Raw genomic sequence first — 115,343 nt, 5'->3', positions numbered from 1 at the left:
ATGTGGTTGATCGGACCAAGGATGAAACGATTTCCGATCAAAAACGCTGCCAGAAGAGCGAGACCTGCGCCCACAGCGATCATCGCCAATCCCAAGAGAGAAGCCCGGTCAATCGGCGCGAATGCCTGTTCCGCCGAAAACCCTGCACTAACATAAAATGGATTGTCGGCTGAAACAGGAACATAACCCATAATCCGGCGCAGCCCATCCTGACCGACAAGCTCCGTCGTGCCTGGTTGCTGGGCTTGAACCAGCGTGTGATAGGGTGGTCTTATCTGAGTACCAACGAATTTTTCAGGCCCTGGGTTGCGGGCAAGCACGATACCGTTGCGGTCGGCAATGGTGATCCATCCGCCCGGCGGGAGGCCGCGTTGAACGATGCGCTGTTCCAGCCACTCGAGATGCACCGCCGTGGCCAGCACGCCAACCGTCTCGGAGCCTTGCTTGATGGCCAGTGCCATTGGCACGATTGGTGCATTCGAGATCCGGCTGACCGTGTAATCGCCAACCGATAACGCATCGGAACGAAGGGCTTGCCGAACATAGTCGCGATCGCTGAAGTCGCTGCCGACCTCCCAGCCCATATTATCGCAAACCAGTTTTCCGTTGCGATCGAGAACCACGATATTGCGGACCTGCGTCACCCTGGCGGCAACCGACTTCAGGACGTCGGTACACGCCTGCTTATCCTCTCCGACAACGGCGGGAATAACTGCGGTGGCAATCAAAAGCGCCCTGACGCCCTCCACGACGCTGTTCACCTCGGATGCTGCCTGTCGGGCAGTTTCGAATACCTGACGATGAACTTCGGCATAGCGTTCCGCACGCGTGCTCACTTCGTTGTAAACCAGCATTCCCAATGCCGGTGACAACGCCGTCAAGACCACAGCGACCAGTCTCTTTTTCACGCCACCCCTCCCCACCCCAAGAGATCAAGTCGCTTTCCGGCCCCTGCTTCGCACTAGGCTCGTCTGCACAAAGGCCCGTTCGCAAAAAGCCTAGTGAACCTGCACAAACGGCGTCCCTCCAAGACACGACCGCTTCAAGCCTTCCACAGGACGCACAGAACCCGTCACCCCGATTTATACCCGCTGCACGGTTTTCTTCTCAAGTTTTCAGCTCAAGGAATCAGGCCGCAGTTTATCGGGTATTCCTGCCGCGACAATAGAGGGGCAATGCATTTCCGTCATCCCGCCAGCAGAGGGCGATCCGCCGTTAATAGCACCCCCCAAAACGACGCTCGGCCAGGCTCAATCTGAACCTGACCGATGAAAGCGACTCTTGTTTTCGTTTGTCTTTACCAGGAAACCTGACTTCAACTCACCCCACGACCGCTAGAGCATCGGACCGAAAATAGGAATCGGAACAATGCTCTAAGTTTTTGTTCGCCATCGGATTCATCCGAAAACCGGTTCTTAACTTTCGGTCCGATGCTCTAGAGAATAGGCTTGCCACCGGTGACCGCGATGGTGGCGCCGGAAACATAGCTCGAAAGGGGGTCGGCTAGCATCACATAGGCCGTTGCAAGTTCAGCCGGTTGGCCCGGTCGTTTCATCGGCACTTGTTCACCAAAGCTCGAGACCCGTTCCGGCGGCATGGTGGACGGGATGAGTGGCGTCCAGATCGGGCCGGGCGCAACAGTGTTGGCGCGGATGCCTTTTTCCGCCAGAAGCTGGGCAAGACCCGCCGTGAAATTCTGGATGGCACCCTTGGTCGTGGCATAGGCCAGCAATGTGGGGCTCGGCGTATCGGCATTGATCGAGGCGGTATTGATAATCGCCGAACCGGGCTTCATGTGCTTGACGGCTGCTTTCGTCAGATAGAACATCGCGTGGATATTGACCCTGAACGTCAATTCCCATTCTTCATCGCTGATATCCTCGATCTGCTCGAAGGTCTTTTGATGGGCGGCGTTGTTGACGAGAATATCAATACCACCAAGCTCGGCAACCGCCTTGTCTATGATGAGGCGGCAATGGTCGGTCTTTTGCAAGTCGCCCGCCACCAGCACGGCCTTGCGACCAGCCTCTTCCACAAGACGCTTGGTTTCCTCGGCATCCTCGTGTTCGCTGAGATAGGAGATCAGCACATCGGCGCCCTCGCGGGCATAAGCCAGGGCCACAGCCCGCCCGATGCCGCTATCCGCGCCTGTGATCACCGCCTTCTGGCCAGCAAGCCGCCCCGAACCTTGATAGGTGGTTTCGCCATGATCCGGTACAGGGTCCATGTCTCGGGTCAGCCCAGGAATAGACTGTTGTTGCCTGGAAAAGGGCGGCGTCGGTTTATCGATCATCGGATCACCTCTCATTTATAAAGATCATTGCTGGATAATCGAGTGCGCGGATCAAAACCGCACTCTCAAAAGCTCACAGCTTAAAAACAAAGCGAAAGCGCCACCGTTCCGAATTTTAATATTTCGTGACCTGAATAAACGATGTGGGTATGAACCATTGAGGATAGCCGACCCCACATTTCCGAAAGAGAACGCCATTGCTTACTCATGCGTTTGGCGCATGGGTGGCGTGAGACCTTGTCTCTGTTAGGAAGGTGAGAGAACGCCTATATTCCAAACATCGAAACGACGCCGGAACCGAACCAAGGTTGCTGACGTCAGACAGGCCTCAGAAAGGGCATTATCATGAACGTAGCACGCTCCCTGAACAACTGGCGCAAGTATCGTCAGACCGTTTCCGAACTTGGCCGCATGACCAGCCGCGAGTTGCAGGATCTTGGCATTGAACGTAGCGACATCCGTCGCGTTGCCCGGGCCTCCGTTGCCGGTTGATCGATATCGACATTGCTGCTTGAACGACGCCCGCCGATGACGCGGGCGTTTCTGCGTCTGGGATAATGACATACGCAGATCCGCCCAATCTGGATCTCACGTCATCGCAAAATACCCATGCATTTTGCGCATATCTGCACTGCAACAAAATGACTATGAATTGGGCATTTGTCGCGTATTATCTATCTCAACGAAGCGATGCATCCTCCTCCCGCAAAGCTTCGTCTCTCGGACGACCCACTCCTCCTCCCTAGGGGCGTCCGATGGAACGGTGGCACTCCTCCTCCCAGCCGCTGTTCACCTTTTTAAAAAGCCTGCCGCACCTCCTCCCGCGGCAGGCTTTTTTGGTTTTTGCACTTCAATTGCACATGATTTGCTCGATGGATTGAAAGTGCCAACGACATTCGTCTTTGGCATCTTCTCTTGACGTCACCCGTTGACCGCCATCCACAACAGATGGCGCGCCCCGCCGCGTTTACCGTTGGCGCGCACCTGGACTTCTTCGGTCACGAACCCCGCCTCCCGCAACCTGCGGGTAAAGGCGGCATCCGGGGCAGAAGACCAGACGGCCAGCACGCCTTTTGGCCGCAAGGCAGCTTTTGCGGCACGCAGTCCAGCGGCATTATAAAGGCTGTCATTGGAGGCGCGGGTCAATCCGTCCGGACCGTTGTCGACATCAAGCAGAATGGCGTCATAGGCGGCGTGCTTTGAGCGGATCAGCGCGCCAACATCGCCGATATGAATATCGACACGCGGATCATCGAGACTGCCCTTATGAACCTCCGCCATCGGCCCGCGCGCCCAGGCAACCACAGCCGGAACCAATTCGGCAACGGTAACGCGGGCATCGGCTTGCAACACGCCAAGGGCGGCACGCAGGGTAAACCCCATGCCAAGCCCGCCGATCAGCAGGCTGGGCTTCTCGCAGGCCCCAATATTCTCACAGGCAAGCGTCGCCAGCGCCTCTTCCGAACCGCTCAACCGGCTGTTCATCAGTTCGTTGGCGCCCAGCATGATCGAGAATTCCTGGCCGCGCTGCTTCAGGCGCAGATCGCCGCCGCCATCGGGAATGGCTGCACTGTCAAGCTGTATCCAGGGAAGCATCGGGCGTCTCTTTATCCTCTAAAAGCCGCCCAATAGCATAGCCACGCCCGCCAACCAAGGCGCAAAGCCTTTGCTTCCTATCCTACCTATCGGTTCACGCCGCCGTTCACCCGGTTACCGGCTTCGTCAAACAGATAGCAACGTTTCGAATCGATATGGATCGTCACCTTCTCACCCTTGCGGATCGCCTGCTGGTCTTCCATCACCATGGCAATCGACTGACCATCCTGCATGGACAGATAAAGGATGGTCTGCCCACCCAGATGCTCGACCAGATCGACATGCGCCTCACCAAGGGTAATTTCGGCCGGTCGCAGACTGAGATGTTCGGGCCTGACCCCGACGCTGACTTTTTGCCCGACCTGAGCGCCGGGGCTTGTCCGAGCGAGATCGACTGGCTTGCCGTTCAGCTCGACAGCGGTTCTGTCTCCGGCTTCGACCAAGCGGGTATCGATGAAATTCATTCGGGGCGAGCCGATGAAGCCCGCGACGAATTTGTTTTTCGGATTGTTGTAGAGATCAAGCGGCGCGCCAACCTGTTCAATATAACCGCCTTTCAGCACCACAATCGTATCGGCCATGGTCATGGCTTCAACCTGATCGTGGGTCACATAGATCATAGTATTGCCCAGGCTCTGATGGAGCTTGGCGATCTCGACACGCATCTGCACCCGCAATTCGGCATCGAGGTTAGACAGGGGCTCGTCGAACAGGAAGATATTCGGCTCGCGCACAATAGCGCGCCCGATGGCGACGCGCTGGCGCTGGCCGCCGGACAAAGCCTTGGGCTTGCGCCCCAGCAACGGCTGGATCTGCAGGATATCGGCGGCCCGCTGGACGCGGGGCTCGATATCCTTCTTTTTCATGCCTGCCGTTTCCAGACCGAAGGCCAGGTTTTTGTAAACCGTCATATGCGGATAAAGCGCATAGGACTGGAAAACCATGGCAATGCCACGCTTGGCCGCTGGCACTTCGTTCATCCTTTGCCCATCCAGCAGCAGAGTGCCACCGGAAATCGGCTCAAGCCCGGCGATCATCCGCAACAGTGTGGATTTTCCGCAGCCGGACGGACCGACAAACACCACGAATTCTCCAGGCGTGATCTCGAGATCCACACCATGGATCACTTCAAGCGCGCCATATCGTTTGAAGACCTTTTGCAGTGTGACGCTTGTCGCCATCAGTTCTGCCTCCAGCTGTCGTAATAGGCATTGTCACTGCCAACAGGGAAATGCACCTCCTGCTTATGTTTGGCGCTCCAATAGCAGGCGGTGAGGAATTCCAGCGAACGGCGGGCATCTTCCGTCGTGACCGGCGTCGGCGTGTCATTGATAAGGCAGGCATGGAAAGCCTGCATCTGGCCGGAAAACAGCTGGGCCATCGGCACCCACCCCTCAAGCAGGGCGTCGACCTTTTGCCCGACCTCCGAATTGGCCGGAATGATCCGCCAGGGATCGCCGCCGGGATGGTAAGGTGCGTGGCTGCTCTCGAAGGTCACGTGTTCAAAGCACAGCTTGAGTCTGGACGTTTCCTCCGCCGAACCCAACGTCGCCGACACGGTTGCCAGGGCGCCGCTTTTCATTTCCAGGCTGAGACTGACGCAGTCCTCCACCTCGATCGGATTGACGCGAGTAGCGACCCGGGCATAGAGCGAGGCGACCGGCCCCAGCAGATAGCTCAGCATGTCGTTGATGTGGATGGCATGGGTCATCAGCACGCCACCAAGCTCTGTCGCCCATTTGCCGCGCCACGGCACGGCGTAATAGTCCGACAGCCGTGTCCAGTGGGTTTCAGACGTAGCGATATAGGCTTTACCGGCCAGACCCGCCTCGATAATCCGGCGCGCCTTGTGGACACCGTCGCCGTAACGGTACTGGAAAATCGGCATCAACCGGCCTTTGGCGGTCTTCTCATGGATCATCAGCCGGTCGATCTCCGCAAGCGAGCCGACAAGCGGTTTTTCGCAGATCACATGCTTGCCCGCATCCAACGCCCTAAAGATCAGGTCGTAATGGGTGGAAGGCGGCGTGCAGATATCGACAATGTCGATGGACGGATCGTTGAGCACGGCGTCGAAATCATCGGTCCGGCCATCAACGGAAAATTCCTCGCCAAATTGGGCGAGACGGGCAGGATCGAGATCGCAGATCGTTGCGACCTTGAACAGATCCGCGTTCGGCATATAGCCCTCGCGGATATGACGGGCGCCGATGCCAAGGCCAATGACGGCAACGTTGAAGATCTTAGACATTGCCAGCGCCCTTCTGCTTTGCCGCATCCGCGAAAGCCTGGGCTTTCAGCGCCAGTTCCATGGCCTTGAAGCAATGCTCCTGCCCCATGGCGGTCTCGGTGCGATCCCGGATATCGGCCAGCAATTGCCGTCCGTAGGGCCGCTCGGTTTTGCTGCAATCGATATAGCGCGTGCCGGTTTTGTCGGTCAGGAACAGATGGTCTGCGCCGGGGCGGCCCTCGATATCGAGGTATTTCCGAAGCTCGATCGTGCCTTCCGTGCCAACGATAAACAGCCGTCCATCGCCCCAGGTCGGCAGGCCATCGGGGGTGAACCAATCCACCCGGATATAGCCGGTGGCCTTGCCGGTGGTCAGGTGAATATCGCCGTAATCCTCAAGGCCGGGCGTGTCGGGGTTGGCGCGGTTGGCGGTGCTGGCCGACAGGATCTGCGCATCCTTGGCGCCGGTGAAAAACAGGAATTGTTCGCATTGATGCGAGGCGATGTCGATCAGCACGCCGCCATAATGCGCCCGGTCAAAAAACCAGCCGGGCCGATGTGGTTTGCGCAGCCGATGCGGACCAAGCCCGGTCGTGTGAATGACCTCGCCAATCATCCCGGCCTTGACCAGATTGCCCGCTTCCACCGTGCAGGCCGTCTCGAAATGCTCGGAATAGAGGATCGAAACGATCCGCTTCGTTTCCGCCTGGACCTTTCGCACCGCTTCCAATTGCTCGAATGTCGTCATGCCCGGCTTGTCCAGCATCACATCCTTGCCGTGACGCATGGCGGCGATGGCGATCTCGGCGCGGTTGGCGGGAATGGCCGCCGACAGGATCAGGGCAATCGATGGATCTTCAAGGATCTGCCGCCGGTCGGCCACGCGCCGCGCCTGTGGGTAGCGGGCAGCAAAGGCCTGGGCCAATACATCTTCTTCTGCAAAAAACGCCGAAAACTCCGCTCCAGCCTCCAGCATGAAAGCGATCTGGCCGAAAATATGATCGTGATTGATGCCGATAACGGCAAAACGCAAGGCACTCATAGTCGCAAGCTCCTATTAGAAAATCATCTCAACGCTTCAGACCGGCAGTGGCGATACCGTCGATCAGCAGGCGTTGGCAAAACAGGAAAATCAGGAAAATCGGCACCAGCGACAGGCTGGACATGGCAAACATCCCGCTCCAGTCGGAAGTGCCGGTGGAGTCAACGAAGGACCGCAGGCCAAGCTGTACCGTGTAGGTATTGATGTCGCTGAGGTAGATCAGCGGACCAAAGAAATCATCCCAACTCCAGATGAAGGAGAAGATCGCCGCCGTTGCCAGCACCGGCAGGGAGAGCGGCATCATGATCCGCCAATAGATCCGCCAGGGGCTGCACCCGTCCATCATCGCCGCCTCGTCCAATTCGCGCGGAATACCACGGAAGAACTGCACCATCAGGAAGATGAAAAACGCATCCACCGCCAGGAATTTCGGCACGACGAGCGGCAGAATGGTCTTCACCCATCCCAATTCGAGAAACAGGATATATTGGGGGATGAGCGTGACGTGATAGGGCAGCATCAGCGTCCCCAGCATCAGCGCAAACCAGATATTGCGGCCCCGAAACTCCAACCGGGCAAAGGCATAGGCCGCCAGCGAGCAGGAAAACAGATTGCCCACCACCGTCAGCACGGCAATGACCAGCGAGTTCCAGAAATAGGTGCCGAAACTGACCTGGGTGCTGAACCAGCCCCGCATATAGGCGCTGAAATCCACTTTCGAGGGGATCAGTGAAGCCTGGCCGAAGATCTCGCTCTGGTCCTTGATCGAGCCGGAGAGCATCCACAGCAGCGGATAGAGCATCACCAGCGAGGCTGCCGCCAGCACGATATGCAGAAGAAGGGACACCGGCCAGCGCCGTTTTTCCTGCGCATGGATGTCCGGGGAGGAAGCAAGTGCTGCATCAGTCATCGTAATGCACCCAATAGCGCGAGGACAGGAAGGAAAAGGCCGTGAACAGCGCGATGATGATCACCAGGATCCAGGCAAGCGCTGCAGCATATCCCATCCGGAAATAGCCAAAGGCTTCCTGGTAGAGATAGAGCGTGTAAAACAGCGTCGAATCGATCGGGCCGCCGGTGCCTGACGAGATCACATAGGCCGGCGTAAAGGCCTTGAAGGCATCGATGGTCTGCACCACGGCATTGAAGAAGATCGCCGGTGTCAGCAAAGGCAGGGTGATCTTGAAGAACATCCGCACTTTGGAAGCCCCATCCAGGCTGGCCGCCTCATACATGTCGACCGGGATCTGCCGAAGACCGGCCAGGAAGATGATCATCGGCGAGCCAAATTGCCAGACAGCCAGGATGACCAGCGTATAGAGGGAGTAATCGGGATTGGAGATCCAGCTTGGCCCTTCGATGCCGAAGGTATTCCAAAGCAGAACGTTGACCGCCCCGTCACCATCGAACAATTGCCGCCAGACCACAGCAATCGCAACGCTGGAGCCCAGAAGCGATGGCAAGTAGAAGACCGCCCGGTAGAGCGGCAGGCCGCGAATACCCTTGTTGAGCAGCAGGGCGACCAGCAATGCGAAGGTCAGCTTCAGCGGCACCGACAGCACCACATAAACCAGCGTCACCCGCATGGAGGACATGAATTTTTCGTCCGCCGTGGCGATGCGGATATAATTGTCCAGGCCGACGACATTTGGCGATTGCAGCAGATTATAATCGGTCAGCGACAGCCAGAAGGAAAACAGGGCCGGGCCGAGCGTGAGTACGAAAAAGCCGATGAACCAGGGCAGGAGAAACAGATAGCCCGGCGCATTGCGCGCCAGACTGGCCCTGAACGGCGACGGTGTTGAGATATGCTGCATCACTGGCGCGGCACCAGAGGTGCCGGCCATTCCATCGCGAGTGGTGTTCACGGTTTCAACCCCGTTTCAGATTGGCAGCCGCCTGATCGACAAATTTCGCCGCGCCGTCTTCCGGCGAAAGTCGCCCAAAGCCGACTTCTTCGCCGATCTTCTTGATCAGCATCTGGTTTTCACCCGCGCCATTTGGCGGTGGCGGCGGCAGCGGACCGACATGCGGCGTCAGCCGGGCGATATAGTCAAGAATTTCCTTGGACTGGTCGTTCAGCGTCGGTTCCAGCGCCTCGCGCATGGTCGTCGATGCCGGAATGCCTCGCTCGATCCCCAGAGCCAATGCCGCATCCTTGTCCTCGACCAGGAAATTGACGAAATCGACAGCAGCGTCCTTGTTGGCGGACGCGGCGGAAACCGAAATCAGCATTGACGGCTTCAGATAATGCCCAGGCTTGCCACCCTTGGTTTCGGGATAGCTCATCAGCGTCAACGGGTCCTTGTTGACGGCCTGGAAGGCGATGAACTGATTTGAATTGACGAAGCCAACAGCCGCCTTGTTCAATGTCACCATATTGTTTTCGACATTGAGCTGGTCAAGCGCCTGGATATCGGCCGGCACGCAGGCCTTGATCTTACGCATCCAGGCCCAGAATTTGAACCATTCGGTTATATCGGCCTGGTCGAAACCGATGGCGCCATCCGCCGTATACAGAGCCTTGCCGCGCTGACGCAGCCAGCATTCCAGATTGCTTTCGCCGACGCTGCCGTCCTGCGTTCCATAAAAGCCACGACGTTTCTTGGCAGCGGAAACCTTGGCGCAGGCCTCACCGAATTCCTCCCAGGTCATGCCCTCATGCAGCGCGTCAACGCCGGTTTCCTGCCAAGCCGCCTTATTGACGAGTGCGGTGACGGAATTAACGCCGAGATTGACGCCATAGAGCTTGCCGCCGACCTTGCCGGCATCGATATTAGCGGCGCCGAAATCGTCGATTTTCAGCGATTTCCCCATATAGGGCGTCAGATCAAGCAGCGTACCGCGCCGCGCATATTCGAAAATATAGCGATAATCCATCTGGATCAGGTCGGGCGCATTGCCGCCTGCCGTCTGGGTGGCCAGACGTGTCCAGTAATTGTCCCAGCCGAAAGACTCGCCAGCGATGGCTGTATCGCTGTTCTTGGTCTTATAGGTCTCTATGACCTTGAACGTTCGGTCGTTGCGCTCCTTGGAGCCCCACCATAAAAACCGCAGGTTCGTGGCCGCCCTTGCGCCAACTGCACCCATGCAGATCAGCGGCATTGTCAGACCCATGCCAGCAAGCACGGCTCGTCTGCTCAATTTTGTCATCATTCTGGTCTCCTCCCCAGTATCCAGATGAATTCGCGTCCAGATGAATTCAAATCGCTTGCGCTAAAGCCCAAACCTCCCTCCCGAGGTCATCTGGCAACCCGCAAGGAAATGAAAAAATTTTCATAACCTCAACTTATATACGTTCCCTAATCTGCCGATTTCTCCCGAAACATCGGCCTTTCCTCTCCAAATTGTCGATGTTTCCATCGCCTGTCAAGCCGTGAAAATTTCATGCAGGCAAACAATCTCAGCATGACAACGACAAATGATATGCTAGCATAGCAGTTAAGTCAGGTCGAAGGAAATGATTTTGCATCATCACCAAAAGAGTGGAGGCGGACAGGGGCGCACCAGCCCTTGGAGGGTATTTTGCGCGCCGGATTGCTCGGCACTCTCGTGCAGAAAACCGGCCCTGGCACAATGATTGAGTCTTGAACAACCACGCAGCCCATGGAGGAGGTTTGTGGGCGCCCTGTCCGCCGGAGACGGCGTGATAGCGCCTGCAGGACACCAAGGCTGTAGCCAAGGAGGATGGCATGCAAGTCATACGCAAGAGACGCTTTGCCCTGGTCGGCGCAGGTCACCGGGGAACGACCATGTGGGGGCGCGATATTGTCGAACGCTGGGGCGATCAGGTCGAGCTGGTGGCAATCTGCGACCTGAACGGAATGCGCGCCGAACAGTCGCAAGCCCATATCGGCTCCTCGGTGCCGATCTACCTGGATTTCGACCAGATGCTGGCCGTTGAAAAGCCTGATCTGGTCATTGTCTGTACCCGTGACAGCACCCATGACGAGTTGATCGTCAAGGCCATGGAAGCTGGTGCTGACGTGATCAGCGAAAAGCCGATGACCACGACCGCCGCCAAGATCAAGCGCATTCTGCAAGCCGAAAAACGCACCGGACGGCGGCTGGATATCTCCTTCAACTACCGTTTTGCGCCGACCGCAGCGCGTATCAAGGAATTGCTGAATTCAGGCGTCATCGGCGATGTCACCTCTGTCGATTTCCACTGGTATCTCAACACCAGCCATGGGGCCGACTACTTCCGCCGCTGGCATGCTTATACGGAGAATTCCGGCAGCCTGTTCGTCCACAAGGCCACCCACCATTTCGATCTCCTGAACTGGTATCTCGATTCGGACCCGGATCTGGTGTCCGCCTTTGCCGATCTGAAGCATTACGGACGCAACGGGCCGTTTCGCGGCGAGCGCTGTCGCACCTGTCCCCATGCGCAGCAATGCGATCATTATTTCGACATGCGCAAAGAGCCCCTGCTGGAAGCGCTTTACGAAGCGCCCTCCAAGGAGGATGGCTATGTGCGCGATGCCTGCGTCTACCGGGAGGATATCGACATTCCCGACACCATGGTCACCAATATCCGCTACAAGAACGGCGTCCACGTCTCCTATTCCCTCAACACCTATATGCCCATCGAGGGCCACCATATTGCCTTCAATGGCCACAAGGGGCGTATCGAGCTTCGCCAATATGAAAAACAGCCATGGACAGAGCCGCCTGCCGATGAAATCGTGCTGATGCGCAATTTCGGCGAGGTGGAGCGCATCTGGGTGCCACATTCCTCCGGCGGCCATTACGGCGGCGATGACCGGCTGCGCAATATGTTGCTGAAACCCGGCATGAACGACGAATTGCGCCAGCGCGCCGGGGCAAGAGCCGGGGCCATGTCGGTTCTCTGCGGGATCGCCGCCCTGGAAAGCAGCCGCAGCGGCAAGCCCGTCGCTGTTGCCGATGTCTGGGGTGAGGATGAAGGGATCGGCCTTCTGGAGCAGACGGTTTAAAATCGATAGGACAAAGGCACCGCACGCCTCAGGCCAGCAGAACAACATCGGATACAGACGCCGCCATGAAAACCATACGAAAGCTCGATAGCCTGCTCGCCCGATTGGCCGACCTTATCTTCCAGCCACTCGGCGTGTCGGTGCCGCTGCGGTTTCGGGCGGCGCATTATGACGAGCGTGCCAGCGTGCTCAGCGAAAGCCGCGAGCATTGGGCCATGGTGACACCGGACCATATCTGGGGCGAGCCGGATGGCTATTACTGGTTCGGCGGCAAGGCTACCCTGCCAAAGGGCGTGGATGGGCAGCGGATCATAGGGCGCATCGAGGCGGCGTTTGGCAATGTCATGGGCCGCAGCGATCCGCAATGCCTGGTGCGGATCGATGGAACAATCACCCAGGGCGGCGATGCAAACCACCGTGAATTCCTGCTGACACCATCGGCCCATGCCGGTCAGAGTTTCGACATTCTGATCGAGGCGGGCACGATTGAGGATCGGCGGCAACTCGGCTTTGCCGTCAGCCTGCATCGCCATGACCTCGAAGTTGAAGAGGCCTATTACGACATGCGCGTGCCACTGGACGTGGCCCGCCTGCTGGCAGAAGACGATCCGCGCCGCCATTTCATATTGCGCACCCTGGACGACGCCATCAACGCCGTGGATTTTCGAAAGAGTAATGAGAACAGGTTCCAGACCTCACTTGCCACGGCACGGGCCATCACGGCGGCCATCTACAATGCCGTTGATTTCGAGGAAAAGCCGGTCGTAGTGGCAACCGGCCATACCCATATCGATGTCGCCTGGCTCTGGCGGGTGCGGGAAACCCGGCAAAAGATGGCGCGCTCCATGGCGACCGCCCTTGCCCTGATGGAGGAATTTCCCGACTACCGCTTCATGTATAACCAATGCGTGTTGCTGGAGTATCTGGCTGACGACTATCCGCAATTATTCGAGCGCATCCGCAACCATGTGACGACCGGGCGGTTTGAAATTGAAGGGGCGCTCTGGCTGGAGCCTGACGTCAATATTGCCGGTGGCGAGGCGCTGGTGCGCCATATCCTCTATGGCGTCGCCTATCATCGCAAAACCTTTGGCGTCGAGCCGCGCATGGTCTGGTTGCCGGACACATTCGGCTATTCGGCAGCACTACCGCAATTGATGCGCAAATCAGGCCTCGACAGTTTCGTCACCCATAAACTGTCCTGGAACGACACCAACCGGATGCCTGACGACAAGCTGTTCTGGCAGGGCATTGATGGCAGCAAGGTGGTCGCCTATTTCCTCACCACCCAGCCCTATGATTCCAAGCTGATCAACACCACCTATTGCCCCAATCTGAAGCCGACCCATGTGATGGGAACCTGGAAACGCCACGGCCAGCAGCGGCTGGGCAAGGAACTGTTCCTGGTCTATGGCCATGGCGATGGCGGCGGCGGCCCAACCCGGGAAATGCTTCATAATATCCGCCGGATGGAGCGCGGCATACCCGGCTGCCCGAAGGTGGAGCACGGGCAGATGCGGCCTTTCTTCGAGCGGCTGATTGCCGAGATGCAGGCCCATCCGGATCAATACCCCGTCTGGGTCGGTGAGCTTTACCTGGAATTCCATCGTGGCACGCTGACCTCCGTTGCCAAGAACAAACGCTTTAACCGCAAGGCCGAAATCGCACTGCGGGAGTTGGAGACGCTGGCGGTGATGGCGGAGCGGCAGGCAGGCCATGCCTATCCCACCCGGCAATTGCGCGACCTTTGGGATATCGTCATGCTCAACCAGTTCCACGATATCCTGCCGGGATCATCGATCGGTGCTGTCTATGAAGACAGTGACCGCGATTACGCCAGGCTATTTGCCGAGGCTGAAAGCCTGCGCGCCGAACTCCTGGCGCTGTTGCCAACCCATGGCAGCGATGCCGTGTTGAATGTGACCGGTCGCCATCGCGCCGGTCTGGCTCTGACCCATCAACCTCATGCCTCGGGTCAAACCCTGGTTCTGGCGGATGGATCGAAAACCCACGCCGTCCGGCTGGAAACCGTGCCGCCGCTGTCCCTGTCCGCCGCCCTGCCCTGTGGCCCGACACCGCCCGGTGCTGTTGAGGTAGAACCATTTCGGCTTGCCAACCGCTTTCTGGATGTGGTGTTCGACCCCAAAGGTCGCATCCTGTCGCTGCATGACAAGGCGAGAGACCGCCATGTCTTCAAGCCCGGCCACACAGCCAATGGCCTCCAGGCCTTCCGCGACATGCCTGCGGAATATGACGCCTGGGATATCGATGCGGATTTCGAAGACCAGAGTTTCGAGATCGATGATCTCGTCAGCGCCGAGATCGTCGAAACCGGGCCTTTGCGCGCTGCAATCCGGTTCGAATGGCGCTATGAGGCCTCGCGTATTATTCAGGTCGTTTCGCTGGAAGCCGACAGCAGCAAGCTGGACTTCGATACGTTCATCGACTGGCATGAGCACAATACGCTGGTCAAAACCGGCTTCCCGATGGCGCTCAACACCGCGTCAATTGATGCGGAAATCCAGTTCGGTCATGTCCGCCGCGCCACGCATCGCAACACATCCTGGGACCGCGCCCGGTTCGAATGCTCCATGCAGCGCTGGATCGATGTGAGCGAACCGGATTTCGGCATCGCCTTCCTCAACGATTGCAAATATGGCTATGACGCAAAGGGCAGCGATATTCGCCTGACCCTGTTGCGCTCACCGACCTATCCCTGGCCGGATGCCGATCAGGGCGGGCATCGCCTGCGCTACGCCTTGCTGCTGCATAATGGCGACAAGGCCGTGGTGCATGAGGCCGCCGAGAATTTCAACATGCCCTTGCAGATCGTCGCGACCGGACAGGCTAATGTCGCATCAGGAGATCAAGCGCCGCCACTGCTGTCGATAGAAACAGATGGCATTACGCTAGAAGCGGTGAAGCAGGCAGAGGCAGGTGATGGCTATATCGTCCGCCTCTGGGAAACCACAGGAAGCCAGCGTCACGCCCGAATTAAACTCGGCAACGGGATCACCCAGGCAGCCCTTGTCGATCTGCTCGAGGAAAATCCGTTGGCGGTAGACATCAATGAAAAAGGGCTGGATCTTGCCTTCCAGCCCTTCGAAATACTGACGCTGAAGCTCTACAAATAGGGTGCTGCTTCAAACTCTAAAACAACGATCACCGCTGGCTCGGGTAGCGGGCTTCGTACCAGGACTTGAACAGCGTATACTGATTTTCCAGATGGGCGCGCTGCGAAGAACTCAATGCGTCGGTCTCGTTGAAATGCAGCGTATATTCGGTCTCGCCATTCAGGACCATGAGATATTTATAGTGCAGCACCAGGTCCGGGCCTTCGTCATAGGTCGAAAGCACCATCAGCGCCTCTTCTAACTCCTTGGCTTCGCGGCGGGCCCGCGGGTCGCCCGTGGCCGCCTCTTTGCAGAGAGCCAACAGGTGCAGAACCTCTCTTGGCAAAGCATTGCCGATCCCGGTGATCGCGCCAGCCGCGCCGCAATTGACGAAGCCGTGATAGACGCCGGTATCGACGCCGACCATCAGGATCAGTCCGTCATCGCCGGAGGTGATGTTTTCGGCCGCATAGGTCATGTCACCCTTGCCACCGAATTCCTTGAACCCGATCAGGTTGGAAAAGCGGGCGCGCAGCTGGAAGAACAGGTCGGCGCGCGTCGCAAAGCCGTAATAGGGGCTGTTATAGATCACCGAGGGCAAATCCTTGCCCGCCTCCAGAACAGCGGAGAAATGGTCGCGCTGGGCCGCAATCGAAGACCCGCGCGATAGGACCCGAGGGATCACCATCAAGCCACTTGCCCCGACTTTCGCCGCATGGGCGGCGTGGCTGACGGCTGAGCGGGTGTTGATCGCGCCGGTTCCAACCACGGTCGGCACACCGGCGTCAACCAGCCGGCGCACGCCTTCCTGGCGCTCGTCATCGCTCAGCAGCGGCCAGTCCCCCATCGATCCGCAATAGACCACGCCCGACATGCCGAGACCGACAAGCTCTTTGCCCTTGCGAACCAGCCCGTCGAAATCGGGGGTTCGGTCCGCCTTGCAAGGCGTCATCAAAGCGGGAATGCATCCCTTGAAAACCAGTTGGGTCATTGAACTCTCCCAGATTGACCGCAGGCAAAGGGCGCGGTCCATAGCCAATGGAAGCGAACTACCATTTTCATGACGTCCTGTCGACAAATAAAATACAAAGTACGAGCCCGTAAAAACCCTTCTCGTCTTGATATCGGCTTCGGATCAAAGCTTGAGATTTGCGGTCTGGCGGCCATCGGCGGTGATATAGGAGCGGATCTGCCGCACGATCTGGTCCGCATGGGCGGTGGCCAGTGCATCGGAGCGCTCGGCATCGCGCTCGATGATTGCCTGGATCATATCTTCATGCTCGGTGACATATTGCCGTGGCAGCACATCGTTGAAGGAGGAATAATAGAGCCGGAGAATCCGGCGCCCCTCATCCAGCAATCGCGTGAACAGATCCTCATAATAACGGTTCTTGCCCGCTCGTGCGATGGCAACGTGGAAATCCCGATTGCTGGCGATCATCGCCAGCACATCGCGCCTTTCGACCGCCTGCGCGAAAACCTCCTGAAACCGGCGGATCTGTTCGATATGATCAGGCGTGTGATTGAGCGCGGCAAGCCGTGTCGTTACCCGGTACATCAAGGTCAGTGCATCGAAAAATTCCGAAAGGCCCAGAAAGTCGATGGAAGAGACGATGGTGGCGCGGTTGGTCAGCGTGGTGATCAGGCCTTCGGCGGCAAGCCGCACCAGGGCTTCGCGGATCGGCGTGCGCGACAGGGAAAAGCGGTCGGACAATTGCTGCTCATCGACAGGACTGCCGGGCGCCAGCGTCAGTTCGATGATCTCGTTGCGCAAGGTCTCATAGACTGTCGAGACCCCATAGCCACGCCTGTGGATTGGTTTTTCCGCGTCGACCGTTTTATCGTCCAAGAGCCTGTTCCCGATTGCTGCTGATTCACTCAATCTATCATTTTCGCCGAAAAAAGCCCGAATTGCATTTGTCCCACTTGATTTGACGATCTGGCATCCAACTTTCTGGAGGAACGGGACATCTCATCGTCTCGAAATTGCCAAGCTTCGCACTAAGATGCGTCAATATATTCGGTGCCTTATCGTTGATGATTTGGGCTTGGATGAGGTGTCACAGGGGGAAACGGCACCAAGGGAAGCCGGCGACGGATAAACGGGGGCTTGCAGCCATCAGGCTGCGGATTTTTCACGGATGGAAATTTCAACCGATAGGAGAAGCGCGTGACGATCAAGACGGTTGTCTGGGGTGAGAATATTCATGAGCACCTCAATGAAGTGGTGGGAAATCTTTATCCTGAAGGCATGCATACAGCCATCGCCAAGGCTTTGAACCGGGATAGTGACATCGAGGCCACGACCGCAACCTTGCAGGAGCCCGAGCATGGCCTGAGCGCCGAGCGCCTGGAGCAGACCGACGTGCTGATCTGGTGGGGCCACAAGGATCACGGCAGCGTCCGTGATGAGATCGTCGAGCGGGTTGTCGCCCGCGTCCAAGAAGGCATGGGCCTGATCGTCCTGCATTCCGGCCATTTCGCCAAGCCGTTCAAACGGCTGATGGGCACGCCCTGCGCCTTGAAATGGCGTGAAGCCGGTGAACGCGAGCGGGTCTGGACCGTCAATCCCGGCCATCCGATCGCGGCGGGCATACCCGAACAATTCGTGCTGGAAAATGAGGAAATGTACGGCGAGTTCTTTTCCGTACCAGAGCCACTGGAAACCGTGTTCATCTCCTGGTTTTCCGGCGGAGAGATTTTTCGCTCCGGCCTGACCTGGCGGCGCGGTGCCGGCAACATTTTCTACTTCCGTCCCGGCCACGAAACCTACCCGACCTACCATAACGAAACGATACAACAGGTGATCTCCAACGCGGTGAAATGGGCGTATAATCCCCGCCCGGCGCTGAAATCCATTCATGACGCCCCGAATGTGTCGGTCGATCAGGCTCTCGAGCCGATCCAGGAACGGGGTCCGAAATTGCATAAGGCCGGGGAGGCCGGATATCGATGAACAAACCCGTCCGTATTCTCATTCTCGGCACCGGCGGCATGGCGAACCGTCATGCCATCGAGTTCGCCACCAATAGCGATGCGCAACTGGTCGGCGCCGTCGATGTCGATATCGCCAAGGTGCGTGGCTTTGCGCTGCGCCATGATATCGCCAATACATTCACCTCGCTGGACGACGCGCTTGCCTGGGGTGAGTTTGATGCCGTCGCCAATGTTACGCCCGACCGGGTACATTACCCGACGACATTGCAATTGATCGCGGCGGGCAAGCATGTATTCTGCGAAAAGCCGCTGGCGGAAAGCTTTGAAAAAGCCGACGAGATGGCCCGAAAGGCCAATGCAGCCGGGCTGGTCAACATGGTCAACCTGACCTATCGCAATGTCGCGCCAGTGCAGAAGGCCCGACAGCTTGTTCAGGCTGGAGAGATTGGCAAGGTCCGCCATATCGAGGCTTCCTATCTGCAAAGCTGGCTGGTCTCCAAGGCCTGGGGCGACTGGGCCACCGAGGATCAATGGCTCTGGCGGCTGTCCACCAAGCACGGTTCGAACGGGGTGCTCGGCGATGTCGGTATCCACATTCTCGATTTCGCCAGCTATGGCGCGGCAACCGATGTCGAGCATATTTTCGCCCGGTTGAAGACATTCGAGAAAGCGCCGGGCAACCGGATTGGCGATTACGATCTCGATGCCAATGACAGTTTCACCATGACGGCGGAATTCAGCAATGGCGCCATTGGTGTTGTGCATGCCTCGCGCTGGGCAACTGGCCATCTCAACGAATTGCGCCTGCGCATGCATGGCGACAAGGGAGCCTTGGAGGTGACCCACACCCCGACCGGCAATACATTGCGCGCCTGCATGGGCGACGATGTGGAAAAAGGCATCTGGACGGAACTGGATGCCGGCACCGTTGCCACCAATTACCAACGCTTCGTTGCCGCAGTACTGGAAGGTAAAACCCGCGAACCGGACTTCCGACATGCGGCAGACCTGCAAAAAGTGCTGGATCTGGCCATGGTGACCGAGTTGGAGCGGCGCGAGCATTCCGTTCGCCGTTTCGAAGCGGCACCGTCGCTGGCTGCGGTATCATCGGGTTGACCGGCATGACTGCCTTGCTTTTATGACGACGTCACGCCGATCCTCACGTCCAGCCTGCCGAGTAAGGCTGGACGGAATTAAAATTGGCTCTTATAGAGTGTCGTCACAACGAGAGATGCCCGTAGATAAATGAATTTCTGCGTTTACCAAGATACTGGAGCGGAGATACAGGGCTATATAGTCCCTGACGGCTTTTCCACGAAACCCTGCATTCGCGTCCGGATAAATGACGAGGACAGGGAAACCGAAATCTTGCCGTGGGTTTACGTTGATGGCGCTCGGGCTCTAGGCCCTCGATTCTCTGTCGCAATTTACAGTTTTCGACCCCGGTCAGGACGATACCAGCTACCCCAAATTGATTGCGGCCAGCCTGGGCGTGCCGGAAAATGTGGTGCAGATGAAGCCACCCGTGGAGACCATCCATCAACTGGCCGATGTGCTGAGAAAAATCAGCCGCGTTCAGCATCTTCTGGAAGTCGATCTTCTGCTTTACCACTTCATACAGAGAGCGTGTAAAGATGCAACAGCCGCTTGAGCCGCTGAAACTCGGCTATCAATCCCGTAAAGTCTTCGCTGTTGCCCCGATGATCGACTGGACGGATACATTCTGCCGACGGTTCCACCGTTTGCTGACCCGCCATGCGCTGCTTTATACGGAAATGATCGTCGCTGATGCCATTCTGCATGGCAAGCGGGATCGCCTGCTGGCTTTTGACGCCAGCGAACACCCGCTGGCATTGCAACTTGGTGGCTCCGATCCGCATAAGCTGGCGGAAGCCGTGCGGATTGCCAATGACTGGGGCTATGACGAAATCAACCTAAATGTCGGCTGTCCATCGGACAGGGTCCAGGCCGGAACCTTCGGCGCCTGCCTGATGCGCGAACCGCAAACCGTCGAGGCCTGCATCCAGGCAATGAAGGCCGTTTCCACCGTTCCCGTCACCGTCAAATGCCGGATCGGCGTCGACGACCAGGAGCCGGGTGACGTTCTGCCGGATTTCATCAAGCGGATGATCGGCGCGGGTGCGGACGCCCTGTGGATTCATGCACGCAAGGCCTGGCTTCAAGGACTTAGCCCGAAGGAAAACAGGGACATTCCGCCACTGGATTATCCACTGGTTCACCTGATGAAGCAGGAAAACCCGGATCTGTTTCTTGGGATTAATGGTGGTATTACCGATCTGGATCAGGCCAGCGCGCATTTGCAGGTCATGGATGGCGTCATGGTCGGACGAGCCGCCTATAACAATGCCACGATGCTGACCGAAGTCGACACACGCATTTATGGCGAACCCGTCAAGACTTTCAGCATGGACCTCGTTCGCGATGCGATGATGGACTATGCCGCCCGCCATATCGCCGAGGGAGGACGTCTGGTGCATCTGACCCGCCATATGGTCGGGCTGTTTCAGGGCTATGCCGGAGCGCGGCGCTTTCGCCAGATCCTTTCGGCAGACGCACCCAAACCGGGTGCTGGCCCCGATGTCATCGCGGCCGCCTTTGCAGCCGTGGATATCGATGCCGGTCCTGTGCGAGCCGCTTGAAGTCTCACCTCGGATTTTTTACACAGGCCTCATCGAAGGAATGAAAACCAGACGCAATAAACGAAAAACGGCGCTCCTTGCGGAACGCCGTTCAAAGTCATCCGCCGTGAAGGACGGAGGCGAAACAATCACGCAGCGCGGATGTTTACAGCCTTCGGGCCCTTGCCCATGCGGTCAGCTTCGGTGTCGAAGGTAACTTCCTGGCCATCACGAAGCGTCTGGATGCCAGCAGCCTGGAGAGCGGAAATGTGAACGAAAACGTCCTTCGCGCCGCCTTCTGGGGTGATGAAGCCGAAGCCCTTGTCCTGATTGAAGAATTTTACGGTGCCCTTGATGGCCATGGGAGAAGTCCTTATCCCTTGAGTTTTTAGTTTCGCCACGCCCGGCGGCGGCCGGACGAAGCATGCATCGTCCCTTCGCGAAGAGACAGGTCGGTAAGTCGCGATAACGGGGAAAAGACGTCTACCAGCGGAGGTTAAGCCCCCAAAGCCGAGCAATCCAGAAGATTAAGCGCGGAGATACAATCAGTCCAGTCTCCGGGATCATAAATACCCGAACGGGGAATTATCTACAGGAAAGCGGCCAAAGCGGCAAGCATTTATGCGTTTTTTCTGCTTAAATACCCTCGGGAATAGCGGTTTTCATCGGTGTCACATTCGGCACCGAAGGATTAATCCCTCAAAATCTAGGGGCATAAATTCAAGTCAAATCCGGGCTCCTGCTGATAAATGTCGACTGGTCCGAGAATCTTTGTTTTCGGGAAAGTCATTGGCCACTTTCTTCTCCAGCCAAATTCTTGCTGCCGAATTTTGATTTGGGTCTTTCCTGCCTCATCGCTTCAACAATCCGATTAAAAAGGCTGAACCGGGTGAGGTCTTCACAGGAGACCGAAAGCTTCGGCTGCCAGTTCGGATAACTGCTGCTGGTTCCCGGAATATTGGTCGGGCTTTCCTCGTCAGTGAGATCGGCAAGCCGGACAGAGACCAGCATGGAGGCTGTTTTCGCCATAAACCGATAGGCGGCCACGACGCGCTCATGCAGATCCGGCTGTTCGACACCATGATCGTGCAACTCTATCCCTGCCGACTTAAAGGCCCGCAGCAGGTCGGCACGTTCCTGTATGCGGGAGGTTTGCTCTTGCTCGCTTGCCGCTTCCGGCACCAGACCATGTGCCGCGCGCGCTTCTATATCGGCACCGCGCCACCATCCCGCCAGCGTCTGGTGGTCGTGGGTCGAGACGCAGGCAAGCGCCATAGCCGGATATTTATCCGGCGCGATAAAACCGCGTTTGTCTCTTTCATAAGACAGGATGCGATAGGACAGGAGATTGGCATCCGCCATCTGCTGGCGTAGTCCCGATGGCACCAGACCGAGATCCTCGCCGATGACCAGGCATTGGTTGCGCAAGGAGGCTTCAGCAATCACGCCCTGGATCTCGCGGGCGGGATAATCGACATAGGCCCCCTCCTCCGGCCCCCTATCGGCTGGCACCAGGAACAATCGCTGAATAGCGGCGGCATGATCGATCCGCACTGCACCCGCATAGCGCATCGCTACATCGATCATCTGACGATAGGGCGACCGGCGGGAAAAGGCGATCAAGGCCGGCTGCAAGGCGGCCAGCCGCCAATCCTGGCCATTCACCGCCCAGGGATCGGGCGGGCTGCCAATGCTGGCGCCGCGCAGATAGATGTCCGGTTCGCTCCAGGTCGCCGAGCCATCCAACGCTTCGCCGACCGCAAGGTCGAGGTAAAGACCGATCCTCAAGCCCGCTTTGTGCGCTTGCGCTGCAACCGTCTCAAGCTGTCGGTGCGCGACCCATTGAAGCCAGACATGAAACGCGATCTCTTCGGCATTCTGGCTACGGAAGGCCCGAACGGAGGGATGATCGATATCCTGATACTCCGCAGGCCAGGCCATCCAGCCCGCCCCATGCCCACCTCCGCTCATGAATCGGGATAAAGCCTCAAAGAGAGCATGATTTTGCAAAGCATCACCGCTTTCATCGCAGAACCGCCTGAAATCGGCTCTGTCCTGATCGTCATTTCGCTCCAACCGTCTCGAACCGTCCCAGATCCGCCGCAGCACCTCAAGCTTCACACCGGCAACCGCCTTGTAATCAACGAGTTTGGATCGCCGCAAAGCCTCTAGCGTCTCGCTGTCGGCCATATCCGGGTGAAAACCCGGCACCAGATCGACGGCGATGTAAAGCGGGTTGAGAAAGCGCCGGTTGGATGGCTCATAAGGACTGCACCGGGCAGGGTCCGCCAGAAAAGGCGCGTGCAACGGGTTAAGCCCGATAAAATCGGCCCCCTGATTGGCGGCAAGCATCACCATGCTCTGCAAATCGGCAAAATCGCCGATCCCCCAATTGCGCACTGATCGCAGTTCATAAAGTTGCAGGCTGAAGCCCCAAACACGATCCCGAGCAAGGCAATCGGGCAGATAGCTGCGGCCAGGCTCACCCGCCTCCACGTTGAGAGCCGCCAACAGCCGACGTTTTGTGGCGTCTGAAATTGGAACTTCCGCCTGTTCTATTCCCGGTCTGGCGAGGTTGATCCCATGTCTCTTGGCAAGTCTGCTGATTATTGACGTCATGATCGGGTCCATCCTGAGCGATAGACGCTGTCTGCGGCAGAGGCCGTGCCGCAGACAGCGTCGCGATGTGGGCAGTCACACCACCAACCCATCCTCAAGGGTACGGTTCCATCCATCGGCAACGATTGTCATTGCCGGAGCAGCAAAGCGTTTCAACCAACGCCTGCAAAGGGCTTCCCCCCGCCCTTCGCCTGCACTCTCAACGGCATATGTTTTATTGAATGGAACCACCTGCCGCGTGAGGTGTTTGGCCTTGGTAAACAAATTATGCGGGTGGACGATGACGCAATCACATGCTGCCGAACAACAAGACATCATCAGGGAAACGGTCTCGTCCAGCGCGCCAAAGATCTATTATATCCATCCGCTGCTGCTGAAAGGCATGGCGGACTGGAACACCCTGTTTGAGCATGTGCGTGGACTGGGCTTCGATACAGTCCTCAGTGCGCCGCCATTTGCGCGTGCAGCGGGTGCGAGCCTGTTCATATCCAAATCCTTCGACACATTCGACCCGGCCCTTGATCTCCCAGGCAGCAGCGATGAGTGCCTGGGAGAGCTGACCAAGGCTGCCCGGGCGCATGGCCTGGACTTTATGCTGGATCTGGTGATTGACCGGGTTGCGACAGAAACGCCACCTGGACAGATTGCCGATCCAAGGATTTCGCCCTTTCATTCCGGCAGCCGCCCCGTCGATTTCACCAGCAGCGATGAAACAACCCATCTGCTGGGTGAATGGCGTGCGCGTATTGCACAGTTTACCGCTGCGGGCGTGGCTGGTTTCCGCTGTATTGGCATCGATGCCGCACCTTCATCCTTCTGGCGAGACCTGATCACAGCCGGTCCATCGGCACGGTTCTTCGCCTGGACGCCGGGGACGAGTTTTGAGGCGCGGCGCGCCTTGCAAGGCACAGGCTTTGACGGCTGTTTCTCATCCTTTGCCTGGTGGAATCTCGATGAACCGTGGTTTGCCGAGGAATACGCGCTGCAACGCGCCCTCGGCATTCAGATTGCCTTTCCCGAAGCCCCTTTTGCCCGTCGGATCGCCCATGGCATGGAAAGCCGTGAGATCACGGAGCGAAAGGCTATCCGCGCCCTTCACCTTGCCGCCGCCTTCGGTCCATTGATGGTGCCGATGGGTTTCGAATTCGGGGTGAGCACCCCGCTCGATCCGACGCATGGCGATGGTCAAGGTATCAGGGGCCTGAAGGATCAGGGCAGCTTCGATCTTTCCGCCAACATTCGCGCCCTCAACGATCAAGCCGGACAACGGCAGGTTTTTCTCGGAAAACCCTTGCGGATCGTCGCCAAAGCCGGCTCACCAGCCTGCGCCCTGGTGCAATCCGACCGGGAAGACCTTCGGTCGTCGCAGGGCATTCGGATCGTCGCCTTCAATCGCGATCTGCGCACATCAGCGACCCTACCGCTCCATGCGCTTCACGAACTCGCCTCGGGCTTCCTGCCGCTGACGCTCGACCCGGGCCAAGCGCCGTCCGCGATTCTGGAGACAGGGAAAATCGGCCCGGGCGGGCTTTGCTTGCTCACCGGCGCACGGGCCGATGCCATCGTGTTTGAGCCCAAAACAACGGCAAGCGATGCCGCGGCCTCAGCCCGTCTGGCGATTGAAAATATCCAGCCTTGCGTGGATGAAGGGCGTTTCCCCATCAAGCGCGTTGTCGGCGACCGGATCACGGTTGAGGCCGATATTTTTGGGGATGGTCATGACCCGCTTTCTGCCGCCGTGCTCTGGCGGCCCTGCGATAGGGATGACTGGAGCGAAGTCCGCATGGAACTGATCGAAAACGACCGGTGGCGGGGTGAATTTTCAGTGTCACGGCTCGGACGGCATGAATTTATCGTCGAGGCCTGGCGCAATCCATTTGCGATTTTTCATTACGAGCTTTCCAAGAAACACGAGGCAAGGCTGGATCTGAAGCTGGAATTGCAGGAGGGCATCGCCCTTGTGCGCCAGGCTTTGGCAAGAGCCGATAGCCAACTGGCTTCAGACCTCGAACAGTTGATCGCCCGCCTGGAACAGACCCCGGAACAGCAACGCGCCGATCTGTTGCTGCAAGCCGATACGTTTGCATTGATGGACCGTGCCGATGCGAGGCCCTTCCGCTTGCGCTCGCAGCCCCTTCCCGTCGATGCGGAACGGTTGGAGGCGGGTTTTGCCAGCTGGTACCAGATTTTCCCCCGCTCCCAAAGCGGCGATCCAGACCGTCACGGCACATTCGCCGATGTCGTCAAGCGCTTGCCCGCCATTCGTGCCATGGGTTTCGATGTGGTCTATTTCCCGCCGATCCATCCCATTGGCACGACCAACCGCAAGGGCCGCAACAATAGCCTGAAGGCAGGGCCGAACGATCCCGGTAGCCCCTACGCCATTGGCTCTCCCGATGGCGGCCATGATGCCATCCATCCACAGCTCGGCACATTCGAGGATTTCAGAACTCTGGTCGCTGCGGCCCGCGATGAGGGGCTGGAAATCGCGCTTGATCTCGCCATCCAGGCCTCACCCGATCACCCATGGCTGACGCAGCATCCCGGCTGGTTCGACTGGCGCCCGGATGGCACGATCCGCTATGCGGAAAATCCACCGAAAAAATACGAGGATATCGTCAACGTCGATTTCTACGCCAAGGACGCTGTTCCCGCGCTTTGGCAGGCCTTGCGCGACATTGTCGAGATGTGGGTAGGCGAAGGGGTCAAACTGTTTCGTGTCGATAACCCGCACACCAAGCCATTTCCGTTTTGGGAGTGGCTGATCGGCGATATCCGCGCCCGTCACCCGGAGGTGGTCTTCCTGTCGGAAGCCTTTACCAAGCCGAAGGTGATGTACAGGCTGGCCAAGATCGGCTTTTCGCAATCCTATACCTATTTCACCTGGCGCAATCTGCGTTGGGAGCTTGAGCAATATATGCTCGAACTGACGACCCAGGCACCGAAGGAATTCTTCAGGCCACATTTCTTCGTCAACACCCATGACATCAACCCGGATTTTCTGCAAAACGCGCCGCGCTCGGCCTATCTGATCCGGGCGGGTCTGGCTGCGACGCTTTCCGGGCTTTGGGGCGTCTATAACGGTTTTGAACTGTGCGAAGGCAGGCCCGACGCCAAGCGCAAGGAATATGCCGACAGCGAAAAATACGAGATTACCGCCTGGGACTGGGACCGGCCCGGCAATATCATTGCCGAGATTACCATGCTGAACCGCATTCGCACCGAAAATGCGGCGCTTCACTCCCATCTCGGCCTGACGCTGCTGCCCTCTTCCAACGACCAGGTGATGTTTTTCGAAAAGGCCAGTCCGGGCCGCGAAAACGTTCTGCTCGTGGCAGTCAGCCTCGACCCGCACAGCGACCAGACCAGCACAGTCGAGCTGCCTTTGTGGCGCTGGGGCCTGCCCGATAGCGGCAGTCTCGCGCTCGAGGATCTGGTGACAATGAGAAAATTCACGTGGACAGGCAAATGGCAGACGGTCGGTTTTAACCCGCATGTCCTGCCGTTCAGCATTTACCGCGTCAGGTGAGGAGATTTCCGATGGAACAACAACAGCAGCAGCAGGCCGAGACGGACCCGCTTTGGTATAAGGATGCAATTATCTATCAATTGCACATCAAGTCCTTTTACGATGGCAATGGCGATGGGATCGGCGACTTCAAGGGTTTGACGGAAAAGCTCGACCATATCGCCTCGCTTGGCATTACCGCCATCTGGGTTTTGCCGTTCTTTCCCTCGCCCCGGCGCGATGATGGCTATGACATTGCCGATTACGGCAATGTCAGCCCGGACTATGGCACGATGGACGATTTCCGCGCCTTCGTGGATGCCGCCCATGCCCGTGACATGCGCGTCATCATCGAATTGGTGATCAACCATACATCCGATCAGCATCCCTGGTTTGAGCGAGCCCGCAATGCGCCCGCTGGTTCGCCGGAACGGGATTTCTATGTCTGGTCGGAGACCGACCAGAAGTTTCCGGAAACCCGGATCATCTTTCTCGATACGGAAAAGTCCAACTGGACCTGGGACCCGGTGGCTGGCGCCTATTACTGGCACCGCTTCTACTCCCACCAGCCGGACCTCAACTTCGACAATCCGGCTGTGCTGGACGAGTTGATCACGGTCATGCGGTTCTGGCTCGATACCGGCATCGATGCCTTCCGGCTCGACGCCATTCCCTATCTGGTTGAGCGCGAAGGCACCAATAACGAAAACCTGCCGGAAACCCATGCGATCCTGAAGAAGATCCGGGCGGCAATGGACGAAGGCCATCCTGGTAAGATGCTGCTCGCCGAGGCCAATCAATGGCCTGAAGATACCCAGGAATATTTCGGCGAGGGTGACGAATGCCATATGGCCTTCCACTTCCCGCTGATGCCGCGCATGTATATGGCGATTGCCAAGGAGGATCGTTTTCCGATCACCGACATCATGCGCCAGACACCGGAGATTCCCGATAATTGCCAATGGGCGATTTTCCTGCGCAATCACGACGAACTGACGTTGGAAATGGTCACCGACGCCGAGCGGGACTATTTGTGGAACACCTATGCCGCTGACCGTCGGGCGCGGATCAATCTCGGCATCCGCAGGCGCCTCGCACCGCTGATGGAGCGTGACCGCCGCCGCATCGAGCTGATGAACGCGCTGCTTCTGTCAATGCGCGGCACGCCGGTGATCTATTACGGCGACGAGATCGGCATGGGCGACAACATCTATCTCGGCGACCGTGACGGGGTGCGCACACCGATGCAATGGTCGCCGGATCGCAATGGCGGATTTTCCCGCGCCGACCCGGCCCGCTTGGTGCTGCCGCCGCTGATGGACCCTCTCTATGGCTATGAAGCGGTCAATGTCGAGGCACAGTCGGCTGACGCCCATTCGCTGCTGAACTGGAGCCGTCACATGCTGGCGCTTCGGCGCAAATTTACGGCGTTCGGACGTGGTACATTGCGGTTCCTGTCACCGGCCAACCGCAAGATCATCGCCTATCTGCGCGAATATGAGGGCGAAGTGCTGCTGTGCGTCGCCAATCTGTCGCGTCTGCCGCAGGCGGTCGAGCTGGATCTGGCCGAATTCGAAAAGCGTATTCCCATTGAGCTGACCGGCATGTCGGCCTTTCCCCCGATCGGCCAGCTGACCTACCTCCTGACCCTGCCCCCCTATGGTTTCTTCTGGTTCAAGCTCTCAGGCGAGACGGATGCGGATGGGCCGGTCTGGCGCACCGAGCCACCGGAGCAATTGCCGGATTTCGTCACCATCGTCATGCGGCGCGAACTTGCCCAATTGCTGGACGAGCCTAATATTCAAGACACGATTTCGCGTGAAATCCTGCCTTCCTATCTTGCCAAGCGCCGCTGGTTTGCCTCCAAGGGCGAAAGGGTGAAACGCGCCTCGCTGATCTCGACCATTCCAATGCCCTTCGGCAATGACCTGCTGCTGGGTGAGTTGGAAACCGAGCTGGAAGATCGTGTTGAACGGTATTTTCTACCGTTCGCCATCGCCTGGGACGATGAGACACCCCATGCGCTTGCCCAGCAGCTGGCCTTTGCAAGAGTGCGTAAAGGACGCCGGGTTGGCTTCCTGACGGATGGCTTTGCCATGCAAAGCATGGCGCGTGGCGTCATCAAGGCGTTGTGCGAACGCTCCAGCATTTCCAGCAAGAGCGGTTCCATCGATTTCATCGGCACCGAGCAGCTCGACGGCATGGACCTGTCTGAAGACATGCAGGTCAAATGGCTCTCGGCTGAACAATCCAACAGCTCGTTGATCATCGGCGACATGGCGATGATCAAACTCATTCGTCACATCCATCAGGGCATCCACCCGGAAGTGGAAATGACCCGCCACCTGACGCGGCTTGGCTATGCCAACACGGCCCCGCTGCTGGGAGAGGTCGTCAGGGTTTCACCTGAAGATGAGCGCTCGACATTGATCATCATCCAGGGCGCCATCCGCAACCAGGGCGATGCCTGGACCTGGATGCTCGACACGCTCAGACAGACGCTCGAACAGAGCATGGTTGCCGGTCAGGATGACGATGCCGAGCAAGAGCGGTTCAACCCGCTGTTCAATCAAGCCGCTGTGATCGGCAAACGGCTTGGTGAACTGCATGTGGCACTGGCCAAGCCAACAGACGACCCGGCGTTCGCGCCAGTCGCAATGCGTGATGAGGACGTGTCCGTTTGGGCGCGCTCGGTCATGGCCCGCGTTGCCGACTGCCTGGACAGAGTGTCTGCGATTGCTCGTGGCAGCGACAGTGATGGTCTCGACACTGAAACCAACAGGGTCAGCACCATGCTGGCGGACCGCCGGGAGCAGATCTTGAGCGCGGTCGGTACGCTGGCCAGCGTTGCCAAGGACACGCTGATGATCCGCAACCACGGCGATTTCCATCTCGGCCAGATCCTGATTGCCGAAGACGATGTCTATATCATCGATTTCGAAGGTGAACCGGCCCGCCCGCTCGCCGAACGGCGGGCAAAGACCAATCCGCTGCGCGACGTGGCAGGACTGATCCGCTCGCTGAGCTATCTTGCTGCTTCCGCCGATACGGGCCGCGAGATCGTCGTCCAGGGCGACAGTGCAGCAAGAGCCGCGCTGATCGAAGCCTTTCGCAAGAAGGCCGAGACGCACTTCCTCGAAAGCTATTTCGCGGCAGTGGACGGAGAGCCCACACTGGCGATGGACCCCGAACAGCGCCGCAGGATTCTCGACCTGTTCCTGCTGGAAAAGGCCGCCTATGAAATCGGCTATGAAGCCAGCAACCGGCCAGGCTGGATCGCCATTCCACTCGCTGGCTTTGCCGACATTGCCGAACGGCTGACGGAGACTTCCCTATGACGATTGCCACGAGCGACTTGCTATCCGGCATCGATGCCCAGGCGATTCAAGCCCTGATCGACGGCAGGCACGGCGATCCCTTTTCCATCCTTGGACCACATCGGGCGGATGGGGAAACGGTGGTCCGGGCAATCTTTCCGGGTGCGCTCGGCGTGGAAATGCTCGACAGAAACAGCAGTGCCCCGGTGGGCCGGCTGAATCTGGTGCATCCGGGCGGCTTGTTTGCGGGAGAGCTTCGCTCCTCCTCACACTACCGGTTTCGGATCGAATGGCCTGATGCGGTGCAGATTGCCGAAGACCCCTATGCCTTCGGCCTGCTGCTGGGCGATATGGACCTGCATCTGATCGCCGAGGCCACCCATTATGATCTCGCCCGCACATTGGGCGCCAACCCGAGAGAGATGGATGGGGTATCAGGGGTTGGCTTTGCCGTCTGGGCGCCAACCGCACAGCGCGTCTCGGTGGTGGGTGACTTCAATTCCTGGGATGGGCGACGCAACCCGATGCGCCTGCGCCAAGCCGGTGGTATCTGGGAATTGTTCGTTCCGGGTCTCAGCCCCGGCGAGCGCTACAAATATGAATTGATCGACGCGCAAGGCAATGTGCTGCCGCAAAAGGCCGACCCGGTCGCCAAGGCCAGCGAAGCGGCACCGGGAACGGCCTCCATCGTCGCGTCAAACACGCCGTTTGCCTGGACGGACCAGGCCTGGATGACACGGCAGAACGCCGATTCTGCCGCGCGCGAGCCGATCTCGATCTATGAAGTGCATCTCGGCTCGTGGCTGCGGATCGCCGAAGATGGCAATCGCTGGCTCGACTGGGTGGAACTGAGCCAGAGGCTGGTGCCTTACGTCAAATCCATGAATTTCACCCATATCGAATTGCTGCCGATCACCGAACATCCGTTTGGCGGCTCCTGGGGTTATCAGCCGCTCGGACTGTTTTCACCTACGGGACGCTACGGCACTCCAGAGGATTTGGCCTATTTCATCGACCGTTGCCACGCCAGCGGTGTCGGCGTCCTTCTCGATTGGGTGCCTGCCCATTTTCCGACTGATGTCTGGGGTCTGGCGCGCTTTGATGGTAGTGCGCTTTATGAGCATGAAGATCCGCGCGAAGGCTTTCATCGGGATTGGAACACGCTGATCTACAATCTCGGTCGCAAGGAGGTGAAGGGCTTTCTGATTGCCAGCGCCTTCGAGTGGCTCGAGCATTTCCATATCGACGGGCTGCGGGTCGATGCCGTCGCCTCGATGCTCTACCGCGACTATAGCCGCAATGACGGCGAATGGATTCCCAACCAATTCGGCGGCCGGGAAAACCTCGAATCCGTCGAGTTCTTCAAGCATCTGAACAGCGTTGTTCACAGCCGCTGCCCGCATGCACTAATGATTGCCGAGGAATCAACCGCCTGGCCGGGCGTGACCAAATCCCCGGAAGACGGCGGCCTGGGCTTCGATTTCAAATGGAACATGGGTTGGATGCATGACAGCCTGTCCTATATTGAAGAAGATCCGGTCTATCGCAAATATCATCACGGCACGATGACCTTCAGCATGGTCTATCAATATTCCGAGCGGTTTGTGCTGCCGCTTTCCCATGATGAAGTTGTGCATGGCAAAGGCTCGTTGCTGGGTAAAATGCCCGGCGATCACTGGCAGAAGCTAGCGAATCTGCGGGCCTATTATGGGTTCATGTGGGCGCATCCCGGCAAGAAACTGGTGTTTATGGGCTGCGAGATCGGCCAGGACATCGAGTGGAACCATGATCAATCGATCTCCTGGGATTTGATGGACCGACCGGGTCATGCTGGTATCCAGACTTTGGTCGCCAAGCTGAACGGGCTGTATCAGCAGGAAAAAGCTCTGCAATTCAGTGATCTCGACCCTGCCGGTTTTGAATGGGCGATTGCCGACGATGCCGAAAACTCGGTCATCGCCATGCTGCGCTATGACGAAAACCATGAGAGCTGCATTCTGGCGATCTCAAATTTCACCCCGATGTTGCGCCATGACTACCGCGTTGGCGTGCCGAGGCAGGGTCGCTGGACGGAAATCCTCAACAGCGATGCCAGTGAATTTGGAGGATCGGGGCAAGGCAAGGGTGACGTTTCAGCGGAGCAGATCCCGGCCAATGGCAGGGAATTTTCGATAAACCTCGCCCTGCCACCGCTGGCGACACTCTATCTGAAATGGGTGGCCTAGTGGTCCGATTCCGACATTTGCCTCCGTTTGCAGCACCCTCGAGAGCAAATGTCGGAATCTCCAGGACCACTAGCAAGCCTATGTTTTCTAGTGGAATTTAAGAATTTGACATTTGATCCTCGAGGGTGCGGCAAGGGGGTATCAAATGTCAAATTCATTCCACTAGAGCATCGGACCGAAAGTTAAGAACCGGTTTTCGGATAAATCCGATGCGCAAACAAAAACTGAAAGCATCGGACAGATGCTCTACAGCGCCGTGCGCCATATATGGCGCACAAAGGTTCGCTGTAGCCCTTTATATCTAAAGCATAATTCTCTCTTTAAACCGATTCCGGTTTAAAGAGAAAATTATGCAGTAGTGACATCAATGCCGGTCATGGCGGCATTGGTCGTGATCGGCTAGAACCTCGATGACCCGGCATTCGGCGATCGTCCCGTGCGAACAGCCGGTAATCATCCGCTCCAACTCGGTTTTCAACGCCCTGAGCCGGTCGATCCGCTCCTCGACATCGGCAAGCCGCTGTCTTGCGATTGAATCGGCGGGTGAACAGGACTGGCCAGGCTTATCCTGAAGATCGAGCAGGGTGCGAATGGCATCGACCTCAAAGCCAAGCTCGCGGGCATGGCGGATGAAGGTCAGTCGCTGCAAATGGGCAGCGCTGTAAAGCCTGCGGTTTCCATCGGTGCGCGGCGGCTGCGGCACAAGGCCGACCTGTTCGTAATACCGGATCGTCGCAACCTTGACGCCACTGATCCGCGCCGCCTCGCCAATTGCAATATTCATCAATTTTGCCCTTGCTCCTCTAGTCACTAGAGAATGTAGGATCGGTTCGATACAATGACAAGGACGAACCGATGGCAACCGAACAGACCACCCGCTTCCGCGTCGAGGGCATGGATTGCGCCTCCTGCGCGACAAAGATCGACACCGCCGCACGCCGTGTGGCCGGTATTACCGATGTCCGGGTTTCGGTAACGGCGCAGACCATGGCGGTCGTTCATAATGGCGAGGCCGATCTGATAAGGCTTGCCGATAAGGTGACCGGCCTTGGCTACAAGACCACCCGCCTCGCCGCGTCCGTTCCGCAACACGATCATCCGCATGATCACGTGCATGGCTCCACCTGCACGGGCCATCATGATGGCGAGGCGCATGACCATAATCATGAAGGGCATAGTCACGAAGGACATGATCACGCCCCGCATGGCGACGGCCTGCACAGCCATCAGCATGATGCCGGCCCCACAACAGGCCCTTGGTGGCGCACGCAAAAAGCTCGGCTGGTCGCAACGAGCGGCATTGCTCTCGTTCTTGCCATGCTCATCGGCCATGTCGTGCCGTCCCTCTCCTTCTGGGCGTTTCTGGTCGCCATCGCCATCGGTATCGTGCCGATTGCCCGCCGTGCTGTGATGGCCGCCCTCGCCGGGACGCCGTTTTCCATTGAAATGCTGATGACCATCGCCTCGATCGGCGCCATCGTCATCGGCGCGACCGAGGAAGCAGCCACCGTCGTCTTCCTGTTTCTGGTCGGTGAACTGCTCGAAGGCTTTGCGGCTGGGCGGGCGCGGGCCAGTATTCAAGGCCTGACCAAGCTGGTTCCCGATACGGCGCGGATCGAGCGGAATGGCCGCATTGAAGACGTGGTCGCCGCCAGCCTGACACTCGGCACCATCGTTATCGTGCGGCCCGGCGACCGGGTTCCTGCCGATGGAGAAATTATCGATGGCACCAGCGCGATTAATGAAGCCCCTGTCACGGGAGAAAGCCTGCCGAAAACCAAGGGTGTCGGAGACGCTGTTTTTGCCGGAACGGTGAATGGCGAAGGAACACTCCGGGTCAAGGTAACGGCAACCGCAGCCGACAACACCATTGCTCGCGTTGTCCGTCTGGTCGAGGAAGCCCAGGAAAGCAAAGCACCGACCGAGCGCTTCATCGACAGGTTTTCGCGATACTACACACCCGCTGTAACGCTGTTGGCCGCGCTGGTGGCAATTCTGCCGCCGCTGTTCTGGGATGGGGACTGGAGCCTCTGGCTCTACAAGGGTCTGGCGATCCTGCTGATCGGCTGCCCTTGCGCGCTGGTGATCTCGACACCCGCCGCCATTGCCGCCGGTCTGTCCGCCGGGGCGCGTCGCGGCCTGCTGATGAAGGGCGGCGCGGTTCTCGAAAATGTCGGGCGGATCACCGCCATCGCGCTCGACAAGACGGGAACGCTAACAGAGGGTAAGCCGAAGCTGACGGATATCGTCGCTTTTGGCGGTGACGCTGAAGAGACCGTGCTGGCCGATGCGGCAGCCCTTGAAATGGGGTCGAGCCATCCGCTGGCCCGGGCGATTATCGAGGCGTCCACCGTCCGCGCCATTTCCGTACCAACGGCAAACGAGACTGGCGCTATCGCTGGTAAGGGCGTGCGCGGCACGGTGGACGGCATCAGCCTTTTCCTCGGATCGGCCAGTGCCGCCGCCGAACTGGCCCCGGTTTCCGCCGAGGTCAGCACCCGGATCGAAATGCTGAGTGCGGAAGGAAAATCCGTCTCGCTGTTGGTGAAGCACGGGGCTGTAACAGGGCTGATCGCGCTGCGCGACGAACCGCGCCCCGATGCCCGCCAAGGGTTGGACGCGCTGAAAGCGGCCGGTATTCGCCCGATCATGCTGACCGGCGACAATGCCGCCACGGCCCGGGCCATTGCAACCCTGCTCGACATCGAGCCGCGTGCCGATCTGCTGCCGCAGGACAAACAGGCCATCGTGCGCGATATGCAGGCGAAAGGCGAGCGGGTCGCCAAGGTCGGTGACGGTATCAACGACGCCCCGGCTCTGGCCGCCGCCGATATCGGCATTGCCATGGGCGGCGGAACGGATGTGGCACTGGAAACCGCCGACGCGGCCATTCTGCATGGAAGGGTGATGGATATCGCCGACATGGTCATGCTGTCGCGGCAGGTGATGGGCAATATCCGTGAAAATATCACCATTGCCATCGGGCTGAAAGCCGTCTTCCTGGTAACGACAATCATCGGCGTTACCGGTCTCTGGCCGGCAATCCTGGCAGACACCGGCGCCACCGTTCTCGTCACCGCCAATGCCATGCGCATGTTGCGCTGGCGCGGCAGCGCTAAGGCCGCCTGACTGAAAACACCAAATACCGGTCTGCTAGATCAATGCCCCAACAGGTCAATAATCTGTCGGGGCATTGATGTGATCAGTTGGTGATATCAGGCAGATCATTTCCTCTTCGTGCGCCAGCTTTCGGCATAGGTCTCGCGGGCCTGACGCGCGTAAGGCGTAGGCGAGATCCGCACGCGGATTTTCGCCTGCTTGTGCGGGCGCTCGGTGGAGGTCTTGCCGCTGCCGCCGTCCGGCTCGCCCCAGATCAATGTCAGCACGTCGCCTTCCTTGACATTGGCATCGACAATGCCAAGCGACAGGATGCAGCGCTCATTGTAGGAATAACCGCCAAACATCGATAGGCCCACCGTCTTGCCTTCGTCGTTGACGATCATGTCGGCGCTGGTCGATGCGTAGTTCAGCACGGGGAAATCGATCCACTTGTAGCTGTCTTCACCGGGACGGAAAGCCGAGGCGATCACCTCGACCACATCCTCGGCGTTCCATTCGAAGGTGACTTTCTTGCGGTTGGTCTGGCCCTTGAACTTTTCAAGCGCTGCCTTGCCGATGAAATCTTCCTTCTTCCAGCCGATGTAGAAATCATAGCCAAGCTCGAATGGATTGACGTAATAATCCTCGATATTGCTGGAAACGAAACTGCCGCCAATCGGACCATTGGCCTCATAGCTGTCAGCGCCCAGCCATTGACGATACTCGGCGAGCATGCCGTCACCGGTATAGATGCCGGGAAGCGGCGAGGGAATCCAGCCGCTCTCCAGCGTGTTGGTGGAATAAGCGCGACTGCCGCACCGTACCAGATCGACATTGGCATCCTTTGCCGCTTCGAGAATACACGACAGGATGTAATTCTTGTCCTCGTAAGGCCCCCAGATCTCCAGACCTGGCGCGCCGGACATGCCATGGCGAAGCGCCTGCACCTTCTTGGAGCCGACATTGATCCAGTCGACATGGAAAAACTTGATCTCCGGAACCGGCCCGCCATTGATCTTCTCAAAGATCTTCGGAGCTTCCGGCCCTTGGATCTGATAGCGATAATGGGTGCGCAACACGCGCTCGCCTTCCGGGCGGGACGGAGAGCGCGGGTCGTGCTTGAGACGGACGTTCCATTTGCCATAGGCGGCGCAGAACATCAGCCAGTTCGAGGTCGGGGCGCGGCCCACCAGGATGAACTTGTCCTGCCGTTCGCGGAAGATGATGTGATCGCCGATCACATGGCCGTTCGGCGTGACCGGAACGAAATGCTTGGCGCGGTTGAGATCAAAATTTGCAAACGAATTGATGCCGTGATGGCTCAGAAATTTCTCTGCGTCCGGTCCCTCGACGATCAATTCGTCCATGTGGTGGGATTGATCGAACAGCACGGCGGAATTGCGCCAAGCCACTTGTTCGGAGCGCCAATTGCTGAATTCGGGTGTCACAACCGGGTATACATACATGCCGACCGGCGAATTGCGCAGCCGGCCGACAATGTCGGGATTAGCCTGCAAAATATCGTGGAGACTGCTCGCTGCCATCGTTTCCTCCCAAGGCGGTGTTCAGTGTGTATACATTGATGCCAGCCCGTGAGCAGAATGCAAGCCCGTTTCTGAAGCTTTTTTGTGGCCATGAACAAGACCACAGAAATCATGGAGAAAATTCAACGATGGATCAGCGCCATGCCGGGAATCTTGTTGATCAGCTCCGGGTCCTCTTTGAAAATATAGTCAAGGTTTCGCCGCGCCGTTCTGGCATGTTCACGAGCCATGGCTTCAGCGCGGGCCCCTTCGCGCGCAGCAATAGCCTCCACAAGGGCGCGATGCTGCTCCTGCGCTGAGCGCAGGGACCGGCGAAATGCAGCAATATCCAACCTGTTGGGCAGGAAGGCGGAGGGCGAGGCAAAAGGCAAAGCACTTGCCCGCTCCACCTCACGGCGCATCACTTCGCTTCCACAAAGGGCCGCCAGCTGGCGATGGAATATCTCATTGAGATCGGCATAGGCGTCGAATTCCACATCATCGACATAGGGTCCAAAGCATTGATCCAGCTTGAATATTGTCTCCCATATTTCAGAGAGCGCCTTCGCATCGGCCCCACGCTCTGCGGCCAGCCTTGCCGCTGTTCCCTCAAGAACACCGCGCAATTCAATCGCATCGATGACATCGTCATAGCCAAACCGGCGCACTGTGAACCCGCCGCTCGGCAAGCGATCAAGCAGTCCTTCTTCGGCTAGCCGTGACAAGGCCTCGCGCACCGGCGTGCGGGAAATGTCGAGCGCCTCCGCCAGCGACACCTCGAACAACCGCGTCCCGCCAGCGAGATGTCCGCTGATGATTTTCTCGCGCAATTCAATCACGGCGCGGCGACCATGGGTGGCCGCGTCCACCAGTTTTACCGAGGCCTTATTGTCCTTCTGCATCCTGATAAAGCCCCTTTCCAAACCAATCACTTCCCCCGACCCGCTGCCGCGCAGCGGCAAGCAGCAGACGCAATTTTTCTAATTTAATGTATACATGGAAAAGCTGCAATGACGATCATATCTGTTCGCAACGGGAGATGTCTAAACAGCCGGACGGTGCTCCAGATTCTTCCCGGCGGTGGTTTGCGCGCTCAAGCGCGCCGACAGGCGGGCAAAGATCAGGTAGATGATTGGCGTGGTGTAAAGGGTTAGTGCCTGCGAAACGATGAGGCCGCCGATGATCGTCACGCCGAGTGGACGGTGGAGATCGGCACCAGGACCGGTCGCCAGCACAAGCGGCAGCGCGCCCATGAAGGCGGCGAGCGTCGTCATCATGATCGGCCGGAACCGCCGCAGGCAGGCTTCGTGAATGGCATCCTGGGGCGACATGCCATGCTGGCGTTCGGCTTCCAGCGCGAAATCCACCAGCATGATCCCGTTTTTCTTGACGATGCCGATCAACAGAATAATGCCGATAAAAGCGACGATGGTCAGTTCCGTGCCGCTGATCCACAGTGCCAACAACGCGCCAAGTCCCGCCGAAGGAAGCGTGGAAATGATCGTCAGGGGATGAATGAGGCTCTCATAGAGAATGCCGAGCACGATATAGACGGCCACCAGAGCCGCGAGAATGAGCAGCGGCTGGCCGCCTGAGGAACTCGATGCATTGGCAGCGTCACCGGCAAATTCGGCATGCAGCGTATCGGGCAGATGCATGCCGGCCACGGCGGCCTTGACCGCATCATTGGCCTCAGACAGCGTGGTGTCCGGCCCTATATTGTAGGAAATCGTGACTGCCGGAAATTGTCCCTGATGGTTGACCCCGATCGGCGCCAATGTCCGCTCAATCCTGGCAAAAGCGCTGAGCGGCACCTGCGTACCGCTATTTCCAGGCACATAGATCTTCAACACATGTTCCGGGTCCTTGGCGAAATCCAGATAGGTTTCAAGGATAACCCGGTATTGGTTACGGTCCCCATAGACGATGGTCACCTGTCGCTGGGCAAAGGCATTGTTGAGCGCCGCATCGACCGCCGTCATCTTAACGCCGAGACGAGACGCGGCGGTCCGGTCAACGACGACATTGGCCTGAAGACCGCTCGGCTGGCGGTCGCTGTTGACATCGGTCAGCAAGGGTTCTTGGCGCAACCGTGCGAGAATGCGCGGTGCCCAGGCCACCAGTTCGTCATAATCGGCATCCCAAAGCGTGAATTGAAATTCCGAATCCGATGTCCGCGCCCCGACCCGGATATCGCTTGGCGAAAAGAACGATGTATCGAGACCGGGAATGACGGCAACCGCACGGCGCAGCCGCTCGATCACCACGTCGGTTGCCTCCCTTTCATCTGGCGCTTTCAACGCGATCAGCATCTGGCCGCGATTGGCTGTTCCCAAAAACCCGCCGCCAACGGAGGCACCGATGCTCTGCACCGCCGGATCGCGCTCGACGATGGCCAAGGCCCGTTTTTGCAATGCCAGCATGGCCGGATAGGAAATGTCGCTGGCCGCCTGGCTATTGCCCATCACAAAGCCGGTATCGTCGCGCGGCATGAAGCCCTTTGGCACCTTGGCGTAGAGAAAACCGGTCAGCACGATGCAGGCGATGGTGATGACCACCGCAAGGACACGGTGATGCAGGACGCCCTTCAGTGTGCGGTCGTAAAAGGCAACGGTCCGCTCCAGGCCGTGTTCGATGGCGCGATCAACGCGGCCCTGTCGAGCGTCGAGATCTCGAGCCTTGATCCGGTGGCCGCAGATCATCGGCGTCAGGGTCAGGGAAACCACGGTCGATACAGCGATGGTGAAGGCGAGCGTCAGGGAAAAGGTCAGGAAGAATTTGCCGACGATGCCGCCCATGAAAAACAAGGGAATGAAGGCGGCCATCAGGGAAATGCTGATGGCGATCACCGTAAAGCCGATCTGCCGGGCACCCGCGTGGGCAGCCTCAAGCGGCTTCATGCCTTTTTCAATATTGGCGTAAATCGTCTCGATCATCACGATCGCATCGTCCACCACGAAACCGCTGGCCACCGCCAGCGCCATCAGTGACAGATTGTCGATGGACAATCCCGTCAGCCACATGGCGGCAAACGCGCCTGCAAACGATAGCGGCACCGTCAAACCGGCAGCCAGCGTCGGCACCAACCGGCGCAGGAACACAAAGACCACGGCCATGACCAGCGCCACCGTCGCCAGCAGGGTAAACTGCATATCCTCAACGCTGGCATGAATGGTCTTGGTGCGGTCGTTGAGAATATCGACTTCGATACCGGCGGGAATGAGTTGTTTGACTTCGGGAATGAGCGCCTTCACCGCATCGACCGTCGACATCACATTGGCATCCGCCGCCTTGGTAATGTTGAGAAGAACGGCGGGCTTGCCATTGAACCAGGCATCGGAACGGCGATTGCGCACGCCGGGCTCCACGGTGGCGATATCGGCCAGCCGGACGGCAATGCCGTCGGCGGCATGAATGATAAGCTGGCCGTAATCTTCAGGCGTAATCAATTGCGCATTGACCGACAGCGCATAAAAAGCCTGACTTCCGTCAATGGCACCAATCGGCGCAAGCGCATTGCCGTTGACGATGGCGGTGCGCACGTCATCCGCCGAAAGCCCGATGGCCGCCAGCCGGTCCGGGTTGAGCCGGACGCGAACGGCGGGCTGGTCGGCACCGCTGACCGAGACATCGCCAACCCCTTCCACCTGCGAAATCCGCTGCACGACGACGCTATCGGCGGCATCGTATATGGCACTGGCGGGAATGGTATCGGAGGTCAGTGCCAGCGTCAGGATTGGCGATGCGGCAGGATTGGCCTTGCGCATGGACGGAAGCGACGGCAGGTCACTCGGCAGATCGCCAACGGCGGCATTGATTGCGGCCTGGACATCCTGGGCGGCACTATCGACATTGCGGGAAAGGTCAAATTGTAAAAAAATATTGGTCGTGCCAAGCCCGCTGGTCGAGGTCATTTCGGTGACACCGGCAATCGCGCCGAGATGGCGCTCCAGTGGCGCGGCAACGCTGGACGCCATGCTTTCCGGATCGGCGCCGGGACGGCTGGCCGTGACCCGGATAGTCGGAAGATCGACGGCAGGCAGGCTTGCGACCGGCAGGAACCGGTAGGCGACCAGCCCAAGCATCATCAGGCCGATGGCCAGCAAGGTAGTGCCGACCGGACGGCTGATGAACAGGCTTGAGATATTCATACCGGGCCTCCGCTCTCGGACGCAGCACGCTTTCCCTGCATCCTGGCGCGCACTCCATCCAGCGCCAGATAGATGACCGGCGTGGTATAGAGCGTCAGCAACTGGCTGAGCAGCAGACCGCCGATGATCGAGATGCCGAGCGGGATGCGCAGTTCCGCGCCGGTTCCCTGGGCAAGCGCCAGCGGCAGCGCCCCGAACAGGGCCGCCAGCGTGGTCATCATGATGGGCCGAAAGCGCATGACGGCGGCCTTGATGATGGCATCGCGGGCGCAAAGTCCCTCCTTGCGCTCCGCGTCCAGTGCGAAATCGATCATCATGATCGCATTTTTCTTGACGATCCCCATCAAAAGAACAATGCCAATCAAGGCGATGATCGACAGATCCTGACCAAACAGCATCAGCGCCACCAGCGCCCCGACCCCCGCCGAAGGCAGTGTGGACAGAATGGTGATCGGGTGGATGGTGCTTTCATACAGCAGACCGAGCACGATATAGATGGTGATGATCGCCGCCAGGATCAGCCAGGGCTCTCCCGCCAGCGAGCGGTCGAATTCCTCGGTATCGCCGCTATAATGCCGTTGGATCGAGGCGGGCATGCCGATTTCTCGCTCCGCGGTCTTGATGGCGGCAATCGCCTCGCTCAGCGATGCGTTTCTGGCCAGATCGAAGCTGATGGTGACGGCGGGGAATTGATCGTCCCGGCTGATCACCAGCGGTGCCGTGGTAAACTTAACCGACGCAACCGCATTCAGCCGCACGATGGCACCGCTCGTGCCTTTGACATAGAGCTGTTCCAGAGATTTCGGATCGCCCTGAAACCGCTGCGCGGCCTCAAGAATGACCCGGTACTGGTTCGCCTGTCCGTAGATAGTGCTGATCTGGCGCTGGCCGAAGGCATCGTAGAGCGTATCGTTGATCGCCTGCATGGAGACGCCAAGGCGGGCTGCGGTCTCACGATTGACGGTGATCGCCAACCGCCCGCCGCCCATTTCCACTTCGGATGTCACATCGATCAGCAGCGGGTTCTGCTGTAGCCGCCGGGCCAGCCGGTCGGCCCAATCGGCGACGGTCGCGGTATTGTTGCCCGTCAGCGTATATTGATAGGGCGCACGGCTGGCCCGCGTGCTGATGGAAATATCACGAATGCTCTGGAATGTCGGATGGATGCCGGGAATATCGGCAACGGACGCCCGCAGCCGGTCGATCAAATCCGTCGCCGAGATATCGCGCTGGTCGAGCGGCTTCAACACGATACTGTAGCTTGCCGTGTTCAGTGTCAGGTTGGAGGCGCTGGTGCCGATCACTGCAATGACGCTCTGCACCGCCGGATCGGCGCGCAGTCGGTTGCCGACAAGAGCCTGGGTCTGCTTCATCGCGTCGAACGAGCTGGTTGGCTCTGTTTCCACCACGGCGGAAATCAGCCCGGTATCCTGCACCGGTAGGAAGCCCTTGGGGATGGTGACGTAAAGCAGGCCGGTGATCACAAGTGTGATCCCCGTCAGCACCAGCATCAGCCAGCCGCGATTGACAGCCCAGACGACGCTGCGGTGGTAGCCTTCGTTCATCCAGTCCATGCCCCGGTCCACCATGCCGAGCACGCCGGAATTGCGCTCCTTGGGGGCTCGCAGAATGCGCGCGCACATCATCGGTGTCAGCGTCAGCGAAATCACCGCCGATACCACGACGGCGATGGTCAGTGTCAGGGCAAATTCGCGGAACATCCGCCCGACAATGCCGGTCATGAACAGCAGCGGGATGAAGACCGCGATCAGCGAGGCCGTCAGCGAAATGATGGTGAAGCCGATTTCACCCGCCCCCTTCAGGGCAGCCTGCATCGGATGTTCACCTTCCTCTATGTGACGGGCGATATTTTCAATCATCACGATGGCGTCGTCCACCACAAAGCCAGTGCCGATGGTCAATGCCATCAGCGACAGGTTGTCGAGGCTGAAGCCGGCAAAATACATGATACCGAAGGTGGCGATCAGCGACAGCGGCAAGGCGACGGCGGCGATGATCGTCGCGGTCAGCGTGCGCAGAAACAGAAACACCACGAGAATGACCAGCCCGACGCTGAGCGCCAGCGTCCATTGCACATCGTGAATGGAGGCGCGGATGGTGTCCGTCCTGTCATTGACGATATCGAGCGAGACCCCGGCGGGAAGCGCCTGTTTCAGGCGCGGTAGCTGTTTTCGGACATCCTCGACAGTCTGGATAACATTGGCCCCTGGCTGGCGCATGATATCGACAATGACCGCCGGATGGCCTTGATACCAGGCACCGACACGGCTGTTTTCCAGCCCTTCGACGACATCGGCGACATCCCGCAGCCGGACAGGCGCGCTGTTGCTATAGGTGACGATGGTGTCGCGGTAGATTTCCGGGTCCTGGATCTGGTCATTGGCCGAGAGCGTGAAGGATTGGGAAGTGCCGTCCACCGCCCCCTTGGCACCGGAGACATTGGCATTGGTAATCGCGGTGCGCAGATCCTCCAGCGACAGTCCGTAGGAGGCAAGCCGGGTCAAATCGGCCTGGATGCGGATGGCGGGCCGCACGCCACCCTGGACGCGCACATCGCCGACGCCGGAAACCTCGCTCAGCCGCTGCGCCATGATCGTATCGGCAAAATCGCTCAGATCACGAATGGGATAGGTCTCGGAATGCAGCGCCAGCGTGATGGTCGGCGTATCCGCCGGGTTCACTTTCGCATAGGTTGGCGGATAAGGCAGCGTTTTCGGCAGGCTGCCGCTGGCCGAATTGATCGCCGCCTGCACGTCCTGCGCAGCACCATCGATATCGCGGTCCAGGTTGAATTGCAGCGTCACCTGGCTGATGCCGAAGGCGCTGGAAGAGGTCATCGAGGCCAGCGCCGGGATCTGCCCCAACGGCCTCTCCAGCGGCGCGGTCACCAGGGCTGCCATGGTCTCGGGGTCGGCGCCCGGCAATTGCGTGGTGACGCGGATCGTCGGAAAATCCACCTGCGGCAGCGGCGCAACCGGCAGCGACACATACCCCAGCAATCCCCCCAGCAAGATGGCGATCCCCAGCAGCGAGGTGGCGACGGGGCGCGCAATGAAGGGCGTCGAAATACTCATTTCGCTGCGTCAGCCGGTGGGGTTGCAGGTGCGCCGGTGCCGTTTTGGTCTCCTGCGGCGGGAGCCGGTTTGCCGTCCGGTCCAGCTGGAGGCTTTTCAGCGCCCTCTTTCCGCGAGGCGGGGTCATGAGCGTTTGGCCGAGCCTGGCCATTGTTGCGGTTGCCGCCATGGCGTTGACGCGGCTTGTTATCATCCAGCGGCACGGCCATGTGGGCCGGATCGGCCTCCTGCGGCGTCGAAACCCGCACCTGCGCGCCATCCTGTAGCCGGGCGAAACCGGTCGTCACGACAGTTTCACCGGCTCCGACCCCTTTGGCGATCACCGCCGTCTGGTCGTCCTGCATCTCGACTGTCACCGCCTGGATCTTCACCGTCTGGTCCGGCTGGACAATATAGGCGTAAGTCCCCGCAGGACCGCGCTGGATGGCTGAAGATGGAACCGTCAGCACATCTTTCTTTGTCTCGACGAGAAGCCGGGCATTGACGAAAGCGCCGGGCCACAGCCGCAGATCTTCGTTGGGAAATTCAGCCCGCAAGCGGACAGTACCGGTGGTGGTATCAACCTGGTTATCGACCACGGTCAGCGTACCATTGGCAACGACCGCCTTGCCGTCATCGCCGAGGGCATCGACCGAAAGAGCGCCCTTGGCATTGGCGGTATTGACCCGGGCCAGATCCTGCTGCGGAATGGAAAACAGGATGGTGATCGGCTTGATCTGCGACAGGGTGACGATGCCGGTCGTATCACCGGTCGAGACGATATTGCCGACATCGACATTGCGAATGCCCGTGCGTCCATCCATCGGCGCCTTGATCACGGTGTAATCCAGCTGGGCCTGGGCCGCCTCGATGGCTGCCTGGTCGGATTGGACCTGCGCCTTGTATTGCGCCACCAGCGCCACCTGATTGTCCAGTTGCTGCTGGGTGGTGGCGGAATTGCCGATCAGGCGCTGCAAACGCTCCATTTCCAGAATGGCATAGGTCAGTTGGGCCGAGTCCTGAGCCTTCTTGCCAATCGCTTCATCCAGCTGCGCCTTGTAAAGTGCGTCGTCCAGCGTGGCGATCAGGTCGCCTTTCTTCAGGTCCTGGCCCTCCTGAAAGCCGATCTTCGTGATCCGCCCGCTGACCTGCGGCTGGATAACAACAGTGTTCAACGGCTTGACGCTGCCGACGCCGGTCACATAGACGGGCACGTCGGCCTGGATCACCGGAGCTGCCACGACTGGAATGGCCATATCCCGGCCCCGCTGCCGGTCGCCTTGCGGTTTCCCCAACCAGCCCGCGGTGAGCGCGGCAACCTGCGGCGGGCGGGCGGCATAAGCGAGGCCCGCACCCACAACCACAAGGCCGACCAGGACGATCTTCGTCATTCTCTTCATAAGCTTCGCTCACGCATTGTTCATGGCCCGTCAGGGATTGTCCGGAGGGGATAGCCCATCCGGGAGCAATCCTGCCTTCCCCACAGAAGAACAGGCCCGGCTTCATAGCACTCGCTCATCAAACTGTCCTACAGGATAAAGACAAGCCAATCACATCTTTGAAAACACCGGGTTATCGAGAACCGCATTCCAAATGTTGCGAAGGCGACAAGGGGGTGAAAACGCCAAAGCCCGGAAGAAACTTCCGGGCTTTGAACTTGCTGCAAATTTCAGGCGATCAGGCCGCAATCCCCCAATCGCTGCAATTGCTGTGGGCAAACATCCGTTCGAGATTGAGAAAACAGATCATGCTCGCCCCCTGGACAATGATGCCATCGGAAAAATCCGTGCCGGTGCTGGTGGCTTGCGGCACGGGTTGTAGGCTGTCAGCGGGAACCGTCAATATGTCGGACACCGCATCGACAAGCAGGCCGACGACCGCGCTGTCCACTTCCGCAACGATGATGGCGCTGCGCTCATTGGCCACCATGCCCTGCATTCCCAATTTAACCGCGAGATCGACGATGGGAATGACCGTGCCGCGCAGGTTGATCACCCCGACAACCTCAGCAGGGGCATGCGGCAAGGATGTGGCCGGTGCCCAGCCGCGAATTTCGCGGATGGACGTGGTCTTGACGCAGAATTCCTGTCCATGCAGCCTGAAGGCCAGGATTTCCAGCGCATCCGCCTGGCTGGTCGAGGCCATCAGCATCAAAACTCCTCCCAGTTATCGGCCTTGGCCGCCGTCTGGAGACCCATGGCGCGGGCCACCTGCCCCACCATCCGCCGGGCCGGAGACGCAACCGGGCGGTGCTGTTCATGCGCAGCAGCTGGCTTTTTCGATGTCCAGCCAGCAGCCGAAGAGGCCGGCATGGTCTGGGTGCCTTCGAGATGGAACTGCGAAATCAATTGACGCAACCGGCCCGCTTCCGATGCCAGCGAAGAGCTGGCTGCCGTCGATTGCTCGACCATGGCGGCATTCTGCTGGGTCACCTGGTCCATCTGGTTGACCGCGGTGTTGACTTCGGCAAGGCCGACCGATTGTTCGCGTGACGACAGGGCAATGGCGTCGAGCTGGCTATTGATGGTAACGACATGCGCTTCGATGGCCTTGAGCGCCTCGCCGGTTGCCCGCACCAGTGTCACGCCATTGCTGACTTCGCCAGCGGAATTGCGGATCAACTCCTTGATTTCCTTGGCAGCACCGGCAGAGCGCTGCGCCAATTCACGCACTTCCTGGGCAACGACCGCAAAGCCTTTGCCCGCTTCGCCGGCACGCGCCGCTTCCACGCCAGCATTCAAAGCGAGAAGGTTGGTTTGGAAAGCAATTTCGTCGATGACGCCAATGATATTGGAGATCTGGTTGGACGATTGCTCGATCCGCTGCATGGCATCGACAGCATTGGAGACGACAATGCCGGATTCGCGGGCCGACTGGTTGGCCTCGATCGCTACATGCCGGGCTTCTTCGGCGCGCTTGGACGAGTTGGCGACATTGGTGGTGATCTGGTCGAGGGCGGCGGCGGTTTCTTCCAGCGATGCGGCCTGCTGTTCGGTGCGCTTCGACAGATCTTCGGCAGCCTGGCTGATTTCCCGCGAACCGCTGTCGATAGAGCTGGTCGCATTGGCGACAGCGCCCAGCGTATCGGACAATTGCGCAACGGCGGCATTGAAGTCATTGCGAAGCGCTTCGAACTCGGTGGCGAACGGCTGGCTCAAACGGAAGCCGAGATCGCCATTCGACAGACGCTTCAAGCCATCGGCGAGACCAGACGTCGCCTCTGCCATTTCTTCCGCGCGCTTGCGGTCCATTTCTGCAACACGAGCCCGTTCCGCCTCGCTGGAATTGCGCACGCTTTCTGCTTCCCGTTCCAGTTCCCGGGCACGCAGGCCGTTGTCCTTGAACACTTGCACGGCCTTGGCCATTCCGCCGACTTCGTCACGACGTTCGGTTCCCGCAACATCCACAGAGAGATCGCCATCGGCCAGAGTTTCCATCGTCGCCGCGACCTTGCGGATCGGCAGGACAAGCCAGGAGCGAATTGCAAAGAAGCCGATGGTCAGGACGATTGCCAGACCGGCTACGATGCTGACCACCGTGACCATAGCGGCATGGCTTGAGCTCACGGATAATGCATCGCTTTTCTGATCGGTGGAATTGTTCAAATCATCCACCAATTGCACGTTTTTTGGCGTAATAACGCGAAACGCCGACTGACATTCATTGATAAAGGCGGCCTGCGCGAGCGCCACGCCCTCTGGCGAATTACTGGCATTGCCAAGAGCAATGGTATTGGCACAGGTATTGTCGATGATGCGCAGACTTTCCGTCTTGGCATCGGCGACATCACGGCGCTGGGGAACCGCGGCAATGGCAATGTCGATGAATTTTACGAAAGCGGCCCGCGACGACTGAAGGTCCTGCTGAGACGCGGCTTTCTCTTTGTCGGAGCGAGCGATCGTCAGTTCCGCGATTGCCGAGCGTGCACCCTGCAAGGCCCGGTTGGCGCGCGATATCGCTGTTGCAGCGGCAGTATCCTGAGAGATGAGGTCGCTATAGGATGTGTCGATATCCATAATGCGCGTTCCAGCATAGCCCGCAACGCCCAGTGCAAACACACCGAACAGCGCCATTATAGTTAAGAATTTACCAATGATTGGCAGGTTTTTCATCGCAGAAATCCAGTTTTGTTTCGTTTCTGGCGCGATAATTCACCATGACCGATCTGGTTCCTGCACAGTTGCGCCTATACTTAATGATTTATGTATAAAATTGAGACATCGATTTTATTGAAATAGTGTACTCCATTATTTTCACGCGTTGATCGGGAAATACATGGATTCCGAAATTTTCAAAGGCAGAAAAAACCGAGAATAAAATGCATTTCGCCCTGATTTTTCAGAAAATTGGCGAAAAAAATCCAAAAAGAGCGAATCTCAGAAATATAAGTCAAACAATCAAGCCAGCCTTGATGCAATGGAACTGCGCTCGATAAGCTCCGTCGTCAGGATGACATGCCGAGCCGGGTGGCTGGCGCCTTTTATTCTTTCCATCAAATGGGCCGCCACGGTTTTTCCCATATGATAGACCGGCTGGCGGATAACGGTGATCGGGGGAGAGGTCACAGCCGTCCAGTCGGCATCATGAAAGGCGATCAGCGAAAGATCCTGCGGGATCGTCAGGCCGAGATGCCGGGCGACTTTGAATACCTCCAGAGCAATAAGGCTATCCGAGGCGATGATGGCACTTGGCCGGTGCGCCGATTGCAGCAGATCAAGCGCCAGCGCCTCGCATTTTTCCCGGCCATTTGCCCCGAGACGCACGGCCTCAAAAGGCGCAGGTAGGCCTGCGGCACTGCACACAGCGATAAAACCTTCAACACGATGCCGGACCGATGCGGTATGAAGATCGTCGAGACTTTTCATCCGATGATCAGCCGTATCGCAGGCGGTGATATAGGCGATATCACGATGACCATTGCGAATGAGGATTTCCGTGGCCTGTTGGGCCGCCTCGCGGTCATCCGTCGTCACCGTGTCGACACCCAGGGCCGGAAGGGCGCGGTCAAGCAGCACGAGGGGACATCCCGATTGCCGGATCTCCTGCAGGTGCTCGAAGTCCAGTGTGCTTGCAGCAGAGATAATCAGCCCATCGACCCGTTTTGCCAGCAACGCCCTGACCGCCGCCTTCTCCGCCGCAACGTCTTCGCCGGAATTGGTGAGGATGACAGTATAGCCTGCCATGCGGGCGACATCGGCAATGCCGCGTACGGCTGAGCTGAAAAATGGATTTTCAATATCCCCCACCACAACACCAATGGTGCCGGATCGGCCCGTTGTCATGCTGCGGGCCAGTTCATTGGGCCGGTAGTCCAATGTGGCCGCAGCCTCCAGAACCAGCGTCCGCACCTTATCGCTGACGGTGCCATAGCCGCCCAGCACGCGCGCGGCCGTGGCCTTGGAAACGCCTGCGGCTCTGGCCACATCGGCAACGGTGGCGGATGATTTCCTGTTCGCGGGTTGTTCCATGACATTAGCTCTATAAGGGATATTGACGGACGGTCAATGCGAATATAACAATTGTCAAACCGAAAGAGACCGGTCTCTTTAATGTAGAGACCGGTCTCATATCCAATAACAAGAAAACGGCATGCGACAAGCATTTGCCGAATGAATGGTTGCCGCCATTCATTCGGATGGGAAACCGCGCGCGTCATCACAAGGCCAGCACGGGAAAGAAAAACAATCACCAGAGCGGAGAACAACGACAATGAGTATAACCAGAGCAATTTCACAGAAGGCGCGCGGCGCGGTCATCGCGGCGGCTCTTGCCTGTGCCGGATTGATGGCGCAGCAGGCCGTTGCAGCCGACAATCCCTACGGGTTGATAGACCCGAAGGTCATCAGTGTCGGCACCATGGGCGATTCCAAGCCCTATACATTCATCACCTCCGATGGCCAGTTTACCGGCTTTGACATTGAACTCTTTCTCAATGTTGCCGAGCGCATGGGCTTCAAGAAAGATCAGGTTGTCTTTACCGGTCAGGAATTTTCGGCCCTGATGCCGTCTGTTGCCAATGGCCGGTTTGATGTGGCTGTGGCGGCCATTGGCACGACAGACGCACGAAAGAAAACCGTTGATTTCTCCGATGGCTATCTAGCCGGTTATCTCTCAGTGCTGACGCCGGATGCGAAAATCACCGATGCCGCCGGCCTGAAGGGCAAGCGCCTGGGCGTGGTGCAGGGCACGTTGCAGGAAATCTATGCGACCAAGAATTTCAAGGACACCGATCTCGTCAAATTCCCCGACAACAACTCCGCCGTCTCGGCCCTGAACAATGGCACGGTTGATGCGCATTTCCTCGATTATGAGGCCGCCAAGGACTATACGGATCGTTTCAAGGCGCTGAAAATTGCCGTCAATATTCCAAGCTTCGATGCGCCTGCCGGTTTCGTGATCCGCAAGGGCAATGATGGGCTGCGCGAGGCCTTCAACAAGGGCCTTCACGCCGCCATGCAGGATGGCACCTGGAAGAAGCTCTACGAAAAATGGTTCCCCGGCTCACCGATGCCTGCCGACTATCTTCCCAAGCCCTGATTGCGGCTTCACCCGGTTGGCCATGAGCGCCAACCGGGTGGCTTTCGGGCACATGATCATAACTGGGAAGGGTTTTTGAATGGAATGGCTTGAAACACTGCGTCGCAGTTTTCTCGACTGGGACGCGATGGCCGAGGTCTTGCCTGCCATGATTACGGTCGGCTTGAAGAATACGCTTATCCTCGCCTTCGCCTCCACCGTGATTGGCGTAGTGATTGGCATGATCCTCGCCATTATGGGTATTTCGCGCTCGCCGTGGCTGCGCATTCCGGCACGGCTTTATACCGACATCTTTCGCGGCCTGCCTGCGATTGTGACGATTTTGCTGATCGGTCAGGGCTTTGCCCGCATCGCCCGTGAAATCTGGGGCCCGTCGCCTTATCCGCTCGGTATTCTGGCGCTCAGCCTGATTGCCGGGGCCTATATCGGCGAAATCTTTCGCTCTGGCATTCAGAGTGTGGATCGCGGCCAATTGGAAGCCTGCCGGGCGCTGAGCATGAGCTATGGCCAGGGCATGCGGCTGATCATTGTGCCGCAAGGCGTGCGCCGCGTGTTGCCAGCGCTGGTCAATCAGTTCATCGGCAATGTGAAGGATTCCAGCCTTGTGTATTTTCTCGGCCTCTTGGCATCCGAGCGCGAAATTTTCCGCGTTGGGCAGGATCAGGCTGTTGTGACAGGCAATCTCTCGCCGCTGTTGCTGGCGGGCATGTTCTATCTGGTGATTACCGTGCCGCTGACCCATCTGGTCAACACCATCGATACTCGTCTGCGGCTTGGCAAAAAGCCCGCGAGCGAAACCGTGAGTGGGCTTGCCGAGGTGAGCGAGTTGGCAAAGGCTGTGGATGGCACGAATGCGCCGACGAAAGAAATCACCTTTACCGGCGGCAGTCTGGATGTGCGTGGGCTGACCATGGCCTATGGCACGCTGGATGTGTTGAAGGGCGTTAATCTTACCGTTAAACCCGGCACGGTCACCTGCATCATTGGTCCATCCGGCTCTGGCAAATCGACGCTGCTGCGTTGCCTCAACCGGTTGGTGGAACCAAAAGGCGGCGATGTCCTGCTGGATGGAAGCAGTATTCTGGCTATGAAGCCCGAAAAACTGCGCCGCAAAGTCGGCATGGTGTTCCAGCATTTCAACCTGTTTCCCGATCACTCGGCGCTCGACAATGTCATGCTGTCGCTGACCAAGATCAAAGGAATGTCGCGGCAGGAGGCCGAGCGGATCGCGCTGGCGAGATTGCGCGATGTCGGGCTGGAAAGCCGCAAACATCATCGTCCCGGTGGTTTGTCTGGCGGCCAACAGCAGCGCGTGGCCATTGCCCGAGCCTTGGCCATGGAGCCGGAAGTCATCCTGTTTGATGAAGTCACCTCAGCGCTTGATCCCGAACTGGTCAAGGGCGTGCTCAACCTGATGGCCGATCTGGGTGAACGGGGCATGACCATGGTGGTGGTCACCCACGAAATGGGCTTTGCCCGCCGCGTCGCCGATCAGGTGATCTTCATGGACGAGGGCAAGGTGGTGGAAGCCGGCTCACCCGAAGCGATTTTTGACCATCCCCAAAGTGCGCGGTTGAAGCACTTTTTGGCGGAGGTTTTGTAAGTGATAAATAAAAGGCAGAAACAGTTATGAAAAAGCTCAGATGGGGCGTGCTGGGAGCCGCCAATATTGCCATCAAGGCCGTTATCCCGGCCATTCAGGCGGGCGAAACGGGGGTTGTCGCAGCAATTGCGTCGCGCGCTCTAGCGAAAGCGCAGAGTGTGGCGGCAGACCTTGGCATTGCCAAAGCCTATGGCAGCTATGAGGAATTGCTTGATGATCCCGATATCGATGCCATCTATAATCCGCTGCCCAACCACCTGCATATGCCGATGACGCTGGAAGCCATCCGGCATGGTAAGCCGGTGCTGTGCGAAAAGCCTATTGCGCTGACAGCGGAGGAAGCAGAGCAGATTGCTTCAGCTTCCAGCACATCCGGTGTGCTGGTGGCAGAGGCCTTCATGGTGCGCCATCATCCGCAATGGCTGAAGGTGCGGGATTTGGTGAAAGCCGGGCGGATTGGCGAGGTGCGCGCCATCCAGACCATCTTCTCCTATTATCTCGATGACCCAGCCAATGTGCGAAACCAGAAAGATATTGGCGGCGGCGGGCTTTACGATGTTGGCTGCTATGCCATCAACACCGCCCGTTTTGTGTTTGATGGTGAGCCGGAGCGGGTGATTGGCCTGTTTGATCAGGATGAGACATTCCAGACGGACAGGATGATGAGTGGTCTCGCGGAATTTTCCGCCAATCGCCACCTGACGTTTACTTGCGCCACGCAGTTGTCCTTATGCCAGAAGGTCACGCTACTCGGCACCAAAGGCCGCATTGAGATTGCTATACCCTTCAACGCCCCAGTGGATGCGCCCACCACCATCACCATTGATGATGGCCGCGACCTGACGGGCGGCGGGTACGAGGTGATCGAGATCAGCGCCGCCAATCAATATGGCCTGCAATGCGATGCCTTTGCCCGTGCCGTGCTGGCGGGCGAGGTTTTGTTATCAGGACCGGGCGATGCGGTGGCCAATATGAAGGTCATCGATGCGTTTTTCCGCTCCGCCAAGAGCAATGGCTGGGAACAGCCCTGAACCAATTCACATCATCATGATTGAAGACTGAGAGAAAAACATGTCGAAAAACAAGATATCAAGCGCTGTCATTATCGGCGGCGGCATTTTTGGAACGTCCACGGCGGTGCAGCTTGTCCGCAAGGGCATCAATGTCACCCTGATCAATGACGGACCTGTTGCCAATGGGGCGTCCGGGCGGTCCTTGTCATGGCTTAACTCATCGCGGATGCGCTCTGATGCTTACCATCGCCTGCGTATGGCAGGCATCGATCGTTACCGCACACTGGCGGAGCGCTTCCCGGGGGCTGATTGGCTGTCCTTCAAGGGTGGACTGACCTGGGATGCCGATGACGCCACCAACGAGATTGATGCCGCCTATGACCATGAGGTCAAGCTGGCCTATGATGCCCTTCATCTGGCCGCAGACGAGGTCAAGGCTGTGACGCCAGGCGTCGATGCGGGCGCTGTCACGCCACAGGGGGCTATTTTCAACGCAGCCGAGGGTTGGGTGGATTTGCCAGCCCTGATCAAAATTCTCATCGAGGAATTTAGGGAGCGCGGCGGCACGCTGGTGACCGATGCCGGAGCGGCCAGCGTGATGATTGAAAACGGTCGCGCCGTTGGGGCCCGTACAGCCAATGGTACGGTTTTCCCTGCCGATGCAGTCCTGGTCGCAACCGGACCCTCCGTTCCCAAAATGGCCGCCGATGCGGGCCAGAAAATTGACGACGGCACGCCCATCTCGCTGTTGGTCACCACCAAGCCCGTCGATCTGGCCCTGAAAGCCGTGCTGAACACTCCCCGCATCGCGATCCGCCCCGGCCCAGACAACAGCTTTGCATTGGATTCGGCATGGTCTGAGGAAGAAGTCGGCACTTCGGCGGATGGCAGCTATCAGGTGAAGCAGGAAACCCTGGATGGCCTGCTGGCGGAAGCCTCCAAAGTGCTGGAAGGCAATCCGAAGCTGGAACTTGCGAGCTATGGCGTTGGCCGCAAACCCATTCCCGGCGACGGTGAACCGGTTCTGGGCGAACTCAAAGCCATCCCCGGCTATTTTGTTGCCTTCAGCCATAGCGGTGCAACGCTGGGCCTGATTGTCGGCGAACTTCTCGCCTATGAAATCGCCAGTGGTGAACGCCATCCGATGCTGGCCACGTTCAGGCCTGAGCGCTTCGCCTGACCCGAACGTCACGCCGCCGGTCCAAACCGGCGGCGGATGCCTTTGGCTGAGAGTATCAGCGCGTCACATATTTACGCCACGGATGTTCTTCCTTGAAGCCAAGCACCTCGCGAGCCTTCCGGTTGGAAATTGGCGCTTCATTCTCCCCCATCTCCCGTAGAACCGGCGTGTCAGGGCAGTATTTGGCAAGAAATTCACCTGTCGGCAGATCGGCGGTGATCGTGTCGTTGACGGCATTGAACACCTGGAAGCCGAGGCCGTCTTTTTCGATGCACAAATGGACGATTTCACCGAGATCGCGGGCGTCGATATAGCTCCAGGCATTGCGCTTGCGCGACATCGGGTTGTCGAGATAGCCAGGGAAATTGGCGTAGTCATGCGGCTCGATCACATTGCCAATCCGAAGCGCATAGATATCGGCACTGTAACGCATGGCAAAAGCCCGGGCGGTCTTTTCATTGACCACCTTGGACAGGCCGTAGCTGTCCATCGGGTCGCTGTCATAGTCTTCTTCAAGCGGAAAACTATGGAAATCCTTGTCGCCTTCGGCAAAACAGACGCCATAGGTGGTCTCACTCGAGGCGATGATCACCTTGCGCACGCCAAGCTTCATGGCCGCCTCGATGACATTATAGGTGCCGACGACATTGGCCGAAAAGGTGCAATTATCAGGCTCGATCATCACCCTGGGAATGGCGGCGAAATGCACGACGGCATCGGGCGCAGATGGCGGGGCGCCGTGATCGTATCCATCAAAACCGAAATGCGTCGTCAGCGCGTTGAACACCTGGCCACTATCAGTGATATCGGTGATCAGCGTATTGACGCCAGGGCAGTCGAGCGGCTTCAGATCAAGGTTGAGGATCGAATATCCCTTGGCTTGCAGATGCGCAACGGCATGGCGTCCAGCCTTGCCGGTGCCGCCCGTAAAGACGATACGCTTGTTCATAATCTCTCTCCCTTATTTTCGGACGCGGATGTGTCCCACACAGATGTGTCAGGACAACGATCTCCCGGCGTTTTTGGCGCACATGTTTATGCGCTCGGCGCGGGCGCGGCAATGCAGGCCAGACGAACCGTGGAGACCAGTTGCTCGGCCCCATAGGGCTTGGTGAGCACACGCGCGTCCGCTTCGTCGCGCACGCAAGACGCATCGCCCGTGGCAAAGACAATGCCTGCCGCCGGCCGGATCTGCCTTGTTCTTGCAGCAAGATCCCGACCCGACATGCCCGGAAGGTTGACATCCGTCACCAGCACGTCGATTGCCAGGGTTTCGAGCGCGGCCATCGCCTGTTCTGCGCTGCCGACATCGATCACCACGAAACCGGCATCCTGAAGAATTTCCGCCGTATCCATCCGGATCAGCGCGTCATCCTCGACCAGAAGAACGGTCAGCGGCCCGGCTATATCTGGTTGGGCCACTGCCACAGCCGGTTTCGGATCAGCTACCCTGCCCGTCAACCGTTGACGTTGATTGGCCAGAACGTGCCGGAATTTTCGCGCCAACGCCTCTTTCGTATAGGGCTTGGACAACAGCTCAACGCCCGCATCCAGCTTGCCGCCATGCACGATGGAATTCTCGGTATAGCCTGATGTGAACAGCACGGCGATATTGGGCAGGCGCTCGCGGGCTTTGCGGGCCAGTTCCGGACTTTTTAGGGTACCCGGCATGATGACATCGGTAAACAGGATATCGATGGGGATGCCGCTTTCAATCACGCTCAAGGCGCTGGAGGCATCGACAGCCTTCAACACACGATAACCGAGATCGGCCAGAAGCGCCACGACCGTTTCTCGAACAGCCTCGTCGTCCTCCACCACCAGCACCGTCTCGCTGCCGCCGGTAATCGGCCCGGTATCAACGGCGATTTCCACGTCTTCAGCCTGCATGGCGCGTGGCAGATAAAGCCGGATCGTCGTACCTTGCCCGACCTCCGAATAGATTTTCACATGACCGCCCGACTGTTTGACAAAGCCATAGACCATGGACAGGCCGAGGCCGGAGCCCTTGCCTTCCGCCTTGGTGGAGAAAAACGGCTCGAACACCTTTTCGATAAGGTCAGGTGCGATCCCACACCCGGTATCGCTGACGGCCAGCATAACATATTGACCGGCGGCGACCTCATCATGGTCCCTTGCGTAGTCATCATCCAGATGGGCATTGGCAAGCTCGATGGTCAACATGCCGACCCTGTCCATGGCATCGCGGGCATTGATGGCCAGATTGAGAAGGGCGTTTTCAATCTGTGACGGATCGATGAATGTATTCCACAGCTCTCCTGGAAACACCGTTTCGAGCTTGATCGCCTCACCAACGGCACGCCGCAGCATGTCATCCATCGCCTGGATGAACCGGCTGATATTGACCACCTTCGGCTCCAGTGCCTGACGCCGGCCAAAGGCCAGCAATTGGCTGGCAAGCTTTGAGCCGCGCGACACACCCGCCATCGCATTGGCAACCCTGACTTCAGCGCGCTCATTGCCCGCCACATCTTTCGACAATAGCTGAAGATTACCGGAAATCACCTGCAACAGGTTGTTGAAATCATGGGCGACGCCGCCAGTCAGCTTGCCGACCGTTTCCATTTTCTGCGCCTGCGCCAGCTTGGCTTCGGCCTGACGCCTTTCGCCGATTTCCGCAACGACGCGGGCTTCCAGCGTCTCATTCAGATTGCGCAATTGCTCTTCCGCCAACTCGCGGTAGCGCACCTGCCGCGCCAGGGTCTCTGCCTGCTGACGCAAGGTCGCTTCAGCAGCCCGCTGGTGGGTGATATCGGTATGAACACCAACCCATTCGATGATTTCACCTGCATTGTCCAGCAGCGGCAGCGCCCGGATAGCAAACTGGCGCCAGACGCCATCGGCCCGCCGGACACGGTGCTCATGGATAAACATGCTTTTACTGTCGACCGCGGCCCGCCAGGCACCGATGGTGTCGGTAACATCATCCGGATGAACGGCATCGGACCAGCCATAGCCCTGGTATTCGTCCATGGACTGGCCGGTCAGCGCCGACCAGCCGGCCTGCTCTCCCTCCATCCTGCCATCGCGGCCATTGGTCCACAACACCCCGTGAACCGCATCCATGGCGGTGCGGAACCGGCGATTGCTGATGATCAGGGCCGCTTCGCGCCGTGCATGGTCCTGCATATCGATGCACAGGATATGAACCCCCGGGATAGAACCATCCGCCTCGACATGCGGGATATAGCGGATTTCCAGCCGATGCTCTGCCCCGTTGCGCAGAATGGTAGCTTGCGAGGTGAAGCTTTCACCCGCAAGGCCACGCTCAATGGAAGACCGGCGGTTGGTATAGGACAAATCGCCAAGCAGTTCGCGCACATGCCGCCCAACCACTCGCTCAGGCGCAATACCGAACCAGTCTTGATAGGTGGCATTGACGAAACGATAGATGTGATCCCGATCAACATAGGAAATCAGCATGGGCACGGCATCCGTAACCCGCCTCAACTCCGTCTCGCGCTCGGCCAGCCGCCTCTCCACCGACAGACGGGCGCTGTTATCGACAATCGTACACATCACGCCACCGACCTTGGCGTCGGCATCGTAAACCGGCGTATAGAAAAGATCGAGAAACAGCTTTTCCGGTCCTGCCGGGCGGTTCAGAATGATCGGCTGATCCCGATGCACCACCGTTTCACCCCTGAAACCAGCGTCCAGGATAGGACGGTTCCAATCCCACACTTCCGGGAAGGCGGTGGCAACAGACATGCCGAGCGCCATCGGGTGCCGATCCGCGGCAATGTCACGATAGGCATCGTTATAAATCATGATGTGGTCTTTTCCCCACATCAATACGGTCGCAACCGGTGAATTGACCACATTGGCGACCGTCCCCCGCAATTCTCCCGACCACGAACACACCGGCCCGAGGCTGGAATTGCGCCAATCACGGCCCCGGATAAGATCGCCACAATCACCGCCACCTTTTGGCCATTCCACGTCTTGCATACCCATATCTTGCACGCCTATGGGCGAGACCGCGTTGCGCAGCCCGTCAAGGGCTGCGCATACCATGTCGTTTGCGTTGGCATAGTCGCCGGACGCAAGACTGGCATGAATGAAACCCTCGAGTTCGGGGGTGAGCGAAACGTTACGCAGGGGGCGACTGATCATAGGATTTCGTGACATGCTAAACTACCTCTGTCAATCAATGTCGTCCGGTCTGCTCAGGCTTTCCTCACCTGTCGTAAAGGAGGTGGAAATTGCGCTTTCAAACATCGGATATTATCGTAGAATCCGATCCTGTTTCGTGGATTTTTCGCGTGAGCATTCTCCTGGATTTATTTTCCCTTCCCCCGCGTCCGACATCGCCTTATGTAGTCGTCAGACAGCGTTGATAGCCCGGCACTCGTTGATAGAAAGCAAGCAAGATGATCGCTCCAGCCCGCTGCGGTATCGCATTTTGACCGCCCCTTTGCTGGCAACGCTCGGCTGGTCGGAGTTTTTTGCAGACCAGATCGGCCCAGATGAAACGGCCCTGACGCCCTGGCGTATTGCCTCCGTTCACCGAGCCCGTATCGAGGCGATCCATGCTCGCGGACACGGTGATCTCGGACTGCCTCACCACAGCAATACCGCCGATTTCGCGGTAGGAGACTGGGTGCTTGCCAATCCTGCAACGGGGGAATTCGTCCGCAGGCTGGAGCGCAAGACCGTCTTGCAGCGGCGCACGGAGGGTCGAAACGGCCAACAGCTTGCTGCTGCCAATGTCGATACGCTGTTTATCGTCACCTCCTGCAATGCCGATTTCAATCCGGCCCGGCTGGAACGCTATCTTGTCATGGCCAACCAGTCCGGCGCCAATCCGGTGCTGGTTCTGACCAAGGGCGATACGATTGACGATGCTCAAAGATTCGTCGATGAGGCAGCAGGCCTGCAACGCGACCTGCCCGTGATCACGGTCAATGCCCGCGCTCCGGATGCCGCAGCAGCGCTTGCCCCCTGGTGCGGCATCGGCCAGACAGTTGCCCTTGTCGGCTCGTCAGGGGTCGGGAAATCAACCCTGGTCAACACTTTGGCTGGTTTGGAAAATAGCCTTCCCCAGAAAACTGGCGGCATCCGCGAGCATGATGCCAAGGGACGTCACACGACAACGGCACGATCCCTGCATGCCATCAGCGGTGGCGGCTGGGTCATCGACACGCCGGGAATTCGCACGCTCTACGTCAGCGATGTAACGGATGGGCTCGATACCTTGTTCAGCGAAATTACCGATCTTGCGCCGCAATGCCGGTTTCGCGACTGCACCCATGCCCATGAACCCGGCTGCGCCGTGCAGGCGGCCATTGCCAAGGGCGAACTGGCACCGGAACGCCTGGAGCGCTGGCGTATCCTGCTGACAGAGAGCCGCAAGAGGACGCCGGTGACAACCGGGCCACGTGGCAATAAAATCCCGCGCAAAGGAAAATAAGCCATTTCCGCATGTCCGCGACAGGCGGAAATGGTCTATTGGCCCGCTTAGACGCATCTAATACCAACTGCCATTTTCGATGACCCTTGGTATACGCATTGAAATTCGCGCCATTCATCGCCATATAAAAACCATCCGGGCAAAATACCGACCATGACCGCTCCACTGCCGGTCTCTCGGTCCAGACGCCCACATTCTCCCTCTTCAGAATGTCACAGATTTCAACCCACACTCTGGCGCTGCGCCGGAGCAAGCAAGATCGGACCCATCATGGCTGAGAAGAAAACCAACGATACGAGCGCGCAACAACCTTACGAGCCCATTTCCTTTGCCAAGAAACACCGGATATCGGTCGAGGATGCCCGCACCATCATCGAAAAACACGGCGCCGACCGCAAGAATGCCGACAAGGAAGGCCGTCGCGTCAGCGTCTGATACGAGCCACGTGTCACAATGACATTGGCATTTGGTCTGGCGACCTCAAACCCGCAACGCAGATTTGAGGTCGATGCCATCACCCGTGCTGGGTTTCTGGCGCCATCACCAGGCTCGGCGGGGCCTGCACATTAGCCTCGCCCCGCAGCCGCTTGCCGATATAGTCAAGGGCATTCTGCAAGCCATTCATGGTATAGGGCTTTTCAATAGCGCCCACCGCACCGACAAAATCCGACGGTATCCGCCTAAGATTGCCCGTGACGAAAACATAGGGAATACCGCGCTCAGTCAGATGCCGCCCAACCTCGATCCCGGTCGGTCCATCGAGAAGATGAACGTCGACAAAGGCGAATTCCGGCTTTTCCCGGTCGATGATTTCAATGGCCTCGGCACGGCTCATCGCCTGTCCCACGACAGTGTGGCCAGCTGCCTCCACTTCCGCCTCAAGTTCGAGCGCAAGCAGGGCCTCGTCTTCGACGATCATGATTTCCAATTTTATGCTCCAGATCAGCTATCAACCATCAGGGTGACCCGCACGATGGTCTGGCGGCCCTCAGTCTTCCGTTCAATTTTGGCATCGACCTGCCGGATACAGGTTTCCAGCATCAGGCGACCGAAATCGTCATCCTCGCTATTGACCGGCACCGGGTCAGCGGTATCGCGCACTTCAATAACGAAATGGCCGTTTGGCCGGTTGACGGTCAGGTGGATCTCGCCGCCGCCATCGCTCAAGCCACGACGAACCGCGTCGCCGATCAGCTCATTGACGATCAACGCTAGCGGCGACGCTTTCACGGCAGGAACGAACACCGGAGAAAGATCCATGGTAATATGGATGTCGTCCCGCTTCAGTGCGTTGACAATGTCAATCACCAGTTCGCGGGCAAAATCCGCAACATCAAAACGCCCGACATCGCTGGAGGTAAACAGCTTTCGCTGTACGGTGCTCAGCGCTTCGACACGGTTAAGCACCGAGCGCAGGGTATGGCGCACCGTATCGTCCCTGGTCATCCTCGCCTGCAACTTGACGATCGAGGCAATCGTCAGGAGATTGTTCTTGACGCGATGATCGACCTCATGGACGAGCGTGGTTTTCGCTTCCAGCGCATCGACAAGATCCTGCGTGCGCTGGGCAACGGCTGCTTCTGCCTGCGATTTTGCCGAGGCTAGTTGCACTTCCTTGCTTTTGACATCGGTAAAATCGAGTTGCGAGGCAAAGAAATAGATCACCTCTCCCTGGCTATCGCGTACCGGGCTGATGAACAATGCGTTCCAGAACGTCGTGCCGTCCTTACGGTAATTCAGAATATTGACCGAGACGTCCCGCTCGGCCTCGATCGCCTTGCGGATCTGCGACACAGCTTTCGGGTCGCTCTCAGGGCCTTGCAGGAAGCGGCAATTTCTGCCGACCAGATCATCGGACCCATAGCCCGTCAGCTCGCAAAAAGCATTGTTGGCAAAAATGATCGGATTATCGTCCTGCCTGGGATCGGTGATGATCATCGGCATCCGGGTCGCCTTGAAGGCGGCAGCAAATGGATCTTCCGATGCATGCTCTGCCAGAAGTCTGCGCCCGGCTGCTTCGGCACCGCGTCTAGCTGAGCTGTCCGTCATAAAACTTCCTGTTATCGTTAGAGACTGTGAGGCTCAGATTGAACCTGACAGTCTCTAACTTCTTTTGTATTCGCTTGTCTTTTCGGGGAAACCGGATTCCACTTTTCCCTTACAAACTCCAGGAACGCGAAACGACAAGAAATCCTATATGTTCCACCGGCTAAAAATAAAATTTCCGTCATGATGCAGCGCAAAGCATCACAATAGGACCTGCATTTCCAATCTTGCAAATGCTGGGAAATATGCCCAGATAAAGTCCCGACAAGCAATGAATCGCCAGGGCAACGGGCAAGCGTCATGGAAAGTTTACCCTCTCCGCATATTCACGTCCTGCTTTGTCCCCGCGGATGGCGCCACCAGGATGGGCCCCTCGGACGGCATGGACAAGAATTTCGCGACAAACAGTGCGTCGAAGATGTGAGCCCATCTTCAACTTAAAGAATGAAACCCACTCGGCAAATCCCCCCCGGTCCAGAATTTGAACCGGCACGACAGAACAAGATCCATGCGCCACTCATTACACGACGACCAAGCCGAGCTGCGCGAGAGACGGCGCATTGAGGCGCTCAGGGCCTATGACGTGCTTGACACGCCGCGCGAGAAGGATTTTGACGATATTGCCGCCCTCGCCTCTCGGATCTGCGCAACGCCGATCGCCGTCGTCAATCTGATCGATGACAGCAGGCAATTCTTCAAGGCAGAAGTCGGTCTTGGCGTGCGCGAGACACCGTTCGACAGTTCATTCTGCGCCAAGGCGATCCTGGAAGACGATTTCCTGATGATACCGGATGCAAGCCAGGACAGCCGGTTCAATCGCAATCCGCTGGTCACCGGCGAACCGCATCTGCGGTTTTATGCGGGAGCCGTCCTGAAAACCGCTGATAATCTACCGATCGGCACGGTCTGCGTGCTGGGTTTCGAACCCAAGCAACTGAACGAACTTCAGCAGGACACGTTGAAGCTTCTTGCCCGACAGGTGATGGTACAGCTGGAGTTACGCAAGGCGCTCAAGGAAAAAGCGCGTGAAGCAGAGGTGCAGCGCCGGTTGAGCGAGCGCAGGCTGGCGCGCGTCACGGCCATGGAACAACAGGACGAGCGCTCGCGAAGCGCTCAAGCCGCCGGTCGGGTCGGCACGTTCGAATTGGACATCGCCACCAATACGATGACAGTTTCCAGCGAGTTCTGCCGGGTCTTCGGCATTCCGGTGCAGACGTCCTATCCCGCTTCGGAGATTGAGGCTCTGGTGCATGAGGACGATCGTGGCCTACGTTCGAACCCGGTTACCCGGCGAGAAGGGTCAGCCAGTCCTGACGTGGATTATCGGATCATCCGCGCCGACGATGATGAGTTGCGCTGGATTTCGCGGCGAGCCCGCTTCGTTCACAACGAGGCAGGCGAGATCACCCGCATGGTCGGCGTGGTCTTCGACACCACCGATGCCAAGCTGAAAGAAGCGAAAAAGGCCGCATTGTTAAAGCTGGGAGACGAACTTCGCGCCGCCAGCACCGTGGAAGAGATCACCCAAAGCGCCGCCGCCATCCTGTCGGACGGTCTCGGTGTTGCCCGCGCAGGCTACGCCGTGTTGGACAGGACGGACAACAGTTTTGCCGTCGCCTTCGACTGGACATCCACTGGCACGGTCTCGCTGGCAGGGCGCCATTCTCTCCAAAGGTTTTCAGAAACGATTGAGCACCTGTGCAAGGGAGAGACATTGTCGATTCCCAACGTCGCTTCAAGCAAACGGCTGATCACAGAAAAGGACGCCTATGCCTCCATCGGGGTTTCGTCGCTGATCAAGGTCCCGATCCTCAAAGGCGGAAACCTGGTCGGCATTCTCTTTGCCCATGACGACAAACCCCGTACATGGAGCCAGGACGAACTGGACTTTACACGCGGCATTGCCGACCGAACCTATGCAGCCCTTGCCAAAGTTCAGGCCGAGGAAGAACAGGAACTTCTCAACCACGAACTGAGCCACCGGCTGAAAAATACGCTGGCCATGGTACAGGCCATTGCCGGGCAGACATTGAAGGACGTTACGGAAAAGGAAGCCGTCAACGCTTTCCTGGCCCGCCTGCATGCCCTCGGCGCCGCCCATGACGTTCTTCTGCGGCAAAACTGGTCGGCGGCGAAAATGCGCGATGTGATCGAGAAGGTGCTGGCATTGCATGCCGATGGCGACCGTATTTACGTGGATGGTCCCGATCTGGCGCTTGGCCCGAAGGCCGGTCTGTCGCTATCTCTGCTGCTGCACGAACTGGCAACCAACGCCCTCAAATATGGTGCGCTTTCCAATAATAGCGGTCGTGTCTCCATCAAATGGTGGATCGCCGACAACGACGCCATTCCGACCCTGTCGATGACATGGACGGAAAGCGGCGGGCCGACCGTGAGCGAACCGACCCGCAAGGGCTTCGGCTCCCGCCTGATCCGCATGGGACTGGCTGGAACAGGCAATGCCCATAAGGACTATCGGCCCTCCGGCCTGACGGCAACCTTCCATGCTCCGCTCACCACAATCCAGGAAACCGGAGACTAAATTTATCAGGTTCAGATTGAACCTAAGGTATTGGACATAAGCGTTTTCAGGCGTGGTTTACCCAATCCTGATATCAGCCATGCGGTTCGCCGGGATCGTTGGCGCGGATATCGGCCAAGGCCTTGAGAGCGGATGTATTACCGATATCCGATAGCGTTTCGAAAATCTGGCGCGCCTCACCGACATAACCGAGTTTCTGATAGGCATAGCCCCGCAGCAAAAGCAGATCCTGTGGTTCCGCCATCAGGCGTGCGCGCTGGTCGAGCGCAATCAGCGCCTCACGGGCACGACCAAGCTGGAACGCGCCCACAGCCCTGTCGGCCAGGATCGCCAATTGCAGTTCACGCGCCCGCTCCTTGCCAAGCGGCACGGACGCGGCGGCGGCGGCGGCTTTATCGGTCAGTTTCAACCGCAGCAGCGCCAGGCTCTTGCCATAGGCAGCATCCTGGCGAAGCGGCAGGTCGCCGCCGCTGAATGCCCGGTCGAACGCCTCGACCGCCTCCATCGGACGCTTGAGATCCATCAGGCACCAGCCGCGCATCAAAGCTTCCGGCGGCGACAATTGCCCGGCAGGAAGGGTCGAAGAGCAGCCAGGCCGCCTGGCCGCTGCTGCCCCGGTATTTTGCTGCAAGGCAACCATGGTCGGCCTTGAGCGTGTCCGGCTGACAGCCTCGGACGTGGAACTTCCCGTTTCGGCAACAGCCGGGCGATCGGGAGACCGCACGGCTTGTTTTTCCGCAAGCCGGTCTCGGGATGGCCTGATTTCGCCGACTGCGGCGATCCGGTCGGACTGGCTGGCCCATTTCGCCTTGATCTGCGCTACGCCGGTCTTGTCGCCCAGAGTGTCGAGCGACAGGGCCAGCCCGTAGGCCGCGGGTTCATAGGTGGCATCCCAGGACAAAACCAGCCGAAACCAGTCCGCCGCCGTCGACATCTGTTGCAGCGCTCTCGCATACCAGCCGAACTGCTCGGCTGCCGCTGAATTGCGGGCTGCAATGACCACCGGCGCCATGCGGGACAGCACGCCATTGTCGATGACCTTTGGCGGCTCCTGCGACAGCAATGCGGCAACCGCCGAGAGATAGACAGCCCGCGCCTGCTGATCGGCGCCGTAAAAGCGGAACATGGTGTTTTCCGCCTCGCCCGGTGTGCCAAGCGCCACCTGCGTCAGGGCCAATCCCTGGGCGGCAGAGGCAATCGGCTCTTTTGCGTAGGAACGGTTAAACCATTCCTTCGCAGTGGCCATATCGTTGCGGCGGTAATGATACCAGCCGAGCAGCAGGGCATCGCTGGCCTTGCCTTCGCGTTCGGCAGCCTTTTCCAACCGCTCCAGCTCAACGCCCTGCACGGCAATCCCGGCATCCTGCCCGGCGCGCGCCACGATCTGGCGGGCAATATCGTCACGAATGCCGTCAAATTCCGGATGTCCGTCAGCACTGGGCTGTTCCAGCTTCAGGAGGTCTTCGAGCAGAGCGGGCTGCAACAGAGTGCTTGCCTTCTGCATGGATGCCAGCCGCAATTGTGGGGTCCGGCAGGTTTTCAGCACATAGGCATAGACATCGCGGGCGCGTTCCGGCTTGCTCGTCCTGGCGAAAGCCTCGGCAACACGCCACAAAACATCGACCTCCGTACAGGTCAGCAGTTCCGGCGCGCCCGAGGCCAGTGAAATAACACTGTCGTAACGCTTATCATCGGATGCCTTGACCAGGCTTTGGCGGGCCTCGGCAAGCCTCAGGCTTCCCTGCAATTCCTCCGGTGGCATCCAACCGGGTTCACTTTGCTGGCGCCCGGCAATGGCTTTGCGCACTTCCTCATAGCGACCGTCGGCATAGGTCTGCCAGAGAGACTGGACGAAACTATCCACCCCGGTTGTGATGGACATCGGATTTTCCGGCGGCTGCCAGCCGGGATAAAGCATGCGCAGGCGAGAAATCTCAGCCTGCAACCGAACCGTATCACCACGGGCCGCAAAATAACGCAACGCGCTTTCATCAACCGATGGGCCGCTGGCATCGACCGACGGGCGGCTGGTTTCTCCAGACCCTCCACCCTCGTTGGGCTTTACCGGTGCGGCAGACTGTTCCCCGGCAACAGGGACAAGCGGCGAGTTGGCGCGGGTGGGAGCTGACTGGTCGGGCGCGGGCGCCTCTGCCAGCAATTGCACGGGCATGGTCCGCGGCGCGGGCAGACGCTCGGACTTTCCAGCCTGCACCTGCTCGCCAGCCACCTCGCCCTCACTGCCATCCTGGCCAGAGACCTGCGAATTTTTCGAAACAGTCGCAAGATCCTCATGGCCCGGAAAAACCCCCACGGCACCCACGGCTCCGGCCGCAATCGCTATAAGCGCTATGAGTGATGTACGCATGAGAACTCCGTCCGCATTATCGGCCGAAATGCAAAGCCAATAAGATCTGACTTTTAACCGTTAGGGTAAAGAAATGGTTTATTTTGTTCGGATCGGCAGGGAAGTCTTGCACTTTGAAAGGTTTTAAATTTCGTCAGTGCAATTTCTGGCGTAAGACGAGTCCATGATTCTAGACCGACCGATTCTAGCGGGACTGTTGCGGGGCACACTCTGCTCACCCGCTTTTGTTCTTGTGGCCCTTTTGTCTGCCTGTGCCGGCAATCCGGTGCGGCTGAACGACGAAACGCGGGCGCTCTCCGCAGACCAAGCCATGCTTTTACCACCGCCTGGCGACTTCTCCATCGTCGGCGTCACGCAAAAGCGCTTCAGCAATGCGGTGCAGCAGGAAATTGCCCTGTCGACCAATTCGACGGTTCCGGGACAAAATGTCGTGCAGGTGCGGTTTTACGGAACGGAAAATCCCAATCGCTACGGCGACAACGCCCTCTCCTCGGCCTCATTGACCGATGCCCGGATCAATTCGGAAATGCGCGGCACCCTGCCGGGCCTCGCCATGACCCGAGCGCCTTACGTGGTGCAGAATGATTTTGGACCTTTCGGCTATGCGGTGGGCCGCTCCAGCGGCAACGATCTCTGCCTTTATGCCTGGCAGCAATTGCGCGCCCGGCAAGGCCAGCGTGGTCCCTTTGTCGATGGCGGAACTGTTCAGATCCGCATGCGCCTTTGCGACAGGCTGGCAAGCGAACAGCAGCTTCTATCGCTGATGTATGGCTTTACCCTTGCCGGCACCGTCGATAGCCCCGGCTGGAACCCTTACGGTGGCCCGCCGCCGCTCGACGCGCGCCTGGGCGGTAGCAGCGCGCCGATCTATCCTCCGGCAACGCCCATTCTGCCGGTCCCTTCGGCCCCAATTGCCACTCAGCCTCAATATCCGACCGAGCGCCGAGCCCCGCGTCCGGCCCAGACAAATGCGGCGATATCACAGTCTGCCTCTCCTGGTTCGGTGACATCCAATCCTCGGCCATTGCCGGCAGGTGCGCAAGGCACGATCGTTCCGTCACCCAGCCAGATCGGTGGCGCCCATGCAGCGGTGCCTTCGCCAACCCGATCGGGCGCGACAAGCCCGTCGCCGTCCTCACAGACCACAAGATCGGGTTCTGTCGTACCATCGCCCGCCTGCATTGGCGCAACTTCGGCCCAATCTGGGGCGACCCAAGCTGGACAATGCCCATGAGATGGATGGCACCCATGAGCTTGGTGGCCACAGGCAAAAAATCCGCTGCATCGCTTTGGCCGCAACGCGTCCCCCATGACCGGGATTTCGAGGATTAGACAATGGTGTTTTTGGTCCGCTTCCTGCTCTGGCTGATCTGCGCGGCGGCGATGCTGGCCCTGACATTTCTGCCCATCGACACCCGGACACAGCTGGTGACGACATTCATCATTCTCATCATCGTTTCGGTGATGAGAATGATGCGGATCGAAGGACGCGGCCGCATTGTTTTTCTGTCGCTCTCGACAGCCATTGTTCTGCGCTATGTCTATTGGCGCACCAGCAGTACCTTGCCGCCGGTCAACCAGCTTGAAAATTTCATCCCCGGCCTGCTTGTCTATCTGGCCGAGATGTACAGCGTCCTGATGCTGTTTCTCAGCCTGTTCGTGGTGTCCATGCCGCTACCGCCGCGCAAGCCTTTTCGCACCCTTGCCGCTGAAGAACTGCCAATCGTCGATATCTTCGTACCAAGCTATAACGAAGACGAAGCCTTGCTGGCCAATACGCTGGCTGCGGCCCGCAATCTCGATTATCCGACTGAAAAATTCACCGTCTGGCTGCTGGACGACGGCTCCACAGAGCAGAAGCGTCAGTCGACCGACCTGCTGGCAGCAAAATTCGCCGAGCAACGTTATCATGCGCTTCAGGCGCTCTGTAGCCAGCTTGGCGTGCGCTATCTGACCCGCGAGCGTAACGAACATGCGAAGGCCGGCAATCTCAACAATGGTCTTGACCATTCCAGCGGAGAACTGATCGCCGTCTTCGACGCCGACCACGCTCCGGCCCGCAGCTTTCTGAAGGAAACCGTCGGCTATTTCGGGGATGACCCGCGTCTTTTCCTGGTCCAGACGCCGCATTTCTTCATCAACCCGGACCCGGTCGAGCGCAACCTCAACACGTTCAACAAGATGCCGAGCGAGAACGAAATGTTCTACGGCATTATCCAGCGCGGCCTCGACAAATGGAACGCGGCATTTTTCTGCGGATCAGCCGCCGTGCTGCGCCGCGAAGCGCTGCTTGAAACCAAGGGCTTCAGCGGCCTTTCCATTACCGAGGATTGCGAAACCGCGCTTGAGCTGCATTCACGCGGCTGGAACAGTGTTTTCGTCGACATGCCACTGATCGCCGGGCTGCAACCGGCCACCTTTGCCAGCTTTATCGGCCAGCGCAGCCGCTGGGCTCAGGGCATGATGCAGATCATGCGGTTCCGTTTTCCGCCACTCAAGCGCGGCCTGACCTTGCCGCAGCGGCTCTGCTACATGTCATCAACGATGTTCTGGCTGTTTCCCTTTCCCCGGGCGATCTTCCTGATGGCGCCGCTGTTCTATCTGTTTTTCGATCTACAGATTTTCATGGGCTCGGGTGGCGAGTTCATGGCCTATACGCTGTCCTATATGCTCGTGAACCTGATGGTTCAGAACTACCTCTATGGTTCCTTCCGCTGGCCATGGATTTCGGAGCTTTACGAATATGTGCAATCAATACATCTGCTGCCAGCGATCCTGTCGGTGATGTGGGACCCACGGCGACCGACTTTCAAGGTCACCGCCAAGGATGAAAGCGTGACGGAAAGCCGTCTTTCGGAAATCAGCCGGCCGTTTTTCCTGATCTTCTTTATCCTGCTGCTTGCCTTTGCTGTGACTGTCTACAGGCTCTACAGCGATCCCTATCGGTTTGACGTGACACTGGTGGTCGGTGGCTGGAACCTGGTCAATCTGATCATGGCCGGATGCGCACTGGGCGTCGTCTCGGAGCGGGGAGAGCGACAGTCGTCGCGTCGTGTCCAGGTCAGCCGGCGCTGCGAGTTTTCCGTGGGTGGAAAAACCTATCCGGCAATGATCGACGATGTGTCGGTCAACGGTGCCAGCCTGCAAATTTTCACCCGCGACCGCGAAATCTTCAAACGGGACATCTTGGGCGCGGTAACCTTTCAACCGCATGGCACAACGGGATGGGCCGAACTGCCTGTCAATATCCGCCATTTCCAGTTCAATGGCGATATCGTCTCAATCGGCTGCCGCTATCTGCCGGAAACCGTGCGCCACCATGAATTCATCGCCGATCTGATCTTTGCCAATGCCCAGCAGTGGAGCCTGTTTCAACAGTCGCGTCGTCACAATCCAGGCCTTTTGGGTGGAGCCTGGATGTTCCTGCGCCTGTCCCTGACGCAGACACTGCGTGGCTTGCATTATCTGCTTCTGCTGCTTTCTTCGAAAGCCAAAACCGATGCAAAGCAGGAGGGCGAACAGTGAAAACAGCTTTTGCCCTGATTTTGATGCTTGTGGCAGGCGCTGGGTCAGCACTTGCCCAGATGGCGCCTTTCGACATGAGCCCCGAAAGCAATACAACGCCGGGCGCGCCGATACCCGGCCTGCCCGCGACCAAGGCGCCTGTCCCCGTCCCCACTACGCCGATCCCTGGCATTCCCCTTTCCAACCGCCCGGCACAACAGCAAAGCGAGAGCCTGTCACGCCGTTACCTGCTGACGACGCCGGCTCTCAAGCTGCAAGGCGAACTGGCCCGGCAGGCGATGTCGATTTACCTGACACCGGAACAAGCCTCAGCCGATGCAAAGCTGGTGCTGAGCTATAGCAACGCGCTCGTGGTTGCGCCGGAAGCCTCTAACCTTCTTATCACCATCAATGACACGCCGGTTCTAAACCTGCCGATCAGAGGCGGCCAGTCTGCGCAGCAAAACACGATTTCCGTGCCGCGAGGCGTTCTTGTTCCGGGCTTCAACCGGATAGGGTTTGCCGCGGAGCAACGGCACCGCACCGACTGCACCATCCAATCCACCTATGAATTGTGGACGCAGCTCGATGCGGCAAAAACCTATCTGACATTTGCAGACCCTAATGCCAACGGCATGAAACGTCTCGACGATGTGCGTGCGCTTGGGGTCGATGAAAAAGGCCGCAGCCATTTCACCATTGTTTCACCGGATTTCGAAAAGCCATCCGCCACACCCGCTTTGCTCCAGTTGGCCCAAGGCCTTTCACTGCTGAGCGGCGTGGCCAATGGCTCCTTCAGCTTCACGAAAGCCATGCCAGCACGACCGGCCCCCGGGGAGCTTGTGGTCGTGGCAGCCACCACATCGCAAATGGCGGGCCTGATCGGCATCAACAATGCCGTAAACGCTGACACCAGAAAGCTGAACGGCACGATGGCTGGCTTCATGGCGCTTCCTGCCCGGCCAGGCGTGTCGGTGCTCGCCTTCAGCGGCCCGGATTGGCGCGACATCAAAGCGATTGCCGATAACTTTGTCCAGTTCGCGCAAGACGGCGAGCGGCGGATGTTGAAAACCTCGGCCTGGCGCGGCATCGATACGCCTATTCTCGACAAAGCTGGCACGCTGTCCTTTGCCGCACTCGGTCTTCCCGACCAGGAATTTTCAGGTCGGCGTTTTTCCACAGATTTCACGGTCGGCATGCCCGCCGATTTCTACGCCAACCATTATGGGACCGCGACCATATTGCTGGACGCTGCCTATTCGAGCAAGGTCTTGCCGGGCAGCCAGATCGTGGTATCGGTCAACGGTCATCTGGCGACCACCGTTCCGATCACGTCCAAGGGAGGCGCGGTTCTCCGGCACTATCCGATCCGCGTTACCCTGCGCCATTTTCATCCGGGCGTGAATGTCATCGGGCTGGAAGCCGTGATGATGACCCAGGAGGACAGCGTCTGCGCACCTGGTGAGACAGCGGACAAAACGGCGCGGTTTGCCTTGTTCGGCTCTTCGCAATTCGTCATGCCGCCGATCGCGCATCTGACCCAGGCCCCCGACCTCGCCGCAACAGCGGCTCTCGGCTTTCCCTTTGCGGCGGCAAAGACCCCGACAATGGTTGTTCTCGGCCGGAATGACGATGTGACGCTGGCCGCAGCCGCAACCGTGCTCGGCAAATTTGCCGCATCGGCCCGCCAAACCCTTGCTCTCGAAATGGCGTCATCGCCCCCGCGTTTTGCCGGTCGCAATGCGATTTTCATCGGAGCGGCACCGGACCTTCCACCCCAGGCACTTGCCAATGTGCAGCTGAACACCAAGGGCGCCGGAGATGGCGATCTCAGCACTGACGTAAAGCTCAAATCCTGGCGCGACAAAATTGATTCCGGCACGGTGATGGAATTTTTTTCCAGCGTCGATACCTGGATGAAAGAAACCTTCGATCTCAACCTGGCGACCGTCAGTCTTTGGCCGAGCGCCGAGGCCTCCTATACATTGCCGCAGGCATCCAGTGCATTTCTGTCTCAATCCGTCGATGCCGACGGTGCCATCCTGACGACATTCAGCGCCCCTGATCTTGCATTGTTGCAAACCGGCGCCATTGATATCGCCGATCTTCGCAATTGGACCGCGATCTCTGGCCGTGTCAGCGTTTATGATGCCAGGAAACAGCAGATCGTCGTCAATGAGCCAAGCAACGTCAGCCTGTTGTCGATGCAGCCCTTGAGCATCAGCAATATGCGACTGGTCGCGGCAAACTGGCTCTCAGGCAATTTTGTGATCTATGCAGGCGGGCTCGTCCTGTGCGCGATCCTGCTTGGACTTGCCACCAATGCGTTGATGGCGCTGCTGGGGCGCGGCCATGGGCCAGACAGACATTAATCATTTACGCGATTGGTTGCAAAAGCCATTGCCACAGCAACGCTTGATTTAACCAACAGAACTGTCACTTTAAATCCACTTCGACTTGAGGAAACCGAGCAGAATCGGTGAGGATCACGCAATATCCTTGACCATGTCGGCCTGACAGTTCAATAACATGACCGATCTGTAACTTTGCCGCTGCGGTTTAACAGAGGGCATTTCTGGACGGATGGTTTTGTATCGAGTGATAAATCCTAGAGGTGCGATCGCGGCGGGCTGCCTGTCATCCCTGCTGTTTTCTGCCTGTAGCAGCCATGCCGCCGACGCGAGTGCCGATAATACGGACAGTCGCTGGACGGTCACGCTCGGAGGGGCTGTCGAACTGGCGCCCAGCTATCCCGGTTCCAAGCAATATACGTTCGGGGTCATTCCCTCCTTCGATATCCGGCGGTTCGGAGAGGCTGAGGAAAATTCAGCGCCTGATGACAATCTGGATTATACGGTGTTCAGTGGGCATGGGTTTGAAGTGGGGCCGGTCGTTGGCTTTCGTGACAGCCGCTCCTCCAAATCGACCAATCTCGACGGGCTGAAAAACGTCGAATTCGATATCGATGCGGGTGTATTCGTCCAATACTGGATCAAGCCCGATGTCTGGCGCGTCCGCTCGGAAATCCGTCAGGCGCTGTCAAATGGCAGTGGATTGGTGGTTGATGTCGGCTCAGACTGGTTTCAACCGCTTTCCGAAAAATGGCTGCTGTCCGCAGGACCGAGGGCCACTTTTGGCGACACATCCTATATGAACAAATATTTCGGCGTCTCCGCTGCCGAGGCCAGCCGCAATGGCCGCATCAATGCTTTCGATGCGAGCGCCGGGATCAAATCCGTCGGCTTTACCGTCTCGGCCACCTATACGATATCGCCCGACATGTCGGTGCAACTCTATGATCGCTTCGAGCGGCTGGTGGGCGATGCCGCCGATTCTCCTGTTTCCTCTGAGCTCGGGACGAAAAACCAGAACGTCGTTGGAATTGCCTTCAATAAATCCTTCGATATTTCATTCTGAACGCGGCCTCAGGCCTCAGGCCCCAGACTTTGACGCCGTCGCAATGCACCAGGCGCCAGCCAGGATTGTCGCCGTGCCAATCAGCGTCAAAAGCCTGACCGGCTCGTCAAACATGAACCAGGCCATTGCCATGATCAGCACATAGCTGACAGCGGATAATGGAAATGCCTTGCTGAGCGGCAGATCGGCCAGCACCGACATCCAGACGATAAAACAGACAATTTCCGCGATGACAGCGGCTAGAAACCAGTGTGACAGGAAGACATGTTCGAAAAACGCCGATCCATGCGCGGTATCGGCCTGATCTGCGCCAAGTTTCAAAAACATCTGCTGAGCCGTATTGAGTACCGGCACGGCCAGCCATGACAGGCGAAGCAGTTTCATGCGTCGCCCTCGCTCGGTTGAACTGCGCTCGCTTCATCTGCGGCGAAATAGGGCGCAACCAGGCGCAACAGACGTTGAACGACAGGATTACGATGACGGAAATACATTTCATTCGGCGTTAGCCTGCTGCCCAGCCGCACCTTGTTGCTATAATAGGCCTGGCCGCTCTGATAGCGCGTCAAGCCGTTCTTCAGGCAATAGCCGATATTCTCGAACCAGCTGAGATAATAGAGATTGTAGGGGCGACCCGCCTTTTCATCCATGCAGAAAAATTTGTCGATCAGGGTGTGATCGTTATGAACCATCAGGTTGGCCGCCAGCAATTCGTCGCCAACAAAATACAGGGTGCAGAAAGACCGGCCGGGCATAGTCTTCAGGATGCCTTCGAAATAGGCCGGTGTCAGCTCTTCGAACTGCCATTCGCTACGCGTGCGCGTTTCGTTATAAAGCTGCATGATCCGCGGCAGATAGTCACCGAATTGCGTGTGGTATTCGACCCTGACCTTTTCGCGCGCCCGCAATTTGCGGCGCATGTCCTTGCGTGTCGATGATGACAGTCGAGCAAAATAACTGTCCATATCGTTGAAATCGATGGTGAGCCAGGCGGTCGGCATGCCGCCCAGCGGCGCATAGCCATGGTCCTTGATCACGCGGTCAATCCCGGCATCCAACGGCTGCGGAATATCCTTCAGCGCACCCAGCACGCATTTTCGTGTCCTGGCATAATCCTCAAAACTGCTCAGCATGGCCTCAAACAGCATTTCATGACGTTCCGGCCTGACCGATGGGTGAAAACCGAGATTGCCGGTCTCCGTGCAAGGCGAGCCCAGGCAGGCCAGTGGCAAGGTCAGGAATCTTGGAAAGATGCGGCGCAACCTAGCGATCGCGTCACGGACGCCGCCCGCCTCAAGCGTGGTGTCCAAGGCATAGCGTGTGATGAAGGCTGGCATGGCCGCAACAAGGTAGCCGCCTTCATAGACCGTGGCATAGCACCATTCAAAGCCTGATATCCCCGCGGTTTCCACGGTCAGCAGATAGTCGTAGGCCTCCGGTTCGCCGGGAAAACACTGGTCCCACTCATCACGATCAATATCGGCAATCGAGGTTGCAATGCGGGCATCCAAACTGCTCACCACACCAAGCATGACACGCTTCTGCATGACATCGTCTGGGGCCGCAGATTTCACCGCTCTGTTTTCGGACATGTTATGCTCGGTCCGGTACATAATGAGCCTCGAAAAAATCCGCTGTCAGATCGGCGACGTGCCGATGTTGTCGGTCCATATGGATCATGTGATAGCTGTCCCGCAGCCAATGCAGTTCTCGCGGCCCGCCGAGATGGGACGAGATATATTGGGCATGGCTTGGGCTGCTGACATCATCCTCAAGCGAATGAACGATCAGCGTTGGTGTCTCCATGGATGGCAGCCGGGCTTTCAGCACCCGCCCGAGCTTGTCCATTTCCACCAATCCCCTGCCAGGAAAGCTCTCCAGCACGCCGTCGCCATTCATGGCGGCAATCTTGTTGCGCAGCCGGTCGTCCTTGATGCCGAGCGAGCGGGTTTCGTGAAACCTCAGCCGGTCCAGGAAAGGAATCTTCGCCAGCCAGCGGATATTGCGCGCCATGAAATTGTAATGGCGGGGAATGTCCCAGCCATCATAATGGAAGCAGGGCGAATAGATGGCCGCCGCCCGCAGCGTCAATGGCTGGCGATCCGCCGCCATCAGCGCCAGCTTTCCCCCGGCGCAAATGCCTGCGGCAAAGGCCGCATCGACCCGTGATGCCAGAACCTGTCCGGCTTCCTCGACGCTCTCAAGCCAATCCTGCCAGCGCGTCTTGCGCAAGGCTGCTTCGTCCTTTCCATGGCCTGCCAAAAGCGGGGCATAGACCGAATATCCGCGCCGGTGCAATTGCCGGGCGACCAGCCGCATTTCCGCAGGTGCCCCTGTCAGACCGTGGACAAGTAGGATGCCACTGCCATTGCTGCCTTCCTGAAAAAACGAGAGCGCATCAGTGCTCATCGGGTCCCCTCCCCCGACAAGGTCTCTTTGGCCAGATTTTCCTTGGCAATGAAGCCGAGCGCGTGGCAGGTGCTGATCACATGGGTGCCAGCTTTTTCCTGTTCATCCTTGATCCGGTCATGCAGCAGCGGCAATTGCGTCCAATGGGTTTTGGGCCGGTAATGGTGTTCGGCGTGATAGCCGTTGCCGAACCACAGCCAATTGTAGAAGCTCTTGTAGCTGCTGACGCCCCAGGCAATCGGCTCGTCTGGATCGCCATGCAGATGCTCGTAGTAACCATTGAGAGACGACAGGCAATTGCCGAGATAATAGAACGGCACGAGGAATAGCGTCGCCTTCCAGTCATAGGCCAGGGCCGCCAGCGCGACGACGATGAAGGCGATCAGTTCGATCCGGCCCCACTTGGCTTCAAATGGCCGCTTTGCCGCGATGGCCCGATGGATTTCGCCCAGATCGTCCCGGAAGAAGCTCAGAAACGTGTAGGAAAACACATTTTCCGGCTCGCCATTCTTGCCATGCTTGTAGATCGACAGCAAATCGACGGTCTTGCCGCTCTCATCCGGGCGGTCGCTATTGCCGGAATGATGGCGCATATGGACCCAGTGATAATAGGTCTGGGAAAAGCCGATGGTGATCGATTCCAGCAGGCTGAAGGCATAATTCATCCAGCGCGGCTTGAAATAGGGCGTGTGAATGAAGTTATGAGAAATGCTGTTGATGTTCCAGGAAATTGACAGCGCATAGATGCAGGCAAGCACGAAGGAGAGCCACAACGGTCGGCTCTCGAACCCGGCGATCAGATAGATGTTGAAGGCCAGATGCAGCAATGCTGCTGCGACAGACACGCTATCCCATTTTGAATAGGCAAAGAGTTTCATAGTCCTGTTGCTCCGACACAGACCACACCGGCGGTCACAAGCGCGACCCCGACGGCATGGCGAAGGTTGATGGATTCCTTGAAGATCACCGCACCGGCAATCGTGATGGTGGCATAGCTCATCGCCATGATCGGAAAGGCGATGGACAGCGAGACACTGGCAAGCACCCGGCTCCAGGCCAGGAGTTCGATGAGCCAGAAGCAGATCCCGGCCCAGACGACAGGCCGCAGGACCATATGTCTGGCATCCCCCTCACCTGCGCCTTTTTTGAAGCAGATTTCGCGGCCTGTCTCCGTCAGGATACAAAACAGGATCAGCGCCAGCATTGACAGGTCGAGCCCTTGCTTCATCGCATGTGCTCCCCGAAGACATCCAGCAGCGCGAGGTTTGCGGAACTGTTGATGGTGCAGATTTGCGGACTGGGACATGTATGGCGGGGTTGATCGATGAGGATCTCACCCTTTTTCAACATCCGGGTCCAGAGAGTGCCGCTATAGTCAGGACGGGAATAATCCCCCGTCACATCGGCGCCGATGATCCGATGACGCTCACCGATCGCACTGATGATCGACAGGACATAGGGCATCTGCATTTGCCCCTGGTCCCAATTGGTTACTGCATCGCCTTGAACCAGAACGTCCTTGTCCAGAGTGATGTAGACGCAGTCGGTCTGAATGCTGGCCAGCAATCGGTCGATAAAATTCATCTCGCCGATCTCGGCGATGGTTTGCCAATAGAGATCGCGGGCATGCTGCCTGTAGGATTGCCCGGAACCGTAACTGGCCTTCACCCGGCTTGGCGGATGCATGTACGGATAAAGCTCCAGCCGACCACTGGCGAGCAGGTCGAGATTTGCGCCCTTGCGCTCTGGCGTCTCAAGATCATTGCTACAGACGCCGATGGTGATGACTTTATCGACCTGCGGATTGGCAAGGGTGCGGTTCACCCAGGAGCCGCAATGCATGCCACCGTCGAAATGCACCCAGTCTGGATGATTGTCGATATGAATGACGGTAACCCGCTCGCTGCGGCTTTCCAGGGCCTGATCGATCAGCAGTGATGTGACATGGTGAAAATCGCCCGACCCCATGAAGCAGAGGCGCGGTTCGGCAGACCCCTGCCGTCCCGCCTGCCTGATCTTCCGCCAGAGCGTATCGAGCGCGGCTTGCCGACCCCAGAGACGCACCGCCCTGCCGCTTTGCTGTTCGTTGAGTTCATGCGCGCCAGCCATTTTGCAAGAGCGCATGAATTCAGGCTGCAACTCCAGCGCGTCGTCGAGATGAAGAAGCAGGAGTTGCACGGCTCTATCTCCGTGCAGCGCGGGTCAGCAGCTGATCAAGCAGGGTGAGCGCCAGATCGATTTCGCTGTTGCTGATCATCAGGTTGGGAGCCAGCGTGATGACGTTCTTATGGTAGCCGCCGACATCAAGCACCAGACCATAGGTCTTGCCATCGACAACCATATCACCCTTCATGCCTTCGTCCGACATCCAGTCGAGCGTTGCCTTGTCAGGGGTAAACCCATCTTCCTTGCAGATTTCCATCCGCAGGGCGAGGCCGAGACCATCGACATCACCGACGATGGCATGCCGTTTTTCGAGAACCTTCAGGCCATCGAGGAAGCGGGCGCCTTTTTCCATGACGCTGGCACCAAAATCACCCTCGCCGACCATTTTCATGGTTTCCAGTGCAACAGCGGTCCCCATCGGATTGCTGGCGAAGGTCGAATGGGTCGAGCCGGGGGGGAAGATCGTCGGATTGATCATCTCCTCGCGCGCCCAGATGCCGGAGAGCGGATTGAGACCATTGGTAATGGCCTTGCCGAACACCAGAACATCAGGTGATACGCCAAAATGCTCGATGGACCACAGCTTGCCGGTGCGGTAGACGCCCATCTGGATCTCATCGACAACCATTAGGATGCCGTGATCGTCAAGCACTTTCTTCAAACCGGTGAAGAAATTCATTGGCGGAATGACATAGCCGCCCGTGCCCTGGATCGGCTCGACATAGAAAGCGGCATATTCGGATTTACCGGCTTTGGGGTCCCAGACGCCGTTATATTCGCTTTCGAACAGGCGAGCGAATTTCTGGACGCAGACCTCACCATATTCTTCCTTCGACATGCCCTTGGGGCCGCGGAAGTGATAGGGAAACTCGATAAACTGGGCGCGGTCGCTGAAATGGCCGTAGCGGCGCCGATAACGATAGCTTGAGGTGATCGCACTCGCGCCGAGCGTGCGGCCATGATAGCCACCCTCAAAGGCAAACATCAGGCTTTTGCCACCGGTGAAATTGCGCACCAACTTCAGCGAATCCTCGACAGCCTGCGAGCCGCCGACATTGAAATGGACGCGGCCCTTATGGCCAAACTTCTGCTCGGCATCGCGGGCAATCAGCGCGGCAAGCTCGACTTTCTCGCGGTGCAGATATTGGGATGCCACCTGCGGAAGCTGGTCGAGCTGCCGATGGGCCGCATTGTTCAGCCGCTCGTTGCGATAGCCGAAATTGACGGCGGAATACCACATTTGCAGGTCGAGAAATGGCGTCTGGCTGGCGTCGTAGACAAAGGAGCCTTCGCAGCCTTCGAAGAATTTCGGCTTATCCGTATAGTGGACGGTATCACCGTGAGAACAATAGAGGTTCTCGAGTTCTCTCAACTCGTCTTCCGAACGCGAAACGACGGGTGGTTCGGCAATCTTGAGCGTTGCACGCATGTCCTTATTTTTCCTATGCTATTTTCGATGCAGGAACAGTCGTCACAGCAGCACCAGCCCCGATCGCCAGGGATTTGGTTTTCAAGGTCTTGAGTGCGGCTGTGATATCGGTGAAATCGCGGTAAGCGATGAAGGGGATCCGGTTTTCCTGGCAATGGATCGCCAGTTTGGATTTGGCAAAGATCAGCTTGGCTGCATGGCTGGAGACGCAGAAATCCGAGCGGCCATCGCCGATATAGATGTGATCCGCATCGCCAGACCGGATGATATTGCATTTGCAGACACCCGATCCGGTTAGGCAGCCAGTGCGGGCAAAGGGATGGTCGAGGTCGAAGACCGTCGGGTTGCCACAAGACGGTTCCAGCATCCGGTTGGCGATCACCTCGATATCGGTGATGCCGTGATGGCTGAGAACACGGCGAATGAAATAATCGACGCCATCGCTGACGATGGTCAGGCGGATATGGTTCTGCAGGCAGTAGCGGCGGAATTCGGCAAAGCCAGCGTCGATTTCGACCTCGCCGAGAAACCGGTCGATCTCATGCCGGTAAGCCTGAAGCAGACGGATCTGAGCCCGCATGCATTCAGCGGAATTGATCTCTCCTGCATCCCATTGCGCCTCCAGGTCCGTCCACTCGGGCAGAGCAAAGCGCTCCAGCACCAGGTCGGTCACATCCTGTTTCGATATCGTGCCGTCAAAATCGCAGAAAGCTTGCATGGTGGTTCCTTCAATCTGTGAAGCAACCCTAGAACCGCGAACTGAAAGCTGGATTAGGCGAAAATGAAGTGAAACTTAAATGTCGATTTTTTACCGCTCGGCCATGCGGCGTCTTCAGCGCATTAAAAATTTTGTTTTATAATCATTTATTTACAGCCTATGACTGTGAGCTGCCAGTCAAGCCGCAGTGAGCGTCCCCGCTGGCACAAGCAGGTCCATGCGCAAGCCATAGCCCCAATCAGGCATACCCAGTTCGATATCGACCGACAGTCGGGCCGCAATTGCAGCGGCGATGGCAAGGCCAAGCCCGGTCCCCTCGGGCTCGGTTGTCGGCAACCGGTAGAATTGCTGAAAAACCTTGTCACGATGCTGAACGGGAATGCCCGGGCCGCTGTCATTGACTGAAACACACCAGCAGGCCCCTTTCGAGGTAATCGTAACCTGGATTGCGCCAGCATCCGGGGAATATTTGATGGCATTGTCAACGATATTGTCGATCATCATTCGCAACAAGCTGCTGTCGGTGGCCACCAGTGCCTCTTCATCTCCAGAAAGTTCAACCTGCAAACGCCGTTCGTTGAAGACCGGACCGAAATCTGCCAGCACCTTGGCAACCAGATCGAACAGATTGGCCTGTTGCAGGTTCAGAGGCTGATGACTAACGCGGGCCAGATTGAGCATCTGCTCGATCAGATGCATCGCCCGCTCATTGCTGGCGGTCAGATCCTTCATCAACGCCTGTCGCTCCTCCTCCGAATCCGACCGCTCGATCAATTGCAGCAGCAGCTTTATGCCAGCCTGCGGCGTGCGCAACTGATGGGCGGCGAGATCGGCAAAGCGGCGTTCAAGCGTCAGGGATATACGCAGCTTTTCCATGAACTGATTGAGCGAGCCGACCAGCGGCACAAGATCGCGCGGCAGACCATCGGTGGAAATTGCCGAAAGATCGTCGGGCGTCCGTGACCTGATCTGCCGGACAAGCACCCGGATATGGTTGAGGCCATTATGAATGACGAACCACACAACAATGGCGATGGCCGGCACCAGGATCATCAATGGAAAGGACAGGTTGAGAATGATATTGGCAACCAGCCCGTCGCGCAGCGCCATTTTCTCAGCCACTTCGATCGTGACTTCGGAATTGGGGATGGGCAGGGAATAGACCCGCCAGGCTTCGTTGTTGATCTTGAAATTGGAAAAGCCGCGCTTGAATTCCGGCACCGATTCCGGAAAGGAATTGCTGCTGACCATGACCAGATGGCCATTCTTCCAGGCCCGGAAGGCATGGGCGTCGGCGTAATCATCGGCATCTTCGTTCAGGGACAGTTGATCGTCCATGTTGAAATCCAGATCCGGGATCTGGACAATCGGCTTGTCCGAATTCTTGGCGAGCGGATGGTTGAGAAGGACCCAAAGCGTATTGGCGTCGTTGATCAACTCCGCATCATAGATATTTTCGATCTCGCGGTCGGCGCTTCGATACGCAAAGGCGCCGACAAGCGCGATGGTAATGATCAGCGTCGGCAGAATTCTCAGGAACAGTCTTTGACTGAGTGTCACGTGTCACCGCTCGACCATATAGCCGACGCCTCTGATGGATTTGATGAAATCGGCGCCTAATTTTTTGCGCAGACTGTAGATCGTTACTTCTATCGTATTGCTCTCCACCATCGCCGAAATATCGTAGAGGGCGTATTCGATATCGCTTTTGGTCACATAGCGCCCGGCACGCTCCATCAGCAGCTTGAGCAGATGGAACTCCTTGCCAGCCACATGCAGGGGCGTGCCATTCTGGCGGGCGATCATCGCGGAAGGGTCAAGCTCGACATTGCCGCACCGGATCAATGTCTCGGTGCGCCCTTCATACCGGCGGGCAAGCGCCCGCACGCGCGCCAGAAGCTCGTCCAGATCGAAAGGCTTGACCAGGTAATCGTCGGCCCCTTCATCCAGGCCCTCGACCCGCGAGCGGATACTGTCCAGCGCCGTCAGCAGCAGGACCGGAACCTTGTTGCCGCTGGCGCGCAAGGTTCGAACCACCTCGAAACCGCTGGCTTTCGGCAGGTTCACATCCAGAATAACAACAGCATAGTCATTATCCTGAATGGCAAGCAGCCCGGATTCGCCATCACGCATCAGATCCACGCCATAGGCGTGTTTCTCAAAGGCCTTCTTCAGGGAAGAACCCAGAATGACATCATCTTCGACAACCAGAATCCGCAATGCCGATACTCTCACATATGCTTTGCCTAGCACAGAACCGTCCAAACGTCCGCGCCAGCCCAATCGCGCATTCTACTGCACAGTTTGCGCTGCAAATCGAGTCACATTTGCGCAAGGACCTGCATCGGCGCAGAGTGATCGCCCTTCGTGCACCTTTCAGCGAACGCCCGCCAGATCCAGTTCCGCTGCACGATGACAGCGCACAGCATTGTCGCTGCCATCTAGCGCTTCCAGCTGTGGCTCCACCTGACGGCAGATATCGGTCGCATAGGGACAGCGGGGATGAAAAACGCAGCCGGACGGCGGCTTGGCGGCATTGGGGATTTCACCCTTGAGGATGATCCGCTTCTTGGCGGCGTTGGCGCGGGGATCTGGCTGCGGCACAGATGACAGCAAGGCCTCGGTATAGGGATGGCGTGGCTTGTCGAACAGACTTGCCGTATCGGCAATTTCCACCAGCCTGCCCAGATACATCACACCAACCCGGTTGGCGATATGCTCGACCATCGACAGGTCATGGGTGATGAACAGATAGGTCAGGCCGAACTGTTCTTGCAAATCCTGCATCAGGTTGACCACCTGGGCTGCGACCGAGACATCCAGTGCCGAAACCGCTTCGTCGGCAGCGATGAAACTGGGGTTGACGGCAAGCGCCCGTGCAATGCCGATACGCTGGCGCTGGCCGCCGGAAAAGGCATGCGGATAACGGCTCATGAATTCGGGACGAAGACCAACGAGCTTTAATAGCTCCGCCACCCGGTCCTCGATTTCCGATTTCGCCACCTTCTTGTTGATCAGCGGCTCACCGATAATCTCCAGCAATCGCAGGCGCGGATTGAGCGACGAATACGGGTCCTGAAAGATCATCTGGACCTCATCGCGCAATTCGCGCATCTCGGCATTGCCCGCCTTGGCGATGTCGATCAGTGATCCGTTGCGGCGGCGGAATGTCACCCGTCCTTCAGTGACCGGAAAGGCCCGCAGCAGCAGCCGGGCGACGGTGGATTTGCCAGAACCGCTTTCGCCGACCAGTCCCAGGGTCTCGCCTTTGCGCAATTGAAAACTGACATTCTCCACCGCACGCACGGCGCCGGTCTGGCGTCCGAGAAAGCCGGAATGGATCGGAAAATGTTTCTTCAGATCAGCGACATCCATCAATAGCTCGGGTGCCATGGATAGCTCCGTCATTGCGCGGCACTCCCTGCTTGCATCGCTTCCGCGACAACATGGCAACGGGCCATGCGTTCGTCATCAATCCGGGTTACGGCTGGGTATATCCGACGACAGTCTCCATCCCTGGCAAGCTCGCATCTGGGGTGAAACACGCAACCGTCAGGCAGGTTGAAGGGATCGGGGATCATGCCAGGAATGGTGTTCAGCCGGTGCTGTTTCGCAGCCCCAAGTCTTGGGATGGAATTGAGCAAGGCCCGCGTATAAGGGTGTTTCGGATCGTAGAAAATATCCTCGGTCCTCCCGGTTTCCACGACGTTGCCGAGATACATCACCGAGACCCGGTCAGCGATATCGGCGACCACGCCGAAATTATGGGTGATGAAGATGATCGACATGCCAAGCTCTGCCCTCAATTCCTTCAGCAGATCAAGGATTTGCGCCTCGGTGGTCACGTCCAGCGCCGTTGTCGGCTCGTCGGCAATCAACACCTGGGGTCGGCAGGCGAGCGCGATGGCGATCATGGCGCGCTGGCGCATGCCGCCGGAAAGCTGGTGCGGATAGCTGCGCATCATCTCGTCGATACGGGGCAGCCGGACCATGTCGAGCACTTCTCGTGCCCGTTTTTCAGCATCCGCCTTGCTGCCTTGGCTGTGCAGCAGGATCGGCGTCATCACCTGATGGCCAATGGTGTGCACCGGCGACAATGCCGTCATCGGCTCCTGAAAGATCATGCCGATCCGGCCACCGCGCAGGGCGCGCATGTCGCGGCCATTGCGATCCAGCTTGGCGATGTCGGTCGTCTTGCCGGGAACGCCGTTGAACAGGATCTGGCCATCGGAAATCTTGCCAACCTTGGGCAGCAATTGCATAATTGCCCGCACCGTAATCGATTTTCCGGAGCCGCTTTCGCCAACGATGCCAAGCACTTCACCCGGCATCAGCTTCAAACTGACGCCATCGACAGCCTTGACCACGCCTTCACGGACCTGAAAGTGAACCTTGAGATTATCGATCTCGATGACAGGCTTTACGCTCTCTTCGGGCATGACGTCACTCATTTGCTATAGGGATCGGCTGCGTCACGCAGGCCATCGCCGAGAAAATTGAAGGCAAGGACGACGATGACGATGGCCGCCCCCGGCGCCAGCAGCCAGGGCGCCTGCGAGATAGTGCGCAGGTTTTGCGCCTCTTGCAGCAACACGCCCCAGCTGACCACTGGCGGACGCAGGCCAAGGCCAAGAAAGCTCAACGCCGTCTCCCCAAGGATCATGTCCGGCACGGAAAGCGTCAGCGCGGCGATGATATAGCTGGTCATCGATGGCAGCATGTGCCGGGTGATGATCCGAGATTCCGACGTGCCGCAAAACCGGGCGGCCAGCACGAAATCCTCATTCTTCACCGACAGGAACCGGCCCCGAACGGTGCGGGACACATAGGTCCAGCCGATCAGCGACAACAGCAGCGTCACGAGGAAATAGACAAACAGCGGGTCCCAGGTGATCGGCAGCGCTGCGGCAAGGCCCATCCATAAGGGTATGGTCGGAATGCAACGCAGGAATTCCATGCCGCGCTGGACGATATTGTCGGTGATCCCGCCGAAATAACCGGAAATCGACCCCAGCGTCAGGCCGAGAACGAAACTGACGGCAACGCCGATCAACCCGACCGATAGCGAGATACGCCCGCCATAGATCAGTCGCGACAGCACATCGCGTCCCAGCGTATCGGTGCCGAGCAGGTTGATCTTATCCTGCCCGGCAGCACCGAACAGACGCAGGTTCCCCTCGATCAAGCCCCAGAACCGATAGGTCTGTCCCTGAACGAAAAACCGGATCGGCACGATCTTCGACGTATCCGGCTTGTACATCGGCCTCAAGGTTACGGGATCGCGCGTGCGGGTCGTCGCATAGACGAAGGGGCCGTGGAAATTTCCCTCCTCGTCAAACAGATGCAAGGCCTGGGGCGGCAGCAATGTCGTACGAGCATTGCCCTGGAATGCATCATAGGGTGCCGTGAATTCGGCTAGCCCCGTGACCAGATAGGCCAGGATGAGGATCATCCCCGAAACCATCGCCACCTTATGACGCTTGAAGCGCCACCACATCAATTGCCGGGGGCTGGCCTGGTAGAGCTTTTCCGCGCGCCCGGCTTCGGGCCGGGCTTCATCCATGTCGTTGAGCGTTACATTGGTCATGGTCTGCTCCTATCGGTAGCGGATGCGCGGATCGGAGACCGCCAGCAGGATATCGGACACGATGGTGCCGAGGATGGTGAAGACGCCGAGAATGAGGATGAAGCTTCCCGACAGATACATGTCCTGGCTTTGCAGCGCACGCAGCAGCAGCGGTCCGGTGGTCGGCAGGTTCAAGACCACGGATGTGATAACATCGCCGGAAATTAGCGCTGGCAGCGCCCAACCAATGGTGGAAATGAACGGATTAAGCGCCACCCGCACTGGATAACGCCAGATGACGCTCCATTCCGTCAGGCCTTGCGCCATCGCGGTTTCGACATAGGGCTTGTTCAGCTCATCCAGCATATTGGCGCGCACGATGCGGATCAGGCCAGCCGCACCGCTGGTCGAAAGCACCAGCAACGGTATCCACAAATGGCCGAGCATGTCGGCGACCTTGGCGATGCTCCAGGGCGCGTCCTGCATCTGCGGTGAAAACAGCCCGCCGACATTCATTCCCATCCAGGAATAGGCCAGCCACATCAGGATCAGGGCCGAGAGAAACTCCGGGAACCCCCGACCGAGAAAGCCAAAAACCGTAAAGAAATAATCGAGAAACGAATATTGGCGCGCAGCTGCATAGACACCAATCGGGATGGCGATCACCCAGGTGAGCAACAGCGATGAAAAGGAGATTGCCAGCGTCAAGGCCAACCGGCCCCAGATCAGGTTGGAGACCGGCTGGTTATAGGTCAAGGAAGTGCCGAAATCACCGTGCAGAACGATATTGCCGATCCACTGCGAATATTGCTCATACATCGGACGGTCGAGGCCAAGCTGATGGCGCAACCGCTCCTCGGTGCCCTCAGGCGGGGTATCGCCATTCGCCCGCATTTCCGCGACAAGCGCTGTGGCATAATCACCCGGAGGCAGCTGGATGACCGTAAAGGCGGCGATGGAAACCAGGAACAGCATGGGAATGGCCCAGGCAAACCGGTTCAAGATATAGGATGTCATCACTTTCTCCCGACCATTCCGACGAAGTGTCATTGAAAATGACCCTTCCTATTCCTTTTGCAGACACCTTAAACCGCTGATAGATTTGAGATATGTGCATTCCCTTGCGCGCGAGGATACGTGAGCATCGTCAAGCCCTGATAGGGCGTTGTTCCATCGCGTCCTCGCCCACAAGGAAATTTGCGGCGGCCTGCAAAGATGCAAGGCCGCCGTCATCGATCACTTCTTGAAGAACAGCTGCGCCGGAATGGCATTGCCTTCATTGCGCAGGGCTTCTTCGTTGGTCATCACATCGGGGAAATTGCCGATCTTGTTGTTGACGACGAAGGGCGTGACAGATTCGCCGACAAGACCGATCATCCAGACATTGTCCTTCATGACGTTGATCATGTCCTTCATATGCTGGTTGGCTTCATCCACGGTCTTGGAGCTTGACGCGGCAGTCCAGGCCGCAAACAGCTTGCGGATCGGGTGATCCTTCGGCGGCTCCGTGCCGCTCTTGCCAGCGGAATTGTACCATTCGAAATAGGCGTTGGCGTAGGATTCCCGGCCAAGCAGCAGGGTTGGATCGGCCTGCGGCATAAGCAACCGGTCGGCATAGGCGGTGATGATATCGAAATTGCCAGATTTGATATGCTGCAAGCTGGCGGTTTCATCGACCGAACGGATCAGTCCTTCAATGCCAATCTGCTGCCAGCCCTGACGGATCACCTCGACCATCTCAGGCGGAATATTCTCGTCAATCGTCTCGATCACCAGGCTGAGGCGCTTGCCATCCGGCCCGGTGCGGAACCCATCGCTACCCTTTTTCAGGCCGATCTCGTCCAACAACGTATTGGCGCGATCAATATCGAGACCGGTCCACTTGGTCTCGAATTCGGGGTCATAGTAAGGCGACCCCTTGGCTGGCGCGGCGGCTCTTGGCATGGCCAGACCAGAAAACACTGTCTCGTTGATGGCTTCGCGGTCAATCGAGATGCTCAACGCTTCGCGAAAGCGAATATCGTCAAACAGCTTGCGTTTCACCTCGTCGGTATCGTTGATATTGGGAATGATCGCCAGGTTTTCGCCGCTCTTCCAAGGGTGAACGGTGTAATTTCCGGCCTGTTCGTTTTCCTTGAGCAGCGGGTAATCCCGCGCCTCAACAAAACGCGACTGGAAGTCGATCTGGCCCTGAACGATCATCAGGTTAACCGCCTGGTGGTCCTGGAAGAGCTTGGCTTCGATCCGGTCGATATACGGGAGTTGGTTGCCAGCCTTGTCGGTTGCCCAGTAATAAGGATTACGCTCGAAAACGATGGTGCTGGCCGGTGGCGGCGTCACGACCTTCCAGGCGGTCACGACCGGCAGATCCGGGTTCAACCACCATGCCTGGATCACGCCTTTCAGATCCCAGAGCGCCCGCCAGTTGGGAACACCCTTGGCCTTGACGATGGCGTCCAGCTCTGCCGGCGTGCTGTATTTCGGCAGGAATTTCTTCAGATAATGAGCCGGCTGAATAAAACTCGGCTTGTCGAGGCCCGGCCATCCCGTCGATTGAACCGCCAGAACATAAGGAAACAGCGCATAAGGCTGGGCAAAGCTGACCTTGAACGTATGCGCATCGACAATATCGAGCTTCATCGGCTTGCCGCCGGAAAACAGGAAGCCGGGAGGGCTGGGATTGAGATCGGTATTGAGGAACAGGTCCTCATACCAGAATTTCACATCTTCCGTGGTGACCGGCACGCCATCGGACCATTTCATGCCATCGAGCAGCGTGAAGGTAAATTCGGTTGAATCGGCATTGGCCGACCAGCTTTCGACAAAACGCTGCACCAGATCGACCTTGCCGTCGGACGATTGCTGCAACTTCAAGGCGCGCTCTTCGATCAGTTTGGTGGACCCCATGCGGTCACCGATGCCGCTATAGGCGCGCCGGAGCGTGCCGCCATAGGTGCCGATCTCGGTATAAACAGGAATGATGGCAGGCTTCTTGGGAAGGCGCTGCTCGACCGGCGGGAGCTTGCCCGCATCGACCTGGCTCTTCAACATCGGCGCCTCGCCGAACGCATAGGCATTGGTCAGCGACAGCATGACGCCAAAACCACCGCCAACCCATTTCAAAACGCTTTTCTGCATCGAATTTTCCTCCTGATGGCCACCGGTGAACTCAAGCTTTGGTTCACGCAATTGCGCGGGCCGGTTTCACCTTGCTGTTCCCTTGCAGGCGAGACGGCGGATGATGGGAAATACAGCGCCGTGCGGTCACCACATCCACAAAATCGCTGTAGCATTTTCTTTTGCCTGCATAATTTCCCGCTCGAATCCTGAAAACCCGATGCAATCATGCAGTATGTCATCGTCTTGTCCGGCCACCTCCGCCAGTCAGAACCGGATCGAAATCGCCCTGAAACTTCTTAATTGGTTCGTTGACATGACGAACGAAATAGGATTTGCCGCTATGTGTCAAGCGAATTCGTGGAGAAGGATAAAAGCCCGCCAAACAGGGCGATTGCAGGGGTTGAGCCTGAGGTTAGCCGCTCCTTGACCGGCAACTCCACGACGTTCTGCCTGTTGGCGAGAGAGACTTGACAGGGCAGATACCAGTCCATAATAGTTCGTCAACACACCGAACAAAACAGGAAATGCAATTGTGCCCAGCTCGGCGAAGCATTTGCTAAACACCGCAAGCCCTCGGGAAGATGAATCGGGCCGTGCGCGGATCTCTGGTCGTGGCCCCGGCAATGGCTGGGTCATTGGCATCGACCTTGGCGGCACAAAAATTCTGGCCGGCATTGCCCGCAGCCAGGAGCAGATTGTTGCCACACGGGAAGAACCCACGCTGCACGGCGAAGATGCACCCGTTCTCGCGCAAATGGCAAGGTTAATTACCACCCTCCTTTCGGATGTGGGCGCCTTGGCGCAAGAGCTGGACAATATCGTGATTGGCGTTCCCAGCGCCGTTGATCCTAAAACCGGCCTTTCCTCTCTTTCTCCCAACCTGGCTCTGCCGGTTGACAGGCCCCTCGCGGACCTGATGTCGCGCTTCATCTCCTGCCCCGTGACGGTGGAAAATGATGTCAATCTCGCCGCCTATGGCGAAGCATGGGTTGGCGCCGGTCAAGGGCTTGGTTCACTGGTGTTCGTTTCGTTCGGAACCGGCGTTGGCATGGGCATAGTCCTGGATGGAGAGCCATGGCGCGGGGCGGCTGGCCGGGCTGGCGAAATTGCCTATCTGCCGATCGGCGCATCTCCCCATGAGACAGCACCCTTGTCAGAAAACGGACTTTACGAAGATGGCGTCGGCACCAGCGGCATCCGCCAACGATTCACAACAGACGGCGAGACCGTTGCCGACCTGTTTTCACTGGCACGATCAGGCAATGAACAGGCCCGGTCTGCCATCGACAGTGTGGCAAAACAGGCATCGATCGGTATCGCCGCCGTCCATGCGCTGCTGGACCCGGCTGTCACGGTGATTGGTGGTGGCATCGGCTCCCAGCCGGAATTCTTCACCCTTCTCCAGGCGCATCTGGGACCCTTGCTGCCGTTCGAAAGCCCGCTGAAACAAAGCCGGCTCGGCATGCAGGCGGGCATGATTGGTGCCGTGGCACTGGCCTTGAAAAACCGCGTCCCTCATCCGGGACAATCCGATACGAAAAACCGATAACAGACAGGGGAGAGACATGGATAAAGCCAAGGCGAATGCACGGCCAGACGGCCTTGTCGAAAGCGAATTGCCCCTGCAATTGGCGTTCATGGCACCGCGCCTGCAAGGTGATTTTCTGCCGGAAGGACGGCTTGAACTGTCACTCTGGGGCTGCGGCCGGATCGCAAACATCGCCCTTCACTCTTGGAGCGGCCCGTTCGTCTATGCGCCGAACCAGATGACCGGCAAAGACCATGGCCTCTATGTCGCCCAATCCGCCCCAGTCCTTGTGCTGACCGGCAGCCATTTGAAATCCACACGCCCGGCACGCCGCTGCGCCTGGTGGGGAACGCTGACCAAGCCGGAAAAAGTGACGCGCAGCGGCGCAAGGCGGATCATCCGCACACCATGGGGCGTGGCCATTGTCGAAGACAAGGGCGACGGCGTGATCGTCGTTGCCGCGGGTGCCAGCGACGCGGAAGCCGAACGGGGCATGGCCCTGCCCGTTGAGACGATCATCGCCGAGAGCAAGGCCCATGTGACGCGCTGCGATCTGCTGCCCCAAGCGCCACCGCTGATGCGCAGCATGGCAATTCAGAGCGCCCATGCCTCGCTCTCCAGCATTCGCCGCGCCGAAGACGGCTCTTTTCTAGGGCTTGCCGCAGGCCAGGCCTATAGCGCCCCGACGCGCACCTATTACCGCGACGGCTACTGGACCTTGCAGGCCTTGCTGCACCTCGAACCGGATGCGGTACGGGGTCAGATCGACCTGCTGGCAACCGGCATCCAACCTGATGGCGAAAGCCCGAGCGGCGTCATTCTGACCGGTCCGAAACAGGGCGAGGAGTGGGAGAAATTCCGCACCACCTCCGATGACTACAGGATGGAACACCTGCGGCGCACCGATTGGTGGAGCGATCATTTCGACAGTCCGCTGTTCTTCATCTTGACGATTGGCGATTATATCCGCACCACCGGCGACAAAACCGTCCTTACCCGTCACTGGAAGACCATCGAAGCGATTTTCCGCCGCTATCAAGGCTTCGACACTGCTGGAAACGGCTTGGCCGTCAAACCCCGGCACGACCGCGACTGGGCAGACAACGTTTATCGCCATGGCTATGTCGCCTATGATCTCGGACTCTGGATCGGCGCGCTGGATGCAATAGCAGAATTCGGCCCCCATCAGGACGAGGCTGTGGCCAAAGAGGCGAAACAGACGGCAATCAAGGCCCGCGCATCGCTGGATGAAGCGCTTCTCACCCCCCATGGCTGGTATGCCGATTACGGCCTGAAAAGCGATTTCGTCGAGGACCACCTGACGCTCGACAGCCTGACGCTGCTGCGGTTCGATGCCGTGTCAGGTGAACGGGCCAGAAACGTGCTTGGCCATGTCGCGGCCCTGCTGGAAACCCGCAACAATGCACGCCAACCCTATGGCGACTGGGGTGTGATGTGCGCCTGGCCGCCTTTCAAGCGGCCCGCCGATACCCGTGCCAAGTCCGCCTTTGCCTATCGCTATCACAATGGCTCCGACTGGCCCTATCTTTCCGGCCTCTATGCTGAACAGCGATTGAAATACGGTATGGACGGCTGGGACTATCCGATGCTGCGCTGGTGGCAGACCAGTCTTGAAAATGGCTGGATCGGCTCGGTCGAATATTTCTCACCACCCTTCGGGCGCGGCTCGCTGCTCCAAGGCTGGACCGGAATGCACGCCGCCGCCATCCTGCAATACAGGCCGCAGGTTGAAGCGGCGATTGCCGCTGGCCACATCGCCTAAGACGAGGAACCATTAACAATGGCTCTCCGGACTTATGGGGCTCCCATCGCCCTCTTCCGGGACAGATCTGAAAAGCAGGATGCATGTCGTCACGATAATATGCCTGCATCTATACGTTGACATCAAGTCGCATACTAACATATCACTATCTTCGGGAGCCCTTTCCGAGGGTGGAAATCTGGGAGGATATGTTGGTGACGATCAATAGAAGAACATTCATGGGTACGGCCGCTGGTGTTGCCGGGCTCGGCCTGTTGCCGCGCCTTGGCATGGCTGCCCCCAAACAACCGGCTAGTCCTGTCACCATCACTGTCGCTGACGTGGCCGGCAACCTGGCGCTGACCCAGGGCATGTTTGAGAAATATGCTGCGGCAAAGCCGCAATGGGTGTCGCGTTTTGCCTTCACAAAGGCCCCTGCCCCGGAATTGCCGTCAAAACTCAAGGCGCAGCAGGCCGCAGGCAAGGTCGATATCGACCTGGTGCTGACCGGAACGGATGCGCTGGCGGCTGGCCTTTCGCAAGGGCTTTGGGTTGATTTGTCCGCCCATAAGGCTGACCTGCCGGATCTTGAGAAAATCCTGCTGCCGCAAGCCTTCAAGATGCAGGCGCTTGCTCAGAACCAGGGCGTCGTTGTCACCTATTATCCATCCGGGCCGTTGATCGAATATATGCCTGACAGGGTCAAGCAGGTGCCGGGCACTGCCGAGGAACTGCTGGCCTGGACCAAGGCCAATCCAAAGCGTTTCATGTATGCGCGCCCCGCCAATTCCGGTCCGGGCCGGACCTTCCTGATGGGTCTTCCTTACCTGCTGGGTGATAAGGACCCCAAAGATCCTGTCAACGGCTGGGCCAAGACCTGGGATTACCTGAAGGCAATCGGCGAAAACGTCGAATATTACGGCACCGGCACCACGCAGGTGATGAAGGAGCTTGGCGAGGGTACCCGCGATATTGTCGTCACTACCACCGGCTGGGACATAAATCCCCGCGTGCTCGGCATCGTGCCGGAAGAGGCCAAGGTAGCGACCCTCAAGGGCTTCCACTGGGTCACTGACGCCCATTACGCCGTTATTCCGAAGGGTGTTTCGGAAGAAAAGCTCGCGGTCCTGCTGGATGTGATCAACTTCATTCTTCAGCCCCAGCAACAGGCGATTGCCTTTGACGACGGCTATTTCTATCCCGGCCCGGCGGTCAAGGATGTGACGATTTCCATGGCGCCCCAGAAGAGCCAGGACGCCATCGCCGAATTTGGCCGCAAGGAATATGACGGCTGGATCGCCAATAACCCGCTGGAAGTGCCGCTCGATCCATCGAAGATCGTCGATGCCTTCCGCATCTGGGACGAAAAGATCGGCGCCGCCAAGGGCTGAGTCTTTGCCCCGCGGAGCCTTTGGCGCGGCGGGGCCTATACGCAATCATTCACATATTTTTCCCTCGGATCTCCGGGTCCGGGAGGGCTTACTTATGATTTTTCCGCAGACAGGAGATTAACTTGGTCTCGCCAGCCCCATTATCGACACCGGGTACACAGCCCAAACAAGGCGCGCGTCTTGAGCTTGTCGGCCTTCGCCGTGCCTTCGGGGCCTATAAAGCGCTTGACGGTATCGATCTCGCTATCGAGCCGGGCGAATTCATCGCGTTGCTCGGCCCTTCCGGCTGCGGAAAATCCACCGCGCTGAACTGTATCGCCGGGCTTTTGCCGCTGACGGGTGGCGAAATCCGGGTCGGCGGCCAGCGCATCGATCAGTTGGAGCCGGAAAAGCGCGGCTTCGGCATGGTTTTCCAGAGCTACGCGCTGTTTCCCCACATGACCGTGCGGCGCAATGTCGGCTTCGGCCTCTCCATGCAAGGCATCAAAGGCACGCAAGCCGACCGCCGCATCGAAGCCGCCCTTGAGCTGGTGCGGCTCGGTTCGCAGGCGGATAAATTACCAGGACAACTCTCCGGCGGCCAGCAGCAGCGTGTCGCCATTGCCCGCGCCATCGTCATTCGCCCGCCGGTCGTGTTGATGGATGAGCCGCTTTCCAACCTCGATGCCAAGCTGCGCCTGGAAATGCGCGCCGATATCCGCGCCATTCACGACCAGATCGGCTCCACGACCATCTACGTCACCCACGATCAGGACGAAGCGCTGTCGATGGCAGACCGGATCGTGGTGATGAGCCAGGGTCACATCCGCCAGATCGGTACGCCGGAAGATCTTTACATGCGCCCGAACCATGTGGATGTCGCCGATTTCATGGGTTTTCGCACCCGAATTGCCGGGCGTATCACAGCCGTATCCGGCAATGAGGCCCAGATCGAAGCCGCGGGCGCAACCACTGTCGGCACGCCCCGCCAATCGGTACAGGTCGGCGATGCGGCTGTGCTCAGCGTCAGACCGGAGGATATGATCGCCGTTCAGGATGGCAGCGGCATTCCAGTGACGGTCAAATCCATGGAATATCGTGGTAGAGCCTATTTTGGCGCCGCAGAAGCCAGCGACGGCGCAGAGGTTCATTTTCGCTCGGATACAGTGCTGCCACGCGGCACCGCCACCAGTGTTCGTCCGGCAGAAGGCCGTGCATTGATCTTTAAGGGTGATGCATGAGCCAGTCTTCGCTTCGTGTCTCGCTTGCAGCCAGGGGGATAGACGGCACGACGCTCCTGGTATTGCCAGGCTTGCTGGTCATCCTCGCGCTGTTCATCTATCCGTTCATCTTCGGCGTAATCGACTCGCTGACACCAGCAGAGGGCGCCTGGTACACCAATTACGTCACCTTCTTCACCGACCCGTTTCAATACAAGACCATTTCCGCCACGCTTTGGCTGGCGCTGCCGGTCACGGTGGTCAATCTGGCTTTGGCCTTGCCGATTGCCTTCCGGGTGCGGCTCATGACGCGCCAACGTTTTTTGACCACCATTCTCGTGCTGCCGGTCACACTCGGCACCGTCTTTATCGCGGACGGTCTTTTGACTTTTCTCGGCCCCCAAGGCTGGTTCAACCGCAGCCTGATCCTGATCGGCATTCTCGATACGCCGGTCAAGCTCACCAACAATTACTGGGGCGTATTTGCGTCGCTGCTGATTTCGGGCTTTCCTTTCGCCTTCCTGCTGACGCTGTCCTACGTCACCGGCATCGATCCAGCCATCGAACAGGCGGCGGCAACATTGGGGGCCAATGCCCGCAAGCGCTTCATGAACGTGTTTCTGCCGCTGCTGGTGCCGGGCCTTGCCGTCACCTTCTGCCTGTCCTTCGTGCAAGCGTTTGCGGTCTTTCCCTCGGCTGTGTTGCTCGGTGCACCCGCCGGGCCAACGCGGGTGATTTCGATTGCTGCCTATCAGGCCGCCTTCGAGCAATATAATCACTCGCTGGGCTCGGCCATCGCCATCATCATGGGCGTTATCGAACTGGCAATCGTCGCGGCCATCCTGGCCTTGCGCTCCCTCTTCTATCGCGGCCCCGTCGCCGGAACGAAAGGCTAGATCATGATCCGCGATCAGGGCATCGGCTCAAAACTCTGGCGTATGGCGGTCTGGGCGCTCGCCGGGCTGTTCATCCTCAACCTCGTGGCGGTGATTGCCTCCGTCGTGGTCAACTCCTTTGCCCGGCGTTGGCTGGGTACATGGCTGCCGACCGGCTGGACCACCCGCTGGTATTCCGACGCCTGGAGCGAGTTTCAGCTGTCCAGCGTCGTCGCCGTCACCTTCCAGATCACTTTTACGGTGGTGATTATTTCCGGCCTGCTCGGAGTGATGACCGCCTATGCGCTGGCCCGGCGGGATTTTCCCGGCAAAAAGCTGGTCATTCTCACCTTCCTGCTGCCGCTTCTGGTGCCGCCGCTTACCTATGGCATTCCGCTGGCCACGGTTCTCTATCAGGTCGGCCTTGGCGGTACCTTCTGGGGCGTAGTGCTGATCAATCTCGTGCCGTCCCTGCCCTTCGTCATTCTGGTCATGATCCCCTTCATCGAGCAGATCGACCCGCGCATTGAGGCCGCGGCCAAGGTCTTCGGGGCTGGCACCTGGAGCCTGTTCACCCGCATCCTGCTACCGCTGCTGTTGCCTGGCATGCTGGCCGCGCTGCTGCTGGTGCTGGTGCGCACCATCGCCATGTTCGAGTTGACCTTCCTGATTGCCGGGCCGACGACGCAAACGCTGGTAGTATCGCTCTACTATGCGGTCTTCGCGTCCGGGGTTCGCGCATCGCAATCCATCGATGCCATGGCCGTGGTCTATATGGTCACCACCCTGTTCTGGCTGGTCATCGCCCTGCAATTCGTTAGCCCGACGCAAATCGTTGCCAGGGCAAAACAGCAACCAGCGGCGTGAACCGATAAACAGCACCGCGCTCTATAGAAAGCGCGGCGCTGTCGATTATACCAAGTCTCGAAGATGCTGTGCATCCTCGACTTGAAGGAGTTTCGAATATCTCAAATGCATTAGAGGCTTGAGATATTCGAAAGTGGAATACGAAGAGTCATTTTCAATGGCTCTTCGTATTAGCCTGTCATCAATCAGACGAAAAATCTTCACCCCAACGTCACGGAAGCGTAGTCGAGCCATCATAAATGCCCGTTAGAACCCCCTCAATTTCCGGGGGTAAAGCGGAATTGTTTTCCTGAAAACGAGGCATTTGCGATGAAAATCTACGCTTTGAAAACCTTGCTGGCTGGCCTATTGGCCGCTACGACGCTGGGGGCAGCACCGGCTATGGCCGAAAAGGTCAAGTTCGAGTTCTGGCATGGCCTGAGCGGCGACCTTGGCGAGCGCGTCCAGGACGCCTGCCGCAAGTTCAACGACAGCCAGGCCAATTTCGAAATTGTCTGCACCTCGCAGAACGATTACGATACCACCCTGCAAAACACCATTGCCGCCTACCGCGCCAAGAAGCAGCCAGCCATCGCCCAGATCTACGATGCAGGCACGCTGGACCTGATGCTGTCCAAGGCCTTTATTCCCGCCAAGAAACTGATGGCCGACAATGGCTACAAGATCGACTGGAATAATTATTTCGGCGGCATCGCCAATTACTACGCCACGGCTGGCGGCGAATTGCAGTCCTTCCCGTTCAACTCCTCGACCGCGATGTTCTATTATAATGTCAGCGCGTTTGAGAAGGCTGGCATTACCTTCAAGCCGGATACCTGGGAACATGTCGAGGAAGCAGCCCGCAAGCTGAAAGCCGCTGGCTATGAATGCCCGCTGGGCTTCAATTTCGATCCATGGTCGATGCTGGAACAGTTTTCCGCCATCCACAACCAGCCAATCGCCACCAAGGCCAATGGCTATCAGGGTCTCGATGCTGAACTGGTTTTCAACAAAACCAAGTTCGTTGACCATGTGAAATTCTTCAAGAAGATGCAGGACGAGAAGCTGTTCGTGGTCAAGACCAAGCAGCTCGGCATGGATGTCGTCCCGGCCTTCACCTCGCAGACCTGCCAGATGATCCAGTCGTCGATTGCCGACCACGGCACCGTCGGCAAGACGCTGCCCGCTGACGTCAAATGGGATGTCGCCATGCTGCCGGTCTGGAAGGGTACCGAGCGCCAGAATTCGCTGGTGGGCGGGGCTTCGCTCTGGGTTCTCGCCGGTCGTCCGGAAGCCGAATACAAGGGGGCTGCTGCCTTCCTCAACTTCCTCGGGCAGCCGGATATGGTGCAATGGTGGTCAACGGTCACAGGCTATATTCCTGTCACCAAGACCGGTTTCGATGCCATGAAAGCCAATGGTTTCTACGATAAGGCACCTTACAAGGGCCGTGAACTGGCCATTGCCAGCCTGACCTACACGCCGACATCCGATACCAGCCGCGGTATCCGCCTGGGCAGCTTCACCCAGATCCGCAAGGAAGTCTCGACCTCGTTTGAGGCGATCTTCATGCAGAATGCCGATGTGCAGACCCAGCTGGACCAGACGGTCGAGCGTGGCAACGCCATCCTGCGCCGCTTTGAAAAGACCTATGCCGGTCAGAAGCTGAACTAAGCCTCGGCGGTCATTGCTCCCGGAAGCCTGCCGGATCGGCGGGCTTCCTCCTTCATTCCAGCATATTGGTCACGACATGGAACAACGCGCCGTTTTCAAGAACTGGTGGCTTCCTATCCTGTTTGCGCTGCCGCAGATCATCCTGATCATCCTGTTCTTCTACTGGCCGGTGGCTGCGGTGGTGAATTGGGCCTTCACCCTTGAACCACCGTTTGGTGGTGCTGCGGAATTCGTCGGTCTTGCCAATTTCAAGGAAGCACTGACCGATCCATTCTACTGGAATTCGGTCTCTGTCAGCTTGATCTTTGCCACCGTCGGTCCGTTCTTCGCCATTCTCATCGGCCTTGTGCTGGCGCTTGCGGTCGACCGGCAATTGCCCGGCACCGGTTTCTTCCGGTTTTTCTACATCCTGCCCTTCGCCATTGCCGGACCGGCAGCGGGTATTGCCTTCCGCTTCATCCTGGCGCCCGACCGCGGGCTGGCGGCCATGGTCAATTCCTTTTCTCCAGATCTCTGGAACCCGGCCAAATACGGCAGCCATGCGCTGGCGCTTGTTATCATCGTCTTCATCTGGAAATGGTCGGGCTATACATTCATCTTCCTGCTGGCAGGCCTTCAATCTGTACCGCGTGCGCTTAGCGAAGCCGCCGCCATGGATGGCGCCGGTCCCTTGCGCCGCGCATTCGACGTGCAGGTGCCGCTGCTTGCGCCCACCCTGTTTTTTCTGCTCGTCACCATGATGACGGAAGGCTTCGTTGGCGCCGACACATTCGGCATCGTCCATTCGATGACGGGCGGCGGGCCGAACCACGGTACAGAAGTCATGGTCTACAGGATCGTCGACGAGGCGTTCAAAGGTCTCAACTATTCCGGCGCATCGGCCCAGAGCATCATTCTGATCGGGCTGATCATGATCTGCACCTTCATCCAGTTCCGCTTCATCGAGAAGCGCGTGCATTACAAGTGAGGCCGGAATGATCCAGCGCACACCAATCGCCAACGCCGTAACCTATGCCATCATGGTCCTGGGACTCCTGCTGCTGATCGGACCATTCATCGTGGTGATCGCTGGCGCCAGCCAGACGATGCCGCAGGTCAATGCCGTTCCCTTCAGCTTCCTGCCGCAGGGCGAGTTCCTGACCAATGCCAGCCAGGCATGGACGCGGGCCGATCTCGGCACGGCCATGACCAACAGCCTGATCATGGCGGCCCTGGTGACGCTCGGAAAAGTCGCACTATCGGCCATGACCGCCTTTGCCATCGTGTTTTTCCGCACGCCGCTGAAACACGTGTTTTTCTGGGGCGTGTTCATCACCCTAATGCTGCCGCTCGAAGTCCGGGTCGTGCCGACCTATGCGGTAGCAGCCGATCTGTTCCAGCCGGTCAAATCCATCCTGTCCACGCTGTTTGGCATCGACATCAAGATCGAGTGGAACCTGCTCAACACCTATGCGGGCCTGACCCTACCGCTGGTCGCCACGGCAACCGGTACCTTTCTCTACCGGCAGTTTTTCATGACCCTGCCCAATGAATTGGCTGAGGCAGCACGCATGGACGGGTCCGGGCCAATCCGTTTCTTCTTTGAAATGCTGCTGCCACTCTCGCGCACCAACATGCTGGCGCTGACCACCATCATGTTCGTCTATGGCTGGAACCAGTATCTCTGGCCGCTGCTGATGGTGACCGACCCGAACTACAAGACGGTGATGATGTCGCTGCGCTCACTGCTGCCGTCTGACAATGGCATCCCCGATTGGAACGTCACGCTCGCCGGTTCCCTGATGATCATGGCCCCGCCACTGGTTGTGGTTGCCGTGCTGCAACGCTGGTTCGTGCGCGGTCTGGTCTCCACGGAAAAGTGACGCTGAAAAGCGCCTGCAAGAACAACAAGGTTCAAAGACAATGGCTGATATCGACATCCGCGCAGTGCGCAAAAGCTACGGCAAGACGCCGACCCTGCATGGCATAGATCTGCTGTTTGGCTCAGGTGAATTCGTGGTCATTCTCGGTCCCTCCGGCTGCGGCAAATCCACGCTGCTGCGGATGATCGCCGGGCTCGAAGACATTACCTCAGGCGAAATCGCTATCGATGGACGTGTCGTCAACACATTGGAGCCACGCGAGCGCGGTTGCGCCATGGTGTTCCAGAATTACGCGCTTTACCCACATATGTCGGTGGCCGGCAATATCGGCTATGCGCTGAAAGTGGCTGGCGTTGCCAAAGCCGAGCGTGACCGGCGCATTCTTGAGACCGCAAAAATCGTCGGCTTGCAGGACTATCTCGACCGTCGGCCCGCCGCCCTTTCCGGTGGCCAGCGCCAGCGCGTCGCCATGGCCCGCGCCATTATCCGCGAGCCGAAGGTCTTTCTGTTCGATGAGCCACTGTCCAATCTCGACGCCAAGCTGCGCGTCACCATGCGCGCCGAAATCCGCAAACTGCACCAGCGCCTCTCGGCAACCTCGGTCTTCGTGACCCATGACCAGGTGGAAGCGATGACACTTGCGGACCGGCTGGTGGTGATGAACCGTGGCCATGTGGAACAGGTCGGCAGACCGCTCGACATCTATCATCGCCCGGCCACCACGTTCGTCGCCTCGTTTATCGGCTCCCCGGCCATGAACCTGTTCGACGCCCGCGTCGAAGTGGAAACCTCCACCATTCGCATCAGCGGTGCATCGGTCGAAATCGATCCGGTCGTCGCCCATACTTTGCGCGGCCGCGATGTGATCGTCGGCATCCGCCCGGAACAATGCCGTCTTGCCAGCCACGGCCAGGGCGTACCTGCACTCATCGAATTCGTCGAAGAACTGGGTGTTGGCCGCGTCGTCCATTGCGAATTGGCTGGCCAGCCTTTTGCCATTGCTGTCCCCGAAGAAGCGCAGGTGACGGCTGGTGACACGATCGGGCTGCTTCTCCCGCAGCAGCAATTGCACTTCTTCGACAGCGAGAGCCAGAAGCGGATCGACTTTTCTCCCATGACTGGCACCGCAAACAGCCCTTCCGCCCATAACCAGACCTCATCGACACAGACCATTGGAGTTCTTTCATGACCGACACTATTTCCGCCATTGGCTTTTGCAATCGCACCGGCAAGGGCGATCTGACGACACTGGACGCTTCACTGCGTGAAATCGCCGATTCCGGCGCGACGGCCTGCGAAATCGGTATCTATGGCGAAGAAATCATCTCTGGTGGCCGTATTATCGAAGATCGCACCCAGCGCGTCGCTGACATTGTCAGCCAATACAGCTTCAAGAAACTGTCCTTGCACGGCCAGGTCAGTTCCAATTTCATGGACCGCGAGCATCTGCATCTGCAAAAGAACGTGGTTCGCGCCATGCTGGAACTGTGCGACCGGCTTGGTGCTGGTATCCTCGTTCACCATTCGGGTGCAGCCCAGCCGGTAGACGGCGTTGACGGTGCGGATCTCGACAAGATGGAGCGCGAGGCTCTGCTGGAAATGGCCGATATCGCCAAGGGTTATGGCGTGCGCATCGCGCTTGAAAACATCTTCACCACCGAGACCGGCCAATATCGCCAGACACCAAGCCAGGTGGCCGAAACGGTCAAGGCCATCGGCCATGACCATGTCGTCGCCCTGATCGACTTTTCCCATGCCTATATCGAATCCACCTTCAAGGGACTGGATTTCCGCGACCAATTGCGCGCCATGGCACCGGTAACCGGCCATCTCCACGTCCATGACAGCTTTGGCCTGCCTTGCACGATGAAGGAATTCTTCCATAACGCGGAAGCAACCGCACTCGGCATCGGCGACCTGCATCTGCCGCTTGGCTGGGGCGATATCGCCTGGGATGAGATCTTTGCAGAACTCACTTTCCTGCCCGACACCATGCTGATCATGGAAATCGGCGCCGAACGCTTCCTCGACCAGCAGCCCCGCTGCCTGGACCGCGCCCGCGAACTGGCGAAGCTGGTGAACCTGCGCTGATTTTGGTTATTGCTAATAATAGCGCCGTGCATCTTGAGTGCGCGGCGCTATCCTCTCAATCCGGCACCGCAAGCCGATCCCAGATCCGCACCAGATCGGCAACGGATTTGGCATTGAGTTTGCGCATCAACTGGGCGCGGCGAACCTTGACGGTGATTTCACTGACACCGAGATCCCCGGCAATCTGTTTGTTGAGACGCCCCTGGACAACGAGTTCCATGACCTCCCGCTCGCCCGGCGTCAGCGTTTGCCATAACTCCCGCAGGCCAGAGGACAGGTGATCCAGCCGTCGCTGCGCGCGGTCATTTTCGATGCCTTGCTGAATTGCGTCCAGCAGATCCTGGTCGCGAAACGGTTTGGTCAGGAACTCGATAGCGCCATTTTTCATCGCCTTGACCGACATGGGGATATCACCATGACCGGTGATGAAAATCACCGGCAGCCGTATACCCAGTTTCGCCATCTGCTGGTGAAACTCAAGGCCGCTCTGCCCAGGCATCCGTACATCAAGCACCAGACACCCGGGCGCATTGGCAAGCGGCGTCGCCATGAATTCCTGGGTGGACCCATAGGCGCAAACCGCAAGGCCGACGGAGGCAAGCAGATCCTCCAAGGCGGCGCGCACCGAGGCGTCATCATCGATCACATAGACAACCGGCTCATGTTCATCCTGGTGCGGTGGGTTGGCCATCATGCCTTATTCTCTTCGCTTAGGGGCAGGCTGAATTGAACGACCGTGCCCATGCGATGCGCCGACGTCACGGAAATACGTCCACCATGCGCCTCAATGATGGAGCGGCTGATGGCAAGGCCGATGCCCATGCCGCTTTCCTTGGTTGTCCAGAACGCTTCGAACAGATGATCCAGCGTCGATTGTTTCATGCCGGGACCGGAATCGGCGACGGCAAGCACGATCCTGTCATCGCCATCGAGAAAGGTCGAGACCAAAAGCTCCCGTTTGAAACTGGGAACAGCCGCCATGGCCTCGATGGCATTGAGCAGGAGATTGCCGATCACCTGCTGGATCTGGATACGATCGGCCAGCACCGGCGGCAGATCGTCCGCAAGGGCCATCTCAAGGGCGATGCTGTTGCGCTCAAGTTCGTGTTCGGCCAAGCCGATGGCCTCGGTCGTTGCCGCATTGAGGTCGAAGCTTTCGCGTTGCGGCGGTTCGCTCCTGGCCAGCCGCCGGACCCGCACGATGACATCGCTGGCACGTTTCACCTCGCCGACGATCCGCTCCGCCGCCTGACGGGCGCGATCCAGATTGGGCGGCGTATGATCGAGCCAGCGGCGGCAGGCATCGGCACTGGTGGCCACGGCAGCCAGCGGCTGATTGACCTCATGGGCTATCGAGGCGGTCAACTCACCCAGCCGTGTCAGCCGCGCCATGCGGGAAAACTGCGCCTGCGCATCATAAATAGCCGCCTGGGCGGCAACGATTTTCAAGGCGAGATAGGTCGTCACCCCAATAGCACACGTGCTGATGCCGCAATTCAGCAGCCCGGATTCGAACGATCCGCGCCGGGTCAGGAACAGGCTGAGCACCGTCAGACCAATACAGATCATGGCCAGCGCGACGACGCCGCGCATCGACAGGAAGCCGATAGCGATCAGAATGACCGCGATATAAAACACCGCAAAAGCGATCTCGAAATTGGTGATCGTATCGGCAGCAAAAATACAGACTAGCAGGAACAGGATAAACACCGCCCTGAGTTTTGGCCGGTTCTGGTGCTGCGAAAACAGAATGTGTTTCATCCTTCAGTGGCCATGGCTGTTTCTTTGCGCAAAAGGTAGACGCCCTCTCGCAAAACATCGAGGGCCGGATCGGCCCACTCCAAATTACGCAGGAAAGCGCCGCAGCGACAGTCCCGCAGGGCTGAATATACAAAAGTATATCTTGCCTATGCCTAAGCCTTGTCTGCCTTTCCTTAAGCGCGGTGGCACGAGGTCGCGCACCATTCTATAGGATTATCAGGCGCTTCGGGGATCTACGGATCAAGCCGTCCAGCCTGAAATTGCCAGCCCAAAATAGACTACCCCTAAAATTGCAGTGTCATCCCTCCCTGTGACGCTTCGCGAAATATAGGCCCGTCCCATGATCCATCCAAAATTCGCTCCGCTTGCCATCCGCCGCTCCCATCTTCCGAACCATTGGGACTTGATGGCGCTGCTACTGATTATCGGCGTCATCGTGCTGTTTGCCTATGGTGAGCGGGTGACGACCGTTCCGCTATCGGTGCTCGATGCCGCTCCGATGTCGCTCGATCCCACCAATCTGCCGATCTATGCGCTGCGCACCATTCTACGCATGCTGGCAGCTATCCTGTTTTCGCTGGTGTTCACGCTGATCTATGCTTCGGTTGCCGCCAAGAGCCGCCGCGCCGAAATGGTGATGATCCCGGTCCTCGACATCCTGCAATCGGTACCGATTCTCGGCTTCCTGACCTTTACGGTCACCTTCTTCCTCAACCTGTTTCCCGGACGGGTCATCGGTGCGGAACTGGCATCGGTGTTTGCGATCTTCACCAGCCAGGCCTGGAACATGACCTTCAGCATGTATCAGTCGATGCGCAGCCAGCCGAAGGATCTGGAAGAAGCCACCCGTAGCTTCCAGCTGAGCGGCTGGCAGCGCTTCTGGCGGCTTGACGTGCCCTTTGCCATGCCTGGCCTGGTCTGGAACACCATGATGTCGATGTCCGGCGGCTGGTTCTTCGTGGTCGCATCTGAAGCCATTACCGTCGGCAACACCACGATCACCCTGCCGGGGATCGGTTCTTACGTTGCTTTGGCCATCAAGCAACAGGATATCCTCGCGGTGTTCTATGCTGTCATCGCCATGCTGGCCATTATCCTGCTGTATGACCAGTTGATGTTCCGTCCGCTGGTGGCCTGGGCTGACAAGTTTCGTTTCGAAACCACGGCCTCGGGCGTCGCTCCCAGTTCCTGGATGCTCGACCTGTTTCGCAAGGCCCGCGTCACCCGCCTGCTGGTCGCTCCGCTGAACTGGCTGGCTCGTCAGGTCTGGACCCTGCGCCTGCCGAAACTGCCAAGCCTCGGCTCCAAGGTTGCCAGCCCCGCCACATCACGCGCCATCGACTGGATCTGGATTGCCATCATTGCGGGCATGGCCGCATGGGCCGCCTATATCAGCTTCGATTATCTGCGTGCCAGCATCGGCTGGTCGGAAATACCGACCGTTATCCTCTACGGCTCCATTACCCTGTTGCGTGTCATCGTGCTGATGGCCATCGCAACCTTGGTCTGGGTGCCGGTCGGGGTGTGGATCGGCCTGCGTCCGAAACTCTCGGAAAAGGTCCAGCCGCTTGCCCAGTTCCTGGCGGCCTTCCCTGCCAATATCGCCTTTCCGGTGTTCGTGGTGGTGATCGTGCATTTCGGTCTCAATGCCGATATCTGGCTGAGCCCGCTAATGATCCTCGGGACGCAATGGTACATCCTGTTCAACGTGATCGCCGGTGCCAGCGCCTTTCCAAGCGATCTCAAGGAAGCGGCCCGCAGTTTCCACATCACCGGCTGGCGCTGGTGGTTCAAGGTCATCCTGCCCGGCATCTTCCCCTATTACATCACCGGCGCCATCACGGCATCGGGCGGCTCCTGGAATGCCAGCATCGTCGCAGAAGTGGCAAGCTGGGGCGACACCCAACTGACCACGCCGGGCCTTGGCTCCTACATCGCCAATGCGACGACGGCAGGTGATTTCCCACGGGTCGTGCTCGGCATCATCGTCATGTGTACCTTCGTGACGCTGTTCAACCGGCTGGTCTGGCGCCCGCTCTATGCCTATGGCGAAAGCCGCCTGCGCCTGGGCTGATACCATCAACCATCAATCGCGAATGTTTCGGCATTCCCAAACACCACAGACATGATGTCATCCGACAAAAGGATTGTTCCCATGCTTGATCTTATCACGAAGTCCCCGCTGATCGATATCGCCCAGGTCTCCCGTTCCTTTCCCAAGGCCAGCGGCAATGATGTTGTCGTGCTCGAAAATGTCGATCTCGCCATCAAGGAAGGCGAAATCGTCGGCCTGCTCGGCCGCTCCGGCTCCGGAAAATCGACGTTGCTGCGCATCATTGCCGGCTTGCTGTCACCGTCTTCGGGCAGCGCCCGCTATCGCGGCACCGAAATCGATGGGCCACCGCCCGGCATCTCGATGGTCTTCCAGTCCTTCGCCCTGTTTCCCTGGCTGACCGTACTTCAGAATGTCGAACTCGGTCTGGAAGCCAAGGGCGTCGACCGCACTGAGCGCCGCTCGCTTGCATTGGCCGCCATCGACCTGATCGGCCTCGACGGGTTTGAAAACGCCTATCCGAAAGAGCTGTCCGGCGGCATGCGCCAGCGCGTCGGCTTTGCCCGCGCCCTGGTGGTCCATCCTGATCTGCTGTTAATGGATGAGCCCTTTTCCGCCCTCGACGTACTAACCGCCGAAACCCTGCGCACCGACATGATCGATCTGTGGATCGAAGGCCGTCTGCCAATCAAATCCGTGCTGATCGTTACCCACAATATCGAGGAAGCGGTGCTTATGTGCGACCGCATCCTGGTGTTTTCCTCCAACCCAGGCCGGGTAGCGCGCGAATTGAAGGTCGATCTGCCGCATCCGCGCAACCGGCTTGACCCGGTGTTCCGCCAGCTCGTGGACAGCATCTACGCGCTGATGACAGCGCGCGCCGAACCGCGCCTGCCCGCCATGGATGGTATTCCCGGCACCGGCATGGGCATGGTACTGGAGCCGGTTTCGACCAATATCCTGTCGGGCCTGATCGAAGCGCTCGCAGGCGCACCCTATCATGGCCGCGCCGATCTTCCGGTACTGGCCGGACAGTTGCAACTGGAGGCCGATGAGCTGTTTCATCTTGGCGAAGCGCTCCAGCTTTTGCGCTTTGCCCATCTGAGCGAAGGCGATCTGGTGCTGACCGAGGCCGGAACGCGCTTTGCCCATCTGGAAACCGATGCCCGCAAGAAACTGTTTGCCGAGCATCTGGTCAGCTATGTGCCGCTGATGGGCCTGATCCGCCGGGTTCTGGATGAACGCCCAAGCCACACCGCACCGGCAGCGCGGTTCCGCAACGAGCTGGAGGATTACATGAGCGAATCCTACGCCGACGATACCTTGAAGACCATCGTTTCCTGGGCGCGCTATGCCGAATTGTTCGCCTATGACGAACGCACCGAAATGTTCAGCCTGGAAAACCCGGAATAGGCTGAACAGCTACGATTTGAAACGCTGCGCCCGTGTTTTTTATAACGGCGGGCGCAGCAGATTGGCATACGACGAAATTGTCTTACAGTCTGTTCAAGAATTGCTGTTGGCCTGGCGAAAATGGTGATTTCGAGAACCGGCGCGGAGCGTACTTAAAGTACGTGAGCACTGGAAGCGCAGAAATTGCCATTTGCAGACGGCCAGCGGCAATTCTTGGATAGACTGTTAACCCTCCGGGAAAATCGCCACGGCACGGCACCAGCCCGCCGAGCCGCCCTTGATCTTCACTGGCAGGCAGGAGACGGTGAAGCCGGAGCCGGGCAATTCCTCCAGCCGTGTCAGTTTTTCCATATGCAGGAAAATGCCTTCGCGGGCGGCTTTATGGCCTTCCCAGATCAATCCTGCATCCCTGGTTTCCGCAAACCGTTTGGCCGTGACCGGAAAGGGCGCATCCCAGGACCAGGCGTCGGTTCCAGCGATATGAACGCCTTGCGCCATCAGCCAATGGGTTGCCTCACGTCCGATGCCACAGCCACGGCCCAGGTAATCCGGTCGCCCATAGGCTGCACCGGCAGCGGTATTGACCAGCACCACATCGAAAGGCTGAAGCGTATGACCGGCCACTGCCAAGGCTGACTGAAGATCGGTTGCCGTTGCGATTGAGCCATCCGGCAAATGCCGCAGATCCAGCTTCACACCCGGGCGGATGCACCAATCGAGCGGCACTTCATCAATGGTCCAGGCGCGGTCACCATTATTCATCGTGGATGCGAAATGCCAGGGCGCATCAAGATGCGTACCGGCATGGGCGGTCAGGTTCAACTGTTCCACGGCCCAACCCTCCCCACCGGGGACATCGGCCATGTCGAGGCCAGGGAAGAAGCGCAAAACCTCTTCCGAGCCTTCCGCATGGTTCGTGTAGGTGATTTTGGGACCAAGACCCGGCGGATCGGCGGGAACATCGTTTTCGATAGCAACGGACAGATCGATAATCTTCATCATGGCTCTCCTGAAAGTGCGGCTTTGGCAAGCGCATCGAGATCGGCATCGGCCTTGAATCCCGCCGCCAACGCCGTAGCAGCATCAAGTGGCGGCATGGCACCAAACAGGCGGCGGAGCGTGTCATCCTCGCCCCATTCGACCACTGCGGTTTTACCCACATGACGGGCGACCGCCGTGGCCACCTCGCCAGCCGTTGCAAACAGCACCGGCGGCTGGACAACGGTTACGGCGCTATCCTTCAGCTCAGCTGAATGCAGCAGCATATCCACCGCCGCCTGACGCGACACCCACCAGCAGGTGCTGCTGGCCGGAACCGGACAGCCATAGGCTTCCCCAGCAGCAATCCGGTGGAAAAGCAGGCTCATAAAGGCCGAACCATGCCCGCTATCGGTCGCAGGCCGTGCGACAATGCCGGGAAACCGCAGACTGATGGCTGAAAGCGCACCGCGTCGTGTCATGTCGGACAACAGGATTTCACTCATCAACTTGTGGGCGCCATAGGTCAGCTGCGGCGCGGCAAGCGTCTGCGCCGTGACGGTTGCCGCTCCAAGCGCACCATAGACGGCGATGGAAGAGGCAAAAACCAGCCTGGCACCGGGCTGGCGAAGTGCCACGCCTTGCGCCAAAGCAATCGGCGCCAGCAGGTTTGCACCATGCCCCAGCGCCTGTTCGCGCTCGGCAAGTCCTCCGGGAACGCTGGCCAGATGGAAGACAAGATCGAAACCGGGTTCCAGCAATGTATGCAGAAAACCGGAATCGCCGAGATCACCGACCAAGGCCTCGATCCCGTCGGGGACGGATTGGGCAAAGACCCGGTCGGTGGCAACGATCCGCTTTGCCTGACCATAAGACGATGCTAGCCGCGCCACGAGCCCGCGCCCCAGAAAGCCATCAGCACCGGTGACGAGAATACGCATCAGGCCTTCACCACCGCCTGATCGATCACCCCGAAAGGCGTTGTCCCATCCGGCAGCCGCGCCTCCATCCGTACCTGGTCACCCCAGGTCAGAAAAGGTGTCCGCGCCTTGCCTTCATCCAGAAGCTCGATCACCCGGATTTCGGAAATGCAGGATGAACCGGCGGCACGGTCTGCATTGGACACCGTGCCGGAACCCAGAATGGTTCCAGCTGATAAACGCCGGCTGCGGGCGCAATGAGCGATCAATTCCCCGAAGGAAAAATGCATCTCGCTTCCATGCGCATCACCAACCCGCCGCCCGTTGATCGCCACATGCAACGACAGGCCAACTCGACCGTTGGACCAATGCGGCCCGATCTCGTCCGGCGTGATGGCGACCGGTGCAAAGGCCGTCGATGGTTTGGCCTGGAGAAACCCGAAACCCGCCCGCATTTCGCGCGGCCCAAGAGCGCGCAGCGACCAGTCGTTGATCTGTACCAGCAGACGGACGTGATCGATGGCATTTTCCGGTGTCACGCCCATCGGCACATCGGCAAGAATAACGCCGAACTCGCCTTCCATATCGATCAGCAGCGCGTCGTCAAGAAACTCCACGCCTGCCAGCGGACCGCGAAAATCATCGCTTGCCCCCTGATAGATCAAGGGTACCGTCTCAAAATCCGGGTTGATCGGATTGTCGAAAGCTTTATCCATCAACCGGCCATGGTTGAGGAAGGCGGAGGCATCCAGCCATTGTGGTGCCCGCGGCAAGGGCGCCAGACACCGTTCCGGCTGGAAGCTGGTGGCAAAGGGTTCATCTCCTGCATTGAGCCGTTCATACAGTTCGAGAAGGCGGGGAGCTAAGGCATCCCAATCTTCCAGCGCGGCAAGCAGGGACAACGCAATGCCGGTTGCCGGAACTGCCCGCTTCAAATCACGCGAAACGATCCAGAGTTGGCCGTCGCGGCTTCCATCGTGATAGGTTGCAAACTTCATGATGACCTCATTCCTGCTGTTATTGGTGGCACCCGGCTATCATCGTCCGGCAAGGCTTGCGGTGATGGCGGGATCGTAGACCCCTGCGACAAGGATGAAGAGCATACGGCACGTCTTGCCGGACCGATTGGCCCAGGCATGGTTGGTGCCGCGCTGGATAACGACGGAACCTTGCTTTAACAGCACCTCACCATCATCAAGGACCAGGGTCATCTCGCCTTCAATGACAACGCCGTAATCAACGGATTCCGTGCGATGCATCAGCGGATGCGGGGAATGCTCCTCCACCGTCGATGCAGCTGTGTCGCCCAATTGCTCGAAGGCCACATTCATTCGCTCTGCACCGGTTTTCAAAAAATCCTCGGTATCCGGCGGAATATCGACAAAACGGATGCGCGTTCCGCCAGCTGGAGGGGGAAGGATAAGAGGCCCGAGGGTTGGATCGGCACCATTATCGATCCGCGCAGGGCTTTCGCCAGTCTCCCACACTTCGTGAAACATGGTGCCGGGAATGGCATTGATTTCAACCACTTTGGGCAAAGGTCCGACTTCGCTGAGGATGGAGCGGCCATCGCTCGCATGGCCGGTGACGATACGGGTAATGTCAGGAAATTGTGTCATGCTGTTTTCGCCTTGGTAAAGAAGCCGATAGATGCAGCGCCGACCGCCACGGCCGTCACGCCCAGCGCCGCGAAGCCAAAATTTTCACCCAATGCACCGCCGACAATCGGCCCAAGTGCGGCACCCACCATCAGCATCGCTGGGGTCGCTGCAACGGCACGTCCGGTCGGATCGAGTTTTGCAAGGCGGCCGAACGCGAAGTTATGGGTGAAGATCTGCACGGAGACAAACAGGGAGGCCGCAACCGCCCAGACCGGAAAAATGGTCACCGAGGTCACGATGATCGCCAGGATGACCTGTACCGCCGGTCCAATCTGGGTCACGGTCGTGGCGGAGACGCGCGTCTGCAAAAAAGCAGCCAGCGGAGATGGCAATATGAAATTGACGAAGCCCAGCGCGATGAGAACGGCCAGCACGCTCTCTGCGGAAAACCCGCGCGATTTACCGATGACTTCGACGAAGGAAAACACCATGGACTGGTTGAAGGTCAGAATGCTGATGCCAAAGATTGTGAACCACATTGCCCGGCTAAAGGGCTTTTTTTCTGGCACAACGGCATGGACGGGATTGCGAAACAGAAACGCACAGCTGAGGGCGGCAATCACCATGATGCCGGTGAATACATAGAAAAGAACAGAGCCACCATAGACGATCAACAGCTGCGGTATGGCTGCCAGCAAAACAATGGCGAAAAGCCCAAGCGCTATGCCAGCCATGGCGTATAGCCGGTGCGGATTGGCCGCTTGCCCTATAGTTCCATGCACCATCGAAAGGGCCGTGCCGACCGCGACACCGGCGGTCAGATGCAAAAGCGCAAGCGGCACAAAAGCCGTCTGTCTCGATGCGCCCCAAAAAGCGGCAGCGGCAACGGCAAAACCCATGGAGGCCCAGAGCCTTTGGTTCATCTGGTTGAAACGAGGCGCGACAATAAGGCTCGCAACCACTGCACCGACCAGGAACAAGGTGACGATACCGCCCGCCTGCTGCGGGCTGAACCCGAAGCGTTCGACAAGCGCACCAACCCAGACGGGAAGAGCAATCAAGTCAAGCATGCCCGAGAAGTGACCGATGACGAGCGCAATCGACCCGGCCACTCCAAATTTCTGTCCTGACATTCCATCTCCTCCGGTTGTTTTCATGCGCCGACAAACGCGTCCGATCTCCCAATCGGAACGCCGTCGAAAATAATTACATAAAATCAACTATTTAATTAATTTTAGTATTGACTACCATGCTCGATAATCCCCGAGGTCAGATCGCTTCCGCCAGGGTTTTCATCGAAACTTTCATGATCGAGGCATGCTCTTCACGGCTGCCGCCATGGATCTCGATATCGGCCAGACGACCCGAGTTCTCGACCACCATCCGACACCGCTCCCAGCGCCGTGCCTCGAAAGTGGCAAGCGCACCATCGATATCGCTGCCCTTCACCAGTTCCTCGGCCAGCACCATGGCATCCTCGATACCGATACAGGCACCGGCGGCCAGATGCGGTGTCGTGGCGTGAACGGCGTCGCCGATCAGAACCACCCGCCCCTGAAACCATGGACGGGGCAACAACATCTGTTCCAGTGGCCGGTAAATGATCTTGTGCTCAGCTGACAATTGCGCAGCAATTCCTCGGATGATCGGCGAGGCAAAACGCTCCAGCAAGCCGCGCAGGGTCTCGACGAACAGTTCCGGAGCCACGAAATCATTGGTGGGGCGATCTTCGGTCAGGAACAGATAGGCCTGGCTTTTGTTGACGCCATTCAAACCGACCTTGAGTTTCGGACCCATCCACATCGTGATGGTTTCCAGTTCCTCCGGTCTTGGCAAAACGGCGCGCCAGACCGACTGGCCGATGAAACGGGGCTTTGGCGCATGGGGAAAGGTTTTGGAACGAACAGCGGAAAACAGCCCGTCCGCCCCAACGACAAGATCGAATCGGTCTGAACTGCCGTCGCTAAAGCTGACCTGTGCTCCGTCTTCGCTCTGGACGATATCGGTAAATGTCACGCCCAGGCGAATCTTGGCTGTTGAAGCCCGCACAGCCTCTGACAGGATTTTGGCAAGCGCCGGGCGCATGATGCCGCCGCCACCGGGAATATCGTCGCCAGCCACCCGGGGGGTTGGCAGTGTAAAGAGCACGGCATCATCAGGCCCGCGCAATTGCACGCCGTCACTGGCATAACCCTCCTCCATGAAGCGATCCAGGAGGCCGAGTTGGCGCAGCACCCTGAGCGTCGAGCCGTGCAGGCTGATGCCTGCCCCATAGGAGCGCCATCCTGCATCGATCTCCACGAGATCGACCTCAAACCCCTCTCGCGACAGCTGAAGTGCCGCCGTCATTCCCGAAAATCCACCGCCGATAATCAGGATCTTCTTGATACCCGAATTCATGTTCACTCCTCCTCCGCAGTTACCAAAGCGAAAACCTCGCCTTCCTCACCCACTGCAATATCCACCCGTGTCAGTCCTTGCCCCAGGCAGGGGCCAAGCACACATTCTCCCGTCTCCAAATCGAACAAGGCGCCATGGGAATGGCAGGCGAGATGCGTTTTCTCGCCGTTGAAATAAGCATCCGTCTTCCAGGCCATCGGCGTTCCACTGGAATAATGCGGGCAAGCATCGAGCCAGGCATGGAGCTTGCCGTCGCGTCTGACCACGATGATCTTGCGACGGAAGCCTTCAAGCGGGCCGAAACCTTTAGCCTCACCCTCGCCAACGGCGTCCTGTCGGCAGAGGAATTGTCGGGATGACATGGCCTCTTTCCATCACGTCAGGACTTGGCACCGGGAGGCGGACCGCCACCGGGCATCCACTTCTCGCGCATTTCGAACAGGAAGAGCTGAGACGCCTCGGCACTGATCGGCACGTCGCGGCCCACCCATGTATCGTCGTGCTTGTCCATGTCGGCGTCGTATTCGAAGTGACAGCCAAGGGGGCTGTTGAAATACCAGAACCAGTTCGATCCGAACTTGTGGCGGCCAGGCCCCCAGAAACTCTGATAGCCCTTTTTGACAAAGCGCGTTCCCGCAACCATCAACTCCGTCGGGCCACCCATATGGAAGGCAAGATGCTCACAGCCTTTCATGTAATCCGGCGTGCGAATGAAGAAGAGTGTGTGATGATCGTCATTGGCCTTGGGCCGCAGGAACGGACCTGCTCCGCTCAATGTATCGGTGACGACGAAGCCGAGGCGATCACAATAAAACTCGGTTGCGACCTGGATGTCGGGTACGAACAACACCACATGGCTGAGCGACCGTGGCAGTGCCGGCATGTCTTCCCAAACGCCGATTTCATTCGGTTTGCGCTGGGCGGGTGCGCCGGGCGCGTTGATCTTTTCGGCTGGCATGTCGAGTTTCCGGCGGATCGACACCTGGAACTTGAGCTCGAAGCCATGACTATCCTTCACTTCGATCGACCCGTTGGACAGTCGCGTGACGCGGCGGTCCTTGGACAACTCTGCTTCGATCGCATCCAGATCTTCGGCTGTGCGCACCCCATATACCTGCTGGCGCAACATGTTCGAGGTCGGCAACGGCGGCGGAAGGGACGGATCGGACTTATGGCGAACGATAACGCCCGTGCCGTCCAAAGCTTCGAACAGCCCACCGGCATCCGTCACATCAACCGGCTTCAAGCCGAAAGCCGTAAGATACTCGCAACTGGCGGCGACATTATCGACACCAAAGACAAGATAATCGGGTCCAATGATGTTCATGGGACATTCCTTTCTTTCATGACGTCTGGCTTTTATTTGGCGAGGTCTACGTGACCGGCGTGGAGAACGTATTCGCGGGCAATGGTCAGGCTAAAGCCGGTATCGCCGAGGCGAAGTCCGCTGATGGCGTCGCGGCAGGCTGTTGCGAAAGCGACACCGGCAGCCTCATTCGGCAGCCAGTATTCGTCGATGGCTGTGACCGGGCCGGGAAACAGCGGGGTGTTGCGGCAATATCCAAGCAACCCGTGAGAGACCGTATTGATCACATCCGTAACAGCGCTTGCATGCGGCT

At 58.3% G+C, this 115,343-nt stretch carries 88 protein-coding genes (2 of these 88 only partly in view); 35 read left to right on the top strand and 53 right to left on the bottom strand.

The features are described 5' to 3' along the window. Both G6L01_RS20375 and G6L01_RS20370 read right to left on the bottom strand, forming a co-directional pair. Positions 1–908 carry the 5' portion of a sensor histidine kinase gene (locus tag G6L01_RS20375; RefSeq protein WP_070165405.1) on the bottom strand. Its footprint begins 859 nt before the window's first position, so only the first 908 of its 1,767 coding nucleotides appear in the window; the start codon lies at positions 906–908; its stop codon lies beyond the left edge, outside the window. Between the two features lie 527 nt (positions 909–1,435). Next, entirely contained in the window at positions 1,436–2,293 is an 858-nt protein-coding gene (locus G6L01_RS20370) for an SDR family oxidoreductase (RefSeq protein WP_070165404.1), read from the bottom strand. Between the two features lie 345 nt (positions 2,294–2,638). Between G6L01_RS20370 and G6L01_RS20365 the strand changes: the two genes are divergently transcribed. Beyond that, positions 2,639–2,785, top strand: coding sequence for a DUF1127 domain-containing protein (locus G6L01_RS20365; protein WP_012653926.1), 147 nt, complete (start codon positions 2,639–2,641; stop codon positions 2,783–2,785). Positions 2,786–3,214: 429 nt separating this feature from the next. Here the strand turns inward: G6L01_RS20365 and G6L01_RS20360 are convergent, their stop codons facing one another. The 7 genes from G6L01_RS20360 to G6L01_RS20330 all read right to left on the bottom strand — a co-directional run bounded on the left by G6L01_RS20360 (position 3,215) and on the right by G6L01_RS20330 (position 10,317). After that, positions 3,215–3,889 carry a spermine/spermidine synthase domain-containing protein gene (locus G6L01_RS20360; protein ID WP_070165403.1) on the bottom strand — a complete coding sequence of 225 codons (675 nt, stop codon included), beginning with the start codon at positions 3,887–3,889 and terminating at the stop codon, positions 3,215–3,217. Between the two features lie 86 nt (positions 3,890–3,975). Beyond that, positions 3,976–5,070 (bottom strand): ABC transporter ATP-binding protein, encoded by a 1,095-nt coding sequence (locus tag G6L01_RS20355; protein ID WP_071205730.1) that lies wholly within the window; start codon positions 5,068–5,070, stop codon positions 3,976–3,978. Beyond that, on the bottom strand, positions 5,070–6,140 hold the full coding sequence (locus G6L01_RS20350; protein ID WP_070165401.1) for a Gfo/Idh/MocA family protein: 1,071 nt from the start codon (positions 6,138–6,140) through the stop codon (positions 5,070–5,072). The genes G6L01_RS20355 and G6L01_RS20350 overlap by 1 nt, the downstream gene beginning before the upstream one ends. Then, a complete protein-coding gene (locus G6L01_RS20345) occupies positions 6,133–7,161 on the bottom strand; it encodes a Gfo/Idh/MocA family protein (protein WP_070165400.1) in 1,029 nt (342 codons plus the stop codon). The genes G6L01_RS20350 and G6L01_RS20345 overlap by 8 nt, the downstream gene beginning before the upstream one ends. Positions 7,162–7,189: 28 nt before the next feature. Next, complete coding sequence (locus G6L01_RS20340; RefSeq protein ID WP_070165399.1) at positions 7,190–8,071, bottom strand: carbohydrate ABC transporter permease; 882 nt, start codon at positions 8,069–8,071, stop codon at positions 7,190–7,192. Further along, positions 8,064–8,978, bottom strand: coding sequence for a carbohydrate ABC transporter permease (locus G6L01_RS20335; protein ID WP_070165709.1), 915 nt, complete (start codon positions 8,976–8,978; stop codon positions 8,064–8,066). The genes G6L01_RS20340 and G6L01_RS20335 overlap by 8 nt, the downstream gene beginning before the upstream one ends. A gap of 55 nt (positions 8,979–9,033) precedes the next feature. Continuing rightward, the gene (locus tag G6L01_RS20330) at positions 9,034–10,317 is read right to left on the bottom strand and encodes an ABC transporter substrate-binding protein (protein WP_070165398.1); all 1,284 of its coding nucleotides are present in this window, start codon (positions 10,315–10,317) and stop codon (positions 9,034–9,036) included. 536 nt (positions 10,318–10,853) lie between these two features. On the opposite strand from G6L01_RS20330, the gene G6L01_RS20325 reads away from it, so the two are divergent. Together G6L01_RS20325 and G6L01_RS20320 are read left to right on the top strand one after the other, a co-directional pair. Next, a complete protein-coding gene (locus G6L01_RS20325) occupies positions 10,854–12,119 on the top strand; it encodes a Gfo/Idh/MocA family protein (RefSeq protein WP_070165397.1) in 1,266 nt (421 codons plus the stop codon). 65 nt (positions 12,120–12,184) lie between these two features. Further along, positions 12,185–15,253, top strand: coding sequence for an alpha-mannosidase (locus G6L01_RS20320; protein ID WP_070165396.1), 3,069 nt, complete (start codon positions 12,185–12,187; stop codon positions 15,251–15,253). Between the two features lie 28 nt (positions 15,254–15,281). On the opposite strand, the gene G6L01_RS20315 is transcribed toward G6L01_RS20320, so the two are convergent. Both G6L01_RS20315 and G6L01_RS20310 read right to left on the bottom strand, forming a co-directional pair. Continuing rightward, positions 15,282–16,223 (bottom strand): dihydrodipicolinate synthase family protein, encoded by a 942-nt coding sequence (locus G6L01_RS20315; RefSeq protein ID WP_070165395.1) that lies wholly within the window; start codon positions 16,221–16,223, stop codon positions 15,282–15,284. Positions 16,224–16,367: 144 nt separating this feature from the next. Continuing rightward, positions 16,368–17,081 (bottom strand): GntR family transcriptional regulator, encoded by a 714-nt coding sequence (locus tag G6L01_RS20310; RefSeq protein WP_070165394.1) that lies wholly within the window; start codon positions 17,079–17,081, stop codon positions 16,368–16,370. 321 nt (positions 17,082–17,402) lie between these two features. Between G6L01_RS20310 and G6L01_RS20305 the strand changes: the two genes are divergently transcribed. From G6L01_RS20305 to dusA, 4 genes are all read left to right on the top strand, one after another. Next, positions 17,403–18,188, top strand: a complete 786-nt coding sequence (locus tag G6L01_RS20305) for a ThuA domain-containing protein (protein ID WP_070165393.1) — start codon at positions 17,403–17,405, stop codon at positions 18,186–18,188. Beyond that, positions 18,185–19,285: a Gfo/Idh/MocA family protein gene (locus G6L01_RS20300; RefSeq protein ID WP_070165392.1), complete on the top strand. Its 1,101-nt coding sequence runs from the start codon at positions 18,185–18,187 to the stop codon at positions 19,283–19,285. The genes G6L01_RS20305 and G6L01_RS20300 overlap by 4 nt, the downstream gene beginning before the upstream one ends. Before the next feature lie 355 nt (positions 19,286–19,640). Next, positions 19,641–19,820 carry a hypothetical protein gene (locus G6L01_RS20295; RefSeq protein ID WP_070165391.1) on the top strand — a complete coding sequence of 60 codons (180 nt, stop codon included), beginning with the start codon at positions 19,641–19,643 and terminating at the stop codon, positions 19,818–19,820. Beyond that, complete coding sequence (dusA, locus tag G6L01_RS20290) at positions 19,804–20,829, top strand: tRNA dihydrouridine(20/20a) synthase DusA (protein ID WP_070165390.1); 1,026 nt, start codon at positions 19,804–19,806, stop codon at positions 20,827–20,829. Before G6L01_RS20295 ends, dusA begins: the two co-directional genes overlap by 17 nt. 128 nt (positions 20,830–20,957) lie before the next feature. Here the strand turns inward: dusA and G6L01_RS20285 are convergent, their stop codons facing one another. Both G6L01_RS20285 and malQ read right to left on the bottom strand, forming a co-directional pair. Continuing rightward, the gene (locus G6L01_RS20285; RefSeq protein WP_012653910.1) at positions 20,958–21,170 is read right to left on the bottom strand and encodes a cold-shock protein; all 213 of its coding nucleotides are present in this window, start codon (positions 21,168–21,170) and stop codon (positions 20,958–20,960) included. Between the two features lie 424 nt (positions 21,171–21,594). Next, positions 21,595–23,427 (bottom strand): 4-alpha-glucanotransferase, encoded by a 1,833-nt coding sequence (malQ, locus tag G6L01_RS20280; protein ID WP_234891871.1) that lies wholly within the window; start codon positions 23,425–23,427, stop codon positions 21,595–21,597. 280 nt (positions 23,428–23,707) lie between these two features. Here malQ and G6L01_RS20275 point away from each other — a divergent pair, with 280 nt between their 5' ends. Genes G6L01_RS20275 through glgB form a run of 3 tightly spaced genes read left to right on the top strand, consistent with a single transcriptional unit; the run spans position 23,708 to position 32,477 of the window. After that, positions 23,708–26,956, top strand: coding sequence for an alpha-1,4-glucan--maltose-1-phosphate maltosyltransferase (locus G6L01_RS20275; protein WP_070165388.1), 3,249 nt, complete (start codon positions 23,708–23,710; stop codon positions 26,954–26,956). A gap of 11 nt (positions 26,957–26,967) precedes the next feature. Continuing rightward, positions 26,968–30,273 carry a maltose alpha-D-glucosyltransferase gene (gene treS / locus G6L01_RS20270; protein WP_070165387.1) on the top strand — a complete coding sequence of 1,102 codons (3,306 nt, stop codon included), beginning with the start codon at positions 26,968–26,970 and terminating at the stop codon, positions 30,271–30,273. Then, a complete protein-coding gene (gene glgB, locus G6L01_RS20265) occupies positions 30,270–32,477 on the top strand; it encodes a 1,4-alpha-glucan branching protein GlgB (RefSeq protein WP_070165386.1) in 2,208 nt (735 codons plus the stop codon). Before treS ends, glgB begins: the two co-directional genes overlap by 4 nt. Before the next feature lie 364 nt (positions 32,478–32,841). Here glgB and G6L01_RS20260 read toward each other — a convergent pair whose 3' ends face one another. Next, positions 32,842–33,264 carry a MerR family transcriptional regulator gene (locus tag G6L01_RS20260; RefSeq protein ID WP_174089298.1) on the bottom strand — a complete coding sequence of 141 codons (423 nt, stop codon included), beginning with the start codon at positions 33,262–33,264 and terminating at the stop codon, positions 32,842–32,844. A 68-nt stretch (positions 33,265–33,332) separates the two neighbouring features. Between G6L01_RS20260 and G6L01_RS20255 the strand changes: the two genes are divergently transcribed. Then, on the top strand, positions 33,333–35,606 hold the full coding sequence (locus G6L01_RS20255; protein WP_070165384.1) for a heavy metal translocating P-type ATPase: 2,274 nt from the start codon (positions 33,333–33,335) through the stop codon (positions 35,604–35,606). Positions 35,607–35,701: 95 nt separating this feature from the next. Here the strand turns inward: G6L01_RS20255 and ligM are convergent, their stop codons facing one another. From ligM to G6L01_RS20215, 8 genes are all read right to left on the bottom strand, one after another. Beyond that, positions 35,702–37,120 (bottom strand): vanillate/3-O-methylgallate O-demethylase, encoded by a 1,419-nt coding sequence (gene ligM / locus G6L01_RS20250; protein ID WP_070165383.1) that lies wholly within the window; start codon positions 37,118–37,120, stop codon positions 35,702–35,704. A 122-nt stretch (positions 37,121–37,242) separates the two neighbouring features. Beyond that, positions 37,243–38,001 carry a GntR family transcriptional regulator gene (locus G6L01_RS20245; RefSeq protein WP_070165382.1) on the bottom strand — a complete coding sequence of 253 codons (759 nt, stop codon included), beginning with the start codon at positions 37,999–38,001 and terminating at the stop codon, positions 37,243–37,245. 141 nt (positions 38,002–38,142) lie between these two features. After that, positions 38,143–41,250 carry an efflux RND transporter permease subunit gene (locus G6L01_RS20240; RefSeq protein WP_070165381.1) on the bottom strand — a complete coding sequence of 1,036 codons (3,108 nt, stop codon included), beginning with the start codon at positions 41,248–41,250 and terminating at the stop codon, positions 38,143–38,145. Next, a complete protein-coding gene (locus G6L01_RS20235) occupies positions 41,247–44,345 on the bottom strand; it encodes an efflux RND transporter permease subunit (protein WP_070165380.1) in 3,099 nt (1,032 codons plus the stop codon). Before G6L01_RS20235 ends, G6L01_RS20240 begins: the two co-directional genes overlap by 4 nt. Beyond that, on the bottom strand, positions 44,342–45,715 hold the full coding sequence (locus G6L01_RS20230) for an efflux RND transporter periplasmic adaptor subunit (protein WP_234891872.1): 1,374 nt from the start codon (positions 45,713–45,715) through the stop codon (positions 44,342–44,344). The genes G6L01_RS20235 and G6L01_RS20230 overlap by 4 nt, the downstream gene beginning before the upstream one ends. A gap of 286 nt (positions 45,716–46,001) precedes the next feature. Next, positions 46,002–46,475, bottom strand: a complete 474-nt coding sequence (locus tag G6L01_RS20225) for a chemotaxis protein CheW (protein WP_070165378.1) — start codon at positions 46,473–46,475, stop codon at positions 46,002–46,004. Further along, complete coding sequence (locus tag G6L01_RS20220; RefSeq protein ID WP_070165377.1) at positions 46,475–48,436, bottom strand: methyl-accepting chemotaxis protein; 1,962 nt, start codon at positions 48,434–48,436, stop codon at positions 46,475–46,477. Before G6L01_RS20220 ends, G6L01_RS20225 begins: the two co-directional genes overlap by 1 nt. 285 nt (positions 48,437–48,721) lie before the next feature. After that, on the bottom strand, positions 48,722–49,792 hold the full coding sequence (locus tag G6L01_RS20215; protein ID WP_070165376.1) for a LacI family DNA-binding transcriptional regulator: 1,071 nt from the start codon (positions 49,790–49,792) through the stop codon (positions 48,722–48,724). 316 nt (positions 49,793–50,108) lie between these two features. Here G6L01_RS20215 and G6L01_RS20210 point away from each other — a divergent pair, with 316 nt between their 5' ends. From G6L01_RS20210 to G6L01_RS20195, 4 genes are all read left to right on the top strand, one after another. Continuing rightward, positions 50,109–50,861 (top strand): ABC transporter substrate-binding protein, encoded by a 753-nt coding sequence (locus tag G6L01_RS20210; protein WP_234890991.1) that lies wholly within the window; start codon positions 50,109–50,111, stop codon positions 50,859–50,861. Between the two features lie 79 nt (positions 50,862–50,940). Then, positions 50,941–52,464: an amino acid ABC transporter permease/ATP-binding protein gene (locus G6L01_RS20205; RefSeq protein WP_070165374.1), complete on the top strand. Its 1,524-nt coding sequence runs from the start codon at positions 50,941–50,943 to the stop codon at positions 52,462–52,464. Positions 52,465–52,490: 26 nt separating this feature from the next. Next, positions 52,491–53,495 carry a Gfo/Idh/MocA family protein gene (locus G6L01_RS20200; protein ID WP_070165373.1) on the top strand — a complete coding sequence of 335 codons (1,005 nt, stop codon included), beginning with the start codon at positions 52,491–52,493 and terminating at the stop codon, positions 53,493–53,495. 40 nt (positions 53,496–53,535) lie between these two features. After that, a complete protein-coding gene (locus G6L01_RS20195) occupies positions 53,536–54,657 on the top strand; it encodes an NAD(P)/FAD-dependent oxidoreductase (RefSeq protein ID WP_070165372.1) in 1,122 nt (373 codons plus the stop codon). A 55-nt stretch (positions 54,658–54,712) separates the two neighbouring features. Here G6L01_RS20195 and G6L01_RS20190 read toward each other — a convergent pair whose 3' ends face one another. Together G6L01_RS20190 and G6L01_RS20185 are read right to left on the bottom strand one after the other, a co-directional pair. Continuing rightward, positions 54,713–55,609, bottom strand: coding sequence for an NAD-dependent epimerase/dehydratase family protein (locus G6L01_RS20190; protein WP_139190112.1), 897 nt, complete (start codon positions 55,607–55,609; stop codon positions 54,713–54,715). A gap of 83 nt (positions 55,610–55,692) precedes the next feature. Then, entirely contained in the window at positions 55,693–58,635 is a 2,943-nt protein-coding gene (locus G6L01_RS20185) for a PAS domain-containing protein (protein ID WP_139190124.1), read from the bottom strand. A 448-nt stretch (positions 58,636–59,083) separates the two neighbouring features. On the opposite strand from G6L01_RS20185, the gene rsgA reads away from it, so the two are divergent. Both rsgA and G6L01_RS20175 read left to right on the top strand, forming a co-directional pair. Further along, on the top strand, positions 59,084–60,091 hold the full coding sequence (gene rsgA, locus G6L01_RS20180) for a ribosome small subunit-dependent GTPase A (protein WP_234891873.1): 1,008 nt from the start codon (positions 59,084–59,086) through the stop codon (positions 60,089–60,091). A 270-nt stretch (positions 60,092–60,361) separates the two neighbouring features. After that, positions 60,362–60,526, top strand: a complete 165-nt coding sequence (locus tag G6L01_RS20175) for a hypothetical protein (RefSeq protein ID WP_174089297.1) — start codon at positions 60,362–60,364, stop codon at positions 60,524–60,526. A gap of 79 nt (positions 60,527–60,605) precedes the next feature. On the opposite strand, the gene G6L01_RS20170 is transcribed toward G6L01_RS20175, so the two are convergent. After that, complete coding sequence (locus G6L01_RS20170; RefSeq protein WP_070165370.1) at positions 60,606–61,019, bottom strand: response regulator; 414 nt, start codon at positions 61,017–61,019, stop codon at positions 60,606–60,608. A gap of 14 nt (positions 61,020–61,033) precedes the next feature. Then, positions 61,034–62,140, bottom strand: coding sequence for a PAS domain-containing protein (locus G6L01_RS20165; protein ID WP_070165369.1), 1,107 nt, complete (start codon positions 62,138–62,140; stop codon positions 61,034–61,036). A 505-nt stretch (positions 62,141–62,645) separates the two neighbouring features. On the opposite strand from G6L01_RS20165, the gene G6L01_RS20160 reads away from it, so the two are divergent. Continuing rightward, complete coding sequence (locus tag G6L01_RS20160) at positions 62,646–64,679, top strand: HWE histidine kinase domain-containing protein (RefSeq protein ID WP_070165368.1); 2,034 nt, start codon at positions 62,646–62,648, stop codon at positions 64,677–64,679. A 73-nt stretch (positions 64,680–64,752) separates the two neighbouring features. On the opposite strand, the gene G6L01_RS20155 is transcribed toward G6L01_RS20160, so the two are convergent. Further along, on the bottom strand, positions 64,753–67,044 hold the full coding sequence (locus G6L01_RS20155; protein WP_070165367.1) for a hypothetical protein: 2,292 nt from the start codon (positions 67,042–67,044) through the stop codon (positions 64,753–64,755). A gap of 163 nt (positions 67,045–67,207) precedes the next feature. Here G6L01_RS20155 and bcsN point away from each other — a divergent pair, with 163 nt between their 5' ends. From bcsN to G6L01_RS20135, 4 genes are all read left to right on the top strand, one after another. Beyond that, the gene (gene bcsN, locus G6L01_RS20150; RefSeq protein ID WP_081344086.1) at positions 67,208–68,278 is read left to right on the top strand and encodes a cellulose biosynthesis protein BcsN; all 1,071 of its coding nucleotides are present in this window, start codon (positions 67,208–67,210) and stop codon (positions 68,276–68,278) included. A 101-nt stretch (positions 68,279–68,379) separates the two neighbouring features. Further along, on the top strand, positions 68,380–70,569 hold the full coding sequence (bcsA, locus tag G6L01_RS20145; RefSeq protein ID WP_070165365.1) for a UDP-forming cellulose synthase catalytic subunit: 2,190 nt from the start codon (positions 68,380–68,382) through the stop codon (positions 70,567–70,569). Continuing rightward, a complete protein-coding gene (locus tag G6L01_RS20140) occupies positions 70,566–72,920 on the top strand; it encodes a cellulose biosynthesis cyclic di-GMP-binding regulatory protein BcsB (protein ID WP_070165364.1) in 2,355 nt (784 codons plus the stop codon). The genes bcsA and G6L01_RS20140 overlap by 4 nt, the downstream gene beginning before the upstream one ends. Before the next feature lie 226 nt (positions 72,921–73,146). Next, positions 73,147–73,965 (top strand): MipA/OmpV family protein, encoded by an 819-nt coding sequence (locus G6L01_RS20135; RefSeq protein WP_337692714.1) that lies wholly within the window; start codon positions 73,147–73,149, stop codon positions 73,963–73,965. Positions 73,966–73,980: 15 nt separating this feature from the next. Here the strand turns inward: G6L01_RS20135 and G6L01_RS20130 are convergent, their stop codons facing one another. From G6L01_RS20130 to G6L01_RS20060, 15 genes are all read right to left on the bottom strand, one after another. Next, the gene (locus tag G6L01_RS20130) at positions 73,981–74,349 is read right to left on the bottom strand and encodes an EamA family transporter (RefSeq protein WP_070165362.1); all 369 of its coding nucleotides are present in this window, start codon (positions 74,347–74,349) and stop codon (positions 73,981–73,983) included. Continuing rightward, positions 74,346–75,494: a GNAT family N-acetyltransferase gene (locus G6L01_RS20125; protein ID WP_081344096.1), complete on the bottom strand. Its 1,149-nt coding sequence runs from the start codon at positions 75,492–75,494 to the stop codon at positions 74,346–74,348. Before G6L01_RS20125 ends, G6L01_RS20130 begins: the two co-directional genes overlap by 4 nt. A 61-nt stretch (positions 75,495–75,555) precedes the next feature. After that, a complete protein-coding gene (locus tag G6L01_RS20120; RefSeq protein WP_070165361.1) occupies positions 75,556–76,371 on the bottom strand; it encodes an alpha/beta hydrolase in 816 nt (271 codons plus the stop codon). Beyond that, positions 76,368–77,249: a fatty acid desaturase family protein gene (locus tag G6L01_RS20115; protein ID WP_012653877.1), complete on the bottom strand. Its 882-nt coding sequence runs from the start codon at positions 77,247–77,249 to the stop codon at positions 76,368–76,370. Before G6L01_RS20115 ends, G6L01_RS20120 begins: the two co-directional genes overlap by 4 nt. Next, positions 77,246–77,599: a DMT family transporter gene (locus G6L01_RS20110; RefSeq protein WP_070165360.1), complete on the bottom strand. Its 354-nt coding sequence runs from the start codon at positions 77,597–77,599 to the stop codon at positions 77,246–77,248. Before G6L01_RS20110 ends, G6L01_RS20115 begins: the two co-directional genes overlap by 4 nt. Next, the gene (locus tag G6L01_RS20105) at positions 77,596–78,549 is read right to left on the bottom strand and encodes an arginase family protein (protein WP_070165359.1); all 954 of its coding nucleotides are present in this window, start codon (positions 78,547–78,549) and stop codon (positions 77,596–77,598) included. The genes G6L01_RS20110 and G6L01_RS20105 overlap by 4 nt, the downstream gene beginning before the upstream one ends. Positions 78,550–78,553: 4 nt before the next feature. Continuing rightward, positions 78,554–79,966 carry an aspartate aminotransferase family protein gene (locus G6L01_RS20100; RefSeq protein WP_070165358.1) on the bottom strand — a complete coding sequence of 471 codons (1,413 nt, stop codon included), beginning with the start codon at positions 79,964–79,966 and terminating at the stop codon, positions 78,554–78,556. 13 nt (positions 79,967–79,979) lie between these two features. After that, positions 79,980–80,684 carry an MtnX-like HAD-IB family phosphatase gene (locus G6L01_RS20095; RefSeq protein ID WP_070165357.1) on the bottom strand — a complete coding sequence of 235 codons (705 nt, stop codon included), beginning with the start codon at positions 80,682–80,684 and terminating at the stop codon, positions 79,980–79,982. Between the two features lie 177 nt (positions 80,685–80,861). Beyond that, the gene (locus G6L01_RS20090) at positions 80,862–82,244 is read right to left on the bottom strand and encodes a sensor histidine kinase (protein WP_070165356.1); all 1,383 of its coding nucleotides are present in this window, start codon (positions 82,242–82,244) and stop codon (positions 80,862–80,864) included. Between the two features lie 3 nt (positions 82,245–82,247). Then, positions 82,248–82,904 carry a response regulator transcription factor gene (locus tag G6L01_RS20085; RefSeq protein ID WP_012653871.1) on the bottom strand — a complete coding sequence of 219 codons (657 nt, stop codon included), beginning with the start codon at positions 82,902–82,904 and terminating at the stop codon, positions 82,248–82,250. A 156-nt stretch (positions 82,905–83,060) separates the two neighbouring features. After that, the gene (locus tag G6L01_RS20080; RefSeq protein WP_070165355.1) at positions 83,061–84,092 is read right to left on the bottom strand and encodes an ABC transporter ATP-binding protein; all 1,032 of its coding nucleotides are present in this window, start codon (positions 84,090–84,092) and stop codon (positions 83,061–83,063) included. After that, entirely contained in the window at positions 84,089–85,123 is a 1,035-nt protein-coding gene (locus tag G6L01_RS20075) for an ABC transporter ATP-binding protein (RefSeq protein ID WP_070165354.1), read from the bottom strand. Before G6L01_RS20075 ends, G6L01_RS20080 begins: the two co-directional genes overlap by 4 nt. Positions 85,124–85,131: 8 nt before the next feature. Beyond that, positions 85,132–86,271 (bottom strand): ABC transporter permease, encoded by a 1,140-nt coding sequence (locus tag G6L01_RS20070; protein WP_070165353.1) that lies wholly within the window; start codon positions 86,269–86,271, stop codon positions 85,132–85,134. A gap of 9 nt (positions 86,272–86,280) precedes the next feature. Further along, positions 86,281–87,267, bottom strand: coding sequence for an ABC transporter permease (locus G6L01_RS20065; protein WP_070165352.1), 987 nt, complete (start codon positions 87,265–87,267; stop codon positions 86,281–86,283). A 219-nt stretch (positions 87,268–87,486) separates the two neighbouring features. Then, the gene (locus G6L01_RS20060; RefSeq protein WP_081356526.1) at positions 87,487–89,388 is read right to left on the bottom strand and encodes an ABC transporter substrate-binding protein; all 1,902 of its coding nucleotides are present in this window, start codon (positions 89,386–89,388) and stop codon (positions 87,487–87,489) included. Between the two features lie 535 nt (positions 89,389–89,923). Between G6L01_RS20060 and G6L01_RS20055 the strand changes: the two genes are divergently transcribed. The 11 genes from G6L01_RS20055 to G6L01_RS20005 all read left to right on the top strand — a co-directional run bounded on the left by G6L01_RS20055 (position 89,924) and on the right by G6L01_RS20005 (position 102,598). Next, positions 89,924–90,919 carry an ROK family protein gene (locus G6L01_RS20055; protein WP_156584150.1) on the top strand — a complete coding sequence of 332 codons (996 nt, stop codon included), beginning with the start codon at positions 89,924–89,926 and terminating at the stop codon, positions 90,917–90,919. 16 nt (positions 90,920–90,935) lie between these two features. Further along, the gene (locus G6L01_RS20050; protein WP_070165351.1) at positions 90,936–92,681 is read left to right on the top strand and encodes an amylo-alpha-1,6-glucosidase; all 1,746 of its coding nucleotides are present in this window, start codon (positions 90,936–90,938) and stop codon (positions 92,679–92,681) included. Between the two features lie 194 nt (positions 92,682–92,875). Next, on the top strand, positions 92,876–94,051 hold the full coding sequence (locus tag G6L01_RS20045; protein WP_070165695.1) for an extracellular solute-binding protein: 1,176 nt from the start codon (positions 92,876–92,878) through the stop codon (positions 94,049–94,051). A 122-nt stretch (positions 94,052–94,173) separates the two neighbouring features. Further along, positions 94,174–95,271 carry an ABC transporter ATP-binding protein gene (locus G6L01_RS20040; protein WP_081344085.1) on the top strand — a complete coding sequence of 366 codons (1,098 nt, stop codon included), beginning with the start codon at positions 94,174–94,176 and terminating at the stop codon, positions 95,269–95,271. After that, positions 95,268–96,146, top strand: a complete 879-nt coding sequence (locus G6L01_RS20035) for an ABC transporter permease (RefSeq protein ID WP_070165349.1) — start codon at positions 95,268–95,270, stop codon at positions 96,144–96,146. Before G6L01_RS20040 ends, G6L01_RS20035 begins: the two co-directional genes overlap by 4 nt. 3 nt (positions 96,147–96,149) lie before the next feature. Then, positions 96,150–96,992, top strand: a complete 843-nt coding sequence (locus G6L01_RS20030; protein ID WP_060717359.1) for an ABC transporter permease — start codon at positions 96,150–96,152, stop codon at positions 96,990–96,992. A gap of 309 nt (positions 96,993–97,301) precedes the next feature. Further along, on the top strand, positions 97,302–98,645 hold the full coding sequence (locus G6L01_RS20025) for an extracellular solute-binding protein (RefSeq protein WP_070165348.1): 1,344 nt from the start codon (positions 97,302–97,304) through the stop codon (positions 98,643–98,645). A gap of 76 nt (positions 98,646–98,721) precedes the next feature. Beyond that, positions 98,722–99,612 (top strand): carbohydrate ABC transporter permease, encoded by an 891-nt coding sequence (locus tag G6L01_RS20020; RefSeq protein ID WP_070165693.1) that lies wholly within the window; start codon positions 98,722–98,724, stop codon positions 99,610–99,612. A gap of 7 nt (positions 99,613–99,619) precedes the next feature. Continuing rightward, a complete protein-coding gene (locus tag G6L01_RS20015; protein WP_070165347.1) occupies positions 99,620–100,507 on the top strand; it encodes an ABC transporter permease subunit in 888 nt (295 codons plus the stop codon). A 40-nt stretch (positions 100,508–100,547) separates the two neighbouring features. After that, positions 100,548–101,696, top strand: a complete 1,149-nt coding sequence (locus G6L01_RS20010) for a sn-glycerol-3-phosphate import ATP-binding protein UgpC (RefSeq protein WP_070165346.1) — start codon at positions 100,548–100,550, stop codon at positions 101,694–101,696. Continuing rightward, positions 101,693–102,598, top strand: coding sequence for a sugar phosphate isomerase/epimerase family protein (locus G6L01_RS20005; protein ID WP_070165345.1), 906 nt, complete (start codon positions 101,693–101,695; stop codon positions 102,596–102,598). Before G6L01_RS20010 ends, G6L01_RS20005 begins: the two co-directional genes overlap by 4 nt. A 55-nt stretch (positions 102,599–102,653) precedes the next feature. Here G6L01_RS20005 and G6L01_RS20000 read toward each other — a convergent pair whose 3' ends face one another. Together G6L01_RS20000 and G6L01_RS19995 are read right to left on the bottom strand one after the other, a co-directional pair. Continuing rightward, on the bottom strand, positions 102,654–103,292 hold the full coding sequence (locus G6L01_RS20000) for a response regulator transcription factor (RefSeq protein WP_139190111.1): 639 nt from the start codon (positions 103,290–103,292) through the stop codon (positions 102,654–102,656). After that, positions 103,289–104,359, bottom strand: coding sequence for a sensor histidine kinase (locus tag G6L01_RS19995; protein ID WP_070165344.1), 1,071 nt, complete (start codon positions 104,357–104,359; stop codon positions 103,289–103,291). The genes G6L01_RS20000 and G6L01_RS19995 overlap by 4 nt, the downstream gene beginning before the upstream one ends. Positions 104,360–104,699: 340 nt before the next feature. Here G6L01_RS19995 and G6L01_RS19990 point away from each other — a divergent pair, with 340 nt between their 5' ends. Continuing rightward, the gene (locus tag G6L01_RS19990; protein ID WP_070165343.1) at positions 104,700–106,433 is read left to right on the top strand and encodes an ABC transporter permease; all 1,734 of its coding nucleotides are present in this window, start codon (positions 104,700–104,702) and stop codon (positions 106,431–106,433) included. 81 nt (positions 106,434–106,514) lie between these two features. After that, positions 106,515–107,825 (top strand): ABC transporter ATP-binding protein, encoded by a 1,311-nt coding sequence (locus G6L01_RS19985; protein ID WP_070165686.1) that lies wholly within the window; start codon positions 106,515–106,517, stop codon positions 107,823–107,825. Between the two features lie 225 nt (positions 107,826–108,050). Here G6L01_RS19985 and G6L01_RS19980 read toward each other — a convergent pair whose 3' ends face one another. The 9 genes from G6L01_RS19980 to G6L01_RS19940 all read right to left on the bottom strand — a co-directional run. After that, positions 108,051–108,827: a cyclase family protein gene (locus tag G6L01_RS19980; protein WP_070165342.1), complete on the bottom strand. Its 777-nt coding sequence runs from the start codon at positions 108,825–108,827 to the stop codon at positions 108,051–108,053. After that, positions 108,824–109,744, bottom strand: coding sequence for an NAD-dependent epimerase/dehydratase family protein (locus G6L01_RS19975; RefSeq protein ID WP_070165341.1), 921 nt, complete (start codon positions 109,742–109,744; stop codon positions 108,824–108,826). The genes G6L01_RS19980 and G6L01_RS19975 overlap by 4 nt, the downstream gene beginning before the upstream one ends. Next, a complete protein-coding gene (locus tag G6L01_RS19970; RefSeq protein WP_070165340.1) occupies positions 109,744–110,721 on the bottom strand; it encodes a fumarylacetoacetate hydrolase family protein in 978 nt (325 codons plus the stop codon). Before G6L01_RS19970 ends, G6L01_RS19975 begins: the two co-directional genes overlap by 1 nt. A 39-nt stretch (positions 110,722–110,760) precedes the next feature. After that, positions 110,761–111,342, bottom strand: coding sequence for a cupin domain-containing protein (locus G6L01_RS19965; RefSeq protein WP_070165339.1), 582 nt, complete (start codon positions 111,340–111,342; stop codon positions 110,761–110,763). Further along, positions 111,339–112,457: an MFS transporter gene (locus G6L01_RS19960; protein ID WP_071205718.1), complete on the bottom strand. Its 1,119-nt coding sequence runs from the start codon at positions 112,455–112,457 to the stop codon at positions 111,339–111,341. Before G6L01_RS19960 ends, G6L01_RS19965 begins: the two co-directional genes overlap by 4 nt. Before the next feature lie 136 nt (positions 112,458–112,593). Continuing rightward, complete coding sequence (locus G6L01_RS19955) at positions 112,594–113,724, bottom strand: FAD-dependent oxidoreductase (protein WP_070165337.1); 1,131 nt, start codon at positions 113,722–113,724, stop codon at positions 112,594–112,596. Between the two features lie 2 nt (positions 113,725–113,726). Beyond that, positions 113,727–114,086: a Rieske (2Fe-2S) protein gene (locus G6L01_RS19950; RefSeq protein ID WP_070165336.1), complete on the bottom strand. Its 360-nt coding sequence runs from the start codon at positions 114,084–114,086 to the stop codon at positions 113,727–113,729. 17 nt (positions 114,087–114,103) lie between these two features. Then, on the bottom strand, positions 114,104–115,051 hold the full coding sequence (locus G6L01_RS19945; protein ID WP_070165335.1) for a VOC family protein: 948 nt from the start codon (positions 115,049–115,051) through the stop codon (positions 114,104–114,106). Positions 115,052–115,083: 32 nt separating this feature from the next. Next, a protein-coding gene (locus tag G6L01_RS19940) for an EthD domain-containing protein (protein ID WP_070165334.1) crosses the window boundary here: on the bottom strand, positions 115,084–115,343 show its 3' end. The gene runs 421 nt beyond the window's last position; only the last 260 of its 681 coding nucleotides appear in the window; the start codon falls outside the window, past its right edge; its stop codon occupies positions 115,084–115,086.

The organism is Agrobacterium vitis (genome assembly GCF_013337045.2).
GTDB classification, from domain to species: domain Bacteria; phylum Pseudomonadota; class Alphaproteobacteria; order Rhizobiales; family Rhizobiaceae; genus Allorhizobium; species Allorhizobium vitis_B.
Note: the sequence above shows the minus strand (reverse complement) of the source record. Positions and strands in the feature narration are given on the sequence as shown.

What these genes read in the sequence shown, in the direction of transcription:
- G6L01_RS20125 (WP_081344096.1), bottom strand. Translation starts at nt 75,494, where the DNA reads ATGCTTGGTGTGGTGAGCAGTTTGGATGCCCGCATTGCAACCTCGATT.
- G6L01_RS20300 (WP_070165392.1), top strand. Translation starts at nt 18,185, where the DNA reads ATGAACAAACCCGTCCGTATTCTCATTCTCGGCACCGGCGGCATGGCG.
- G6L01_RS20200 (WP_070165373.1), top strand. Translation starts at nt 52,491, where the DNA reads ATGAAAAAGCTCAGATGGGGCGTGCTGGGAGCCGCCAATATTGCCATC.
- G6L01_RS20020 (WP_070165693.1), top strand. Translation starts at nt 98,722, where the DNA reads ATGGAACAACGCGCCGTTTTCAAGAACTGGTGGCTTCCTATCCTGTTT.
- G6L01_RS20060 (WP_081356526.1), bottom strand. Translation starts at nt 89,388, where the DNA reads ATGCAGAAAAGCGTTTTGAAATGGGTTGGCGGTGGTTTTGGCGTCATG.
- G6L01_RS20000 (WP_139190111.1), bottom strand. Translation starts at nt 103,292, where the DNA reads ATGATGGCCAACCCACCGCACCAGGATGAACATGAGCCGGTTGTCTAT.
- G6L01_RS19965 (WP_070165339.1), bottom strand. Translation starts at nt 111,342, where the DNA reads ATGACACAATTTCCTGACATTACCCGTATCGTCACCGGCCATGCGAGC.
- G6L01_RS20030 (WP_060717359.1), top strand. Translation starts at nt 96,150, where the DNA reads ATGATCCGCGATCAGGGCATCGGCTCAAAACTCTGGCGTATGGCGGTC.
- G6L01_RS20335 (WP_070165709.1), bottom strand. Translation starts at nt 8,978, where the DNA reads ATGCAGCATATCTCAACACCGTCGCCGTTCAGGGCCAGTCTGGCGCGC.
- G6L01_RS20235 (WP_070165380.1), bottom strand. Translation starts at nt 44,345, where the DNA reads ATGAGTATTTCGACGCCCTTCATTGCGCGCCCCGTCGCCACCTCGCTG.
- bcsN (WP_081344086.1), top strand. Translation starts at nt 67,208, where the DNA reads ATGATTCTAGACCGACCGATTCTAGCGGGACTGTTGCGGGGCACACTC.
- G6L01_RS20075 (WP_070165354.1), bottom strand. Translation starts at nt 85,123, where the DNA reads ATGCCCGAAGAGAGCGTAAAGCCTGTCATCGAGATCGATAATCTCAAG.
- G6L01_RS19995 (WP_070165344.1), bottom strand. Translation starts at nt 104,359, where the DNA reads ATGAAACACATTCTGTTTTCGCAGCACCAGAACCGGCCAAAACTCAGG.
- G6L01_RS20160 (WP_070165368.1), top strand. Translation starts at nt 62,646, where the DNA reads ATGCGCCACTCATTACACGACGACCAAGCCGAGCTGCGCGAGAGACGG.
- G6L01_RS20215 (WP_070165376.1), bottom strand. Translation starts at nt 49,792, where the DNA reads ATGGAACAACCCGCGAACAGGAAATCATCCGCCACCGTTGCCGATGTG.
- G6L01_RS20330 (WP_070165398.1), bottom strand. Translation starts at nt 10,317, where the DNA reads ATGATGACAAAATTGAGCAGACGAGCCGTGCTTGCTGGCATGGGTCTG.
- G6L01_RS19985 (WP_070165686.1), top strand. Translation starts at nt 106,515, where the DNA reads ATGCTTGATCTTATCACGAAGTCCCCGCTGATCGATATCGCCCAGGTC.
- bcsA (WP_070165365.1), top strand. Translation starts at nt 68,380, where the DNA reads ATGGTGTTTTTGGTCCGCTTCCTGCTCTGGCTGATCTGCGCGGCGGCG.
- G6L01_RS20210 (WP_234890991.1), top strand. Translation starts at nt 50,109, where the DNA reads ATGGCGCAGCAGGCCGTTGCAGCCGACAATCCCTACGGGTTGATAGAC.
- G6L01_RS19960 (WP_071205718.1), bottom strand. Translation starts at nt 112,457, where the DNA reads ATGTCAGGACAGAAATTTGGAGTGGCCGGGTCGATTGCGCTCGTCATC.
- G6L01_RS19950 (WP_070165336.1), bottom strand. Translation starts at nt 114,086, where the DNA reads ATGTCATCCCGACAATTCCTCTGCCGACAGGACGCCGTTGGCGAGGGT.
- G6L01_RS20175 (WP_174089297.1), top strand. Translation starts at nt 60,362, where the DNA reads ATGGCTGAGAAGAAAACCAACGATACGAGCGCGCAACAACCTTACGAG.
- G6L01_RS20165 (WP_070165369.1), bottom strand. Translation starts at nt 62,140, where the DNA reads ATGACGGACAGCTCAGCTAGACGCGGTGCCGAAGCAGCCGGGCGCAGA.
- G6L01_RS20025 (WP_070165348.1), top strand. Translation starts at nt 97,302, where the DNA reads ATGAAAATCTACGCTTTGAAAACCTTGCTGGCTGGCCTATTGGCCGCT.
- G6L01_RS20285 (WP_012653910.1), bottom strand. Translation starts at nt 21,170, where the DNA reads ATGGCCATCAAGGGCACCGTAAAATTCTTCAATCAGGACAAGGGCTTC.
- ligM (WP_070165383.1), bottom strand. Translation starts at nt 37,120, where the DNA reads ATGGCAGCGAGCAGTCTCCACGATATTTTGCAGGCTAATCCCGACATT.
- G6L01_RS20120 (WP_070165361.1), bottom strand. Translation starts at nt 76,371, where the DNA reads ATGAGCACTGATGCGCTCTCGTTTTTTCAGGAAGGCAGCAATGGCAGT.
- G6L01_RS19975 (WP_070165341.1), bottom strand. Translation starts at nt 109,744, where the DNA reads ATGCGTATTCTCGTCACCGGTGCTGATGGCTTTCTGGGGCGCGGGCTC.
- G6L01_RS20255 (WP_070165384.1), top strand. Translation starts at nt 33,333, where the DNA reads ATGGCAACCGAACAGACCACCCGCTTCCGCGTCGAGGGCATGGATTGC.
- treS (WP_070165387.1), top strand. Translation starts at nt 26,968, where the DNA reads ATGGAACAACAACAGCAGCAGCAGGCCGAGACGGACCCGCTTTGGTAT.
- G6L01_RS20225 (WP_070165378.1), bottom strand. Translation starts at nt 46,475, where the DNA reads ATGCTGATGGCCTCGACCAGCCAGGCGGATGCGCTGGAAATCCTGGCC.
- G6L01_RS20010 (WP_070165346.1), top strand. Translation starts at nt 100,548, where the DNA reads ATGGCTGATATCGACATCCGCGCAGTGCGCAAAAGCTACGGCAAGACG.
- G6L01_RS20320 (WP_070165396.1), top strand. Translation starts at nt 12,185, where the DNA reads ATGAAAACCATACGAAAGCTCGATAGCCTGCTCGCCCGATTGGCCGAC.
- G6L01_RS19980 (WP_070165342.1), bottom strand. Translation starts at nt 108,827, where the DNA reads ATGATGAAGATTATCGATCTGTCCGTTGCTATCGAAAACGATGTTCCC.
- G6L01_RS20070 (WP_070165353.1), bottom strand. Translation starts at nt 86,271, where the DNA reads ATGACCAATGTAACGCTCAACGACATGGATGAAGCCCGGCCCGAAGCC.
- G6L01_RS20100 (WP_070165358.1), bottom strand. Translation starts at nt 79,966, where the DNA reads ATGCGTGCAACGCTCAAGATTGCCGAACCACCCGTCGTTTCGCGTTCG.
- G6L01_RS20340 (WP_070165399.1), bottom strand. Translation starts at nt 8,071, where the DNA reads ATGACTGATGCAGCACTTGCTTCCTCCCCGGACATCCATGCGCAGGAA.
- G6L01_RS20350 (WP_070165401.1), bottom strand. Translation starts at nt 6,140, where the DNA reads ATGTCTAAGATCTTCAACGTTGCCGTCATTGGCCTTGGCATCGGCGCC.
- dusA (WP_070165390.1), top strand. Translation starts at nt 19,804, where the DNA reads ATGCAACAGCCGCTTGAGCCGCTGAAACTCGGCTATCAATCCCGTAAA.
- malQ (WP_234891871.1), bottom strand. Translation starts at nt 23,427, where the DNA reads ATGACGTCAATAATCAGCAGACTTGCCAAGAGACATGGGATCAACCTC.
- G6L01_RS20325 (WP_070165397.1), top strand. Translation starts at nt 10,854, where the DNA reads ATGCAAGTCATACGCAAGAGACGCTTTGCCCTGGTCGGCGCAGGTCAC.
- G6L01_RS20155 (WP_070165367.1), bottom strand. Translation starts at nt 67,044, where the DNA reads ATGCGTACATCACTCATAGCGCTTATAGCGATTGCGGCCGGAGCCGTG.
- G6L01_RS20035 (WP_070165349.1), top strand. Translation starts at nt 95,268, where the DNA reads ATGAGCCAGTCTTCGCTTCGTGTCTCGCTTGCAGCCAGGGGGATAGAC.
- G6L01_RS19945 (WP_070165335.1), bottom strand. Translation starts at nt 115,051, where the DNA reads ATGAACATCATTGGACCCGATTATCTTGTCTTTGGTGTCGATAATGTC.
- G6L01_RS20115 (WP_012653877.1), bottom strand. Translation starts at nt 77,249, where the DNA reads ATGAAACTCTTTGCCTATTCAAAATGGGATAGCGTGTCTGTCGCAGCA.
- G6L01_RS20220 (WP_070165377.1), bottom strand. Translation starts at nt 48,436, where the DNA reads ATGAAAAACCTGCCAATCATTGGTAAATTCTTAACTATAATGGCGCTG.
- glgB (WP_070165386.1), top strand. Translation starts at nt 30,270, where the DNA reads ATGACGATTGCCACGAGCGACTTGCTATCCGGCATCGATGCCCAGGCG.
- G6L01_RS20230 (WP_234891872.1), bottom strand. Translation starts at nt 45,715, where the DNA reads ATGACGAAGATCGTCCTGGTCGGCCTTGTGGTTGTGGGTGCGGGCCTC.
- G6L01_RS20015 (WP_070165347.1), top strand. Translation starts at nt 99,620, where the DNA reads ATGATCCAGCGCACACCAATCGCCAACGCCGTAACCTATGCCATCATG.
- G6L01_RS19990 (WP_070165343.1), top strand. Translation starts at nt 104,700, where the DNA reads ATGATCCATCCAAAATTCGCTCCGCTTGCCATCCGCCGCTCCCATCTT.
- G6L01_RS20360 (WP_070165403.1), bottom strand. Translation starts at nt 3,889, where the DNA reads ATGCTTCCCTGGATACAGCTTGACAGTGCAGCCATTCCCGATGGCGGC.
- G6L01_RS20195 (WP_070165372.1), top strand. Translation starts at nt 53,536, where the DNA reads ATGTCGAAAAACAAGATATCAAGCGCTGTCATTATCGGCGGCGGCATT.
- G6L01_RS20050 (WP_070165351.1), top strand. Translation starts at nt 90,936, where the DNA reads ATGGATAAAGCCAAGGCGAATGCACGGCCAGACGGCCTTGTCGAAAGC.
- G6L01_RS20095 (WP_070165357.1), bottom strand. Translation starts at nt 80,684, where the DNA reads ATGCAAGCTTTCTGCGATTTTGACGGCACGATATCGAAACAGGATGTG.
- G6L01_RS20240 (WP_070165381.1), bottom strand. Translation starts at nt 41,250, where the DNA reads ATGAATATCTCAAGCCTGTTCATCAGCCGTCCGGTCGGCACTACCTTG.
- G6L01_RS20065 (WP_070165352.1), bottom strand. Translation starts at nt 87,267, where the DNA reads ATGACATCCTATATCTTGAACCGGTTTGCCTGGGCCATTCCCATGCTG.
- G6L01_RS20370 (WP_070165404.1), bottom strand. Translation starts at nt 2,293, where the DNA reads ATGATCGATAAACCGACGCCGCCCTTTTCCAGGCAACAACAGTCTATT.
- G6L01_RS20080 (WP_070165355.1), bottom strand. Translation starts at nt 84,092, where the DNA reads ATGACGGAGCTATCCATGGCACCCGAGCTATTGATGGATGTCGCTGAT.
- G6L01_RS20345 (WP_070165400.1), bottom strand. Translation starts at nt 7,161, where the DNA reads ATGAGTGCCTTGCGTTTTGCCGTTATCGGCATCAATCACGATCATATT.
- G6L01_RS20315 (WP_070165395.1), bottom strand. Translation starts at nt 16,223, where the DNA reads ATGACCCAACTGGTTTTCAAGGGATGCATTCCCGCTTTGATGACGCCT.
- G6L01_RS20005 (WP_070165345.1), top strand. Translation starts at nt 101,693, where the DNA reads ATGACCGACACTATTTCCGCCATTGGCTTTTGCAATCGCACCGGCAAG.
- G6L01_RS20275 (WP_070165388.1), top strand. Translation starts at nt 23,708, where the DNA reads ATGACGCAATCACATGCTGCCGAACAACAAGACATCATCAGGGAAACG.
- G6L01_RS19970 (WP_070165340.1), bottom strand. Translation starts at nt 110,721, where the DNA reads ATGAAGTTTGCAACCTATCACGATGGAAGCCGCGACGGCCAACTCTGG.
- G6L01_RS20365 (WP_012653926.1), top strand. Translation starts at nt 2,639, where the DNA reads ATGAACGTAGCACGCTCCCTGAACAACTGGCGCAAGTATCGTCAGACC.
- G6L01_RS19955 (WP_070165337.1), bottom strand. Translation starts at nt 113,724, where the DNA reads ATGAATTCGGGTATCAAGAAGATCCTGATTATCGGCGGTGGATTTTCG.
- G6L01_RS20130 (WP_070165362.1), bottom strand. Translation starts at nt 74,349, where the DNA reads ATGAAACTGCTTCGCCTGTCATGGCTGGCCGTGCCGGTACTCAATACG.
- G6L01_RS20110 (WP_070165360.1), bottom strand. Translation starts at nt 77,599, where the DNA reads ATGAAGCAAGGGCTCGACCTGTCAATGCTGGCGCTGATCCTGTTTTGT.
- G6L01_RS20355 (WP_071205730.1), bottom strand. Translation starts at nt 5,070, where the DNA reads ATGGCGACAAGCGTCACACTGCAAAAGGTCTTCAAACGATATGGCGCG.
- G6L01_RS20185 (WP_139190124.1), bottom strand. Translation starts at nt 58,635, where the DNA reads ATGGGTATGCAAGACGTGGAATGGCCAAAAGGTGGCGGTGATTGTGGC.
- G6L01_RS20245 (WP_070165382.1), bottom strand. Translation starts at nt 38,001, where the DNA reads ATGCAGAAGGACAATAAGGCCTCGGTAAAACTGGTGGACGCGGCCACC.
- G6L01_RS20205 (WP_070165374.1), top strand. Translation starts at nt 50,941, where the DNA reads ATGGAATGGCTTGAAACACTGCGTCGCAGTTTTCTCGACTGGGACGCG.